Origin of the sequence: Catenuloplanes japonicus (genome assembly GCF_000717135.1) — a bacterium.
In the GTDB taxonomy this organism is placed as follows: Bacteria; Actinomycetota; Actinomycetes; order Mycobacteriales; family Micromonosporaceae; genus Catenuloplanes; species Catenuloplanes japonicus.
This window is the reverse complement of sequence record NZ_JNXY01000033.1, coordinates 170943-286285: the sequence shown is the minus strand read 5'-3', so window position 1 is coordinate 286285 and position 115343 is coordinate 170943. Positions and strand designations below refer to the sequence as shown.

94 protein-coding genes and 3 tRNA genes (1 of these 97 only partly in view) are annotated in these 115343 nt (G+C 71.6%); 45 read left to right on the top strand and 52 right to left on the bottom strand.

The window, feature by feature from the left end:
- Positions 1-5: 5 nt before the first annotated feature.
- The gene (locus tag OP04_RS38565) at positions 6-755 is read left to right on the top strand and encodes an SDR family NAD(P)-dependent oxidoreductase (RefSeq protein ID WP_085067096.1); all 750 of its coding nucleotides are present in this window, start codon (positions 6-8) and stop codon (positions 753-755) included.
- Here OP04_RS38565 and OP04_RS38560 read toward each other — a convergent pair.
- A complete protein-coding gene (locus OP04_RS38560) occupies positions 734-1156 on the bottom strand; it encodes a hypothetical protein (RefSeq protein ID WP_232323897.1) in 423 nt (140 codons plus the stop codon). The two genes, OP04_RS38565 and OP04_RS38560, sit on opposite strands and share 22 nt — an antisense overlap.
- A gap of 90 nt (positions 1157-1246) precedes the next feature.
- On the opposite strand from OP04_RS38560, the gene OP04_RS38555 reads away from it, so the two are divergent.
- The 5 genes from OP04_RS38555 (at position 1247) to OP04_RS38535 (ending at position 5781) form a co-directional block, all read left to right on the top strand.
- Positions 1247-2536: a sensor histidine kinase gene (locus tag OP04_RS38555; RefSeq protein ID WP_051799726.1), complete on the top strand. Its 1290-nt coding sequence runs from the start codon at positions 1247-1249 to the stop codon at positions 2534-2536.
- A complete protein-coding gene (locus tag OP04_RS38550; RefSeq protein WP_033344867.1) occupies positions 2533-3195 on the top strand; it encodes a response regulator in 663 nt (220 codons plus the stop codon). The genes OP04_RS38555 and OP04_RS38550 overlap by 4 nt, the downstream gene beginning before the upstream one ends.
- Positions 3196-3339: 144 nt before the next feature.
- Positions 3340-4830 (top strand): L-arabinose isomerase, encoded by a 1491-nt coding sequence (gene araA / locus OP04_RS38545; RefSeq protein ID WP_033344866.1) that lies wholly within the window; start codon positions 3340-3342, stop codon positions 4828-4830.
- A gap of 39 nt (positions 4831-4869) precedes the next feature.
- The gene (locus OP04_RS38540; RefSeq protein WP_085067095.1) at positions 4870-5292 is read left to right on the top strand and encodes a MarR family winged helix-turn-helix transcriptional regulator; all 423 of its coding nucleotides are present in this window, start codon (positions 4870-4872) and stop codon (positions 5290-5292) included.
- 42 nt (positions 5293-5334) lie between these two features.
- A complete protein-coding gene (locus tag OP04_RS38535; protein ID WP_033344864.1) occupies positions 5335-5781 on the top strand; it encodes a universal stress protein in 447 nt (148 codons plus the stop codon).
- 79 nt (positions 5782-5860) lie between these two features.
- On the opposite strand, the gene OP04_RS38530 is transcribed toward OP04_RS38535, so the two are convergent.
- Positions 5861-6268 (bottom strand): DUF3224 domain-containing protein, encoded by a 408-nt coding sequence (locus OP04_RS38530; protein WP_033344863.1) that lies wholly within the window; start codon positions 6266-6268, stop codon positions 5861-5863.
- A gap of 60 nt (positions 6269-6328) precedes the next feature.
- Here OP04_RS38530 and OP04_RS38525 point away from each other — a divergent pair, with 60 nt between their 5' ends.
- Entirely contained in the window at positions 6329-6835 is a 507-nt protein-coding gene (locus OP04_RS38525; protein ID WP_051799725.1) for a GNAT family N-acetyltransferase, read from the top strand.
- 44 nt (positions 6836-6879) lie between these two features.
- Here the strand turns inward: OP04_RS38525 and OP04_RS38520 are convergent, their stop codons facing one another.
- The 3 genes from OP04_RS38520 to OP04_RS38510 form a co-directional block, all read right to left on the bottom strand.
- Positions 6880-8349, bottom strand: a complete 1470-nt coding sequence (locus OP04_RS38520) for a glycoside hydrolase family 43 protein (RefSeq protein WP_232323896.1) — start codon at positions 8347-8349, stop codon at positions 6880-6882.
- A 280-nt stretch (positions 8350-8629) separates the two neighbouring features.
- Positions 8630-9490 carry a helix-turn-helix domain-containing protein gene (locus OP04_RS38515; protein ID WP_051799724.1) on the bottom strand — a complete coding sequence of 287 codons (861 nt, stop codon included), beginning with the start codon at positions 9488-9490 and terminating at the stop codon, positions 8630-8632.
- Positions 9491-9495: 5 nt separating this feature from the next.
- Positions 9496-9699: a tautomerase family protein gene (locus tag OP04_RS38510; RefSeq protein ID WP_033344861.1), complete on the bottom strand. Its 204-nt coding sequence runs from the start codon at positions 9697-9699 to the stop codon at positions 9496-9498.
- 304 nt (positions 9700-10003) lie between these two features.
- Between OP04_RS38510 and OP04_RS38505 the strand changes: the two genes are divergently transcribed.
- Together OP04_RS38505 and OP04_RS38500 are read left to right on the top strand one after the other, a co-directional pair.
- A complete protein-coding gene (locus OP04_RS38505; RefSeq protein ID WP_157240930.1) occupies positions 10004-10543 on the top strand; it encodes an RICIN domain-containing protein in 540 nt (179 codons plus the stop codon).
- Positions 10544-10727: 184 nt separating this feature from the next.
- Positions 10728-11231 carry an RICIN domain-containing protein gene (locus OP04_RS38500; protein WP_157240928.1) on the top strand — a complete coding sequence of 168 codons (504 nt, stop codon included), beginning with the start codon at positions 10728-10730 and terminating at the stop codon, positions 11229-11231.
- Between the two features lie 113 nt (positions 11232-11344).
- Here OP04_RS38500 and OP04_RS38495 read toward each other — a convergent pair whose 3' ends face one another.
- The 3 genes from OP04_RS38495 to OP04_RS38485 form a co-directional block, all read right to left on the bottom strand.
- Positions 11345-14197 (bottom strand): helix-turn-helix transcriptional regulator, encoded by a 2853-nt coding sequence (locus OP04_RS38495; RefSeq protein ID WP_232323895.1) that lies wholly within the window; start codon positions 14195-14197, stop codon positions 11345-11347.
- A 166-nt stretch (positions 14198-14363) separates the two neighbouring features.
- A complete protein-coding gene (locus tag OP04_RS38490; RefSeq protein WP_232323894.1) occupies positions 14364-15374 on the bottom strand; it encodes a LacI family DNA-binding transcriptional regulator in 1011 nt (336 codons plus the stop codon).
- A 60-nt stretch (positions 15375-15434) separates the two neighbouring features.
- Entirely contained in the window at positions 15435-16307 is an 873-nt protein-coding gene (locus tag OP04_RS38485; protein ID WP_033344857.1) for an FAD-dependent oxidoreductase, read from the bottom strand.
- 69 nt (positions 16308-16376) lie between these two features.
- Between OP04_RS38485 and OP04_RS38480 the strand changes: the two genes are divergently transcribed.
- The gene (locus tag OP04_RS38480) at positions 16377-17306 is read left to right on the top strand and encodes a LysR family transcriptional regulator (protein WP_051799723.1); all 930 of its coding nucleotides are present in this window, start codon (positions 16377-16379) and stop codon (positions 17304-17306) included.
- Here the strand turns inward: OP04_RS38480 and OP04_RS38475 are convergent.
- Together OP04_RS38475 and OP04_RS38470 are read right to left on the bottom strand one after the other, a co-directional pair.
- Positions 17267-18463, bottom strand: coding sequence for an alginate lyase family protein (locus OP04_RS38475; protein ID WP_033344856.1), 1197 nt, complete (start codon positions 18461-18463; stop codon positions 17267-17269). The genes OP04_RS38480 and OP04_RS38475 overlap by 40 nt on opposite strands.
- Positions 18464-18609: 146 nt before the next feature.
- Positions 18610-19212 (bottom strand): TetR/AcrR family transcriptional regulator, encoded by a 603-nt coding sequence (locus OP04_RS38470; RefSeq protein ID WP_033344855.1) that lies wholly within the window; start codon positions 19210-19212, stop codon positions 18610-18612.
- 182 nt (positions 19213-19394) lie between these two features.
- Here OP04_RS38470 and OP04_RS38465 point away from each other — a divergent pair, with 182 nt between their 5' ends.
- The 7 genes from OP04_RS38465 to OP04_RS52450 all read left to right on the top strand — a co-directional run bounded on the left by OP04_RS38465 (position 19395) and on the right by OP04_RS52450 (position 27358).
- On the top strand, positions 19395-21446 hold the full coding sequence (locus OP04_RS38465; RefSeq protein ID WP_051799721.1) for a TRAP transporter permease: 2052 nt from the start codon (positions 19395-19397) through the stop codon (positions 21444-21446).
- A gap of 20 nt (positions 21447-21466) precedes the next feature.
- Positions 21467-22441, top strand: coding sequence for a TAXI family TRAP transporter solute-binding subunit (locus OP04_RS38460; RefSeq protein ID WP_232323893.1), 975 nt, complete (start codon positions 21467-21469; stop codon positions 22439-22441).
- Positions 22442-22578: 137 nt separating this feature from the next.
- Positions 22579-22651, top strand: a tRNA-Gly gene (locus OP04_RS38455).
- A 32-nt stretch (positions 22652-22683) separates the two neighbouring features.
- Positions 22684-22754: transfer RNA gene (locus tag OP04_RS38450), tRNA-Cys, on the top strand.
- 18 nt (positions 22755-22772) lie between these two features.
- A tRNA-Val gene (locus OP04_RS38445) sits at positions 22773-22847 on the top strand.
- Positions 22848-23327: 480 nt separating this feature from the next.
- Positions 23328-24440: an ISAs1 family transposase gene (locus tag OP04_RS38440; protein WP_198154125.1), complete on the top strand. Its 1113-nt coding sequence runs from the start codon at positions 23328-23330 to the stop codon at positions 24438-24440.
- 689 nt (positions 24441-25129) lie between these two features.
- Positions 25130-27358, top strand: a complete 2229-nt coding sequence (locus tag OP04_RS52450) for a protein kinase domain-containing protein (protein ID WP_157240926.1) — start codon at positions 25130-25132, stop codon at positions 27356-27358.
- Between the two features lie 855 nt (positions 27359-28213).
- Here OP04_RS52450 and OP04_RS38435 read toward each other — a convergent pair.
- Together OP04_RS38435 and OP04_RS38430 are read right to left on the bottom strand one after the other, a co-directional pair.
- A complete protein-coding gene (locus tag OP04_RS38435; protein WP_033344853.1) occupies positions 28214-29800 on the bottom strand; it encodes a sensor domain-containing diguanylate cyclase in 1587 nt (528 codons plus the stop codon).
- 317 nt (positions 29801-30117) lie between these two features.
- Positions 30118-33174 (bottom strand): EAL domain-containing protein, encoded by a 3057-nt coding sequence (locus OP04_RS38430; RefSeq protein ID WP_033344852.1) that lies wholly within the window; start codon positions 33172-33174, stop codon positions 30118-30120.
- 85 nt (positions 33175-33259) lie between these two features.
- Between OP04_RS38430 and OP04_RS38425 the strand changes: the two genes are divergently transcribed.
- A complete protein-coding gene (locus OP04_RS38425) occupies positions 33260-34432 on the top strand; it encodes a cytochrome P450 (protein ID WP_157240924.1) in 1173 nt (390 codons plus the stop codon).
- An 86-nt stretch (positions 34433-34518) separates the two neighbouring features.
- Here OP04_RS38425 and OP04_RS38420 read toward each other — a convergent pair whose 3' ends face one another.
- The 3 genes from OP04_RS38420 to OP04_RS38410 form a co-directional block, all read right to left on the bottom strand.
- Positions 34519-36234, bottom strand: a complete 1716-nt coding sequence (locus tag OP04_RS38420) for an ATP-binding protein (protein WP_033344850.1) — start codon at positions 36232-36234, stop codon at positions 34519-34521.
- A 95-nt stretch (positions 36235-36329) separates the two neighbouring features.
- Positions 36330-37031 (bottom strand): dethiobiotin synthase, encoded by a 702-nt coding sequence (gene bioD, locus OP04_RS56050; protein ID WP_033344939.1) that lies wholly within the window; start codon positions 37029-37031, stop codon positions 36330-36332.
- Between the two features lie 389 nt (positions 37032-37420).
- Positions 37421-38566 carry an 8-amino-7-oxononanoate synthase gene (locus tag OP04_RS38410; RefSeq protein WP_033344849.1) on the bottom strand — a complete coding sequence of 382 codons (1146 nt, stop codon included), beginning with the start codon at positions 38564-38566 and terminating at the stop codon, positions 37421-37423.
- Between the two features lie 57 nt (positions 38567-38623).
- Here OP04_RS38410 and bioB point away from each other — a divergent pair, with 57 nt between their 5' ends.
- The 3 genes from bioB to OP04_RS38395 all read left to right on the top strand — a co-directional run bounded on the left by bioB (position 38624) and on the right by OP04_RS38395 (position 40490).
- Positions 38624-39619 (top strand): biotin synthase BioB, encoded by a 996-nt coding sequence (bioB, locus tag OP04_RS38405; protein ID WP_033344848.1) that lies wholly within the window; start codon positions 38624-38626, stop codon positions 39617-39619.
- Between the two features lie 110 nt (positions 39620-39729).
- Entirely contained in the window at positions 39730-39918 is a 189-nt protein-coding gene (bsaP, locus tag OP04_RS38400; RefSeq protein ID WP_051799719.1) for a biotin synthase auxiliary protein BsaP, read from the top strand.
- Positions 39919-39983: 65 nt separating this feature from the next.
- Positions 39984-40490 carry a GNAT family N-acetyltransferase gene (locus tag OP04_RS38395; RefSeq protein ID WP_033344937.1) on the top strand — a complete coding sequence of 169 codons (507 nt, stop codon included), beginning with the start codon at positions 39984-39986 and terminating at the stop codon, positions 40488-40490.
- A gap of 380 nt (positions 40491-40870) precedes the next feature.
- Here the strand turns inward: OP04_RS38395 and OP04_RS38390 are convergent, their stop codons facing one another.
- Together OP04_RS38390 and OP04_RS38385 are read right to left on the bottom strand one after the other, a co-directional pair.
- On the bottom strand, positions 40871-41866 hold the full coding sequence (locus OP04_RS38390; protein WP_033344847.1) for a GNAT family N-acetyltransferase: 996 nt from the start codon (positions 41864-41866) through the stop codon (positions 40871-40873).
- A 123-nt stretch (positions 41867-41989) separates the two neighbouring features.
- On the bottom strand, positions 41990-43687 hold the full coding sequence (locus OP04_RS38385) for a hypothetical protein (protein WP_157240923.1): 1698 nt from the start codon (positions 43685-43687) through the stop codon (positions 41990-41992).
- Between the two features lie 180 nt (positions 43688-43867).
- Here OP04_RS38385 and OP04_RS38380 point away from each other — a divergent pair, with 180 nt between their 5' ends.
- Entirely contained in the window at positions 43868-48169 is a 4302-nt protein-coding gene (locus OP04_RS38380) for an FtsK/SpoIIIE domain-containing protein (RefSeq protein WP_232323892.1), read from the top strand.
- Positions 48170-48426: 257 nt separating this feature from the next.
- Here OP04_RS38380 and OP04_RS38375 read toward each other — a convergent pair whose 3' ends face one another.
- Genes OP04_RS38375 through OP04_RS38365 form a run of 3 tightly spaced genes read right to left on the bottom strand, consistent with a single transcriptional unit; the run spans position 48427 to position 49629 of the window.
- Positions 48427-48723, bottom strand: a complete 297-nt coding sequence (locus OP04_RS38375) for a WXG100 family type VII secretion target (protein ID WP_033344845.1) — start codon at positions 48721-48723, stop codon at positions 48427-48429.
- A gap of 1 nt (position 48724) precedes the next feature.
- Positions 48725-49330, bottom strand: coding sequence for a hypothetical protein (locus OP04_RS38370; protein ID WP_033344844.1), 606 nt, complete (start codon positions 49328-49330; stop codon positions 48725-48727).
- Positions 49330-49629, bottom strand: coding sequence for a hypothetical protein (locus tag OP04_RS38365; protein ID WP_033344843.1), 300 nt, complete (start codon positions 49627-49629; stop codon positions 49330-49332). The genes OP04_RS38370 and OP04_RS38365 overlap by 1 nt, the downstream gene beginning before the upstream one ends.
- Before the next feature lie 145 nt (positions 49630-49774).
- Between OP04_RS38365 and OP04_RS50545 the strand changes: the two genes are divergently transcribed.
- Positions 49775-52501 (top strand): toxin glutamine deamidase domain-containing protein, encoded by a 2727-nt coding sequence (locus OP04_RS50545; protein ID WP_051799717.1) that lies wholly within the window; start codon positions 49775-49777, stop codon positions 52499-52501.
- 10 nt (positions 52502-52511) lie between these two features.
- Complete coding sequence (locus OP04_RS38355; RefSeq protein ID WP_051799716.1) at positions 52512-52832, top strand: YrhB domain-containing protein; 321 nt, start codon at positions 52512-52514, stop codon at positions 52830-52832.
- Here OP04_RS38355 and OP04_RS38350 read toward each other — a convergent pair.
- The 6 genes from OP04_RS38350 to OP04_RS38325 form a co-directional block, all read right to left on the bottom strand.
- Positions 52829-53590 carry an ACT domain-containing protein gene (locus tag OP04_RS38350; protein ID WP_033344842.1) on the bottom strand — a complete coding sequence of 254 codons (762 nt, stop codon included), beginning with the start codon at positions 53588-53590 and terminating at the stop codon, positions 52829-52831. The two genes, OP04_RS38355 and OP04_RS38350, sit on opposite strands and share 4 nt — an antisense overlap.
- 120 nt (positions 53591-53710) lie before the next feature.
- Positions 53711-54757 carry a LacI family DNA-binding transcriptional regulator gene (locus OP04_RS38345; protein ID WP_033344841.1) on the bottom strand — a complete coding sequence of 349 codons (1047 nt, stop codon included), beginning with the start codon at positions 54755-54757 and terminating at the stop codon, positions 53711-53713.
- 63 nt (positions 54758-54820) lie between these two features.
- Positions 54821-56197, bottom strand: a complete 1377-nt coding sequence (locus OP04_RS38340; RefSeq protein ID WP_033344840.1) for a GH1 family beta-glucosidase — start codon at positions 56195-56197, stop codon at positions 54821-54823.
- Positions 56194-57018: a carbohydrate ABC transporter permease gene (locus tag OP04_RS38335; protein ID WP_033344933.1), complete on the bottom strand. Its 825-nt coding sequence runs from the start codon at positions 57016-57018 to the stop codon at positions 56194-56196. Before OP04_RS38335 ends, OP04_RS38340 begins: the two co-directional genes overlap by 4 nt.
- Before the next feature lie 77 nt (positions 57019-57095).
- The gene (locus tag OP04_RS38330) at positions 57096-58076 is read right to left on the bottom strand and encodes a carbohydrate ABC transporter permease (protein ID WP_033344839.1); all 981 of its coding nucleotides are present in this window, start codon (positions 58074-58076) and stop codon (positions 57096-57098) included.
- Positions 58077-58180: 104 nt separating this feature from the next.
- Positions 58181-59491, bottom strand: a complete 1311-nt coding sequence (locus OP04_RS38325) for an ABC transporter substrate-binding protein (RefSeq protein WP_033344838.1) — start codon at positions 59489-59491, stop codon at positions 58181-58183.
- Positions 59492-59731: 240 nt separating this feature from the next.
- On the opposite strand from OP04_RS38325, the gene OP04_RS38320 reads away from it, so the two are divergent.
- The 5 genes from OP04_RS38320 to OP04_RS38300 all read left to right on the top strand — a co-directional run bounded on the left by OP04_RS38320 (position 59732) and on the right by OP04_RS38300 (position 67267).
- The gene (locus tag OP04_RS38320; RefSeq protein WP_033344837.1) at positions 59732-60433 is read left to right on the top strand and encodes a pyrimidine reductase family protein; all 702 of its coding nucleotides are present in this window, start codon (positions 59732-59734) and stop codon (positions 60431-60433) included.
- Between the two features lie 147 nt (positions 60434-60580).
- On the top strand, positions 60581-62344 hold the full coding sequence (locus OP04_RS38315; protein WP_033344836.1) for an ATP-binding protein: 1764 nt from the start codon (positions 60581-60583) through the stop codon (positions 62342-62344).
- A 17-nt stretch (positions 62345-62361) separates the two neighbouring features.
- Positions 62362-63528 carry an exonuclease SbcCD subunit D gene (locus OP04_RS38310; RefSeq protein ID WP_033344835.1) on the top strand — a complete coding sequence of 389 codons (1167 nt, stop codon included), beginning with the start codon at positions 62362-62364 and terminating at the stop codon, positions 63526-63528.
- Entirely contained in the window at positions 63525-66272 is a 2748-nt protein-coding gene (locus OP04_RS38305; RefSeq protein ID WP_033344834.1) for an AAA family ATPase, read from the top strand. Before OP04_RS38310 ends, OP04_RS38305 begins: the two co-directional genes overlap by 4 nt.
- Positions 66269-67267 carry a hypothetical protein gene (locus OP04_RS38300; protein WP_033344833.1) on the top strand — a complete coding sequence of 333 codons (999 nt, stop codon included), beginning with the start codon at positions 66269-66271 and terminating at the stop codon, positions 67265-67267. Before OP04_RS38305 ends, OP04_RS38300 begins: the two co-directional genes overlap by 4 nt.
- An 87-nt stretch (positions 67268-67354) precedes the next feature.
- Here OP04_RS38300 and OP04_RS38295 read toward each other — a convergent pair whose 3' ends face one another.
- From OP04_RS38295 to OP04_RS38265, 7 genes are all read right to left on the bottom strand, one after another.
- Positions 67355-68260: a DNA-3-methyladenine glycosylase family protein gene (locus OP04_RS38295; RefSeq protein ID WP_033344832.1), complete on the bottom strand. Its 906-nt coding sequence runs from the start codon at positions 68258-68260 to the stop codon at positions 67355-67357.
- Positions 68261-68446: 186 nt separating this feature from the next.
- Positions 68447-69511 carry a hypothetical protein gene (locus tag OP04_RS38290; RefSeq protein WP_063746803.1) on the bottom strand — a complete coding sequence of 355 codons (1065 nt, stop codon included), beginning with the start codon at positions 69509-69511 and terminating at the stop codon, positions 68447-68449.
- A gap of 58 nt (positions 69512-69569) precedes the next feature.
- Entirely contained in the window at positions 69570-70370 is an 801-nt protein-coding gene (locus OP04_RS38285; RefSeq protein ID WP_033344831.1) for a DUF4142 domain-containing protein, read from the bottom strand.
- A gap of 193 nt (positions 70371-70563) precedes the next feature.
- Positions 70564-71271, bottom strand: a complete 708-nt coding sequence (locus tag OP04_RS38280) for a hypothetical protein (protein ID WP_157240921.1) — start codon at positions 71269-71271, stop codon at positions 70564-70566.
- 172 nt (positions 71272-71443) lie between these two features.
- Entirely contained in the window at positions 71444-72241 is a 798-nt protein-coding gene (locus tag OP04_RS38275; protein WP_051799714.1) for a hypothetical protein, read from the bottom strand.
- Positions 72238-72870, bottom strand: a complete 633-nt coding sequence (locus OP04_RS38270) for a sigma-70 family RNA polymerase sigma factor (protein ID WP_157240919.1) — start codon at positions 72868-72870, stop codon at positions 72238-72240. Before OP04_RS38270 ends, OP04_RS38275 begins: the two co-directional genes overlap by 4 nt.
- A gap of 835 nt (positions 72871-73705) precedes the next feature.
- On the bottom strand, positions 73706-74230 hold the full coding sequence (locus OP04_RS38265; protein ID WP_232323891.1) for a helix-turn-helix domain-containing protein: 525 nt from the start codon (positions 74228-74230) through the stop codon (positions 73706-73708).
- A gap of 67 nt (positions 74231-74297) precedes the next feature.
- On the opposite strand from OP04_RS38265, the gene OP04_RS38260 reads away from it, so the two are divergent.
- Both OP04_RS38260 and OP04_RS38255 read left to right on the top strand, forming a co-directional pair.
- On the top strand, positions 74298-75647 hold the full coding sequence (locus OP04_RS38260) for a benzoate/H(+) symporter BenE family transporter (protein ID WP_232323890.1): 1350 nt from the start codon (positions 74298-74300) through the stop codon (positions 75645-75647).
- Positions 75648-75762: 115 nt separating this feature from the next.
- Positions 75763-76242 (top strand): DUF3592 domain-containing protein, encoded by a 480-nt coding sequence (locus OP04_RS38255; RefSeq protein WP_033344828.1) that lies wholly within the window; start codon positions 75763-75765, stop codon positions 76240-76242.
- Between the two features lie 165 nt (positions 76243-76407).
- Here the strand turns inward: OP04_RS38255 and OP04_RS38250 are convergent, their stop codons facing one another.
- Genes OP04_RS38250 through OP04_RS38240 form a run of 3 tightly spaced genes read right to left on the bottom strand, consistent with a single transcriptional unit; the run spans position 76408 to position 79798 of the window.
- Positions 76408-78309, bottom strand: a complete 1902-nt coding sequence (locus tag OP04_RS38250) for an ATP-binding protein (RefSeq protein ID WP_033344827.1) — start codon at positions 78307-78309, stop codon at positions 76408-76410.
- Positions 78306-78821, bottom strand: coding sequence for a hypothetical protein (locus OP04_RS38245; RefSeq protein ID WP_051799712.1), 516 nt, complete (start codon positions 78819-78821; stop codon positions 78306-78308). The genes OP04_RS38250 and OP04_RS38245 overlap by 4 nt, the downstream gene beginning before the upstream one ends.
- The gene (locus OP04_RS38240; protein ID WP_051799711.1) at positions 78818-79798 is read right to left on the bottom strand and encodes a hypothetical protein; all 981 of its coding nucleotides are present in this window, start codon (positions 79796-79798) and stop codon (positions 78818-78820) included. The genes OP04_RS38245 and OP04_RS38240 overlap by 4 nt, the downstream gene beginning before the upstream one ends.
- Before the next feature lie 209 nt (positions 79799-80007).
- Here OP04_RS38240 and OP04_RS38235 point away from each other — a divergent pair, with 209 nt between their 5' ends.
- From OP04_RS38235 to OP04_RS50540, 3 genes are read left to right on the top strand one after another with little or no spacing between them, the layout of a single operon-like run.
- Positions 80008-81117, top strand: coding sequence for an endonuclease/exonuclease/phosphatase family protein (locus tag OP04_RS38235; protein WP_033344826.1), 1110 nt, complete (start codon positions 80008-80010; stop codon positions 81115-81117).
- A gap of 30 nt (positions 81118-81147) precedes the next feature.
- Positions 81148-82215 (top strand): ATP-dependent DNA ligase, encoded by a 1068-nt coding sequence (locus OP04_RS38230; protein WP_033344825.1) that lies wholly within the window; start codon positions 81148-81150, stop codon positions 82213-82215.
- A gap of 53 nt (positions 82216-82268) precedes the next feature.
- Positions 82269-83540, top strand: coding sequence for a hypothetical protein (locus OP04_RS50540; protein WP_157240916.1), 1272 nt, complete (start codon positions 82269-82271; stop codon positions 83538-83540).
- 262 nt (positions 83541-83802) lie between these two features.
- On the opposite strand, the gene OP04_RS38220 is transcribed toward OP04_RS50540, so the two are convergent.
- Together OP04_RS38220 and OP04_RS38215 are read right to left on the bottom strand one after the other, a co-directional pair.
- The gene (locus OP04_RS38220; RefSeq protein ID WP_033344824.1) at positions 83803-85296 is read right to left on the bottom strand and encodes a hypothetical protein; all 1494 of its coding nucleotides are present in this window, start codon (positions 85294-85296) and stop codon (positions 83803-83805) included.
- 88 nt (positions 85297-85384) lie between these two features.
- The gene (locus tag OP04_RS38215) at positions 85385-86308 is read right to left on the bottom strand and encodes an AEC family transporter (protein WP_033344823.1); all 924 of its coding nucleotides are present in this window, start codon (positions 86306-86308) and stop codon (positions 85385-85387) included.
- Positions 86309-86421: 113 nt separating this feature from the next.
- Between OP04_RS38215 and OP04_RS38210 the strand changes: the two genes are divergently transcribed.
- A complete protein-coding gene (locus OP04_RS38210; protein WP_232323889.1) occupies positions 86422-87957 on the top strand; it encodes an alpha/beta hydrolase in 1536 nt (511 codons plus the stop codon).
- On the opposite strand, the gene OP04_RS38205 is transcribed toward OP04_RS38210, so the two are convergent.
- From OP04_RS38205 to OP04_RS38195, 3 genes are all read right to left on the bottom strand, one after another.
- Entirely contained in the window at positions 87908-88261 is a 354-nt protein-coding gene (locus OP04_RS38205) for a hypothetical protein (protein WP_033344821.1), read from the bottom strand. The two genes, OP04_RS38210 and OP04_RS38205, sit on opposite strands and share 50 nt — an antisense overlap.
- Before the next feature lie 44 nt (positions 88262-88305).
- Entirely contained in the window at positions 88306-89322 is a 1017-nt protein-coding gene (ligD, locus tag OP04_RS38200; protein ID WP_033344820.1) for a non-homologous end-joining DNA ligase, read from the bottom strand.
- 71 nt (positions 89323-89393) lie between these two features.
- Complete coding sequence (locus tag OP04_RS38195) at positions 89394-90026, bottom strand: hypothetical protein (RefSeq protein ID WP_157240915.1); 633 nt, start codon at positions 90024-90026, stop codon at positions 89394-89396.
- Positions 90027-90247: 221 nt separating this feature from the next.
- On the opposite strand from OP04_RS38195, the gene msrB reads away from it, so the two are divergent.
- A complete protein-coding gene (gene msrB / locus OP04_RS38190) occupies positions 90248-90655 on the top strand; it encodes a peptide-methionine (R)-S-oxide reductase MsrB (RefSeq protein WP_033344818.1) in 408 nt (135 codons plus the stop codon).
- Positions 90656-90946: 291 nt separating this feature from the next.
- Here msrB and OP04_RS50535 read toward each other — a convergent pair whose 3' ends face one another.
- From OP04_RS50535 to OP04_RS38170, 4 genes are all read right to left on the bottom strand, one after another.
- Positions 90947-93751, bottom strand: a complete 2805-nt coding sequence (locus OP04_RS50535; protein WP_051799709.1) for an EAL domain-containing protein — start codon at positions 93749-93751, stop codon at positions 90947-90949.
- A gap of 160 nt (positions 93752-93911) precedes the next feature.
- Positions 93912-94916: a glucose-6-phosphate dehydrogenase (coenzyme-F420) gene (fgd, locus tag OP04_RS38180; protein ID WP_033344817.1), complete on the bottom strand. Its 1005-nt coding sequence runs from the start codon at positions 94914-94916 to the stop codon at positions 93912-93914.
- 75 nt (positions 94917-94991) lie between these two features.
- Entirely contained in the window at positions 94992-95270 is a 279-nt protein-coding gene (locus OP04_RS38175; RefSeq protein WP_033344816.1) for an isoamylase early set domain-containing protein, read from the bottom strand.
- A gap of 67 nt (positions 95271-95337) precedes the next feature.
- Positions 95338-96381, bottom strand: a complete 1044-nt coding sequence (locus OP04_RS38170) for an ABC transporter substrate-binding protein (RefSeq protein WP_033344815.1) — start codon at positions 96379-96381, stop codon at positions 95338-95340.
- Positions 96382-96445: 64 nt separating this feature from the next.
- Between OP04_RS38170 and OP04_RS38165 the strand changes: the two genes are divergently transcribed.
- The 3 genes from OP04_RS38165 to OP04_RS38155 are packed head-to-tail and all read left to right on the top strand — an operon-like array spanning position 96446 to position 99296.
- Positions 96446-97435, top strand: a complete 990-nt coding sequence (locus OP04_RS38165; RefSeq protein WP_232323888.1) for a FecCD family ABC transporter permease — start codon at positions 96446-96448, stop codon at positions 97433-97435.
- Positions 97432-98427, top strand: a complete 996-nt coding sequence (locus OP04_RS38160) for a FecCD family ABC transporter permease (protein WP_051799708.1) — start codon at positions 97432-97434, stop codon at positions 98425-98427. The genes OP04_RS38165 and OP04_RS38160 overlap by 4 nt, the downstream gene beginning before the upstream one ends.
- Before the next feature lie 14 nt (positions 98428-98441).
- Positions 98442-99296: a transglutaminase family protein gene (locus OP04_RS38155; protein WP_051799707.1), complete on the top strand. Its 855-nt coding sequence runs from the start codon at positions 98442-98444 to the stop codon at positions 99294-99296.
- A gap of 358 nt (positions 99297-99654) precedes the next feature.
- On the opposite strand, the gene OP04_RS38150 is transcribed toward OP04_RS38155, so the two are convergent.
- The gene (locus OP04_RS38150) at positions 99655-100317 is read right to left on the bottom strand and encodes a hypothetical protein (protein ID WP_033344813.1); all 663 of its coding nucleotides are present in this window, start codon (positions 100315-100317) and stop codon (positions 99655-99657) included.
- A gap of 432 nt (positions 100318-100749) precedes the next feature.
- On the opposite strand from OP04_RS38150, the gene OP04_RS38145 reads away from it, so the two are divergent.
- Complete coding sequence (locus OP04_RS38145) at positions 100750-101763, top strand: pectate lyase family protein (protein ID WP_033344922.1); 1014 nt, start codon at positions 100750-100752, stop codon at positions 101761-101763.
- Between the two features lie 190 nt (positions 101764-101953).
- Here OP04_RS38145 and hemQ read toward each other — a convergent pair whose 3' ends face one another.
- The 4 genes from hemQ to hemE all read right to left on the bottom strand — a co-directional run bounded on the left by hemQ (position 101954) and on the right by hemE (position 106820).
- Positions 101954-102655 carry a hydrogen peroxide-dependent heme synthase gene (gene hemQ, locus OP04_RS38140; protein ID WP_033344812.1) on the bottom strand — a complete coding sequence of 234 codons (702 nt, stop codon included), beginning with the start codon at positions 102653-102655 and terminating at the stop codon, positions 101954-101956.
- A complete protein-coding gene (gene hemG, locus OP04_RS38135; RefSeq protein ID WP_033344811.1) occupies positions 102652-104319 on the bottom strand; it encodes a protoporphyrinogen oxidase in 1668 nt (555 codons plus the stop codon). Before hemG ends, hemQ begins: the two co-directional genes overlap by 4 nt.
- Before the next feature lie 921 nt (positions 104320-105240).
- Positions 105241-105735 (bottom strand): flavin reductase family protein, encoded by a 495-nt coding sequence (locus OP04_RS38130; protein ID WP_033344810.1) that lies wholly within the window; start codon positions 105733-105735, stop codon positions 105241-105243.
- Between the two features lie 8 nt (positions 105736-105743).
- Positions 105744-106820, bottom strand: coding sequence for a uroporphyrinogen decarboxylase (gene hemE / locus OP04_RS38125; RefSeq protein WP_033344809.1), 1077 nt, complete (start codon positions 106818-106820; stop codon positions 105744-105746).
- A 174-nt stretch (positions 106821-106994) separates the two neighbouring features.
- On the opposite strand from hemE, the gene OP04_RS38120 reads away from it, so the two are divergent.
- The 5 genes from OP04_RS38120 to OP04_RS55005 all read left to right on the top strand — a co-directional run bounded on the left by OP04_RS38120 (position 106995) and on the right by OP04_RS55005 (position 113820).
- On the top strand, positions 106995-107564 hold the full coding sequence (locus OP04_RS38120) for a DUF3000 domain-containing protein (protein ID WP_033344808.1): 570 nt from the start codon (positions 106995-106997) through the stop codon (positions 107562-107564).
- Between the two features lie 81 nt (positions 107565-107645).
- A complete protein-coding gene (locus OP04_RS38115) occupies positions 107646-108968 on the top strand; it encodes an HRDC domain-containing protein (RefSeq protein WP_051799706.1) in 1323 nt (440 codons plus the stop codon).
- Between the two features lie 141 nt (positions 108969-109109).
- Positions 109110-110303, top strand: a complete 1194-nt coding sequence (locus tag OP04_RS38110) for a thiolase family protein (RefSeq protein WP_033344806.1) — start codon at positions 109110-109112, stop codon at positions 110301-110303.
- Positions 110304-112370 (top strand): 3-hydroxyacyl-CoA dehydrogenase NAD-binding domain-containing protein, encoded by a 2067-nt coding sequence (locus tag OP04_RS38105; protein WP_033344805.1) that lies wholly within the window; start codon positions 110304-110306, stop codon positions 112368-112370.
- A gap of 229 nt (positions 112371-112599) precedes the next feature.
- Entirely contained in the window at positions 112600-113820 is a 1221-nt protein-coding gene (locus tag OP04_RS55005) for a DUF2637 domain-containing protein (protein ID WP_198154124.1), read from the top strand.
- A gap of 34 nt (positions 113821-113854) precedes the next feature.
- Here OP04_RS55005 and OP04_RS50530 read toward each other — a convergent pair whose 3' ends face one another.
- Together OP04_RS50530 and OP04_RS38090 are read right to left on the bottom strand one after the other, a co-directional pair.
- The gene (locus OP04_RS50530) at positions 113855-114829 is read right to left on the bottom strand and encodes a hypothetical protein (RefSeq protein WP_157240911.1); all 975 of its coding nucleotides are present in this window, start codon (positions 114827-114829) and stop codon (positions 113855-113857) included.
- 70 nt (positions 114830-114899) lie between these two features.
- Positions 114900-115343, bottom strand: the final stretch of a protein-coding gene (locus OP04_RS38090; RefSeq protein WP_033344804.1) for a sensor histidine kinase. 705 nt of this gene lie beyond the right edge of the window; the window shows 444 of its 1149 coding nt (coding positions 706-1149); the start codon falls outside the window, past its right edge; the stop codon is at positions 114900-114902.

Sequence of the window (115343 nt, the reverse complement as noted above, 5' to 3'; positions counted from 1 at the left end):
CCATCATGACGAAGACCGTGGTGATCAGCGGGGGCACGAGCGGCATGGGGCAGGCGACCGCGATGGCGCGGGCCGCGCGCGGGGACCGGGTGGTGGTGATCGGGAGCCGGGCGGACGCGCCGTACCGGGCGGATCTCAGCTCGATCGCGGAGACGAGGAGGGTGGCGGCCGAGATCGCGCGGGAGCATCCGCGGATCGACGCGCTGCTGCTGTTCGCGAACCGGCTCTATCCGAAGCGGACGGAGACGCCGGACGGGCTGGAGTCGACGTTCGCGCTCTACTACCTCAGCCGGTACCTGCTGGGCACGCTGCTCGCGCCGCAACTCGACGCCGCAGGGAATCCCGTGATCGTCAACGTGTCCGGCACCGGCGCGACCGCGGGCGGCGTGGTCTGGGACGACCCGCAGCTCACCCGCAGGTACGGCATGGTCCGCGCGCAGTTGCAGGCCGGTCGCGCGAACGACCTGCTCGGCGTCGCGCACACCGGCCGCGCCCGCTACGTGCTCTACCACCCCGGTTTCACCCGGTCCGGCCAGTCGCCGAACCCGGTGATCGGCGCCGTGACCAGAACGCTGGCGCGGGTCGCGGCGCGCCCGGTCGAGGACTCGGTCCGCCCGATCGTCGACTGGGTCGACCACCCGCCGGCCGCGAAACTCACCGCGATCGACCGGGGAAGGCCGGTCCCGCCGACGCTGCGCACGCTCGACCCGGCCGATGCGGCGCGGCTGCGCGCCTACACCGAGCGCCTGGTCTGAACCGCGCTGATCGCCCACGCGACCAGTCCGGTGACCGCGCCGGTCAGCAGGCCGGTGAAGAGGCTGCTCACGGCCGCGAACGCGCGCATGATGCCCTGCTCGGCGGCGATCGGGAGGCGCCCGGCGAGATTCCCGCCGAGCCGGACGTCCACGTCCCAGAACACCTGGTGGACCAGGGCCAGGCCCACGCCGTAGATCGCGCCGACCGCCAGCAGGGTCAGGAACGGCCTCGGCGTACGGGCGAGCACCACCACCACGATCCAGACCAGCAGCGGTACGGCCACGAAGAGCAGATTCACGGCCGTACCCTCGTGGATGATCTTCATGTCGTGCAGCACCGCGCGGGGAACCGCGAGCAGCGCGAGGGCGATCAGCGCCGGGAACCGGAGTCCGAGATTCATGCGCCCGACGCTAGGCATTCCGCGAACACCCGGCATCCGTCCGTGAGCGACACCCGGATCGCCTGACGACGACGTCCTACGCTGATGCGAATGAGGATTCCGCCGTGGCCGGCCGACGCGCTGCTCGGGCTCGCCGTGACGGCCACGCTGGCCGCCGTGATCTCCGCGCGCCACGGCGGCGAGCACCCGCCGGACCTGCTCGCCTACGCGTGGGCGGCCGGCCTCGGCGCGCTGATGCTCGCGCGCCGGCACTTCCCGCGTGCGGTGCTGCTGATCAGCGCGCTCGGCCTGTGCGCCTACTACGCGGCGGGATATCCGGCGGTGGGTGTGGCCGTGCCGCTGGCCGCCGCGCTCTTCTCCGCGGCCGAGGCCGGCTTCCTGCGCACGGCCGTGCTCACCGCGGCCGGCGTGCTCGTGCTGTCGCTGATGTTCCGGCTGCTGGAGGGCCAGAGCGCGGCGTTCGTGGCGGTCTACGACCTGGTCGGGCACGTCACGCTGATGGCGGCCGCGGTCGCGCTCGGCGACGGTCTGCGCAGCCGCCGCGCCCAGCGGGACCTTCAAGAACGGGAAAACCGTCTGCGGGTACGGGAGCAGCGCCTCGCCATCGCCCGCGAGCTGCACGACTCGGTCGGTCACGGCGTCACCGTGATCTCGCTGCACGCGGACGTGGCCCGCGAGGCCGCGCCCCCGGGCCACGACGCGCTCGACGAGGCGCTGCTGCGCATCCGTCAGGCAGCGGACCGCACCATGGCCGACCTGCGCGGCGCGGTCGGCGCGCTGCGCGGCACGGTCTCCCTCGCGGACCTGTCCCCCGTGCTGGACCCGGCCCGGCAGACCGGTTTCGACGTGACCGTCCGGGTCGAGACGGGCCCGCTTCCGGACGAGGTCGGCACGGCCGCCTACCGGATCGTGCAGGAGGCGGTGACGAACGTGCTGCGCCACGCGCCGGAGGCAAGCATGGTCTCGGTGCACGCGGTCGTCGTGGACGGCGTGCTCCGGCTGACGATCAGCGACGACGGCCCGCCCGCCGACGACGGTGCGTCGATGCCGACGGCAACCGGGGGCCCGGCAACAACGCAGGTCCAGACCGGCAGCTCGTCGCCGGTTCCGCACCTGCCCGGAAACCCGGCAGCGGCGCCGATCGAGACCGATGACCCGCCGGCCACGCGCGGAGCGGACGGCTCACCGACGGATCCGGCAGCGACCGGCAGCCCGGAAGCCGGACCGCGGGCGGCTCTTCGCGGGATTCCCTCCCGTGGGCACGGCCTGCCCGGCATGGCCGAGCGGGCCCGCGCCCTCGGCGGCGCCCTGCACACCCGCCACACCGCCGACGGCTTCACGGTCGAGGCCGAGCTGCCGCTGCCGAGGGACGCCGCATGATCCGGGTGCTGCTCGTCGACGATCAGGAGCTGGTCCGGGCCGGTCTGCGCGCGCTCCTCGCCCGCGACCACAGCGACGACGGCACCGGCGATGACGTCATCGAGATCGCCGGCGAGGCCTCGGACGGCCCGCGCGCGCTCATCGAGGCCCGCCGCCTGCGCCCGGACGTCGTCGTCATGGACCTGCGCATGCCGGGCGGCGGCGGCCTGGACGCGACGCGGGAGATCACCACCGCGTTCCCGGGCACCCGGGTGCTGGTGCTGACCACGTTCGAGGAGCCCGGTGAGATCGACGCCGCGGTCCGGGCCGGCGCGGCGGGTTACCTGCTCAAGGACACCGGCGCGGACGAGTTGCGCCAGGCCGTGCGCACGGTCGCGGCGGGCGGCAACCTGCTGTCGCCGACCGTGGCGCGGCTCCTGATGGACCGGCTGGCCGCGCAGGACCCGGCGCCGCCGCGCGACCCCCGGCTGGACGCGCTGACCGCACGGGAGCTGCAGATCCTGGCCCGGGTCGGGCTCGGCGAGACGAACCAGGAGATCGCGGCCGCGCTGTTCATCAGCCCGGCGACCGCGCGCACCTACGTGAGCAGACTGCTGGCGAAGTTGCGGGCGCGGGACCGTACCCAGTTGGCCGTGATCGCCCATCGGGCACGCCTGTGACGGTGGACCGGGCTGTGCCATGATCCAGGATGTGAGCGCTCACTTTCGCCGCCGCCCGTCCTGCGCCCGGCGCCGGGGAGCGCTCGGAAGGCCCACCAACCACACCGAGCGCGACCCCGCGATCACGGCAGACAGGAACCTGCGATGACGCACCAGATCTGGTTTCTCACCGGCAGCCAGCATCTCTACGGACCCGAGACGCTGGAGCAGGTGGCGGCCCAGAGCCGGGACATCCAGAACCAGCTCACCGCCGGCGGGCTCGCCGCGGAGATCGTCGGCAAGCCGGTCCTCACCGATTCCGGCGCGATCCGCCAGGTGATGCTGGACGCGAACGCGGACCGGAACTGCATCGGCGTCATCGCCTGGATGCACACGTTCTCCCCGGCCAAGATGTGGATCACCGGGCTGGACACGCTGCGCAAGCCGCTGCTGCACCTGCACACGCAGCACAACGTGTCGCTGCCGTGGTCGACCATCGACATGGACTTCATGAACCTCAACCAGGCCGCGCACGGCGACCGGGAGTTCGGGTTCATCCAGGCGCGGCTCGGCGTGCCGCGCAAGACCATCGCCGGGCACGCGTCCGACCCGGTCGTGGTCACCCGCGTCAACGACTGGATCCGCGCGACCGCGGGTGTGGCCCGGATCCGCAGCCTGCGCCTGGCCCGCTTCGGTGACAACATGCGCAACGTCGCGGTCACCGAGGGCGACAAGGTCGAGGCGGAGCTGCAGTTCGGCGTCTCGGTCAACACGTACGGCGTGAACGACCTGGTCGAGGTGGTCGACGCGGCCTCGGACAAGGCGGTCGACGACCTGATCGCGGAGTACGCGGACACCTACGAGCTCGCGCCGGAGCTGGCGGTAGGCGGCGACCGGCACGAGTCGCTGCGCTACGCGGCCCGGATCGAGTCCGGCCTGCGCACGTTCCTGACCGACGGCGACTTCGGCGCGTTCACCACGAACTTCGAGGACCTCGGCGGCCTGCGCCAGCTCCCCGGCCTCGCGGTGCAGCGGCTGATGGCGGACGGCTACGGCTTCGGCGGCGAGGGCGACTGGAAGACGTCCGTGCTGGTCGCGACGTTCAAGGCGATGGGCGAGGGCACCGGGCGTGGTACCTCGTTCATGGAGGACTACACGTACCACTTCGGGCCCGGTGAGCCGAAGATCCTCGGTGCGCACATGCTGGAGGTCTGCCCGACCATCGCGTCCGGCAAGCCGCGCCTGGAGATCCACCCGCTCGGCATCGGCGGCCGCGAGGACCCGGTCCGGATGGTCTTCGACGCCAAGCCCGGCGCCGGCATCGTGGTCGGCCTGGCCGACCTGGGCGACCGGTTCCGCCTGGTGGCGAACGAGATCGAGGTGACCACGCCGGACGAGCCGCTGCCGAACCTGCCGGTTGCGCGCGCGGTGTGGAAGCCGGCGCCGTCGCTGTCCACCTCGGCCGAGTGCTGGCTGACCGCGGGCGGCCCGCACCACACGGTGCTGACCCAGGCGATCGGCACGGAGACGCTGCGGGACTTCGCCACGATCCTGCAGACCGAGTTGCTGCTGATCGACGGCAGGACCACCACGCACGACTTCGCGGACCGCGTCCGGTGGAACTCGGCCTACTACCGGCTGGCCCGCGCGCTGTAGGGTTTCCGGACCTTGCTTGGGCCTGTGCATAATTCACTTATGGATAGCAGGCCCGAGCTGGGAACGGTCTTCGACGAAATCGCGATCATGGTCCGCCGCCTCTCCACGGCCGGGCAGCTCAACATGACCGCCGCGGCCGTCCTGGCCCGCCTGCGCCGCAAGGGTCCGCAGCGGCTCACCGAGCTGGCGATCTGCGAGGGCGTCTCCCAGCCCGGCATGACCCAGCTCGTCACCCGGCTGGAGCGCGAGGGCCTGGCCCGCCGCACGCCGGACGCGTCCGACCGCCGCGTGGTGCTGGTCGAGGCCACGCCGGAGGGCCTGGACCTGGTCGAGCGCCGCCGCGCCGAGCGGGCCGCGGCGCTGCACGAACTGGTCGGCGCGCTCTCCCCGGCGGACCGGGCCGCGATCGACGCCGCACTGCCGGCACTGACCCGCCTGGTCGAAATCCACCGGGAATCCTGACAGAATCTCGCGGACTCACGGCAGATCCAGGAGGCCGCGAACGTGGGCGACTTCGAACTCGGCACCGACGGCCCCTCGGCCCTGGTGGTCGGCGTCGACGGCTCCGAGAGCTCGTTACGGGCCGCCGCGTACGCGCTCGGCCTCGCGCGCCGCCAGCGCGCCCGGCTGTTCGCCGTCTACGTCCGCCGCGAGCCGGGCGCGTTCCTGACCTTCGGCGGCACCGCCGTGCAGGCCATCGTCGAGGCGCAGGGCGAGGTCGAGGCGCAACTGCTGGAGATGCTCGACCAGCAGGCACGCGAGTGGGGCATCGACGCACGGCTGGTGGTCCGCTCCGGCGATCCGCTGCGGGTGCTGGGCGACGTCGCCGCCGAGGTGCGCGCCAGCGGCATCATCGTGGGCGCGTCGGCAAGCCTGGGCCACCGGATAGCGGGCTCTCTGGCGATCAGGCTCGTGCGCGCGGCCCGCTGGCCGGTCACCGTCGTGCCCTGAAACCCTTCCGCCGTGGTCCGGACCCGCTGCACCCGCGGCCGGCGGATCCGCGGGTGGTCTCACGGAAGACCCGCGAGGGCTACGACAGCTCGTACTCGAACCACAGGTGGTGGGTGCCGTCGTCGTCGACGCGCAGGCCGCCGGTGCCGGTGATGGTCGCGAGCTCGCCGGTGCCGCTGGACGGGACGATCGTGAAGAACTCGGCCGCGCGGTCGGATCCGTGCGTGGTGGCGCAGTGGGCGAAGTTGAAGCTGCCGGACCGGCCGTCGATCGAGCCCTCGAACGACTCCATCGCCACGTAGGTGCCGACGCCGGTCGCCTGATCGAACGCGGCGGTGAACATCGTGGCGGAACGGCCCTCGACCTGACCGGAGAAGGCCTTCTCCAGACGGGCCACGCCGACCGGCAGCCCGGTGACGATCGGCGGGTCCTGCACCAGGTCGGTGGGGACGAAGGACGTCACGGTGAAAGTGCCGCTGGCTCTCATCCGCATGATCCTAGTGCGGCCGAGGCCAGGCCCGCTCCGCACGGGCAATAGGCTTGGATCATGAGTGTTGTTCTCCGCCACGCCGACCTCGCCACCGACTCCGACGCGATCGCCGCGTTGATGAGCGACTACCTGACCTGGGCGGTCGGGCGGCTGCGGGAGGAGTACGGTCTGGAGGACTCCCCCACCGATCTGAGCACGATCCGGGAATCGCTGCCCTCGTTCGTACCCCCGAAAGGGCTCTTGATCGTGGCGGAGCTGGACGGGGAACCGGTCGGCGTGGCCGCGCTGCGCACGATCGGCCCCGGCATCGTCGAGGTCAAGCGGATGTACGTCGATCCGCGCGGCCGCGGTCAGGGACTCGGTTCCGCGCTGCTGGACCGGGTGATCGACGAGGGCCGGGACACGTTCGGCGCGAAGATCGTCCGGCTGGACACCGTGCGGTTCATGGCCGACGCCCAGCGGCTCTACGGCTCGCGCGGCTTCGTCGAGCGCGAGCCCTACGAGGAGACGGAGATCCCGGCGCACATGCGGCACCACTGGCGCTTCTTCGAGCGCGAGCTCTAGGCCCGTGGCCGGCCGGACCGGCCGGCCACGGAATCCGCGGGACCTCAGCCGGTCCAGACCTCGGCGCGGTCGAGGCTCACGGTCGTGCCGCTGGACGCGGTGTTCTTCTCGCCGGTGACCCGCACGCGCACGGTGTGCGTGCCGTGGGCGAGCTTCGGCGACAGGTAGTTCAGCACCTCGCCGAACCGGATCGCGCTGTAGAGGTCGACGCGCTGCTCCGCACCGCCGTCGATGCTGTACGCCGCGATGCCGTTGCCCACGTCGCGGACGGACAGCAGCGCCACCTGCGTGCCGGTGAACGTGAACGTCGCGGTCGCGCCGGTCGCGCCGCTCCAGTGGTCGTCGCCCCAGAAGCACTGCGCCGCGCATCCGGTGCCGGAGCTCCACGTGCCCGTGTAGGTCAGCCCGCCGTTGCCGCTGGTCCGCCCGTCGTCGTTGATCCACGCGGTGGACGGGCCCGGGTCGCCGGACGGCAGATCCTGGGTCGCGCCGATCGCCAGCGGCACGCCCAGGCTCGGGCTGCCGTCGCTGTTCCAGCCGATGCGCTGCACCCGCGTGGTCCGGTTGTTGTACGTGAACGTCGTGGTGGTCTTCGCCAGGTAGACGATCCAGTCCTCGGTGCCGTCCGGGCTCTTGAAGAAGCTGTGGTGGCCGGGCCCGAACACGCCGCGCGCGTCCGAGCGGGCGAAGACCGCGCCGGAGCGCTGCTGCCAGTTCGACGCGACGAGCGGGTCGGCCGTGCTCGCGATGCTCATCTGCCACAGCGCGTAGTCCGGCTTGCCGGTGTCGCAGGCCGAGTACGTCATCCAGGTCCGCCCGTTGCGGTAGAGGAACGCCGGCCCCTCCCGCACCTCCGGGCAGTTGCCGGCCGCGTTCAGCGCGGTCGCGTTGCCGGAGACGGTCCACGGGTTCGACATCGGCGCGATGTTGAGCCCGTTGTGCTGGTACTGGTTGGTGCCGGACCAGGCCAGGTACAGCTTGCCGTTGTGCTGCAGCAGCGCCGGGTCGATGGCGAACACGTCCCGGTTCGGCGGCACCAGCCGCGCCTTGAAGTGGTAGGTCCCGGCCGGGTTGTCCGTGTCCGACTCCAGCACGTACAGCCGGTGGTTCTCGTCGACGCCGTTGTCCGCCGTGTAGTAGATGTACCAGCGGTCACCCACGCGGTAGAACTCCGGCGCCCACACCTCCTTGTTGCGCGACGCGTCGGAGTCCCGCCAGACCTCGACGGGCGCCGCGTTGAGCAGGCCGGCGACGCTCGGGGCGCGCCGCATCTTGATCGAGTCGCCCTCCGTCATCGCCAGGTAGTAGTTGCCGTTGAAGTAGGTCATGAACGGGTCCGGCTTCGCACCGACCGGGTTGCGGAACGTGCCGGTGGCGGCGGCTGCGGTGACCTGCTCCGCACCGGGCGGCGCGATCTGCTCCGCACCGGCGGGCTTGAACACGGCGAACGAGAGGACCAGCGCGAGCGCGGCGATCGGCACCGGCCACAGCCGACGCGGGTGGAATCGGGGCACAGCAACCTCCATCAGGCATAGACGGGGCTTACCGGTAAGAGACCTTACAATCCCGGCATCGATCCGCCCAGACCTCGATCACGCCACGACCTGCCCGGACACGGCCGCGGCGTTCCCGTCGTCAGCCGACCGTCTGGAGCACGTAGCGGAAGTACACGTCCGGCACCGGCGGCAGCGGCCGTGCACCGCATCTCCACAATCCACGATCAGCCGGGGGTACGAAGCTCCCGCCCGTACCCCCGGCTGATCTGGATCTTGATCTTGGGCCGTCGCGCCGTGGTCATCCGCCGATGAAGAACTGCAGGCGCTGCAGGCCGTCCTCGCTGAACAGGTTCTGGCAGCGGACCTCCACGACACCCCGGTCCGCGTGCACGATCCGCTTCCGCTCCCCGCGCCGGACCGCGACGTCACCGGTCGCCCACAGCGCGGCGAACTCCGCGCTGTCCCGCCGCAGCCTCGCCGTCAGCTGCCCCGCCCGGCCGGCGCCCCCACGGCGCGCGACCGCCGCCCGCAGATCCGCGACCAGCACACGTGAATGGTGCGCGTGGTCCTCGTCCGGGTAGATGCCGCGGCTGACCGGCTCGGTGAACCAGCGGTGCAGGTGATCACGATCCGGCGGGCCGAGCAGCGCGTCCATCCCCGCGTTCTGCACCAGCGTCTCGTGCAGATCCGTCATGATCCTGGCCGGCTCCACCAGCCGATCGAGCAGCTCCAGCATCGCGGTCTCCACCCGCGCACCGTTCACCAGCGTGCCGCCCGAGGCCGCCGCACCGCCCGAGGCCGCCGCACCGCCCGAGCCCGCCGTGCCGCCCGCTGCCGTGCCGCCCGCCGGCGTGCCGTCGGGTGGCGTGTCGTCCGGTGGCGGCGCTTGGCGGCCGGCCAGCGCGAACAGGTGGTGGCGCTCGTCCGTGGTCAGCTGCAGCGCGCGGGCCAGCGCGGTCAGCATCTGCGCGGACGGCTGTGCACCGCGCCCACGCTCCAGCTCGATGTAGTAGTCCGTCGACGCCCCGGCCAGCGCCGCCACCTCGTCACGACGCAGCCCCGCCACCCGCCGCCGCGGCCCGGCCGGAATCCGCGCCGACTCCGGCGTGATCCGCCCCCGCCGGGACGCCAGGAACAGCCCTAACTCCGCGAGATCCACACGCCCTATTCTGTCAGCCTCGCCAGCGTCAGCACGGTGTACCCGATCCCCCAGCCGCCATCGGCGACCTCCTCGACCAGCACCATCGTGTTCGGCCGGACGTGGTCGCCGTAGATCTCCGCATAGAGATCGGTCGCCCGGTGCACGATCGTCTCCTTCTGCTCCGCACTGAGCGTCCCCGCCGGCACCTTGAAGTTCGCAAACGGCATGATCTCTCCCTCGGTCTTTCGTGTGCCGTTCGATCGTCGGCGCTGCCGCTCCGCGGAACCAGTGGCCGCTCACCCGGGGGCCGGCAACCCCTGCCTGGCACCCGGGGACACCGAGCTGCCGGTCAGAGCGGAGAGCCGTGCCCGGTTTCCGCTGGTAGATGCCGAGATCATGACCGTCCGGAGGCCTGGCTTCACCCGATCGGATCCGTATTTTTCCCGATCCGGCCCGTTGACGTGATCACCGGTGACAGGATTTTCGCGGCGCCGGTCGAGCAACCGACCGGCCCGACATGGGGGAAATATCATGCGCATCAAGGCACGTCACGCAGTAGTCATCGCCGGGGCTCTCGCGGCGATGGTCCTGCCCGGCACGGCCGCTCAGGCCTCCGACCTCGGCCACACCGGACCGGCCTACATCACGAACGTCGGCACCAAGGGCTGTCTCTCGTCCGTCTACGACGCGGACAACGACGGCTACCTCGTGCGCGTCCAGCCCTGCGACGGCTCGTTCACGCAGACCTGGCTCACCGAGGATCTCGCCAAGAGCGCCGACGGCACCGTCTATTTCAAGATCCGGAAGAACGCGCGCGAGTGCCTGGAGCTCATCGGTGACGACGCGCCGGACAGCGGCCGGCTCGCGCTGCGCCCATGCGCCGACGACGCCGGCCTCCAGGTGTTCAAGGCCTCGCCGATCGGCTGGGGCGACCCGACCTGGCGGGTGACCGGCCAGAGCGGCGACACGCTGCTGCGGGTCTACCAGGAGGACGAGGCGCCCTACACCACGGACGACGCGGACTGGCCGGGCCGGTTCGCCGAGTGGCAGACCGTCCCGGTCAAGCGCTGACCGTCCGTCGTTCCTCGCCGGCGGAGGCCACACACGGTCTCCGCCGGGGTCGCGTCCACATCGGCACGCGTACCCACTGATCTTTGATCTCGCGGAACGAGCCCGGGTGCGTGGCCGCCCGCGCAGGATCGTTCGTGCCGGTCTCCGGACGGCCGGGATCGGCCGGAGAAGAGGGGGATATTTCATGAGAAAGACGCGCAGGACACTGATGATGACCGCCGGTGCGATCGCAGCGCTGCTGCTGCTCGGCACGGCCGCGCACGCGGCGCCCGGCGACGACGGCTGGCAGTACGTCAAGAACTGGGGCACGAACGCGTGTCTCGGCGCCGCACCGGAGAACACGACCGTGATCGAGGAGTGCGACGCCAGCCGCAGCCAGCACTGGAAGGTGCAGGAGCTGGTGTCCGCGGGCGACGGCGTCTACCGGCTCCGGAAGAACAACGTGGAGTGTGCCGAGCTGACCGGCACCTACGAGTACGCGGAACTGACGCTGCGCACCTGCGACCGTTTCACGCCCTACCAGCAGTTCCGCCTGCAACGCACCGGCCGGGAATTCAACCTGATCAGCGAGGGGAACGGGCACTGGCTCAAGGTGGACGACCTCGGTGGGTCGCCGTACACGTCCTCCGAGAGGGACTGGCCGGGCGACTACGCGGTCTGGTCGTTCCACCCGTACATCAACGGCTGACACCCCGGAAGGCCGCACGTCTTACGGCCCGCATACTCTCGCGGATCGCGCTCCTGCAGCTCGCGAACCCCGCGAGCCGGCGGCCTCGGTGCGCCGGACCACGGCGTGGGCTCTCAGCCCTCGGTGAGGCGGGAGGCCAGCTGGGTGCGGGAGCGGACGCCGACCTTGCGATAGATGCGGGTCAGGGTGGCCTCGACGGTCTTGACGCTGAGGTAGAGCTGGGTGGCTATCTCGCGGTTGCTGGCGCCCTGGCGGACCAGCGCGGCTATCCGGGCCTCGGTGGTGGTGAGGCCGGCCTCGGACGCGGACGTGGTTTCCGGGGCGGGGGCGGCGTCGGACTCGGGGAGCGTCTCCGGGGAGCGGCGCTGGGCGCCGACGGTCAGTGCGACCAGGGCCCGCTGCGCGCGCTGGGTCCACGGGGTCGCGTGGGCGCGGGAGAAGATCTCGCGGGCCTGCTCGATGGCGGCGCGGGCCGCGGCATAGCGGCGACGGCGGCGCTCGGCGCGGCCGAGGACCAGCAGCGCGCTGCCCTGGGCGATCGGCTGGCCCAGGTCGGCGAAGGTCTGCGCGGCGGCGGTCGCCAGCGTCGCGGCGGCCGCGGCCTCACCCTGGTGGACCAGGATCAGCGCTTCGGCCCGGTCGAGTTCGGCGAGGACTCCGCGGGAGCGTTTGAGCCGCTGGGCGGCGTCGCGGGCCTCCGCGACGACCTCGGTGGCGGCGGCCGCCTCGCCCGCGTTGACCAGGGCGGCGACCAGGTCGCCGTGCCAGCGGAGCGTGGACGGGTCGGCGGTGCCGCGGTCGGCCTCCAGCTCCTGGAGGCGGCGCAGCGTGGTGAGCGCGGCCGCGTTGTCGCCGGTGGTGAGCAGGGCCTGGCCGAGCACGTGCAGGTTGCGGGCCAGGTAGACCATGTCGACGTCGGTCTCGGAGGAGCGGACGCCGCGGTCCGCGTAGGAGAGGGCGCGGGCGGGGCTGCCGCCGGCCAGCTCGGCCATGGCCAGCGTGTACCAGCTCGGGCCGAGGGACAGCTCGTTCTCCTGGAAGAGGCGGGCGGCCCGGTAGGCGTAGTCGAGCGCGTCGCGGGTGTGGCCGTCGCGGCTGGCGACCTCGGCCAGGTTGCGCAGGATGTCGAGCAGCTCGTCCAGGCCGCTGCGCTCCGCCTCGGGCAGCATGCGCAGCAGCTCGGTGCGGGCCTCGGTGAGCCGGTCGTCGAAGAGCGCGAACCGGACGGCCAGGAAGCGCGGCGTCAGGTTCAGCATGCCGCGGCCCTCCTCGGCCGGCACGTCCAGCGCCTCGGCCAGCACCTGGAGGTAGTCGGCGCGGCCGGACGCGCGGGTCACCTGCGCCACGATCGCGCCGGCCATGCTCTCCACCCAGGTGTCGCCGACGCGGCGGGCCAGGCGGACCGCGGCCTTCGCCTCCAGCTCGGCCTGGTCGGTCTTGCCCTGGTGGATGCGCTGCCAGGCCAGGCGCAGCCGCAGCGGCGCGAGCAGCGCGGCGTCGTCGCCGGCCTCGACCAGCGCGGTGGACAGCGCCTCCTCCATCACGCCGAGCTGCTGCCCGTGCGCGTCGAGCATGGCGATCCGCGCGCGGACCCGCTGGGCCGGTGACGCGTCCGCCGCGAGCACGGCCTCGCCGGCCTGGAGGCACTGCTCCCGGCGGCTGGCGGACGCGGCCGCCTCCGCGGCGGAGACCAGCCACTCGATCCGCTCGGAATGAAGATCTCCGCCGGTACGGTCCGCGGCCAGCAGGTAGAGGTCGGCGACCAGGCCGGGCGCGCCGCGTTGCAGCGCGGTCTCGGCCGCGGCCACCAGCGACCGGGCGATCTCCGTGTCCGGGTGCTCGTCGGCCAGCGCGCGGTGCCGGATGCGCTCGACCGGGTCGGACGCGGTCGCGGCCAGCTGCCGGTGCATCGCGGACCGCCGGTCGGCCGGCGCCTCCTCGGCCAGCACGATCGCGATCGCGGGCGGCGTGAAGCGCACGATGCCGTTGTCGACGGAGACCAGCCCGGCCGTGGCGGCGGCGCGCAGCTCGCGGTCCGCGTCCGGCCGGCCGGTCATCCGCAGCTGGGCCGCGGTCGGGCGGGTGGCGAGCGCGGCCGCGAACAGCGTGTCCCGCACCGCGGCGGGCAGCGCGTCGAGCCGGTCGACGAGCGCGGCCCGCACCTGTTCGGGCAGGCGGGTGCGGGTGCTGCCGGCCGGGGAGTCGTCGAACGCGAACGCGCCGGCCAGCGCGAGCGCCAGGTACGGATTACCGCCGCTGTCCGCGTGCAGCCGGGCGGCCGCCCAGTAGGTGAGCCCGTGTGCGTCCAGCAGCGGCGTCAGGTCTTCCGAGGTCAGCGGCGGCACGGTCAGCTCCTGCACCGGCGCCGGGCTCAGGTGCATGACCCGGGTGCGCACGGCCGGGCTGTCCGGCGAGCGCTGGGCGATCACGGCCCGGACCGGCCGGTCCGCGAGGCGGCGGCTGGCGTAACCGATCACGTCCGCGGACGCGCCGTCCAGCCACTGGGCGTCGTCGATGATCAGCAGCACCGGCTCGGCCGCGGACTCCAGGCAGGCCTGCCACGCGAGCCGGCGGGCCAGCTCGGCACGGCCGCCCCGGCCCCGGGAGTCGCCGCGACGGACGAGCATGGTGTCGAACGCGGCGCGCTGCGGGCCGGGCAGCCGCGCGACCACCTCGTCCGGCACCTGGGCGAGCAGCTCGGCCATGCCCGCGTACGGCAGGAAGCGCTCGGCCACGGTCGCGGTCAGCCGGAGCACGCGCTCGCCGCGCTGCAGGGCCGCGGACGCCACCGCATCCAGAATGGCGGTCTTGCCGATGCCGCTCGGCCCGGTGAGCACCACTCCACCGCCGGTCCGCAGCCGGCTGTCGATCGCACCGAGCAGCGCCGCACGCCCCACCAGGGGTACGCCGTGGGCCGAGACGTCGGTAGTCAGCGTGATCTCCGAACTGTCGGCGCCCGTCCCCACCAGGCAGGCGCCCGTCAATTTCTCAGTGGCCAGTCCGCCGACGGCGTTACCGGCTCACACGCAGACGTCCGGCGGGCCGAGGTTCGCGGCGGCACCGGCCGACCTGGCCTTATGGGCACGTGCCGGCGATCTGGGGCTGACCACAGCTTACTCGTTGCCCCGGCGTTTACGCCGTCCCGGATCCGCGCGTGAAACGGCTCGAATCGCGCACGACCAGCTCCGGTTCGAAGATCACCTGACGGTGAACGTGTGACTGCGGATCGGTGGCCTCGTCGAGCAGCAGCTCGGCGGCGGTCCGGCCGAGGCGCTGCCGGGGCTGGCGGACCGAGGTGATCGGGACCGCGGCCGCGCCCGCGAAGTCGATATCGTCATATCCGACAAGGGCGATCTCTTCCGGTACGCGCACCCGCTCCCTGGTCAGCCCCTGCAGCACGCCGAGCGCCAGCAGATCGTTCGCGCAGAACACCGCGGTCGCACGCGTGCCCTTCGGCAGTCCCAGGATGCGCGCGGCCGCGTCCCGCCCCGCGGCCACGGTCGGGCTCGGCGTCTCGCACCGGCGCAGCGCGGTCTCCGGCAGCCCGGCCTCGGCCAGCGCACGCACGCCGCCGCGGTACCGGTCCCGCACCTGCGGCAGCCCCCACGGCCCGCCGACGAACGCGATCCGCTCGTGGCCCATCTCGACCAGGTGCCGCAGTGCCTGCTCACCGCCGTGCACGTCGTTGACGGAGACGGAGCAGATCTCCGCGCGCGCCGAGACACGGTCCAGCAGCACGACCAGCACACCGCGCTCGCGCAGCCGCAGCAGCCGCTCGCTGGTGTCGTCGATCGGCGTGATCAGCACGCCCTGGACCCGCTGTTCCTCCAGCAGGTCCAGGTACGCGGACTCCTTCGCGGCGTCGCCGTCCGAGTTGCAGAAGATCACCGGCAGGCCGGCCGGGCCGGTCGCGTCCTCCACGCCCTTCGCCACGTCGGTGAAGAACGGGTTCGCCACGTCCAGCACGACCAGGCCGAGCGTGCGGCCGCGGCCCCGGCGCAGCTGGCGGGCGGACTCGTTCGGCACGAAGCCGAGCGCGGTGATCGCGTCCAGCACCCGGGTCCGGGTGCTGGGGGCGACGATGTCCGGACGATTGAGCACATTGGAGACGGTGCCCACGGACACGCCCGCATGCGTTGCCACGTCCCGGATGCTGATCGTCGGACCCGCCACCTGCATCGACCGCCCTGCCTGGGGAAAGCGTCAGGATATCCTGAGCGCCAGCGCGGTGACCTCCTCCGCGCAGCCCCATGACATGGTCATTCCGGCACCGCCGTGGCCGTAGCAGTGGATGACGTTCCCCGCCCGTTCCAGCCGGGGGCCGCCACGCCGGGTGGGCCGCAGGCCGATCCGGGAGCCGATCACGGGCGCGTCCCGCAATGAAGGCTCCGCCTCGATGCAGCGGTCCCGGATCGCGGCCGCCTCGGCCGGGTCCGGCGTCACGTCGCCGCGCCCCTGCTCGAACGTGCCGCCCAGCACCACGTCCCGGCTGCGCGGATGGATGTAGAGGGACCGGGACTCGTCGCGGATCGAGGTGTCCAGGCCCGGGTTCTCCACCAGCACGACGTGGCCGCGGGCGGGCTCCACCGCGTCGTCGCCGGCCAGCTCGCGGGCGGCGAGGCCGGTCGCGTTGACCACGATGCCGTCCAGCTCGTCCAGTGCGGAGATGCGTCGCCGCTCGATCGTCAGGCCGCGGGCCAGCCAGTCGAGGTACGGCGACATCTCGACCAGGGGCGCGATGAAGCGGATCTCGCCGGCCACCGTCGTCACGTCACCGGCGGCGGCCGTCCACCACGGTAACGGCGCCCGGAGCAGCATGCGGGTCCGGCGCAGCAGCACGCCGGGCACGCCGTCGCGCGCCTGCCGGGTGAACTCCTCGTAGGCCGTGGCGGACCAGCGCAGCACGCGCGGGTCCGCCTCCTGGTGCGTCGGGTACCAGACCGCGGCCGCCACCGTGGACACCGTCTCCTCCGGCGGGTCCGCCGCGATCACCGTGACCCGCGCGCCGGCCTCCCGCAGCCGCCGCGCGGCCGTCAGCCCGATCACGCCGCCGCCCACCACCGTCACATCCGTCATGTGGCCATCGTGGGGCGCGCATGTCGTACCGTCGAATAACGCTTTCAACAGCATCGATAGGCGAGGCTTATGGTGGAGCGCCTGTCCGGCACCGACCTCGACCGGCTGCGCTCGTTCGTGGCCCTGGCGGAGGAGCTGCACTTCACCCGCGCGGCCGCGCGCCTGCACCTCAGCCAGCCCGCGCTCAGCCAGCAGATCCGCGCGCTGGAACGGCAGCTGGGCACGCCGCTGATCCGGCGCGGCCCGCGCGGCTGCGTGCTGACCGAGGTCGGCGCGCAGGTCACGGACGAGGCCCGCCGGCTGATCGGCGAGGTGGACGCGTCCGCCGCCCGGATCCGGGACGCGGCCCGCGGACGGGACGGGCGGCTGCGGCTGGCCTACACGCGGTCCGCGCGCGGCGGTCGGGTGGACGCGCTGGTCACGGCGTTCCGCGCGGCGCATCCGCAGGTCGAGGTGGTGCCGGAGACCGCCTGGACCGCGCCGAACGTGGCCGGGCTGCTGGCCGGGCGGTGCGACGCCGCGTTCGTCCGCCCGCCGCTCGACGAACCGGCACTGACCTGCGTGCACGTCGACGACGAGGAGTTGCTGTGCGCGCTGCCCGCGGGGCACCGGCTCGCCGGGCGGCGCCGGATCGGCCGGGCGGACGTGGCCGGCGAGCCCGCCGTGATGTGGCCGCGGGAGAACGGGCCCGGCATGTTCGACCGGACGATCGCGCAGGTCTGGCCGGACGGCGGGTTCCTGCTGGTGCGGCACGAGCCGGACGACGAGCAGCTGCTGCGCGCGGTCGCGGAGGGCAGCGTGATCGCGGCGGTGCCGGCCGGGCGGGCGCGGGCGCTCACACTGCCGGGGGTACGGCTGCGCCGTTTCGCCGCGCCCACGCCGACCGTGGAGATCGGACTGGCGTTCCTCGCGGACAGCACGAACCCGGCCGTACACCGGCTGCGTGATCTGCTCGTGAATCACCCGCCGTGGGTCACTGTCTCCCACGCGAAGAAGTAGGCAGCCTCCGCCGGCCGATATTTCCGGACATATGCCGTTGTTCCCGGAAGGGAGATGCCGAGGCGGTCGACCAGGTGGTGCCGGGCCGCCTCCGGCAACGGCGCGTACGACTCGGTGTCCGGCTCGCCGTCGCACAGCCAGGACGGCGCCTTCTTCTCGCCCAGCGCGTACGGCATGTGCAGTTCCAGCGCCGCCACCATCCTCGGCTGGATCTCCGACCACAGGTTCAGCCCCTGCAACCGTGCGGTCTCGGCCACGTGCGACGCCGCGGACAGGCCCCAGCCGGTGTGCCCGAAGTCGCGGCAGGTCTCCTGCGTGATCCCGTCCACGAACGTCTCCTGCCCCTGCCAGTAGCCGATCAGCTGTCCCTCGGGCACGTCCGTCTCCCCGGGCGGCGCGACCGGCAGCGGCCCGTCCGACGCCAGGTAGATGTAGGCCTTGACCCGCTCCCGGAACCGCGCGAGCGCCCGGTCCCAGCTCGCCCGGTCGTCCAGGAACACCGCGATCCCGGTCGCGGCCTCCATCATGATCAGTTCCCAGTTGCCGTTCGTCCAGGTCGCGCCGCCGATCACCTCGGGCAGGTAGACGTCGCGGAACATCGCCTCCGCCGGCGCCGGGTCCCAGCCCGCGTCGCTGTAGCGGATCAGCTCGGCCGCGCGCACCATCGGGACCGCGGACCAGGCGGACTGCAGCGGCCCGTTGTCGTTCGTGTGCCGCTCCAGCACGGCCGCCCACGCGTCGATGATCCGGATCGCGGCGCGCGCGTGCCTGTCGTCGCCGGTCAGGTGCCACATCAGTGCCTGCGTGTAGGCCGCGACACCGTCCTCCGCCTCCTCGGTGCACCCCAGGTCCGGGTCCGAGTAGGGGCCGCACTCCACGACCGCGCGCGGCCTGGGCTGCCAGTCGGCGTTGCCGTACCGCGTGCCCGCCATCTGCCGGTAGGCGGACGCCCACGGTTCCGCGCCGCCGTCGATCTTCCCCTTGACCCGGGTCAGCTCGTCCGTGCCGATCAGCACGCCCGGATGCCGGAACGCCCCGTCGGGCAACGCCTCCAGCACGGCCGGCGCCGCCGCCTCCCAGACCTCCACCGGCCGCTGGTCCTCCCGGCGCCCGGCGACCACGACCGCCGCCAGCGCGACAACCACCCCAAGAGCCACAAACGCAGCGAGGGTACGACGTCCTGGAGCGATCCTGACGGTCACCGCTCCATCGTTATCCCAGGTCACCGCGGGTTGCCTAACGCCCGCGCCGGTTATCGCCCTTCATCGGCGCGCTTGTCCGGATCTTTGGCATACCCGTGGGCTCAGGCCAGCTGCTCCGGCTTCAGGGAGAGTTCGCGCGACACGGCCTCGTTGACCCAGCCGCTGATCGAGGTGCGGGGGAAGATGCGGGGGTGGGCGGAGGACTGGATGGCGAGGCCGTCGATGAGCGAGGCGATGCGCCAGGCCGCACCCTCCGCATCCGCGCACTCGAACGCGCCGTCCCGCACGCCGTCCGTGATGACCTCGCGCAGCGCCTCACGCCAGCGCAGCACCCGGCGGCGGGAGATCTTCTCCAGCTCCGGCGCGCGCGGCGACTCGGCCCAGCCGTCGATCCACATCGTCCACGACTTCACGCGCGTGGTCGGCGTGTAGTGACGCACCAGCTTGCGCAGCCGCTCCAGCGGAGTGGCGGGCGTTTTCAGCAATGCATCAAGTTTGAGCAGATCCTGCTCTGTCGCATAGGCGAATGCCTGGGCGAGTAGTCGTTCTTTTGTGGCGAAATGGTAGAAGACCAGCGCCTGACTCACGCCGGCCGCGCGTGCGACATCGGCGGTGCGCGTGTTCGCAAGGCCGCGTTCGGCAATGACATCGCAGGCAGTACGCAGGAGTGCGTCGAGCCGTACCTCGGCAAGGCGTCTGGTCACGAAACACACCGTAGCCGATGAATACCAGTTCACGGATGCCCCGGTTGCGTCACTCATATGAGCGCGGTGTCGCTTTCGGACGACGCCGACTAGCAAATTCCCACGATGGGATTACCACGGTAGAGAATTGACTTCGCGGGATTGACCGTTACAAACGCAAAATGGCGCGGTAAAGTCCGATCATGATGGACGGTGGAGGCCGCGTCCCCGCTCCCGAGGTTACCTACGACGACGAGGAACGGCCCGCACGTGAGCTCACCGGCGTCCCCGAACGGGTGGTCGGCGGCGTCGCGCTCGCGGTCACGCTGCTCGCGCTCTGGCAGGTCTTCCGGCCGTTGCCGCAGGGCAGCCAGTTCTACCTGATCCTCTTCCTGGCCGGCGCCCTGCCGCTGGTCTTCCTCGCCTACCGGTCCGGCGCGCGATGGCCCGTGCTCGGCGGCGGCGACCGTCCCGCGATCGCGGACTGGGTGCTCGCCGCGGTCACGCTCGTCGTCTGCCTCTACCCGGTGCTGCCGTTCCGCGGCGGATACAACGGCTTCCTCGACCGGCAGGGCCTGCTCGACCCGGTCGACGTGCTGCTCGGCGCGTTCCTGCTCCTCCTCGTGCTGGAGGCCGCACGGCGTACCACCGGATGGGTGTTGCCGTTGGTCTGCCTGGTCTTCCTGGCCTACGGCTACTACGGCGGGCTGCTGCCGCAGAACTGGTCCGTCGCCCACGCCGGGCTGGACTTCTCGCAGATCGTGGACGCGCTCTACAACTCCGGCAGCGGGTTCTACGGCACGCCGCTGGACGTCGCGGCCACCTACATCGTGCTGTTCACCATCTACGGCGCCGTGCTCGACCTCTCCGGCGCCGGACGGTTCTTCGTCGACCTGTCCGTGGCCGCGTTCCGCCGCTCCCGCAGCGCGGCCGGGCGCACCGCGGTCACGGCCGGCTTCCTGCTCGGCACCGTCTCCGGCTCCGGCACCGCCACCGCGGTCAGCGTCGGCGCGGTCACCTGGCCGATCCTGCGCCGCGCCGGCTACCCCGCGGAACGCGCCGGCGGCATGCTCGCCGCGGCCGGCGTCGGCGCGATCCTGTCCCCGCCCACGCTCGGCGCGGCCGCGTTCATCGTCGCGGAGTACCTGAACGTGTCCTACCTGACCGTGCTCGGCTGGGCCACCATCCCGACGATCCTGTACTACCTGGGCATCCTGCTCGCGGTCGAGATCGACGCGCGGAAGCTCGGCACCCGCCCGGTCTCGGTCGAGACGGCGTCGGCGTGGCGGCTGCTGCTCCGGTTCGGCTACCACTTCTCGTCCCTGATCGTGATCGTGGTGCTGCTCGCGATCGGCGTCACCGCGACCCGCGCGGTCGTCTTCGCCACGCTGCTGGCGTTCCTGCTGGCGTTCTTCGATTCCCGCACCCGGCCTCGTCTCTTCTCCGTCGCCTCCGCGCTCGCCGCCGGCACGCGAGGGGTGCTGCCGGTCGCCGCGGTCTGCGCCGCCGCCGGCGTCATCACGGCAACGGTCACCAAGACCGGATTGGGTACGCAGCTGGCGTCACTGCTGATCAAGGGCGCGCAGGCGATGGCAGACCATCCGGACGTGGTGCTGGCGCTCACCGTGGTCGCGGCCGCGGTCGCGCTCAGCCTGCTCGGCCTGGCCGTGCCGGTCACCGCGTCGTTCATCATCGGCTGGGTCATCGTCGGCCCCGCCCTGCTGCAGCTCGGCGTACCCGGCCCGGCCACCGCGATGTTCGTCTTCTACTACTCGGTGCTGTCCGAGGTGACGCCGCCGACCGCGCTGGCCGCCGTGGGCGCCGCCTCCATCACCGGCGGGCGAATCGTGCCGACGATGTGGCAGGCGCTGCGGTACGCACTGCCGGCGTTCCTGGCGCCGATCGCGTTCGTGCTGACGCCGGCCGGGTCGTACCTGCTCGGGCGCGGTTCCGTCGTGGACGTCGCGTGGGCCACCGCCGCCGCGATGGCCGGGGTGGCGGCGCTGGCGATCGCGACCGGCGGGTGGGTGCTGGGCGTGGGGCCGGCCGGCCGGGGCGCGCGGGTGTGCGCCGCGGTGGGCGGCCTGCTGCTGCTGTACCTGGACCCGGTGGGGATCGTGGGCGGGCTGGTGCTGGTGGCCATCGCCGTGATGCTGACGCTCCTCTCCCGGCCCTCGTCCTCGTCTTCTTCGCCGTTGTCGTCGTCTTCGTCCGAGTCGTTGTCCGTGTCGTCCGAACGGGGAGTTGAGGCGTGATGCGTACCGTCAGAGCAGGTGTGTTGATTGTGGCCCTGGTGGCCGCGGGAGGGTGCGGGGGCCGGCAGGACCAGGCCGCCACGGACGCCGGCGGCGAGGTGACGTGCCAGGTCGCGGCGGAGACCCGCGTCGGCATCGCCACCGGCAACACCGGCGGCGTCTACTACACGATGGGCAACGCGTTCGCCGACCAGGTCGCGACCGCGACCGGCGGCACCGTCAAGGCCACCGCGGCCGAGACCGGCGCGTCCGTGCAGAACATCCAGCAACTCGTCGCCGGGACGTACGCCGTGGCGTTCTCCCTGGCCGACACCGCCGCCGACGCCGTGAACGGGACCGGGGCCTTCACCTCGGCACAGCCGGTGGCCGCACTGTCCCGCATCCACACGAACTACACGCAGGTGGTCGTGCGCACCTCGTCCGGCATCACGGACGTGGCCTCCATGCGCGGCAAACGCATCTCCACCGGCTCCCCGAAGTCCGGCACCGAGGTCATCGCGAACCGCCTGCTCACCGCCGCCGGGTTGAACGCCGAGTCGGACATCCAGGCGCAGCGGCTCGACCTCACCAAGACCGTCGACGGGGTCAAGGACGGCAGCATCGACGGCTTCTTCTGGTCCGGCGGCCTGCCCACCCCCAACCTGACCGACCTGTTCACCACGTCCGCCTCGTCCGTCCGCTTCATCGACATCACCCCGCTCCTCCCCGCCATGCAGAAAATCAATCCGGTGTACGAGCAGGGCGCGATCCCTGCCGCGGCCTATCGTCTGGCGGCTGACGTGCCCACGATCGTGGTCCCCAACTACCTGCTGGTGAAGAACGACCTCGACGCCGACGTCGCCTGCGCCCTGACGAAGGCCCTCTTCGACCGCAAGGACCAGATCGCCCAGGCCGCCCCCGCCGCCGCCGAACTGTCCGTCACCACCGCCCGCAAGACCGACCCCGTCCCCCTCCACCGCGGCGCCGCCGAGGCGTTGTCCCTGCTCGGAGGCTGAGTCTCCGGTCCTGGGTCCCTCCGCACGACGCGCGGGGGGACCCCTGATTTGGCGGGGGCCCCGGGGGTCCGCTAAAGTTCTCTTCGTCAGCGGGGAACGGAAACGGGACTTAGCGGACAACGAAGTAAAAGTAGTACGCGGACGTAGCGCAGCTGGTAGCGCATCACCTTGCCAAGGTGAGGGTCGCGGGTTCGAATCCCGTCGTCCGCTCGGAGAAGGCCGCCACTACTTGGGGTCACCTCGGTGGAGTGGCCGAGAGGCGAGGCAACGGCCTGCAAAGCCGTCTACACGGGTTCAAATCCCGTCTCCACCTCGGCAGTAGTTTTGCCTAGGGCGATTGGCGCAGTGGGAGCGCGCTTCCTTGACACGGAAGAGGTCACTGGTTCAAACCCAGTATCGCCCACCAGCTCAGGCCCCATCTTCGATCGACGGAGATGGGGCCTTTTTGCGTGTGCATGTCTAACCGAGTGTCTACGCCATTTGAGTGTCAGCGCCGCCGCTGGCACGCTGGTGGCGCTTGCATCCGCCCGGGAAGAGTTGGACGCGATCCTGCGCACAGCAGCTCACCGGCAGGTCCCCTCTGGGCATCCCTTCATGCAGCCGGCACGCCTCGCCTGAGTGTCGTAGAGCGTCATAGATAGACGCGCCGACCGCACCAAGGTGGCCCGCACATGTAGGCCCCGCTGCCAGGGTCCCGGCAAGGTCGTGGTGTTGTCCGACTTGAGGTGATTGGTGTAGAAGCGCCGCCGTTGGGCGCAGCAAGACGGGCATGACCGATTCGGAAGATCATCAAGGTTCCTACGCCGTGTTGATCGATCCGAAGTGAGTCATGCCCGCAACGCCATCATCGCTGATCTCCTCTTTGTCCTGCGCACCGGCTCTAACCGTGCCCGAAACCGCTGGCGGGCTGGTCGCGGCGCTCGCCGAGTTGCCTGACCCTCGGGCCCGTCGCGGGGTTCGGCACCGACTGACGGTGGTGGTGATCGCCGCGGTCTGCGCGGTGATCGCGGGGAGTCGTTCCTATACCGCGATCGGTGAATGGGTGGCTGATGTGCCGGCCTCGACGGCTCTGACCTTGGGCTTCACTCCGGATCGCCGCCCGTCGGAGGCGATGATCCGCCGGCTGCTGCAAGCCCTCGACCCGCAGTTGCTGACCGCAGCGATCAGTAACTGGCTCACCGCGCAGACCATCACGGCCGCCCCGGGACAACGCCGTGCTATCGCGGTCGACGGCAAAACGCTCCGAGGATCACGCACCGCCAGCAGTGCAGCCCGGCACGTCCTGGCCGCCTGCGATCAGAACGCCGGCATCGTCCTTGCCTGCACCGATGTCGACAGCAAGACCAATGAGATCACCCGGTTCGCGTCGTTGCTCGACCAGATCGGTGACCTGCGAAACACGGTGATCACCGCCGACGCGATGCACTGCCAACGCGAACACGCCGCATATCTCGCCACACGCCACGCCCACTGGATTCTGACCGTGAAGGGCAACCAGCCCCACCTGCACACACAGCTCTCCCGCCTGCCCTGGCCGCAGGTCCCGCAAGCCGCCCGCCACGATGACCGCGGCCACGGCCGCCGCGAGATTCGCACGTTGAAGATCCTCACCGTCGCCGCCGGGATCGACTTCCCTCACGCCGTCCAGGCCTTGCAGATCCGCCGTCGCAGGCGTCGTCTCGACCAGCCACGCCGCTTCACCACCGAAACCGTCTACGCCATCACCAACCTGCACGTCCACCAGGCCAAACCGGCACAACTGGCCGCCTGGATCCGCGGCCACTGGTCAATCGAAAACAAGATCCACCGGGTCCGCGACGTCACCTTCGACGAAGACCGATCCCAGATCCGCACCGGCACCGGACCACAAGTCATGGCAGCCCTCCGCGACGCCGCCATCAGCGCGCTACGCGCCACCGGAGTCACCAACATCGCCGCCGCCAACCGACACCACGCCCGCGACAGCAGCCGCCCACCTGCGCTCCTCGGCCTCATTTAGGACTTTGCCGGGGCCCTGGCTACACCACGGCGGGTGTTCCTCCACAACCACCACGTTCTCGCCGCCCATCGGCTTAGACATGGTTCCTCCCTTCTACTGTGTCGGCGCCTGCTGCGCGGTGAATCCCCTTGGTTGGGAACACGCCCGTACGCCGTCCAAATAAACTGTCGCTGAAGATCCTTCCCAAGGAAATATGTTCAATGACTAACGCGGTCACGGTCAAAATTTCAACCTTGTTAGGTGTTGTTCCACCGGTGGTCGGTGGAACTAGGTGGCGCCATCGGTCGGCTCTCCTGCGAGTTTGTTAATCCTCGATGACGCCTGCTCTCGGGCCGACATGGCGACGGCCGCATCGGCAATGGCCCGGAACCAATCTTAGGGAATCGCATTCTCGACCAATATTTGAGCTGTGCCCTCAATGAACGAATATTTGCCAATCGGGCTCTAACCGGAACTGCCATCTGGAGTCAGGCGCCTCTTGGCGTGCCGAACTACTCAGGGTGCAAAGCTGTCGGATTCATGACAGACGCTTATCGGCGTGTCGCTTGTTTTTGCGGCGCCCATCTGGCGTGTCTCGTGAATTGTGCATTGATTCAATGTAATCTGTCCGCTGGGCAATCCCGGCTTAAATGGATTGCGCCGCTTTGTGACCGATTTGTTCGTATTTGCTTTCAGGAAGGGAAGCCCTGGTGCGTAAAGCTGTAATTATTGGTATCGACAAGTATGACGATGCCCCCCTTGTTGCGTGCGCGAAAGATGCAAACGATGTTGCGGCAGCCCTTTCGTTTGATGAGTATGGGTTCGACTGCACCACACTCATTGATAGAGTCGCAACTCGGCCGAGAATTCTTGAGGTTTTGGGTGAATTGGTATATGGCGCCACGGAGGGTGCCGAAATGCTGATTTTCTATTTTGCGGGCCATGGGCAAGTTCTCGGAAATTCTGGGCATCTCGTCACGGTTGACGGGAAATTCTATGACCCCGGAATCTCTCTGGCGCAGCTTGGTCAACTAATGGAAGAGGCGAGTCTTCGTTATGACCATGTGATCGCAATTCTGGACTGCTGCCACTCGGGAAGCGCCTTTAATTGGGTAAACAGTAGACCGCTTTCACCTCGGGATGTCGAGCGCGAGGTGGCTACGGTAAACGAGAGTCGATGCATTCTGGCCGCGTGCAGGCCAGAGCAGTATTCATATCCCAATAATGCATCCACGAACGGCGTATTTACGGATCGCCTTTTGGATGGCTTGATTGATAAAGCGGTCGACTTCGACGGTCGGGTCACTTTGTTGAACCTATTTGAATATATCACGCGCACTATGCCAGAAGGACTGCAAACGCCAGTATTCAAGGGCGACGTAGCCGGGACCGTCGTTCTCGGTGAGGGATTTGAGCCAAGGAAAGGGCGACCGCTAGAGACTCGCGAGATCAATACGAACATTGCTAAGGCGCAGAAGCTTATTGATGAATATCAGAACCTTCAGCAGCGAGAGCTTTCCGACCCCGCGCATAGGCTAAGTGAGGGGGCAAGGGTCTGCGCGTCTCAGCTGGAAGGCGTGATCACCTGGTTCAAGGAGACCGAAACAGAATTGCAGGACATTCAGCGTGATGCGATCTGGCGTCAATTTGGTGAACGCTTGAAGGGGTTTCGATCGGCGCTCTCGGAGATTGCGGTTGGGCAGGAGACGCAGTTTGGGCGAGTCGTAAGTCATATTGGCCATGGCGGATATGGTCACGTCTGGGAGATTGAGACGCCGGAAGGGGGTCGGCTGGCCTACAAGGTGTTTCATGGCAATGAACTTGACCAGGACCTTAAGGTTCGGCGATTCGATAATGGCTATCGGAATATGAAGAAGCTGGAAGGTCATCCAAATATTGTCAGAGTCTTTGAGATGACAGCGGCGCCGCTCGGGTTTCTTATGGATGCAATTCCGGGTTCAGATCTCCGCCACGCATTTATTCGTCGGGAAGACGCCGAGCACGTAATTCGCCTACTGATTGATGTCACTGATACAGTTCGCACGGCGCACGGCAGTGGAGTGAAGCATCGTGACATCAAGCCAGAAAACATCATTGTCACGAGCGACGACGAGTCTCACCTAAAGCCCTGGCTAACTGATTTTGATTTGGCTTATCATGAAACCAATCGAACCCTGACTACCAACCTCGGCGTTGGCGGTGTGATCAATTACGCCGCTCCGGAGCAGCTGCACTCTCCCAATACGGCCGCTGCGAGAGCGGAGGCGGTTGATATCTTCAGTCTTGCGCAGCTGCTTTTCTTTGTCATTGTGGGGCGCGACCCAAGTGGTGACAACTTCGCCGACAATTTGACAAGGTTACGAAACACGCTTAACTCATGGGTTGAGGATCGTGCGGCTGTCGTCCTCCTTGGTGTTTACGAATCCTGCACCTCGCGCACGCCATCCGAAAGACTGTCAATGCTCGAGTTGATTGAGAAACTGAGCCAGGCTGAGGCTTTTATTCTTCAGGCCAGCGGCGACGATTCAGTATCGGAGTCGCAACTCTGCCGAAAAGTTGGGCATTTGTATGCCGGGCTGGGAAGGTATGACGCGACTGATGATCGAGTTTCTATGCAGAGCCTATCTGGTCAGGTCTCAGTCATTCATCGCTTGAAGGACGTAGGCCAAAAAGGTAAAGCAATAATTGAAATTGAGTTTAATGTCACTGAAAGGATCACTGTTCCGGCTTTCAAGTCAGGTGGGACTGCACGTACGGCCATTAATGCTAAGCTCGATAAAGCGCTGAGGAGATGGCGTGATGTTGTGACTCGTCATGACGGAAAGAAGGGGCAGTATCAAGTTTTTGTTCATGTAAAAGATGTGTCGCTTGACCTGGCTGGAGTAACTCTTCTGCGCGACATTACGCAAACGGTTGTCGCTGGAATTGAGCAGTGGTAGTTGTCTATATTCGCACCTCTGCCGCGCTTGGGGCTCAACCCATAGGCAACTTAAGAAGTCGATTTATGGATTGTGGGGATTAACCCGCCAGCACTGAGGTCGTGGCGTTACGCGCACACCCAAGCAGACGCGAGCGCGTGCGACTTCGGACCGAAGCGAACGGGCGGCGATCTGAGTGTCAATCTGAGTGTCAACCGCTACGAGCGTCATCGGATCTTTGTGGACCTGTATGGATTGATACCTTCAGCTCAGGTGCAATGCCGGGGAGGCACGAGCGTCGTGATTTTCGCTTGACACGGAAGAGGTCACTGGTTCAAACCCAGTATCGCCCACCAGCTCAGGCCCCATCTTCGGAAACGAAGGTGGGGCTTTTGCTATTTGGGCATCCAACTGACCTCTCCGTGAGCATGAGTCGATCAAGACGGAATGTACTGGAGAGCGGTTGTCCGAGCCCGATAACCACTCTCCAGTACATTCGGCGGCCGACTTTGATAGCCGCACGTATAGAGCACCCGCAGCGCGAGCACAAAATGCTGAAATATCGGGTGCTGTGGGCTCGATATTTGCTCGCTCCTCACGCACAGCCACCTCCGCCCGCGCAGCGCATCCCTAGGAGCGCATCCCCATCAGTGCGGCGCTTGCCTCGTGCACAGCCGTGCCCGGCGGCTACAGCCATGCGCCCGCACACAGTCCGTGCCCACGCGGAGCAGCCTGCGACGATCGGACGTTCGTGCCCGGATCACGGCATTCAACGGCCGGGCGGGGTTTTCCGGACCAGCGGCGGAACCGGTGCCCGCGGGAGCGTGCGGACCGCGACCACGCCGGAAGCGGGAAATAGAGATCTTGATCTGGGGTCTACGCCTCGGCGTAGCGGTTCTTGCCGTTGGTTTTGGCGGAGTACATGGCGGTGTCGGCGTCGCGGAGGATGTCGTCGGCGGTGAGGCCGGGGTGGTTGACGGCGATGCCGACGCTGGCGGAGACGCGGGCGGGGCGGCCGTCGATGTCGATCGGCTCCTGGAGGGTGTTGATGACGCGTTCGGCGGTGGGGCGGGCGTCCTCGGCGTGGGCGAGGTCCTCCAGGATGATGGCGAACTCGTCGCCGCCGAAGCGGGCGACCGTGTCGGTGGCGCGCAGGCCGGCGAGCAGCCGTTCGGCCGTGGTGCGCAGCACGGTGTCGCCGGCCTGGTGGCCGCGCTCGTCGTTGATCTGTTTGAAGCCGTCCAGGTCGATGAAGAGGACGGCGAACGTGCGGTCCCGGCGGCCGTGTGTGGCCAGCGCGTGGGTGAGCCGGTCGTAGAAGAGCGTGCGGTTGGCGAGGCCGGTCAGCGGGTCGTGGAAGGCCAGGTGCCGCAGTTCCTCCTCGCGCAGGCGCAGGCGGCCCTCCACCTGTTCGCGGCGGCGGATGTCGCGGCGCAGGTCGGCGGTGGCCTGGTCGACCTGTTCCAGCGCGCGGTTGCGGCTGCCGGCGAGGACGGCGGTGACCACGGCGAGCAGGATCGACAGGCCGGCGCCCGCGGCTCCGGTGAGCCAGCTCATGCCGCGGTCCGTGGCGGCGATCAGGCGGCTGGTCGGCCACATGGCGAGCTGCCAGCGGCGCTGTCCGACGGTGATGCCGGCGGAGCGTTCGAGGGCGGCGTCGTTCACGCGTTCGCCGGGGGTGGCGGTGGCGAGGACGGCGCCGGAGACGGCGGGGTCGGTGAGGGTGACCTGGACCGAGCCCTGGCCGCGGTCGAGCAGGATCCGGGAGAGGAAGTCCTGGCCGCGCAGGCCCATGACCATCCAGCCGATGAACAGGTCCGGGGCGGTGGAGCCGAGGCCGGTGTAGACGGGCGCGGCCAGGACGACCGAGTTCTGCTGCCGGCCGGCGTCGACGTTCCGGTCGCGGACCAGCTGGTACGCCACGCTGATCGCCAGGCTGCCGCTGTGCCGCGCGGTCTTCAGCGCCGCGGTGGCGGGTGCGCTGACCGCGACGTCCGTGCCGCGCATGTTGTCCAGTCCGTCGAAGGACTTCTCGAAGATCAGGAACTCGTGCCCGGTCTCGCCGTCGGCGGGGCGCAGCGTCAGGCCGTCCGCGCCCTGGTCGCGCCACCGCTGCTGGACCGCGGGGATCTCGGCGGGGGTGGCCGGCACGATGAAGCCGACGTTGCTGGCGCCGGGGAGCCGCTCGGTGACGAGCCCGGCCGTGATGCCGCCGAAGTCGCCGGCCGTGAGCGTGGTCTGGGCGCCGACCGCGTACGCGATGTCCGTGAGCGTCCCGCCGTAGCGGGTGACCTGTTCCTCGACCGCGCCGGCGATCTCCGAGGCGTAGCGGTCCATCACCTGGCCGGCGTACCGGTCCTCCCCGGCCCGGACCGCGAGATGCGCGCCGACGGTGGTCGCGGCCCCGGCCATCAGCACCAGCGCCACCAGCGCCCCGCTGATCCTGCGCCGCCGACCGATCACTCTCTTCCCATCGGCATTCCCGGCGGCCGCCTGAACGCGACTGCAAGGGTTTTCCCCGATTCGGCACAGGCGGCCGGTTACATAACGTGGGGGCCAGCACGAAGACGAGGTGCCGCCCCGCGGTCACCGGAACCGCCCGCCGACCGGTGGACGGATCCGCCCGCGTGTCCGACCAACACCCCGAGTACGGACCGGGAGGATTGCCCCGCGAGGGGAGACCTGGCCCCAGATCCTCGGCACCGCCTCACATGCCGCACCGCCCGGCTCCGACCGCACCCCCCGCGGGCAGCCGGGCGGGTGCTTTTCTCAGACGACTCTCAGACGACCTTCGCCGTCTTGCCGCGCGCCGCCAGCCAGCCGTAGATCTCCGCCGCGTTGACCGGGCGGGAGAAGAGATAGCCCTGGCCGTACGGGCAGCCCATGCTGGCCAGCATCTCGCGGTGCACCGGCTCCTCGATGCCCTCCGCGATCACGCGCAGGTCCAGCGTGTCCGCGAGCTGTACGATCGCGGCGACCAGCGCGCGCTGCTTGCGGCTGTGGACCATGTCGTCGATGAACGACTTGTCGATCTTCAGGACGTCGATCGGCATGTGGCGCAGGTAGCTCAGCGACGAGTAGCCGGTGCCGAAGTCGTCGATCGCGATCCGCACCCCGGTCTGGCGCAGTGCCGCCATGTCCGCCCACACCTGCTCGTCCTCGCGCAGGAGCAGGCTCTCCGTGATCTCCAGGAGCAGAGCCCGCGGGGGTACGCCCGACTCCGCCAGCACCTGCCGCACCGAGTCCATGAAGCCGGGGTTGCGGAACTGGCGCGCGGACACGTTCACGCTCACGTAGCGGGGGCGGTCGGACGGCACCAGCCGGTTCCAGCGCTCGGCCGACTTCAGCGCCTCCTCCAGCACCCAGTGCCCGATCGGCACGATCAGGCCGGTCTCCTCGGCCAGGTTGATGAACTGGTCCGGCGGGATCACGCCGCGCGTCGGATGTTTCCACCGGACGAGCGCCTCGAACCCGGCCGCCTCGTCCGTGAGCAGGTCCACGATCGGCTGGTACTGCAGCACGAAGTGGCCGCCGCTGACCGCCTGCTCCAGCGCGGCCCGCAGCTCCAGGCGGGCGACGAGCGCGGAGTGCACCTCGGCCTGGTACCGCCGCCACTGCCCTCGCCCGGCCGCCTTCGCCACGTTCAGTGCCAGGTCGGCCTGGCGGAGCAGCTCCTTCGCGTCCCGGGCCTCCGCGGTGGTGGCCACGCCGACGCTGGCCGCGCCACCGATGTGCTCGCCCTCGATGACGAACGGCGCGGACAGCGCCGTGGTCACCCGCCCGGCGATCTCCTCCAGCTCCGCGATGTGGCTGACGTCCTCGATCAGCGCGGCGAACTCGTCCGCGCCCAGCCGGGCCACGGTGTCGCCGGGCCGCAGCACCTCGGTCAGCCGCTCCGCCACGCCGGCCAGCAGCCGGTCGCCGATCATGTGCCCGAGCGCCTCGTTGATCAGGCGGAAGCCGTTGAGGTCGATCAGCAGCACGCCGACCAGTTCGCCGTCCCGGCCCGCGCGCGCGGCCGCGTGCTGGGCGCGGTCGGTGAAGAGCGCGCGGTTCGCCAGGCCGGTCAGCGAGTCGTGCAGCGCCTGGTGGGTCAGCTCGCGCTCCAGCTTGCGGCGTTCCGTGACGTCCCGCAGCGTCAGGACCAGGCCGTTCACGGTGGGCTCGTCGCGCAGGTCCCGGCAGTCGACCTCGATCTGCAGGCGGGCGCCGTCGCCGCGGACCGCGGTGAAGTCCATGCCGTCGTGGCGGCCCACGCCGGCGCGCGCCTGCGCGAGCATGTGGCGGAACCGGGTGCGGTCGGCCGGGTCGATCACGGTGTCCAGCGCGGCACCGACCAGCTCCGGCACGTCCAGCACGGTGCGGGCGGACGGGCTGGCGTACCGGATGGTGTCGTCCGTGTTCGCGATCACGATGACGTCGGAGGTGTGCAGGATCAGCGTGCGGAAGTACGCCTCGCTCTGCGCGCGGTTGACCTCCTGGTTGAGCGCTATCCGGGCCAGCGCCAGGCCGGTCTGCGAGGCCAGCACCTCCATCGACCCGGCCAGCAGCCGTAGCTGCTCCTCGCGCGCGCCCAGGTAGAGCATCCCGCCCGGGTCGGTGCCCAGCGGGCAGCACAGCACGCGGTCGAAGCGGGTCAGCTCCGCGGGCAGCCCGGCCGCGTCCGCCAGCCAGGGTCTGCGGCCCGGCGGCAGCACCTCGCGGTCCAGGTCGCCGACCTCGCCCTCCTCGTCGTGGTCGGTCGCCGCGGTCTCGGCCAGCACGGCCAGGTGCGGCGCGTCCGCGGGCAGCAGCCGGAGCACGGCCGTGCGGACCACCTCGCCGACCTCGACCGCGGTCGTGGCCGACACCAGGCGCGCGCCCGCCTCGCGCAACGCCGACTCCCGGTTCAGCGTGGCGAGGAAGTCGAAGCGGGAGCCGCTGGACCAGAGCACCCCGAACATCGAGATCAAAAGCGTCACACAGGCGATCAGGGGTACGTCCCGGGTCTGCCCGCGCATCGACTCGATCAGCAGCACGACCGGGCCGACCAGGCTCACGGCCAGCAGCATCGCGCCCTGGAACGCGCTGGTCCGCGACGCGTACCCGGGCAGCCTCGACATCGGCTCGGTCAGCCAGCGCATCGACGGCAGCAGCGCGGCCAGGCCCGGTGCGGCGTAGAAGACCACCCAGCCGAGGTCGACCGGGCCGCCTACCTCCCAGCTGCCGGCCAGCACGTCGACCGAGTACAGACAGTCGGTCACCAGCAGCGACAGCACGCCGGCCACCAGCAGGTTCGCGGGAGCGGGGCGGCGTCCGCCGACCGCCAGCAGCCGGGTCAGCGCGGCCAGGCACACCACGTCCCCGGCCGGTCCGATGATCGACGCCAGCTTCTCGGTCGTGGTCGTGCCCGAGTCCCGGATCATCGGCGCGACCAGGTAGATCCAGACCACCAGCGACAGCGCGGCCGTCACCATCAGCGCCTCGAGCAGCGCGTTACGGTCCCGGCCGACCGTGCGCGCGCCGATGAAGCCCAGCAGCGCGGAGGCGAGCAGCACCGGCACGAAGACGTAGACCACATCCGCGTACGAGGGGAACGGCTCCGGTTCGTGCACGACCTCGACGAGCCAGTTGTAGTACGTGTCACCCGTGTTCAACGCCACCAGCGAGCCGGCCAGCAGATACCACGGCAGGCGTTGCCGGGGCCGGTGCAGGCGGGTGCCCACGATGATCGCCACCACGCCGGACAGGCCGATCAGCGGCCAGATCAGCAGCTTGTACTGCGAGAACGCGTAATAGAGCACGGTGAGGACGAGCAACAAGACGGTGTAGCCGAAGCCCACCCGCCGTGCCGACATCCAGATCCCCCCACCGGTCCCTTTCCCGCCTATCGGACAATCGGCGCGCTTCCGGCTCGGATGAGGGAAACCGCACCAGGCGGTCATGATCCGCGCCAGGCGTAGCGTGGTCGCCGTGCTGTTTCGACTCTGGGACTCGCCGGCCGTGCCCGGGACGGCCCGTCTCGTGCCCGACGGCGTCGGCGGCGAGCACCTGCTGGTCACCCGGCATGCCGAGGTGCGGGCCGTGCTGGCCGACCAGGACACGTACCGGCCGGACAACGCGCTCGACGCGGTCACGCCGATGCCCGCGAGCGCGCTGCGCATCCTGGTCCGGCACGGCTTCCGGCTGCCGCCCACGCTCGCCAACAACGGTGGCGTCTCCCATCCGGCGATCCGGGCCGAGGTCGCGGCGCTGCTGCACCCGCACGCGGTGGAGACGCAGCGGGACTGGCTGACCGCGCTGGTGCGTACCCGCGTGGCCTCGGTGGTCGATGATCTTGATCTTGGCACCCCGGTCGACCTGCACGCGCGGCTCGCCGCCGACCTCCCGCTGCTGGTCCTGGCCCGGCTCGTGGAGCTGCCCGCGGCCGAGGCGGACGCGGTCAAACGGTTCGCCCGTGCGGCCCTGGAGCTGTTCTGGGCGCCGCTGTCCGCCGCGCGGCAGGAGCACCTGGCCACGGTCGTCGGCGAGTTCCACCTGACGCTCCGTGACTTCGCCGTGCACGGCGGCGGGCTCGCCGCCCGCCTCCGCGCCGCCGGGCACGGTCCCGACGTGGTCGCCGGGGCGCTGTTCTTCCTGCTGGTGGCCGGTCAGGAGACCACGTCCCAGTTCCTCACGCTGCTCATGCACCGCCTCGCCACCACTGCGGTCCCGGGCGGCGCGCGACCCTCGGACATCGTCGAGGAGTCACTGCGCCTGGACACGCCGATCGTGACGTGGCGCCGCGTGGCCGCCCGCGACACCAGGCTGGGCGACGTCGACGTGCCGGCCGGGACCAGCCTGCTGCTCTGGCTCGCCGCCGCCGGCCGCGACCCGACCGTCGTCGAGGCCGCGGACACGTTCCTCCCCGGTCAGCGCGGCAGCCGCCGGCATCTCGCCTTCGGCGCGGGCGCCCACCGCTGCGTCGGGGCCGGCCTGGCCCGGATGGAGGCCGAAGTGATCACGCAGGAGACGCTTCCGCTGCTCAGCGGGGTGACGGTCCTGCGCGCGCCCTGGACCCCGGACAACCTGACGTTCCGCATGCCGGACACGTTCGTCGTGGGGCCCGGAGCCTGATTTCCTCACCCGGCCGGCGGTCCATGACCGTGCTCCCGCGTCCGCGGATCCGTGGGTGGTCCCGCAGAACTACACCCGCGGTCCGATCAGTCGGTGATCGCACGCCAGATCGCATGTTTGCTGCGCTCGTTCCCGATCAGCTCGATCCGGCCGGCCTCCCGCAGCCGCCCCAGGTGGTAGGTGACGGTGCTGCGCGGCAGGCCCGTCGACACCTCGATGTCCGCGCGCCGCTTCGGTCCGGTCCCCAGCGCGGCGAGAATCGCCTGTTCCGGCGTGAGCGACGAGTCCACGTGCAAGGACTCTCGAGGCGGATCACCGGGAATCACGTACGTGGCGGACCCACGCGTGCCCTCCATCGCCAGGAGGCCCCGATCGACCAGTTCCCGCATCAGACGTCCCGCCTCACGGCTGTCGGCGACACCGGTAGCGGCCCGGAAGGACTTGTTCGTCAGCGGCTGGCCACGACGTGCCAACGCCAGCGCGATCATCTGAGGACCGTTCAGCCCTTCCGCGCCGAGACCCGTCATCCAATCGAGGGTGGCCTGGTCCAGCAACGTGTGATTCGGGAAGACGACCTCGAACGTGGCGATGTTGTCGCGGAACTCCGGCGCCTCGAGCCCGGTCTCCGCCAAGGACCGTCGCATCGTGAAGATGCCGGAGCCCACGTTCTCGCACACCAGCCGGCCGTCACCGGTCGGCGTGTCGGCGAGGATCTTCAGCAGCGTCCGGTTCCTGCTCGAACTCGTCCCGCTGAGGCCCAGATCGTCGACACCGACCGGGCCGTAGAGCCCGCCAGGATTGCGGATGACCAGGCGATTCGGGTACATCTCCACCTGCACCTGGGTACCACGCGCCCCCACCGACAGGTCTCGGTGCACGAGCGCGTTGATCAGCACCTCGCGCAATGCGACCTCGGGGTACTCCCATTCCTCGTGGCGGAACAGGCCCATGACGAGGCTCCGGCGTTGCATGTTCCGCTTCAAGGCCGCGACCGCGTCCCGGAGCATCGCGGGGATCGCACCGTCGATGGCGACGCTGTCGAGAAACCGCTCACCCCGGGGGCCCGGCACGCCGGCCTCCGTCGTGGGATAGCGCACCACCGAGACGTTCAGCTGCGGAAACACCTGCTGCGGGTATTCGCCGAAGGCGAGCAGTCCGGCGACGGTCGGCACCATACCGTGCTCGGTGTCGACCAGGACGTTCGTCCGCAGCAGCAGATAGTCGTCGGAGTGGCCGCCGAACGTGGACGGCCGGGTCTCGCGCAGTCTCGCCAGATAGGCCTCGAGCGACGCGGTGTCCAGATCCTCGCGTCCGGCCTCCGCCACCGGAGCCTGATCGTGACGTGGTTCCCTCTGGTTCGCGAGCAGCAGGCTGACCTCGTAGTCGGTCAGTTTCCGATTCCCGTCCGCGACCCGAAGCCGGGAGCCCAGATACGGACCGAGAGACCGGCGGTGGCAGGGCCGCTGATCCCGCGGGACCGGCGGGACATGAACCGTCACGACCGGCCGGTCCTCCACGATCAGCGTCGCGATCTGTGCCCGCACCGGCGGCTCCATCTCACCGCACAACACGCCGAGCTGGTTCTCGGCCGTACTCGGATCCTCGACGCCCACGATCGCGAAACCGGACCGTTCGTCGATGCCGAGAAGCAGCAGTCCCCCGGCACCGTTCGCGAAAGCGCTGAGCGTCTCCCACAGCTCCTGCGGCAGGCCGCGTTGCGCCCGTTTCACCTCGACGTCAGCATGATCGGATCCCCGTCGCCGCAGGTCGTCCACGATCACGGCGAGCTGTTCCAGGTCCATCGCACCATCACCAGAGCTGTGTAGAGCTGTGTAGAGCTGTGTAGAGCTGTGTCGCACATGCTACAGCCACCACCGGCCTGCCGCGCGGCCGTCGGTCAGAGCTCTTCGGCCCAGGTGCGCCAGTCGTCGAGGACGCCGTAGAGGGTGGGGGTGAGCCAGCCGGAGGCGGAGCGGCGGAAGACGCCGGGGTCGATGGCGCCGGCGCCGTCCGGGATGACGCCGGCCAGGGACGGGATGAGGTCGGTGAGGTTGGCCCAGTGGACCAGCTCGGGGGTGGCGGGCCAGGAGCCGATCACGATCTTCGCGGGTACGCCCCGGCGCTCCAGCGCCTCCAGCGTGAGCGCGGAGTGGTTGAGCGTGCCGAGGCCGGCGCGCGCGACGACCACGGCCTTCGCGTCGAGCGTGACCGCGAGGTCGGCGACGGTCCAGGGCTCGCCGGACGGGCGCAGGCCCATCGGGACCAGCAGGCCGCCGGCGCCCTCGATCAGGACCAGGTCGTGCCGGGCGATCTCGGCGCGGATCTCGTCGACCACGGTGTAGAGCTCGATCGGGTCCAGGCCGGCGACCCGGGCGGCAGCGAGCGGGGCCAGCGGGTCGGGGAACGAGGCCAGCGTGCGTACCGTGTCCGGGCCTGCGAGCCGCGCGATCACCTCGGCGTCGATCGGGTCGTCGGTGGCGGTGCCGGTCTGACCGGGCTTGATCACGGCGACCCGCAGGCCGGCACCCTGCGCGGCGGCGGCGATCGCGGCGGTGGCGACGGTCTTCCCCACGCCGGTGTCCGTGCCGGTCACCAGCACCGCGCCCCGCCACTCGTCCGGGTCGGAGGCCGGGGCCTGGTCCGCGATCGCGGGCCCCGGGGCCGGCGAGGTCACGGACGTCACCGCGACCGGACGCGACTCGTCCTCCGGCACGTCATCGCCGGACTCCTCCGGCGCCCGCGCGTCGTCGCCGGACGGGAGTTCGTCCTCCGGCCGGACGCCGGTCGGCAGCACGGCACGATCCGCCGCGGCAGCGACCGGACCTGTCTCGGCCGGCGGCGCGGCGACATCCGCGTCGGCGGCGGCCGTCAGCAGCACCGCCGGATCCGCTTCCGGCTCGGCGGCCTCCGCGTCGGCGGCGGCCACCAGCGGCACCGCGGCGTCCGGCTCGTCGATGGCGGCCGTCGGCGCGGCCCGATCAGTGGTGGTCATGGGGTGGGGTCCGGGGTGGGGGCAGTCTTCACGATCACGTCTAACGCTCGCTCGAAATCCGGGCGCGGGATGCCCACGTTGATGGTCAGCCGCAGCCGGGACCGGTGGTCCGGGGTCGTCGGTGGGCGGAAACAGCCTACGGCCACCCCCTGCTCGCGGCAGTCGGCGGCCCAGGCCACGGCCTCGGACGGGCCCGGCGCGGTGACGGAGATGACACCGGCGTCCGGCCGGGCGGAGGTGAGACCGGCCGCGGTCAGCCGTTCGTGGGCGAGCGCGGCCCGCGCGGCCAGCTCCGCGCGCGCGTCGTCGCCGGACCGGGCCAGCTCCAGCGCGGCGAGCGCGGCGGCCGCGGTCGCGGGCGGGAGCGCGGTGTCGTAGATGAACGTGCGCCCGGTGTCGACCAGGTGGCGGATCAGCGCGGCCGGGCCGGCCACCACGCCGCCGGCCGCGCCGAGCGACTTGGAGAGCGTGGCCGTGACCACCACGTCGGAGGCGCCGGCCAGGCCCGCACCGGCCACGCCGCCGGCGCCGGACGGGCCGAGCACGCCGAGCGCGTGCGCGTCGTCGACCAGCAGCAGCGCGTCGGAGGCGGTGGTCAGGGCGTGCAGGCCGGCCAGCGGCGCGAGATCACCGTCGACGGAGAACACGGACTCCGTGATCACCAGTGCGGGCGAGGTGACGAGCGCCTCCCGTACCCCCGGAAGGCTGTTGTGGGGTGTGATGACGGGCGAGGCGCCGGTCAGCCGGATGCCGTCGACGAGCGAGGCGTGATTGTGAGCGTCGGAGATCAGCAGGGTGGACGGCTGGACCAGCGCGCGGACCGCCCCCAGGTTGGCGAGGTATCCGGACGAGTAGACCAGCGCGGACTCTGCCCCGAGCCAGTCCGCGAGCGCGGCCTCCAGCGACGCGTGCAGGTCCGTCGAGCCTCTGACCAGGCGTGATCCGGTGGCGCCGGCGCCGTACCGGCGGAGAGCCTCGGTCGCGGCGGCGATCACCTGTGGATGGCGGGAGAGTCCGAGATAGTCGTTCCCGGCCAGGTCGGTGACCTCTTCGGACGCGCCGCGCGGGCGCAGCCGCCGGGTGAGCCCGGCCCGCGCGCGCAGGCCCGCCTTGCGGTCGAGCGCGTCCAGCCAGCGAGTCACCGCACACTCCCCTGCGTCTTGTGAAGCTTCTCCAAACCGCCTTGTAGGGTACGGACCATGGCTGACATCCTCGATCGCGCCCGGACCCAGGTGCTGGAGCGCGGCGTCGGGCTCGACGAGAGCGACATCCTCGAGGTGCTCACGATTCCGGACGAGGATCTGACCGCCGCGTTGCAGCTCGCCCACGAGGTGCGCATGCGCTGGTGCGGCCCGGAGGTCGAGGTCGAGGGCATCGTCTCGCTGAAGACCGGCGGCTGTCCGGAGGACTGCCACTTCTGCTCGCAGTCCGGGCTGTTCACGTCGCCGGTGCGCGCGGTCTGGCTGGACATCCCGCAGCTGGTGGAGGCCGCGAAGCAGACGGCCGCGACCGGCGCGACCGAGTTCTGCATCGTGGCCGCGGTGCGCGGGCCGGACGCACGGCTGATGAAGCAGATGCGCGCGGGCGTCGCCGCGATCCGTGAGGCCGTGGACATCCAGGTCGCCGCGTCGCTGGGCATGCTCACCCAGGAGCAGGTGGACGAGCTGGCCGAGATGGGTGTGCACCGCTACAACCACAACCTGGAGACCTGCCGGTCGTACTTCCCGAACGTGGTCTCCACGCACAGCTGGGAGGAGCGCTGGGAGACGCTGACCATGGTCCGCGAGTCCGGCATGGAGGTCTGCTGCGGCGGGATCATCGGGCTGGGTGAGAGCGTGGAGCAGCGTGCGGAGTTCGCCGCGCAGCTCGCCTCGCTGGCCCCGCACGAGGTGCCGCTCAACTTCCTGAACCCGCGCCCGGGAACACCGCTGGAGAATCAGCCGGTCCTCGCGCCGCGCGACGCGCTGCGGGCGATCGCCGCGTTCCGGCTGGCAATGCCGAAGACCATCATCCGGTACGCCGGCGGCCGCGAGATCACGCTCGGCGACCTGGGCACCCGGGACGGCCTGCTCGGTGGCGTCAACGCGGTGATCGTCGGCAACTACCTGACGACGCTCGGCCGCCCGGCTACCGCGGACCTGGAGCTGCTGAAAGAGCTGAGCATGCCGGTCAAGGCGCTGTCCGCGACGCTGTAACGAGCTTGAACCCGAGACCGCCGAATCCACGCCCGGACACCACCCGGCCGCCGGGCACGCATCCGCCCAGGACCCGTCCGTCCCGTCCCCGACCGCAGTGAGGTTGGCACATGACCGCGATCTGGTGTGACCGGTGCGGCGTCGCGCGCGCCGAGGGTGATCACACCGCCTGCGCGGCGGCCCGTGAACTGGAGCCGCCGCGCTACTGCCCGGACTGCCGCCGCCGGATGAAGGTGCAGGTGCTGCCGACCGGCTGGTCCGCGTCCTGCGTCGAGCACGGGACGTTGTCACCGCGCTGACCTGTGCGGCCGGGCATGATGACGTCGTGAACGTCACCCGGGAGTGCGGCCCGCCGTGCGCGGCCGTGTTGCGGGGCGCGGCCGTCGCGCTGCGTCCGACCGTGGCCGCGGACATTCCCGCGCTGGCCGCGATTCGCCGTCATCCCGAGGTCCGGTGCTGGTGGGGTGGCGGCGACGATCTGGCGGCCGAGGTCGCGGACGACCATCTGGACGCGGCGACGCCCACGTTCGCGATCGCGCTGGGCGGCGCCGTGATCGGGATGATCCAGTGGCACGAGGAGTCCGACCCGATGTACCGGCACGCCGGCATCGACATCTTTCTCGATCCCGCGGTACGCGGCCGCGGTCTGGGCACGGACGCGGTGCGCGCGCTGGCCCGCCACGTGATCGACGCGCACGGCCATCACCGGCTGGTCATCGACCCGGCCGCCGCGAACGAGGCCGCGATCCGCTGCTACGCCAAGGCCGGCTTCCGCCCGGTCGGCATCATGCGCCGCTACGAACGCTCACCGGACGGCTCCTGGCACGACGGCCTGCTGATGGACCTGCTGGCGGACGAGCTTCTGTCGTGAGCCGCGGCAAGGCCGGTCGCCGGGGAGAGAGGTGAGGCTCTCCCCGGCGACCGGGGCGCGGCCGGCCGATGGACGGTTCGGACGGCGCGCTCGGGCGAAGATCGGGTGTGTCCGTAAAGGAAATCGCGATCGTGAGCCCCGCCACGACGCTTCGGCCGAAAGGCGGGCACGATTTCTTGCGCGGAAGCACTAGACTCGCTCCTGTCCGTGGAGCCGCGCGCGACTACGCGTAGTGGAGGACACCGAGGGGACGGGTGTGGGCGCACCTGTCCCCTCACCTCACATCAGGACCGGGAGCGCTCCCATTGACGGGCGCAAATATTTTGCATCCCCGATTTAACCGCGCCGTAACGGCTTTGTGAAGCGCTGAACGTGCCGAATCACGCGGGCGAGGTCGCCCGGGTCGGCGTGATCGGCAGCGTGACCGTGACCAGATCCGCGTCCTGCTCCGTCGAAGCCGCCGGACCGAGCCGCTCCAGTGTGGACAGCAGCATCCGCTCGCGCGACCGCACGTGCACCACCAGCGCGGCCAGCCCGGCGTGACCGGCCTGCGCGACCAGCCGGCGCAGCAGCGTCACGCCGATCCCGCGGTCCCGCCACGCGTCGTCGACCAGCAGCGCGACCTCGGCGATCTCGCCCTCCTGCGCGAGCCCGGCCACGCCGACGACCCGCTCCCCCGCGACCGCGACCAGGCCGTGCGCGACCAGGCGGTGCGGGCGGCAGGCGCCGACGGTCAGGTGGGAGGCATGCAGACGGCGTACCGCGGCGAGGTCTTCGGTCTGCGCACGCCGGATCGTGATCTCGTCGCCGTCCGGGAGCAGCAGCGTGACCGGCTCCTCGGCCGCGCGCAGCGCCGCGGTCGCGACCTCCACCAGCGACTGGGCCCGTGCGTACTCCGCCGGGGTGAACGCGGGCTCGTGGCGCACGATCTCGTAGACGCCGCCGGCCGGGTCGGCCAGCCGCATCGCGGACCGGGCCAGCCCGAAGCGGGTCGGCGGCGTGGTCCGGGGCAGCGCGGCCCGCCAGGTGACCTCGGTCGCGCCGAGCAGCTCGCCGAGCGCGTCACCGAGCGAGTCCGGGTCGCGCACCAGCCGGGCCGCGAAGCCGAGCGCGCGGGTCGGCGCGTCCGCGAGCGCCTGCGCCTCGGCCGGCGCCACCCACGGGTCACGGCCACGGCCCTTCTCGACGGCGGCCAGCAGGTCGCGGCCGGTCATCACGTCCGGCGCGTCGACCAGGAAGTCGTCCACGGCGCCGCCCTCGGTGGTGTGCACCTGCACGGCCAGGATGTTCACCGACTTGAGCGCGAGGCTCGCGGTGAGCACCGACAGGTACCCCGGGCGGTCGTCCACCGTCGCCCTGATTCGCCACAGACCCACGACGCACCAGCTCCCTTCCCGCTGGTCCTAGCGTCGCACGCTCCTGTTACTGACCTATTGCTCAGCGCAAGATGTGTCGCGTGCCGATGGTCACGTCGGCATCACAGCGACATCACCACGAGATCAACGGCCGCGGGTGTAGACCGTCAGGCCGAGCGCGCCCGCCTCCAGACGGCCGTCCGCCGCGATGGTGAAGCGCCACCGGTCGTACCGGGTCTGGCCCAGCACGACCACCACCCACGTCGCGTGCGGGCTGGTCAGCAGCGCCTGCACACGCTCCAGGTCACGGTTGCCGGGCGCGGACCCGAGGATCAGCACGCCGGGCGCGCCGGCCGAGGTGCCGCGCAGCGCGTACGCCTCCTCGGAGCGCTCGCCCTCGGCCTCCGTGATCGCGTCGCGCACGCTGCCGCGCGAGGCCAGCCGGTCGCTGCCGTCCAGGGCCGGGCGGACGTCACCGGCCACCACGCGCACGCCGGTCGACCACGGGCTGCTGGTCAGCTCCTCGGCCCAGGCCGCGACCAGCGCGCGCGAGGCCGCGGCGTCGCCGCTGAGGCTGATCACGCCGGTGGCCTGGCCGAGGTCGATGAGCTCACGGGTACCGCCGGCGGTGCCGAGCGTGACCAGGCGCGGGGTGGGGCTGCCGACGCTGACGGCGGGCAGTGCCTGCAGATCGCGCAGCTGCGCGCGCCAGATGCGGCCGTTCTCGGCGGGCTCCCACGGCTCGACCGGGTCGGTGTCCGGCGCGGCCAGCCGCAACGACATGTTCTGCTCGTCCAGCGACACGCCGTAGACCGACGGGACCGGGCGACCGGCCGCCTGGACGCCTGCGACCAGCACGCTCAGCGCGCGGTCGATGGTCCAGGAGGCGGCGGTGTCGAACGTGCGGGTCGGCGCGGACCCAGGCGACGCCTTCGCACGCTTCGCGCCCCTCGCACCGAAAGCCGCGGCTCCTGAGGCTCTGGCGCCGGAGGTCGTGGCACCGGAAGCCGCCGCACCGGGGGCGGCAGCACCGGCGCGACGTCCGCGGAAGATCAGGAAGCCCGCGACCGCGCCGGCCACCAGCAGCACGCCGAGCACGATCAGCACGATCAGCAGGACCGGGAAGCCGCTCTTCTTCGTGTCCGCCGCCGGCGTGGCCTGCACGGGCACGGAGGGCGCGGCGGATGCGGCGGCGGCCGCGGCGGCCGGCAACGGGCCCGCGCTGACGGTCCGGCCGCGCGCGTCGACCGGCAGCAGCAGGATCCAGCCGGGTGCGACCCTGTCCGGCGTGGTCATGGCCGTGCCGTCCGCCTGCTTGCGGCCCTTGTTCAGCTCGAAGATCTCGGTGTAGCGGTTGCCGTCGCGCAGGAACCGCTCCGCGATCGCATGCAGGAACTCCGGCTGGCCGCCGAACTCCTTCTGCACCTGGTACCAGAGCTGGCCGGTCTGGACGCCCTCGCCCTTCGCGTCGGCCGGCAGGAACAGCACCCAGCCGGGCGTGAGCACCTCCGGCTTCTCCAGCGCCTTGCCGTCCGCCTGGATCCGGCCCTTGTTGCGCTCGAAGATCTCCCCGTTGCGGTTGCCGTCGCCGAGCAGCCGCTCCGCGATCGCGAACAGGAACTCCGGCTCACCGTTGAAGGACGGCTGGACCTGGTACCACTTCATCAGATCCCGCTGCTCGACCGGGACCGAGGCCGGGGCCGTTGGTGTGGCGCTGGCGGCGGCCACCGGTACGACCGGGACCGGTTCTCGGGGTGCCGCGAGGGCCGGACCGCCCGTCAACGAGGCGGCGAGCATCAGCGGCAGCACGACGGTGCTGACTCGACGGACGTGACGGGACATCGGTCTACTTCCTCGCGCGAAAGATCACGGAAAACACGGCCACCTTACGCGGTGCGATAACGTGTGCGCACTGTCCGCGCGCCCCGCTCAACCTTGAATCGAAAAATTCGCGGGTCCGCGATCAGACGGAATCACCCCCGCGGAGGCACAGTGCAGCTCTTACTCACCATTGTCGATCCTGTGAACAATGACGCAGCCAACGTGTCTCTGACCGTCGACAGCCAAGCCACCGTCGCCTCCGTCGGCTACGCAGCGCAACGTCTGATGCGCGACGCGGGTGGCCGGTCGGACACCGCGACCATCTTCGCGGACGGCCGGGCCATCGATCCCGGGCTCTCCGTCGCCGATTCCGGCATCCGCGACGGCACGGTGCTGAGCCTCGGCCGTCCGGCCGGGCCGCCACCGGAGCAGACCGGGCTGCTGGAGATCCGGGTCGCCGGCGGACCGGCCGCGGGCACGTTCGTCCGGCTCGGCGCGGGCAGCGGGGACATCGGCGGCGACGCGGGCTGCTGGGTGCCGGTCGCGGACCCGTCGCTGCCGCCCGCCGCGGCCTCGGTGAGCGTGGACATCCAGGCCCGGTGCCAGATCGCCCCGGTCGACGGCGTGCCGCTGCGGCTCGACGACGAGGAGGTGACCGGACCGGCCGAATGGTCGCCCGGCCGGCTGCTCCACGTCGGCGACAGCGTGCTGGAGCTGGGCGAGTACACCCGGCCGGACGCGGCGCTGCAGCCGTCCGCGGACGGGGCCGGCCTGGACTACAACCGGCCGCCGCGCATCCGGGCGCCGCGCCGGCAGACCCGCTTCCGTCTGCCCATGCCGCCCAAGGAGCCGCCGCGCAACCCGCTGCCGTGGCTCATCGCGCTGGTCCCGCTGGCCGGCGCGCTCGCGCTGACGCTGCTCACCGGTAACCGGACCATGCTGTTCCTGGCACTGCTCAGCCCGCTGTCACTGGTCGCGAACCACTTCTGGACACGGCGGCTGGGCAAGCGGACCTACGCCGACCTGCGTCGCGAGTACGCCGAGACCAAGGCCCGGATCGAGAGCGACACCGAGGCCGCGCTGGAGGCCGAGAAGACGGACCGCCGTACGGCCGCGCCCGACCCCGGCCTGATCGCGGTCATCGCCACCGGGCCCCGCCGCCGGCTGTGGGAGCGGCGCCGCCGGGACGAGGACCACCTGCTGATCCGTGCCGGGTCCGGCGACCAGCCGGCCGAGGTGGCGCTGGACGACCCGGAGCAGGACGACCACCGCCGGACCGTGCACCGCACGCTGCCGGACGTGCCGGTCACCATGCCGCTGCGCGAGCACGGCGTGATCGGCTTCGCCGGCCCCGGCGACACCGCCCGCGCGCTCGGCCGCTGGGCCGTGCTCCAGACCGCGGTGCTGCACAGCCCGGCCGACGTGCAGATCACCGTGCTCACCGACGCGTCCGCGAAGGACAGCTGGGACTGGGTCCGCTGGCTGCCGCATTCCCGCCCCGGCGGCGCCAACGCGCCGGCCGTGCTGATCGGCCTGGACGCGGAGTCGGTCGGCCGCCGGGTGGCGAGCCTGCTGGAGCTGATCGAGCAGCGCCTGGTCGTCCGGAAGGAGACCGGCGAGGCCGGCTTCCGCGAGCCGGACATGCTGGTCGTGCTGGACGGTTCGCGCCGGCTGCGCTCGCTGCCCGGCGTCATCCAACTGCTGCGCGAGGGACCGGCGGTCGGCGTCTACGCGATCTGCCTGGACGCGGACGAGCGGCTGTTGCCCGCGGAGTGCCAGGCCGTGGCCGTGGCCGAGGGCGCCACGCTGCGGATCTCCCGCTCCGGCGCGGAGGAGCTGTTCGGCGTCCGCCCGGACTTCGTCAGTCCGGCCTGGTGCGCGCGCGTCGCCCGGCCGCTGGCCCCGATCCGCGACGTCAGCGACGACGAGGAGGACGCGGCGCTGCCCGGCTCCAGCCGGCTGCTCGAGGTGCTGTCGCTGGACCCGCCGCGCGCGGACGACATCGTGGCTCGCTGGGCGATGCGCGGCGCGACCACGTCGGCCGTGGTCGGCGAGTCGTTCGACGGCCCGTTCGAGATCGACCTGCGCCGGGACGGCCCGCACGGCCTGATCGCGGGCACCACCGGCTCCGGCAAGTCCGAGCTGCTGCAGACGATCGTGGCGTCGCTGGCCGCGGCGAACCGGCCGGACGCGATGACGTTCGTGCTGGTCGACTACAAGGGCGGCAGCGCGTTCGGGGACTGCGTACGGCTGCCGCACACGGTCGGCATGGTCACCGACCTGGACGACCACCTGGTCCGGCGCGCGCTGGAGTCGCTCGGCGCGGAGCTGCGCCGCCGCGAGCACATCCTGGCCGGCGCCGGGGCGAAGGACATCGAGGACTTCACGCGTACCGGCGGCAGCCTCCCCCGGCTGCTGATCGTGATCGACGAGTTCGCGTCCATGGCCCGCGAGCTGCCCGACTTCGTCACCGGCCTGGTCAACGTGGCGCAGCGCGGCCGGTCGCTCGGCATCCACCTGCTGCTGGCCACGCAGCGCCCGTCCGGTGTGGTCTCGCCGGAGATCCGGGCCAACACGAACCTGCGCATCGCGCTGCGGGTCACGGACGCGGCCGAGAGCCAGGACGTGCTCAACGCGCCGGACGCGGCCCGGATCGCGAAGAGCACGCCCGGCCGCGCGTACGTCCGGCTCGGCCACGCCTCGCTGGTGCCGTTCCAGGCCGGGCGCGTCGGCGGGCGGCGGCCGGGCGCGGACGGCAGTGCCGTGCCGTTCACCGCACCGCCTGAGATGCGCGTGCTGGACTGGATCGACCTGGTCCGGCCGATCGAGTCCGCCACCCACCGGCCGCGCGCCGTGCAGGACGAGGTCACCGACCTGCAGGTGCTGGTCGAGGCGCTGCGCGGCGCGGCCGAGCTGGCCGGCGTGCCGGAGCAGCACAGCCCGTGGCTGGCGCCGCTGCCGGACACGGTGCTGCTGCACGCGCTGCGCGCGGAGCCGGGCGCGGTCCCGTTCGGCGTGGAGGACCTGCCGAAGCAGCAGGAGCAGCGCACCGCGTCGGTGCGGCTGGAGACGTTCGGCCATCTGATCGTGGCGGGCGCGCCGCGCACCGGCCGGTCGCAGCTGCTGCGCACGCTGGCCGGCGCGCTGGCCACCACGCACTCCGCCGCGGACGTGCACCTCTACGGCCTGGACTGCGGCAACGGCGCGCTGCTGCCGCTGGCCTCGCTCCCGCACACCGGCGCGGTGGTGCAGCGCACCGAGGTGGAGCGCGCGGTCCGGCTGATCGGCCGGATCGGCGAGGAGATCCGCCGCCGGCAGGCCGTGCTGGCCGCGGGCGGGTTCGCGGACGTCACGGAGCAGCGCAGGGCCGCGCCGCCGGACGGCCGGCTCTCGCACATCGTGCTGTTGCTGGACCGCTGGGAGGGCTTCCTGACCTCGCTGGGCGAACTGGACGCGGGCACGCTCTCCGACCAGATCTTCACGTTCCTGCGCGAGGGCGCCAGCGTCGGCGTGCACGTGGTGATCACCGGCGACCGGTCCGTGCTCAGCGGCCGGATCGCCACGCTGACCGAGGACAAGCTGGCGTTCCGGCTTGCCGACCGCAGCGACCTGGCCATGATCGGACTCCACCCGCGCAACCTGCCGGAGGACACCGCGCCGGGCCGCGCGTTCCGGGCCGAGACCGGCATCGAGGTGCAGGTCGCGCTGCTGACCGAGGACCCGAGCGGCGCGGCCCAGGCGGCCGCGCTGACCGAGATCGGGCGCCGGGCCGGCGAGCGGGACGCGGGCGTGCCGGCGTCGCAGCGCGCGTTCCGGCTGGGCGAGGTGCCGAACCAGATCGGCTACGACCAGGCCGCCGCGCTCCCCCGGTCCGGCAACGGCCCCGGCTGGCTGCTGGCCGGCGTGGGCGGCGAGCAACTGACGGCGTACGGCCCGGACATGGCCGCCGGCGTCCCCTCGTTCGCGGTCGGCGGCCCGGCGAAGTCCGGCCGCAGCACGATGCTGGTCGCGATGGCCCGGTCCGCGCTCGACGCCGGGCAGCAGGTCATCGCGCTGGCGCCGCGCACCTCCCCGGTCCGCGACCTGGCCGGCCGTCCCGGCGTGATCGAGGTCTTCACCGGCAGCGACCTCACGCCGGACGAGCTGAACGCCGCACTGGCCCAGGTCACCGGCCGCGCGCTGCTGGTGGTCGACGACGCGTCCACGCTGCGCGACGCGGCCGCCTCGTCCGAGCTGCGCGACGTCGTGCGCAACGGCGAGGCCCGGCAGCTCTCGCTGATCTACGCGGGCGACCCGGAGGATCTGAGCGTCGGCTTCAGCGGCTGGCTGGTCGACGCACGCCGCAGCCGCCGGGGCGCACTGCTCTCACCGCAGAGCCGCACGGACGGAGACCTGGTCGGCCTGCGCCTGCAGCGCACCGCGGTCGGCCAGCCGGTCCGCCCCGGCCGCGCGTTGCTGCACCTCGGCGACGGCGAGCCGATCACGGTCCAGGTGCCGGAATGACAAACCTTCAAACCTATTTGCCCACTTCCAGCGTGGTGCAGCCCGCGTGCTCCCGCGGGCACCGCCACGGCGGAACCGGCTCCGATGCCGGGAGGCAAGCGGAGCGCCGGCGGAGTCTTGGTGGACGGCGAGGTTTGCCCGCGGGAGCAGCGCTGCCGGACCACGCCGGAAGCGGGAAAATGACCTGGATCTTGATCTTCATGAAGCGGGCAGCGAAAAGGGCGGCCACCTCGTGACCGCCCCCGCTCTCGCGAGACCTACTTGCGCAGCGCCTTCGCCAGCTCGTCGTCGGCCTGCTGGAAGGTGTCGGCGGCGGCGGTCAGGTACTTGCCCATGCCCTCCAGGCCCTCGGCCATCTTCTGCGCGCCCTCGTTGAACTCGCGGTAGGACTCGTCGAACTGCTTGCTGGACGCGTCGGTGACGTAGCCGCCGTTGACCAGGTTGTTGACCATGTTCTGCAGCTCGGTGAGCTTGCTGAAGATCTCTTCCTTGCCGCGTGTGAGCCGGTTGGCCGCGTCACGCATCTCCTGGTACGTCACATTGACGTTCGCCATGTCATGCCTCCTGGTCGTCGGTGATGAAACGGAATGTGCCGGTGATGGCGTCGAAGACGTCGAAAAGCTCCGACTCCAGCGCCAGCAACGGGGAACTACCGGTGATCAGCGCCACCCGGGCCGGGTTCGGGCCCGGGAACGCCACGAACGTCTGCATGACCAGCGACCGGATCCAGCCGGCGCCGTCGGGCAGCGTCACGTCGTCGACGCCGCGTGTGCGCGGCACCCGGCCGGCGCCGGGCAGTTCGACGGACTCGACCTGTCGCCAGATCGAGTCGGGGCCGCGCCTGGGCACGGCCGTCAGGTACTGGGCGACCGCGACGTCCTCGTTCGGTGCGTCCACGATGGTCACGGTCACGGTCGCGGTCATCACGGCGCCGCCGAGGCCGGCGACCAGCGTGCCGCAGAACCTGGCCCCGCCGTCGTACGCGCGGCGTGCCGTCTCGCGCAGCACCTTGGCCAGCGCACCGCGGTGTTCGCGCAGCTCAGGAACCTCGCGCAGGCGTTCCTCGACCAGCGTGCCGATGGCCGCGTTGCGCGCGTCCGGGTGCAGCTCGACCTCGAACCACGAGTCCGGGATGGTGATCGAGAAGCCGGCGGCGGGCATCAGGCCTCGCCGTCCGTGCGGAGCTGGTCGCGCAGGTCCGTGTCGGCCTTGCGAATGCCCTCCACCGCCTGTTTCGCCATGCCGATCAGCTGCTCGCAGTTCTTGTCGACGCGGCCACGACCGTCGCGCCAATGTGACTCAAAGTTACTAATGGCGCCGTCGACGTCCGGTCCGCCGAGGTCTCCGGAGAACTCGTTCATCCACGAGCGCGCGGAGTCCATGCCGCTACGGATCGTCTCCAGTTGATTGGCGAACTCGCTCAATCCATCCAGATTGACTGTCAGGCGATCGGATGCCATAGATTTCCGTCTCTGTCTATGCCATTGGCCGGAGGTGAGCCTACGCGGCACGCGCAAGATCACCCTCAACGTTGACCCGGACGGTACCCGAAGGTACCGTTGACAGCCCACTATACGTACAGTCACCACGGGACCTGGGGAGCGGATGACACGGCCGACCGACTGGCATGTCCTGGACATGGACGGTGACCCGACTCCGGGTGATCCGGCGCGGGTGAGGCAGCTGGCGTCGCGGTTCCATGACTTCGCGGAGACGGCGCATCGGGCGAAGCTGGCCGTGGAGTCGTTGCAGGGCGACGGTGCGCTGCTGACCTGGGTCGGCAAGTCCGGTGACGCGTTCCGCGAGCAGTTCGGCGACTTCCCCGGCCAGGTCAACAAGCTCTACCAATCGCATCTCATGGTCGGCGACGCGCTGGACGTGTTCGGGCCGGAGTTGGAGCGGGCTCAAGCCCAAGCGGATCGGGCTCTGGCGGACGGGCGTGTCGCGGCCGAGAAGCTGGCATCCCTCAAGAGCAGCCTGTCCTCCGCCGAGATGGACTTCACCGGCGCGTCGAAGGCCGCCGAAGCCGCCAAGGCCGAAACGGTCACACCAGATCCAGACCAGGTCAAGCAGGCGGTACGCGACGCAAGCGCGGCCCAGCAGCGGCTCAGCGCCGCGCAGGGTCAGGTCGACGGCGCCCAGAGCGAGCTCGACCTCGCCAAGCAACTCGCCCAGCAGGCGAAACAGATGCGTGACGGCGCGTCCAACACGTGTGTCCGGGAGATCGAGGACGCCTCCGACGCCGGCATCCAGCCCCGCAACTTCTGGCAGAAGCTCGGCGACGCGTTCAAGGAGATCTGGAACATCATCTGCGAGGTCGCGAAATGGGTCGCCCTCGTCGCCGGGATCATCGGCATGATCCTCGGCGGCCCGCTCGCCTGGATCGCGCTCGCCGCCGGCGCCATCCTGCTGATCAAAGCGATCGTCGACTTCACCCAGGGCAAGGGCTCCGTCATGGATCTCGTCTTCGGGATCCTCGGCGTCATCCCGGGCGTGAAGGGCCTGACCAGCCTGTCGAAGCTCTCCGCGCTCTACAGGGCCGGCGGGATGAAGGAGATCGGCAAGGCCGCGCTCAACGGCATGAAGAACATGGCCAGAGACATGGTCACCATCGTCAAGGCGGCAGGGAACGGCGCCGTCACCATCGGCAAGGCGCTCGGCGACGGCACCACCGCCGCGCTCGCCGGGCTCAAGAACGTCAACAAGGTCGTGACCGGTGCGATCGACACCGGCAAGCTGGGCGACTTCATCCCCGGCGGGCTCCCGAAGGGCGGGACGGGCTTCGGCGCGCTGCCGACGCCGAAGCTCCCGCCGGTCTCGGTAACCCCGGGCAAGACGTTCAAGCAGCACTTCGACGAGCTCGGCGCGGTCAAGACGCAGACCGAGAACACGCACATCGCCGACATCACGAAAGACTTCGCCGGCAAGATCCAGGCGGACAAGCTCAAGATCGAGCAGGCGAGCAAGGCCGATCTGCAGCTGAAGGTCGACAAGATCAACGCGGATGCCGCGGCGAAGCTCAACGTGGACAAGCTGAAGATCGAGAACGACTTCACGGTCGACCTCAAGGCGCAGTCCGACCGGGTGAAGGTGGACGCGGGCGCGGACCTGAGCATCGCCAAGGGCGACCTCGACCTGAAGTTCGACGGGCTGCGCACGGCGAAGCTGGACGAGATCAAGGTCGCGTCGGACACGAAGTTCAGCGCGGACGAGCTGGCGATCAAGAACGCGTCCGCGGAGCGCGGTGCCCAGATCGACCTGGACCTCAAGGCGATCAACGACCAGGCCGACGAGATCAAGGCGGTGGCGCGGACGCCCGCGGCCCAGGCCGACCCGGTCCGCTTCAACGACGTCTACGGCGACGCGATGAAGCACCTGGACCTGGAGAACACCCGGCTGCTCGACGCGAAGGCGAACCTGCCGTCCGACCTCGCCGCCGACCTGGGCAAACTCCAGACGGACACCGCGGTGAAGCTCGCGGACGACCAGGCCGCCGCGCTCAAGGAGCTGGACATCGCGAAGCTGGACGAGATCAGGATCGCGGAGAAGACGTCCGCGGACGGCGTGAAGGCCGAGATCGAGACGCTCACGAAGAACCTGGAGCAGCAGCGCGACCTGGACGTGCAGAACATCACGAACCAGATCGAGAACACCCGGCTCGGCGACATCAAGATCGCGGAGAACCAGGCCGACATCACGAAGAACCTGGACCTGGCGAACAGCCTGCAGACGCACCAGGCCGCGGAGCTGACCGAGATCAACGCGTTCACGAAGGACCTGAACCTCCAGTTCGACGCCGCGAACACACAGCTCAACCACCAGATGCTGGACTCGCTCGGCCAGAACGTGGGCAACGTCAAGGTGCTGCACGCGGGCTCCCCGTACGGCATGCCGGGCGACCTCGGCACCGTGATCGAGAAGAACCTGCCCAAGCTGGACCAGATCAACGTCAACAAGATGCCGACGGACGTCAACTGCACGATCTGTGTGCAGCGGGTGGACGACTACGTCAAGACCGACACGATCAACGTCGCGCAGAAGATCCCGACCACCCGGCCGCTGTCCACCATCGAGGTGAACTATCCGGGCATGAAGTTCCAGCAGGTCCCGGGCGCGGACTACAGCGCGGTGGTGGCGAACATGGCGCAGGCGCCGTCCGGGACCGTCGGCATCATCGGTTACAAGATCGGTGGCACCACGGACGGCCACGTCATGAACGTATGGAACAAGGACGGGCGGATCATGTTCGTGGACGGCCAGACCGGCGGGCTGGGATTCCTGCCCGCGCTGACCAACCCGGGCAGCGAGCTGTGGTTCACCCGGATCCCGTGACGAGGAGCGAATGATGGATGTCCAGCAGGCACGCGCGCTGGCCGAGGCGAAGGTCCGCGAGATCGAGGACCCGGCCACGCCGCTGGTGCTGACCGCGCCGGACGCGCCACGCGACTTCTCCTGGGCGTGGGCGTTCTCCTACAACGCGGTGCGTTACCTGGAGACGAACGACTTCTCGGACATGGTGCCGGCCGGCCCGATCGTCGTGATGAAGGACGGCAGCGACGTGTGGATCGCGAACTCCGCGCCGCCGGTCGAGCAGTGGCTCAACATGTACGGGGAGCAGCGGGGCTATCCGGCCCTGCCGCTCCCCCAGGCGTTCAGTTTCTAGAGGGCCGTCTTCTCGCGCGGCGTCACCAGGTCGAGGCGGTCGCCGAGGATCACGGCGGCCGCACGGACCAGCTGCGAGATCCGGTCCACCTCGGTGACGTGGAACGACGCGGCCGACAGGCCATCGCTGTCCATCCGCGCCACCACCAGCACCAGCCCGGCCCGGCCGAACGGCGCGACCGCGTAGCGCGTGCCGTCCACCCCGGTCAGCGAGCGGGCCCTCAGCGGCGTGACCTCGGGCAGCCGCGGCGGCTCGGGCGCGCGCCAGCTGGCGTAGGCCACGTCCGGCTCACGGCCGGATGAGGTCGGCGGCTCTTCCGACGGCTGCTGCTCCGGGTCCGCGAGCAGCGGCCGGGGCGCGGCGGACCGGGCGGCCCAGTCTGCCGGGACCACCGCGGCGGCGGCCCAGTCCGCGGCCAGCAGGCCGGGGACCGCGTCGACCAGCGTGGCGAGGCCGTCCGCCGGGTTCGCGGCGACCTGGGCCAGCAGCTCCGCGTCGTGACCGCCGGCCACGGGCGCGCCGATCGCACGCCACACGCCGTCGACCTGCACGCCGGGGATCGCGGCCAGGCCGGCCATCAGGCGCTCCACGCGCGCGGCGCCGGGCCAGACCACGGTGAAGTCGTCGACGGCGCGGCCACCCAGCCGCTCCAGCACCACGACCTGGACGATGTCCGCGCCGGCGACACCGAGCGTGCGTGCCACCTGGCCGAGCGCGCCAGGGCGGTCAGGAAGCGTGACCCGGACCCGCAGCAACATAGACGCTCCCCCTCGGTCCTCTGAACTTCAGAGAAAATCCTTACCGGGACAGCATGAAGGGTGTCCGTTTCGCGGCCGTTGCCTACCCGTGTCCACGCATAAAAATGCAGATGAGACCGGTTACGCCGACGCCCGCGGAACCATGTGCGTATCGAGCAGGATGTAGGGGCGCTCCATCGGCTCGTGCCGGATCCGGGCCACGAGCAGCCGGGCCATCTGCCGGCCCATCTCCTCCACCGGCTGGTGGACGGTGGTGAGCGGAGGGTCGGCCTGCCGCGCGATCGGTGAGTCCTCGAAGCCGACCACGGCGACGTCGTGCGGCACCCGGCGCCCGGCGTCGCGCAGCGCCCGCAGCGCGCCGCAGGCCATCAGGTCGGAGGCGACGAAGACCGCGTCCAGGTCCGGGCTCAGCTCCAGCAGCCGGTGCATGGCCGCGGTGCCGCTGCCCTCGGAGAAGTCGCCGTACGCGATCAGGCTCTCGTCCGCCGGCCGCCCGCGCAGCTGCACCGCCTCGCGGTAGCCGGAGAGCCGGGCCGCGCCCACGCCCATGTCCTGCGGACCGGCGATGGTGGCGACGCGCTGCCGGCCGCCGTCGATGAGATATTCCGTGGCCAGCCGCGCGCCACCGGCGTTGTCGACGTCCACGAAGTACGCCGCCTGCGCGCCCGGCTGCAGCATGCGCGCCGGCCGCCCGCCCAGCACGGACGGCAGCCCGCGCTGCTCCAGCAGCGTCGGCAGCGGGTCGGAGTCGTGCAGCGAGAGCAGCAGCACGCCGTCGACGTGCTGGTTGGTGAGGTGGTGCTCGACGCGCTCACGCTCGGCCGGGGACTGGGCCATCGCGAGCCAGAGCTGCATCTGCGTCTCCAGCAGGCCGGAGCTGATGCCGCGCACGATCCCGGCGAAGAACGGCTCGCCGAACAGCCGCTCCTCGGACTCGGACACGACCAGCGCCACCGAGTCGGTCCGCTGGGTGACCAGCGCGCGGGCCGCCCGGTTCGGCACGTAGCCGAGCTCGGCGATCGCGGCGTTCACCGCGGCCCGCGCCTCCGGGCTGACCTGCGGGGACCCGTTCACCACGCGGGAGACAGTGCCGCGGCCGACGCCCGCCCGCGCGGCCACGGCGTCGAGGGTGGGCCGTCCGAGCGATCGCGTGCGCTGGGTTGTCATGTCTGCTCCAAAGGCCCGGGGGCGTGCCGGCGCCGGCACGCCCCGCTACGGTACGACCACGCTTTACTGTGCGGCCAGACCGTTACGTCGGATCACGTCGGCGTACCACCTGGCACTGCTCTTGGGGATGCGCTCCTGCGTCTCGTAGTCGACGTAGACCATGCCGAACCGCTTCGCGTAACCCCACGACCACTCAAAATTATCCATGAGTGACCAGGCGAAGTATCCCTTGAGCGGCACCCCGGCCTCGATCGCGGCATGGCAGGCGCGCAGGTGCTGGTCGAAGTAGTCCACCCGGCCCGGGTCGTCCACCTCGCCGTCGACCACCTTGTCCACGAACGCGGAGCCGTTCTCCGTGACGTAGAGCGGCACCGGCGGGTAGTTCTCCGCAACGCCGCGAAGCGTTTCGACGAGGCCGGGGGCGTCGATCTCCCAGTCCATGTCCGTCACCGGCACGCCGGTGCGGTGCACGAACCGGACCGTCTCGCTGCCGGGGTACGACGACGGCTCCGCCACCGCATCCGGCAACGGCGCGGCGACCACGTGCCGGCTGTAGTAGTTGATGCCGAGGAAGTCCAGCGGCTGCTTGATCGTCTCCAGGTCGCCCGGCTGCACGAACGAGAAGTCCGTGACCGGGGCCAGGTCCGCGACCACGTCCGCCGGGTACTCGCCCTTCAGTACCGGGTCCAGGAAGATCCGGTTGGAGAGCCCGTCGATGCGGCGGACCGCGTCCGCGTCGGCCTCGGACGGCGAGGCGGGCGCCATCGCATACAGGTTGAGCGTGATGCCGAGGTTGACGTCCGGGGTGCTCGCGCGCACGGCCTGCAGCGCCTGGCCGTGGCCGAGCAGCAGGTGGTGCACGGCGCGGACCGACGCGGCGCCGTCCTGGACGCCGGGCGCGTGCACGCCCGACCCGTACCCCAGGAAGGAGGAGCACCAGGGCTCGTTGAACGTCGTCCAGTTGGTGATCCGGTCGCCTAGCGAGGAGACGGCCAGATAGGCGTAATCCGCGAACCTCGCCGCCGTGTCCCGCGCGGGCCAGCCGCCCGCGTCCTCCAGCGCCTGCGGCAGGTCCCAGTGGTAGAGCGTGGCCCAGGGCAGGATCCCGGCCTCGAGCAGCTCGTCCGCGAGACGGCGGTAGAAGTCCAGCCCGGCCTGGTTGGCCGCGCCCGAGCCGGTGGGCTGGATGCGCGACCAGGACAGCGAGAACCGGTACGACGTGAGGCCCAGCGACGCCATCAGGCGCACGTCGTCGGAGACCCGGTGGAAGTGGTCGCAGGCCACGTCGCCGGTGTCGCCGTTGACGACCGCGCCCGGCGTGTGGCTGAACGTGTCCCAGATCGACGGGCCTCGCCCGCCCTCGGTGACGGCGCCCTCGATCTGGTACGCCGCCGTGGCCGCGCCCCACAGGAAGTCCTGGGGAAAATGTTGAGTCGTCACGCCTTGACGGACCCTTCCATGATGCCGCCGATGATCTGGCGGCCGAACGCGAGGAACACGAGGAGCAGTGGCACGATGGCCAGCGCGGTCCCGGTGAACACCTGGACGTAGTCGGTCGTGTAGTTGCCCGTCGCAAGGATCTTAAGCGAGTACTGGATCGTCGGGGTGTCGCCGTCGAGAACCAGGTAGGGCCAGAGGAACTCGTTCCACGTCTCCATGAACGTCAGCAGGCCGAGCACGGCCGCGGCCGGGCGGAGCGTGGGGAGCACGACGTTCCAGTAGATCCGCCAGGTCGAGCAGCCGTCCATCCGGGCCGCCTCGATCAGCTCGTCCGGCACCGCCGAGCTCGCGTACTGCCGCATCATGAACACACCGAAGCCCTTGACCAGGAACGGCACGATCACGGCCTGGAGCGAGCCGAGCCAGCCCAGCTTGATCATCAGGATGTAGAGCGGGATGTAGCCGAGCTGGGTCGGGATCATCATCGTGACGATGATGATCAGCAGCAGCACGTTCGCGCCCCTGAACCGCAGTTTGGCGAACGCGAATCCGGCGAGCGTGGAGAACAGCACCACGGAGACGGTCACCACGCCCGACACGAAGATCGAGTTGGCCAGGCCGATCAGGAAGTGTGCCTGATCGTTCGCGAGCAGGCGCTGGGTGTTGTCGAGGAACTCCCCGCCCGGCACCAGCGGCGGCGGGATCTTGTAGACCGAGGAGTTGTCGCGCGAGGCGACGATGAACGACCAGGCGATCGGGAAGATCGCCAGCAGCACCGCGATGATCAGCGCGACGTAGGTGAGAGGGCTGGCCTCCCACAGCTTCGCGCCGGGGCGGCGGCGCCGGGCAGGCTTCGGTGCGGCCGCCGAGTTCCGCGGGGGCCGGGTGGACAGCGCGGTCACTTGTCGGACCCCTTCAGCGAGCGGCGGACCATCAGGAAGTTGATCAGCGCGAACAGAATGATCAACATGAAGAGCAGCCAGGACATCGCGGAGCCGACGCCGTACTTGAAGTTGTTCTCGAACGTCGTGGAGTAGATATACATCGCGATGGTCTGGAAGTTCTCCAGGCCGCTGCCGGAGCCGGCCGCGCCGTAGTTGAACATCAGCGGCTCGGTGAACAGCTGCATCCCGCCGATGGTCGAGATGATCACCGTGAACAGGATGGTGGGCTGGATCAGCGGCACCGTGATCTGCCAGAACTGGCGGGCCGGGGACGCGCCGTCCAGCGACGCGGACTCGTAGAGGTCCCGCGGGATGGCCTGCATCGCGGCCAGGTAGATCAGCGAGTTGTAACCGGTCCACCGCCAGTCGACCATGAACGAGATGGCGGTCCAGGACGCGAAGCGGCTGCCCCGCCAGGAGACCGGGTCCAGGCTCAGCGACTGCAGGATCCAGTTCGCCAGGCCGTAGCGGTCGGCGAAGATGAAGCCGAAGACGATGCCGACCGCGGCGACCGAGGTGATGTTGGGCAGCAGGATGCCCATCCGCAGCGCGGTACGGAAGCGCAGCTTCCGGTTCAGCCAGTTGGCCAGCATCAGCGCGAGCAGCAGCTGCGGCACGGTCGACACGATGAAGATGCCGAACGTGTTGAACATGGCGTTCCAGAAGTTCGCGTCGGCGAGGACCTCCGCGAAGTTCTCGAAGCCGACGAAGCCCTGGTCACCCTTGATCAGGCCCCAGTCGCGCATCGACACCCAGCCGGTGTAGATCAGCGGGAAGAAGCCGAAGACGGCGAAGAGCACGAAGAACGGTGCGACGTAGAGGTACGGCGAGGCCTTCAGGTCGAGTCGCCCGAGCCGCACCTGGCGCGCCTGTCTGCGGCGCTGTTCCGGGTCCAGTGGCGGCGGGATCGCCGCGGCGGAGGTATTGACGCTCATATGGTGGGGTTCCTTCCCCGGCCGGCGCGGCCGGTGACTCCTGACCGTGTGACGAATGGCGTCCACGCGAGCGTGGACGCCATTCGTCATGCATTACCGGTCGATCAGCCGTCGGCCAGCTTCTTGCCGTCCGCGACGGCCTTGGCCCAGGCCTCGTCGGACGTCTTCTTGCCCTGTTCCGCGTTGCGCATCTCGGTCTCGAAGTGGTTCTCCCAGATGCCCTGGTGCTTCGGGCCGAGGTAGATCGGCTGCAGGTTCTTGGCGCTGGCGCCGAAGATCTCGCCGGTCGGCGCGTTGCTGAAGTACTCGTTCTTCGAGGTCTGGAAGGCCGGGTCGTCGAGCGCCTTCACGTTCGACGGCATGTTGCCCTTCTCCGCGTACGAGGAGAGCTCGCCGTCCTTGCCGGTCAGGTAGGTCAGCAGCTTGTAGGCCGCTTCCTTCTTCTTGCTCTGCTCCGGGATCGCCAGGTAGGAGCCGCCCCAGTTGCCGCTGCCGCCGGGGATGGTGGCGATGTCCCACTTGCCCTTGCCGGCGTCACCGGCGCGCTCGGCGATCGAGCCGGTCATCCACGCCGGGCACGGCACGGTCGCGAACGCGGCGTTGGCGAACGCGGCGTTCCAGTCCGGCTGCCAGCGCTGCAGCTTGCCGGTCAGGCCGTCCGCCGCCATCTGCAGGCCGAAGTTCCAGGCCTCCTTGACGACCGGGTTCGTGTCCGCGATGTAGTTGTTGTTCGTGTCGTAGAACCAGGTCTTCGAGTTCTGCATGATGTACGGCTGCATGATCGCGGTGGCGGTGTCGATGAACGCCACGTCCTTCACCGCGTCCGACTGCTTGAAGCGCTTGCCGGTCGCCGCGTACTCCTGCCAGGTGGGCCAGAGCTTGGAGACCTCGGCCCGGTCGGTCGGCAGGCCGGCCTTCTGGAACAGGTCGGTGCGGTAGCACATCGCGAGGCCGCCGATGTCGGTGCCGAGACCGACCAGCTTCGACTTGTCCGAGGTGAAGCCGTTGGCCCACTTGTAGGGCAGGAAGTCGGCCTCGAGCGAGGCCGCGCCCAGGTCCAGCAGGTTGGCCCACTTGTCCGGCGTCTCCAGGTAGCCGAGGAGCGTGCCCTCCTCCAGCATGACCACGTCGCCGGCGCCCTGGCCGGTGGCGAGCCACTGGTTCAGCTTCGGCGTGAAGTCCTTCAGCTCGCCCATGTTCTGGGCGTCGACCTTGATGTCCGGGTTGGCGGCCTGGAAGTCCGCCACCGCCTTGTCGAAACCGGGACTGCCGAAGTACTGCAGCGTGACCGTGCTCTGGCCGCCCTCGCTGCTGTCGTCGCCGTCGCTAGCGCTGCACGCCGCGGCGGACAAGACCATGCCGGCGGCGAGAGCCGCCGCCGCGATGCCGCGCAGACGGCGCCTCGGAACGCTCATCCTGACCCCTTTGAAGTGGTGAGAAGTGTGGGTGTGCCCGTGAAGCCGGTCGATGCGCAGACCGGCGGACGCGGCCCCGGGAACCGCGAGGTGTGGTGCCCGACACCGCGATCCGGGAGCGCTCCCATGAGATTGCCGACACGTTACGAGGGTGTCAAGGGGCCGATGGGAGCGTTCCCATTTCGTTACCGCGCTCTATGTAGCCGGTTACAGCCACTTCGTCCGCACTAGGCTTTCGCCGTGCACGCCCTGCTTCCCGGCCCCGACCTGGACGACGACACACTGATCTCGCACTACGCGCGCCCCGATCGGCCGACGCTGCGGGTCAGCTTCGTGTCCAGCGCGGACGGCGCGATGGAGATCGACGGCCTCTCCACCGCGCTCTCCGGACCGGACGACAAACGCGTCTTCGGCGTGCTGCGCATGCTGGCCGACGCGGTGCTGGTCGGCGCCGGCACGCTGCGCCGGGAGAACTACCGCCCGATCCGCCTCAGCCCGCCGCGCGTGGAGTGGCGCCGCGCGCACGGCCTGCCCGACTTCCCCACGCTGGTCACGGTCTCCCGGTCGCTCGACCTCGACCCCGCGATGCCCGCGCTCGCGGACGCGCCGGTCCGCCCGCTGATCCTCACCCCGTCTCCCGAGAGCCGTCCCGATCTGTCCGCGGTGGCGGACATCGTGCGTTTTCACGATCACGATCTCTTGCCGGGGGTACGGGCGAGAGGGCTGGACCACATCCTCTGCGAGGGCGGCCCGCACCTGCTCGGCACGCTGCTCGCCGCGGACGCGGTCGACGAGCTCTGCCTGACCGTCGCGCCGGTGCTGGCCGGCGCCGGCGCGTCCCGGATCGTCACCGGACCGATATCCGCGGCCCGCCGCCTGCGGCCGGCGCACGTGCTCAGGGGCGGGGAACACCTGATGATCAGGTACGTCAGGGCCAGTTAACCAGGTCACCCGGTCGGGTCAGTAAGATCCACTGGTTGTGGATAACCCTGTGGGTAACCACAACATCTTGTGGAAAACCTGGGGACAGGTGGTGCCGATCCCGGCGTGGCTTCCGAGGTTGTCGTACCGGTGGGGCACGATGATCGGGTGCCAGTAGACCCCTCGGACCCGGGCCCCGTCGTCGGACGCGTGCTGGGCACCGAAGACGCCACGCCGCTGCAGTTCTGGACCGCCGTCACCCCGGGGGCCTACCTGCAGCTCGACGACGTGGTCGTGACCCGGCGCGAGCTGCCGGGCCGGGAGCCGGTGACCATCGCCGGCGTGGTCACCCAGGTCCGTGCGCGGCACGAGGGCGCGCAGTTCGACTCCGACGTGTTCGCGATCGCGGAGGGCACACTGCCCGCGCTGATCCAGGAGGCCGCGGAGATCACCACCACCCGCGTCGACCCGGAGCTCTACGTGCCGCCCGCGCCCGGCGCGCCGGTGCACCGCGCCGAGGGGGTGGCCCGCGCCCAGGCGCTGCACTTCGACCGGATGGAGCGGCCGATCCCGATGGGCTCCGGCCGCGACGGCGTCCCGGTCTTTCTCAACGCGGACTTTCTGGACGGCACCCGCGGCGCACACGTGTCGATCTCCGGCATCTCCGGCGTCGCCACCAAGACCAGCTTCGCCACGTTCCTGCTCTACTCCGTGTTCCGCTCCGGCGTGCTCGGGGCCGACGGGGTGAATTCCAAGGCGCTGATCTTCAACGTCAAGGGTGAGGATCTGCTCTTCCTCGACTACCCCAACGCCCGGCTGGACGAGAAGACCACCGAGGCCTACGCGAGACTCGGCCTCCCCGCCGGCGCGTTCGCCGACGTCCGGGTCTACGCGCCGCCGCGCATCGGCGACGCCTCCGGCACGCCGGATGTGAGCAGCCGCCTGACCGGGGTGGACGCGTTCTACTGGACGCTCGCCGAGTTCTGCGAGACCGGCCTGCTGCCCTACGTGTTCGCCGACGCCGACGACGAGCGCCAGCAGTACACGATGGTCGTCCACGCGGTCGCGGCCCACCTGCAGCGCGTCGCGGTCCCGGCCGAGGGCGGCGTGAGCATCGAGGGCCGCCGCATCGGGTCCTACGGCGACCTCGTCGACTTCCTGGTCGAGCAGCTCACCGACGAGGACTCGCGGCGGGACTGGGCCGGCTCCGCGGTCGGCATCGGCACCACCAACGCGTTCGCCCGCCGCCTGATCAGCAGCAAGAAGGATCTGTCCCGGCTGATCCGCGGCGACCTCGCCCAGCGCCGCCCGCACTCGATCAACACGTCCGAGAGCGCCCAGGTCACCGTGGTCGACCTGCACAACCTGCCGGACCGTGCGCAGCGGTTCGTGGTCGGCGTGACGCTCAAGGCCGAGTTCGAGCGCAAGGAGAAGAACGGCACCGCGAAACCGCTGCTCTTCGTCGTCCTCGACGAGCTGAACAAGTACGCGCCGCGTGACGGCACCTCCCCGATCAAGGAGGTGCTGCTCGACATCGCGGAACGCGGCCGCTCGCTCGGCGTGATCCTGATCGGCGCGCAGCAGACCGCCAGCGAGGTCGAGCGCCGCATCGTGACCAACTCGGCGGTGCGCGTGGTCGGCCGGCTCGACCCGGCCGAGGCGGGCCGGCCGGAGTACGGTTTCCTCCCGCCCGCGCAGCGACAGCGCGTGCTGCTGGCCAAGCCCGGCACCATGTTCGTCAACCAGCCGGACATCCCGGTCCCGCTCTGCGTGGAGTTCCCGTTCCCGGCCTGGGCCACCCGCGTCTCCGAGGCCGGGGCCGCGCCGACCGGCTCACTGCGCTCGATCGTCCAGTCCTCCGACCCGTTCGCCGTGGTCGGCGGCCGGGGCGCGTCCGGCGACCGCATCTCCGACGACGACATCCCCTTCTAGACAGACGACGGACGCCCATGAAGATCCTGCACACCTCGGACTGGCACGTCGGGAAGGTCCTCAAGGGCCACACCCGGGTGGACGAGCACATCGCCGTGCTCCGCGACGTCGTGGAGATCGCCAAGAAGGAGCGGCCCGACCTGGTCATCGTGGCCGGCGATCTCTACGACACCGCGTCCCCCACGCCCGACTCGACGCGCATCGTGACGCGCGCGCTCACCGCGCTGCGGGCGACCGGCGCCGAGGTGGTGGCGATCGGCGGCAACCACGACAACGGCGCCGCGCTCGACGCGCTGCGCCCCTGGGCGGACGCGGCCGGCATCCAGCTGCGCGGCGCCGTCCGGGAGAACGCGTCCGAGCACGTGCTGACCGGCACCACCGCGGGCGGCGAGGCGTGGCGGCTGGTCGCGCTGCCGTTCCTCTCCCAGCGGTTCGCGGTGCGCGCCGTGGAGATGTACGAGCTGACCGCGTCCGAGGCCCAACAGACCTACGCGGACCACATCGGACGGCTGATCGCGAAGCTGACCGAGGACTTCGCGAAGCGCGACGCGGTCAACCTGCTCACCGGCCACCTCACCGTGGTCGGCGCGAAGATGGGCGGCGGTGAGAGGGACGCGCACACCGTGCTCGGCTACGCGGTCCCGGCCAGCGTGTTCCCGTCGTCCTGCCACTACGTGGCGCTCGGCCACCTGCACCGCACCCAGCAGATCCTCGGCCCCTGCCCGGTGCGCTACTCCGGCAGCCCGCTCGCGGTCGACTTCGGCGAGGAGGAGAACACGCCCTCGGTCACGATCGTCGAGGTCACCGCCACCACCGCGGCCCGCCCGCGCACCATGCCGATCGCGTCCGCCACGCCGCTGCGCACGGTCCGCGGCACCGTCGCCGACCTGGAGCGCTACGCGGAGCGCCATCCGGACCCGACCGGCTGGCTGCGCGTCTACGTGCGCGAGATGCCCCGCGCCGGCCTCCGCGAGGAGGTCCAGGACCTGCTGCCGAACGCGCTGGACGTGCGCATCGACCCGGACATGCTGCCCACCCGCACCAGCCCCACCGCGGCGCAACGGGCCGGCCGCTCCCCCAGCACGCTGTTCTCCGACTACCTGAAGGTCCGCGGGCACGACGACGAGGGCGTCCAGGATCTGTTCGACGAGATCTACGAGGAGATTCCGGGAGGCGCGTCGTGAGGCCGCTGCGGCTCGACATGTCCGGGTTCACCGTCTTCCGCGAGCCGACCACGGTCGACTTCCAGGACGCCGACTTCTTCGCGCTGGTCGGCCCGACCGGCTCCGGCAAGTCCACCGTGCTGGACGCGATCACGTTCGCGCTCTACGGCCAGGTCCCGCGCTGGGGCACCACGCGCGGGATCGTCAACGCGCTCGCGCCGTCCGCGGTGGAGGCGCGCGTCCGGCTCGTCTTCGAGTCCGCCAACGAGCGCTACGTGGCCACCCGCGTGGTCCGCCGCGACGGCAAGGGACGCGTCACCACCAGCGGCGCCGGGCTGCAGCTCATGCCGCGCGGCTTCGACGTGGCCAAGCTGGACACCGGGCTCTCCCCGGAAGATCTCGGCGACGTGCTGGCCGGCACGCCCGCGGAGATGGACAAGGCGGTCCAGGAGGCGGTCGGCCTGCCGTACGAGCAGTTCACCACGTGCGTGGTGCTGCCGCAGGGCCAGTTCGCCGACTTCCTGCACGCGAAGCCGGCCACCCGCCAGCAGATCCTGGTCAACCTGCTCGACCTCGGCGTCTACGAGGAGGTCCAGCGCCGTGCCACGGCGCGGGCCAACGCGGCCGACGGCGCGCTCGAAGGCGTCGACCAGCTCCTGGCCAACCTGGACGACACCGACGACGAGCACCTCGCGGCCGCGACCGAGCACGTCGCCCGCGTGCACGAGCTGACCGAGGGCGTCGAGACCGCGCTGCCGGACCTGCGCGCCGCCGCGGCCCGCACCGAGGCCGCCGGCGCCGCGCTCGCCACGCTGGACGCGGAGATCGCCAAGCTGCGCGGCGTGCGCGCGCCGGCGGACGTGGCCGCGGTGGCCGGCGCCGCCGCCTCCGCCCGCACGGCCGCGGCCGAGGCGGTCACGTCCGTGCACACCGCGGAGGAGCAGGAGGAGAAGGTCCGCGGCGAGGTCGCGGGCAGCGGCGACCAGGCCGCGCTCCGGCTGCTGCTGGAGGCGCACGCGGAGCTGGACAAGCTGACCCGCCAGGCCGCGGAGCTGACCACGATGCTCACCTCGGCCGAGAGCGAGCACGGCGCGGCCGCGGCCGCGGTCACGGTCGCGCGCGCGGAGCACGAGCGCGCCACGGCCGCGCTGGAGGCGGCCCGGCAGGCGTACCAGGACGCGCAGAACGCGGACCGCGCCACCGCGCTGCGCCTGCACCTGACGGTCGGCGACGCCTGCCCGGTCTGCGCGCAGGAGGTCACGGCGATACCGATCGAGACCCCGAGTGGGTACGCGGTGCCGGTCGACGGCGCCGGCCGGCCCGTCGGTCACCAGCACGGGCACGGCGACGTTTCGGCCGACGGCGGGCACCCCGGCCGCGGCTCCGACGGCGGGGGAACCGGGCACGGCGCTGACGGGGCCGTTCAGGGGTCCCGGGGCCGGTCCGGCACGCCCCGGCCACGCGGCACTGCCGCCTCCTCGGCCGGTGGTGCCCCCCGCGCGGCCGCCCCCGCCGCCGCCGCCACCCAGCGCGCCGCCGGCCGGTCCGCCGTCGCCGCCGCCGAGGCCGAGGGCAAGACCGCGCGCGCCGCCGCCGACCGGGCCGCGAAGCTGGTCACCGAGCGCGAGCAGGCCGCCCGCGAGCTGGAGCGCACGCTCGACCGCGCCCGCGACCGGCACACCGACCTCCAGCACCGGCTCACCGCCACCACCGCCAAGGTGGCGAACTCGCCCGGCCCGGCCGCGCTGCGCCGCGAGCTGGACGAGATCGCGGCGCTGCAGAAGAAGCTGGATGCGGCCGGCGCGGCCGTGCGCCGGGCCCGCGAGGCCCAGCGGCGCGCGCAGACCGAGGCGGACCGGGCCGAGCAGCGCCTCCGGGCCGCCTGGCAGGGCTTCGACACCGCCCGCGACGCGGTCGCGCCGTTCGGGCCGCCGGCGCCGGACCGGGAGGACGTGGCCGCGGCCTGGACCGGGCTCACCGGCTGGACCGCGGAGCAGGTCGCCCGGCGCGCGGACGCCCGTGCCACGGCCGAGGAGGAGTTGCGGGCCGCGCGGGGCGGCGCGGACGGCGTACACCTGCGGATCGAGGCTCTTTTCGACGGTGTCGGCGTGGCCGCGCCGCCGAAGCGGGGCGAGTCCGACTATCTGCGCGCCGCGGCCGTCGCCACCGAACGGGCCGAGGGCGCGCTCCGGCGCATCGAGGAGCGGCGGGAGCAGGCGGCCGCGCTGCGCGAGCAACGGGCCGGGCACGAGCGCACCGGCCGGGTCGCCAAGACGCTGGCCGGGCACCTGCGGGCCAACAACTTCGAGCGCTGGCTGCTGGAGGAGGCGCTGGACCTGCTGGTCGACGGCGGTTCCCGGATCCTGCGCGAGCTCTCCGGCGGGCAGTACGAGCTGGTCCACGACAAGGGCGAGTTCTGGGTCGTCGACCACCATGACGCAGGCCTGCGCCGCGGCGTGCGCACGCTCTCCGGCGGCGAGACGTTCCAGGCGTCGCTGGCACTGGCGCTCGCGCTCTCCGAGCAGCTGGCCGGCATGTCCACCACCGCGGCCAGCCTGGAGTCGATCGTGCTCGACGAGGGCTTCGGCACGCTGGACGCGGCCACGCTCGACTCCGTCGCGGCCACGCTGGAGAACCTGGCCGCCCGCGGTGACCGGATGGTCGGCGTCGTCACCCATGTCGGCGCGCTCGCGGAGCGGATCCCGGTCCGGTTCGAGGTGCGCAAGGATGCCCGAAGCGCCCGAGTGACCCGGAGCGGCCTGTGACCCGATACTTCATCGACGCGTGGGACCCGGCCTACGGCTCGTCCATCGAGGCCGACGGCTCCGCGGGCTTCGCCGGGCCGTCCGAGCAGAGCACGGCCCAGGTCGACGCGGACCTGGAGGTCCCGGCCGAGCGGTGGCAGCCGCTCCTGCCCCCGGCCGGGCTGCGGCCGCCACCGGTGGTCCTGCTGGTCGACGGCGTGCGCCGGATCGACGCCGGCCTGTGGACCGAGGAGGAGGACGGCGAGTCCTATCCCGGCCTCGCCGCCTCCTACGCGGCCGGCGTCGTCCGCTGCGACCTCGAGCAGGGCGTCGCGGTGCTGGCCGGGTCCCGGGTCCGCCGCGGCCTCTTCACGGCCAGCCCGAGCGCGGCCGACGCGGTGGCCGGCTCCATCCGCTACGAGGTGCACCGGGTCAGCGGCGCCGGGGAGCAGAGCAAGCTCCCGGCCGCGATCCAGGCGCCGCTGACCGCGCTCGAGGTCGAGGTGTCCGGCGACGCCCGCGCGGATGCCGGCGACGACGACCTGCTGATCGTCGACGGGCCGCTGCGCAACCGCCGCCAGCTGGCCCGGACGATCGGTTACATCAAGACCCAGCACCGCCAGTACCTGCCGCCCCGGCTGTCCGCGGTCGTCACGTCGCTGCAGCCGGGCCAGCGGTCCCCGGTGTTCATGACCGGCACGACCTGGGGCGGCTACTCCTGGTACATCCGCCTTCCCGGGCGGCCGGGCGCGCCGTGGGCCGGCATCATCCGCGCGGAGTGCTCGTCCGACCTGTCCCCGGCCGCGGCCTTCGCGCTGGCCGACCTCTCCCTGGTCACGCTGCCCCGCTTCGCGTCCACGGCCTACAAGGATCCGCGGGCTCCGCAGAACCTGATCCCGATCGCGGGCCTGGAACGCCGCCTGCGCGCCATGCTCGGCGACTCCCGCCTCCTGCACCGCGCCCTGACCCAGTCGGCCGCCAGAGCGGCCTACGAGGCCGCCACCCGCAAGGACTGAAAGCCTTCTCTTCCCACATCCGTCGTGGTCACGCCCGCATGCTCCCGCGGGCTCCGGTCCCGCGCCGGTCAGGCAGACCCGCGGACGTCAGAAACGCGCGAACGAGCGGATCGGCATCCGGGGGCCGAAGCGAGGCGCGGCCACGCCGGCCGCCGCCAGCAGGACGCACACGCGGCCGCGATGGCCGGCGAACGGCTCCAGCAGCGCCAGCATGCGGGCGTCGTCGCCGCGCGCCTCACCGGCCAGGCCCCAGGCCACCGTGTTCGGGATGTGGAAGTCACCGACGCTGACCGCGTCCGCGTCGCCGAAGACCGTGCGGACCGTCTCGGCCGCGGTCCACGGGCCGATGCCGGGGATCGCCTGGAGGCGGCGGCTCAGCGCGGCGGAGTCGGGGCAGCGTTCCAGCGTCGCGGCGAGCGTGGCCGCGCGCAGAATGGTCTGGGCGCGGCGCTGTTCGACGCCGAGCGGGTGCAGCGCCCAGTAGGCGAGGCCGGCGACCACCTCGGCCGTGGGCGGGACCCACAGGTCGGGGCAGGGGCCGGGCGCGGGCGTGCCGTACCGGCGGACCAGCCCGGACCAGCCGCGGAACGCCTCCTTGCCGGTGACCTTCTGCTCCAGGATCGCGCGGGCCAGGCGCACGAAGACCAGGCCGGTGGCCGGGAACCGGAGGCCGCGGTGCCGGTGGGACAGCTCCGCGACGACCGGGTGCGCGGCGGCCAGCGCCGGGAAGCCGGAGACGTCGTCGCGCAGGCCGGCGAACGCGTCCGCACGGTCGAGCATCCAGTCCGCGCCGTCGCCGTGCGCGGTCGCGGTCAGCGCGTCGCCGTCGCGGGCCAGGCTCAGCGAGGCCGGGCCGTCCGGCGTGGGCGCGGCGGTCCAGAACACGCCGTCCACGAACCGGGCGCAGGGGTCGAAACGCCCCAGGCCGAGCAGCCGCAGCGAGCCGGAGGCGTGGTATCCCACCGGGATCTCGAGACGGCGTTCGTGCGGCACGCGGCAAGTCTGCCACCTGCACAAGCGCGAGGGTACGGGGAGCAGGTGCTCCTCGTACCCTCGTGGTGAAAGCGCGGCGCCGGGGCACCCCTTCAAAATGCCCCGGCGCCGCCTCTTTCAGAACCCTTGGCGCCGGCCGTTCGTCGCGAGGGGGGTAGGTCTGCGACGAGGCGGCACCGCGGGAAGTCAGCCGACCTGGACCCGCGCGGAGTCGATGGCCGGCGTCTGGTTGGCGCGCTCCATCATCGGCGTGCGGTGCGAACCGTCACCCGCCCACACGGTGCACTGGAACTCGCCGGCGGCCGGGAGGCCCGGCACGTTGATCTGCACGGTGTCGGCCTGGCGGCCGCCGCCGCCGTCCTCGGTGGCGACGAAGAACGCCGGGGCCGGAGCGGCGTCCGGAGCCTCGTTGTTGTTCGCCAGCACGCGGCACGCGGTGTGGAAGTGGCCACGGACCAGGCCGTCGTTGTTCAGGAAGGAGCTCTCCAGGTAGTAACCACCGGCGGCGGCACCCAGGAAGCGGTCACGGACCAGGTTGCGGGTGCTGACCGAGATGGTGAACGGCTGGTTCACGCCCACCTCGTCCGGAATGTCGGTGATCAGCAGCGACGCGTTGTTGGCGGCGCTGGCGACCTCACCGAACTCGGTGTCGACGCAGCGGTTGCCCTCCTGGAAGCCGGTGTGCGGCTGCAGGTTGCTCTCGGAGCAGTCGTCGCCCAGGATCGCGAGGCCGTTGGTGTCCTCACGGACCGTGCCCTCGCCGGCGCCCGGGTTCTGGCCGTTGCCGCCCCCGTTGTTGTTCCCGCCGCCGTTGTTGTTGCCACCGCCGTTGTTGTTACCGCCACCGTTGTTGCCACCGCCGTTGTTGCCGCCGGTGCCGGTGCTGGCCGTGGCGGCCGGGGTGGTGGGAGGCAGCGAGGCCGGCGTGCAGCCACGGTTGCGGCGGTTACGTCCGCGCGCCTCGTTGATCTCCTGCTCGGAGGCCTGGCCGTCACCGACGTTCTGCCGGCGACCGTTCTCGTCGATGAACGTGCCGCGGCCGTTGCGCGGGTACGTCGTGGACGAGACCTGCGGCTGTGGTGCGGCCTGGCAGGCGTTACCCCGGTTGTTCCCGCGGCGGTTCGTCGCCGCGTTGGACACCTGGGTCACGGCGATGATGCCGCCGAACACCGCCACCGTCGCGACGGCCGCGACGATCTTCCTGTTCCGTGAGGCCAGGGAGTACCTGAGCTTATCCGTCCACCTGGGCATGACGGGCAACCTTCCTAACTACAGATCGAGCGCTGACAGTTTGGGGTCGGTCAGCGCTTTATCGACTACGGATGATGCGGACGGCGCCGAACGCGCCGGCTACCACGGCCACGACCAGAACCAGCCAGATTGCGGTCGTGTCGAAGCCACCGGTGGCACCGCGTGCCTGCGCTGCCGCCAGCAGGGCGTTGGCGCCGGTGACCGGATCGGCCTGCGCGTTCGGCGCGGCCGGGAGAGCCGCGTAGTTCACGAGGTCGGTGCTCTCCAGCAACGTCAGGTGAGTGAGCACGAAGGTGTTGGTCTGCTGTGCGAGCGCGCGGACCACGTCGTTGCGGGTCGAGCCGCGGATCGTCCCGATGACCGGGAAGATCTTGCCGTGGGCGGCGCGCAGCCGGGCCACGAAGATCTCGTCGAACTGGGCGCCCTCCGCGGCCTCCATCTCGGCGAGCCAGTTCTGCTGGTCCTGGTTCGGCTGGTCCGGAAGCTGGATGTTCAGCTTCTCGGCCGCGTTCCGGGTCAGCTCGTCCAGCTCGACGTGCTGCTCGCGGATCGCGGCGCCGACCTCCTGGACCCTCGCCGACTCGCCCTTCTCGGCCGCCATCTCGCCGGCCGGGATCTCCCACAGGCCCGCGAGGCGTACCGCGATGACGAACTGCTCGTCCGAGGACCCGACCGGCCCGGAAGCGTCCTGTGCCGCCGGGTCCACCACACCGGGGGTCGGCGCGGCGAGGGCTGCCGCGGGAACGGCCGCCGCCGGCGACGCGAAGGCCACCGCGGGGGCGGAGAACAGGACGGCACCCAGGACAGCAAGGGTGGAAACCGCGCGGACACCGCGTTGCCGGAGTCGCACAGCCGCCATCACTTCACCTCCATTAGTCGACACATCACGCTTCACGGATTTGAGGGGCCGCAGGGTTCAAGCCATCAAAAATTGGTTCTGCGAATTTGTTTTGAACCTGGATCATCACCCGTTCGGGTGATGGGCCTGTTCTAATGCGAAGGGCCGGCCGCATTCGCCGCGGCCGGCCCTTTCAGTTATCGCTTAATTGCGATCAGTAGTCGTAGTCGCTCGACTTGGCCGAGGAGCTGGCCTCGGGAGCGGTCTCCTTGCCGGACTCCTCCTTCTTGGGGACCGGCACGGCCTTCGGGGTGCCCTCGGGGAGGCACTCGAGGTTCTTCTTGCCGTCGGGCGCCGCGATGAACCAGGTGCCGCCGACCTTCTGGCCCTTCCACTGGCCCGGCTTCTCGTCACCGATGTAGGTGTAGAGCGGCCAGCCGTCGAGCGTGATCTGACGCGTGCCGTCCGAGCGGAGCACGGTGCCGACGAGCTCCTCGTCGACGCCCTCCAGCTCGGGCTCGCCGTCGGTCAGCGCCGGCGGCCAGACCAGCGCGCAGTCGCCGTTGCAGTTGGAGATGGCCGGCTTGTTGCTGTCCTTGTCGAACCGGTAGAGGAGGTAGCCCTCCTCGTTCGCGACGACGTTGCCCATCTGGTCCAGGGACTTGGCGATCAGCTTCTCGGTGAGCTGCTCCGGTGCGAGCTCGACCTCGTCCTCGCCACCCGCCGGCGCCGCCGAGGCGTCGGGGTCCGCGCTCGCCTCAGGCTCCGCGGACTCGCTCGCCGCGTTGGCCGCGGGCACGGGGTTGGAGTCCCCGGCGGTGTCGTAGCTGACCGGCGCGCAACCCGACGCCAACATCAGCGCCGCGGCGAGCGCACCCATGGTGCCGCTCATGGCGAGGAGGGTTCGCTTCTGGGTAACCACGTTGATCTCCCTGAGGGTTCGTCCGCTTTTCGGTTCTGCCGGTGAATACGCAGGACAACCCGGAGAGGATCGGAGATCGGCCGTGGACAATTTCACACCGAACCGTTGAACCAAAAAGCGCCGGGGCCCGTGATTACACGGGCCCCGGCGCTTTTACTGCTTGTGGTACGGATCAGTCCGGAGCGGTCACCAGCGTCGCGCCGGGCTTGCCGTCCGCACCGATCAGCTGCACCTGTGCATGGGCGATGTCCGACCGGGTGACCGCGGACTGCGCGGTCAGCTCCAACGGGTTCGGGTTCGCGGCGGTGCCGTAACCCTTCTCCGGGACGACCCAGGTGGACACGACCTCGCTGGTGCCGTCCGTCTTCACGAGCACCAGGCGGCACTTCTGCGGCCCGGTGACGTTCGAGACCATGAAGTTGACCTGCGTGCCCCAGTCCTTGCCCTGGAAGTCCACCAGGAGCTGGACGCCGGTGCGCGGGTCCGTGGCCCGGAACTGGTCGCCGCCGTCCGGACCGCCCACGCCGGGGCCGTCCGGGTCCGGCGGCAGCTGCGCGTCCTGGGACGGGATCGCCACCGGGCTGCCGACGCCGTCGCCGAACCACTGGCCGCCGGCGAAGAGCGACAGGCTCGCCACCACCAGCACGATCGCGAGTGCGAACCCGCTGGTGACCAGCTGACGGCGCCGGGCGCGCTTGCGCTCCTTGCCGACCGTGCCCATCATCCGCTGCAGCACGCGGCCCTCGCGGTGCGTCTGCTCCGCGACGACGTAGCTCGGCGGGTCCACCCGGCTGAGCACGTCGACCACCGGCATCAAGGACTCCAGCTCGGCCGCGCACTCGTCGCAGTCGATCAGGTGTTCCTCGAACTGCGCGGTCTCGTACTCGTCGAGCGCGCCGATCGCATACGCCCCCACGTCCGTGTGCGGCGCTGACCCCTCCGGGGCAGCCGTCGAGAATCGGTCGCTCACCCCGTCACCCCCCGCTCCTGAAGCGCCGACCGCAGGGCCCGCAGCGCGTAGTAGACGCGCGACTTCGCGGTGCCGAGCGGCAGCCCGAGCGCAGATGCGGCCTCCTGCACCGTGCGCCCCTTGAAGTAAGTCTCCACCAGAATCTCCCGATGCGCCGTGGTGAGCGTGCGCAACGCGTCGGAGACGGTCATCTCCTGCAACAGCCGATCGGTTTCATCGGATGTCGTGGGGAACGTCTCCAGTTCACGGTCATAGGTCTCGGTGGGGCGGGCCTTCTCGCTCCGGTGATCGTCGATGGCGATCCGCCGGGCGACCGTGACGAGCCACGGCCGCAGAGAGGTCTGTCCCTGCGCACCGAGTCGGTGCGCGTTGCGCCAGGCCCGCAGCAGGGTCTCCTGCACGATGTCCTCCGCGCGCTGCCGGTCACCGCCGGTCAGGCGCAGCACGAACATCAGCAGCGGCCCCGCGTGCTCCTCGTAGAGGGTGCGGACGAGCGCGTCCTCGCTCTTGGCGGAGCCGGTCGGGCCGAAGCCGCCACCGGTGCTCTCGCCACCGTCGTCACCCGGGCCGCCTCCACCGCGTCGCCCTCTTCCGCGAGGGTCGACCGGTCCGGTGGGGCCGCCGGGCATGCCGGGGATGCGAGGGGAGGGCGCTGGGTTCATGGCAGGGCGCGAGAAGTCAGGAGTTGCCTCGTGCGCGGCAGGCCTGGCCTCGTGCCGGGGAGCCGGTCGTGGCGTCACCGGCCCATCATTGCGGTTGATCGAGCTGCCGTCGAGCGTCAGCCACCGGTTTATTGATCGCGGCTGCCCAGGGGCACACAGTGTGTCCGTTCCACGACCACCGCTGGCTACCTGGTGCATCGCCACCTCCTCGTACGGTTTACGGTCGCTGCTCGACTCGATCGCAAGTAGGTACGCGGTGGCAGGGCCCGTTGGATCAATCCGACGAGGAGAAATCCGTGAATCTGTGTGGTCCCGGTCACCCGACCGGGTGACCGAGCAACATTTCCGAAATGTCGCCCAGGAGTGTGCATTACGTCACATTTCATATATTGGGACGAAAACCGGGCGCGGCACCCGCGGGCACCGGCCACCGCCCCCGCACACCGCCCTCGGTACGCGGCGCACGGCACCCGAAGAAGATGCACACACAATCCCAAACAACGACTCAGCCGGTACGACAGTGTGGGCACACCGCCGTACCGGCCGATTCAATCGTGCGCCGGCAATTCCGGGACGACCGTTGTTTTCACAGCTCACTGGGCTGGTGACCTGCGCGGTCGCGTCCGGCGCCCGATCCGGGAGCCTGCACTACCACAATGATTCTGGTGTGCTTTCGCAGAGGAACTTTAAGTCGTCTAAGCACTCCTTAATCAATCGAAAAGAATCGTTCGATCGGGGCGTGCCCACTATTCATAACGCCCGGCGGGCATTCAAGGTCGCCACCGCGACCGTGACCTTTCCGTTACCGGGCGGACGGCGTCCGGATCAGCAGCGACGCCTGCACGTCCGTCCCGCCGACCGCCTCGTAGACGTGCGGGACATCGGCCCGCCAGGACGCGTGCTCACCGGCGCCGACCAGCAGCGGGGCATCGGCCGACCCGGTCCGCAGCGCGCCCGCGAACACGGTCAGGTCCTCGGTCACGCCCGCCTGGTGCGCCGGTGACACCTGCCGGGCCCCGGCGGCGACGACCAGCCGGTACAGCTCGAACGTGCAGCCCTGCTCCTCGAACGTGCGCAGCAGCGTCGCGGTCACGGCCGCGCCGCTCACCCGCTGTGCCGGCGCGGCCGCCAGCGCCGCACTGAGCGGCACACCGAGCTGCGCGGTCACCGCGTAGAGCGTCTCCAGCGTCGGATTGCGCACGCCGGTCTCCAGGCCGGAGAGCGTGGCCTTCCCGATCCCGGCGCGCCGCGCCACCTCGGACAGCGACAGTCCGCGGGCCTCCCGCAGCTCGCGCAGGCGCGGGCCGATTCCCCCTGGCGTGGTCACCGTGCCATGGTGCACGATGCGTGAGCGTTCCGTTTATGAAACACCAACACCGCCTCGGGGGTACGACGTGAGCCTGCGCTTCCTGCTCCAGCCGATCGTCGCGGGCGCGGTCACGGCCGTCGTCGGTTTCGCCAGCTCGTTCACCGTGGTGCTGGCCGGGCTGCGCGCGGTCGGGGCGAGCCCGGTGCAGGCCTCGTCCGGGCTGCTCACCGCGTGCGTCGCCGTGGGCCTCGTCGCGATCCTGCTGGGCGTGCGCCACCGCCTGCCGATCGCGATCGCCTGGTCCACCCCCGGCGCCGCGCTGCTGGTGGCGACCGGGGTGCCCGAGGGCGGGTGGCCGGCCGCGGTCGGCGCCTTCGGGGTCACCGGGCTGCTGATCGTGCTGGCCGGCCTGTTCGCGCCGCTCGGGCGCGCGATCGCGGCGATCCCCGCGCCGATCGCGGGCGCGATGCTGGCCGGGGTGCTGCTCGACCTGTGCCTGGCGCCGGTGCGCGCGGCCGCGGAGGTGCCGGCGCTCGCCGTACCCGTGATCGCGGTCTGGGCTCTGCTCTTCAGATTCGCCCGGTTGTGGGCCGTGCCGGTGGCGCTCGCGGTCGCGGCCGCGGGCATCGCGCTGACCACGCCCGCGGGCGCTCTCGGCGGCGTCGACCCGTGGCCGGTGCTGGCGCTGACCACGCCCACGTTCCGCCCCGCCGCGCTGATCTCGCTGGCCGTGCCGTTGTTCCTGGTCACCATGGCCTCGCAGAACGTGCCCGGCATGGCGGTGCTGGCCGGGTTCGGCTACCGGCCGCCGCTGCGCCCGGTGCTGCTGGCCACCGGCGCCGCCACCGCGGTCACGGCCGTCGGCGGCACGCACGCGGTGAATCTGGCCGCGATCAGCGCGGCGCTGGCCGCCGGCCCGGACGCCTCCCCCGACCCGTCCCGGCGCTGGATCGCGTCGGTCAGCGCCGGCGGCTTCATGATCCTGCTCGGCCTGGGCGCGGGCCTGGCCACCGCGCTCGTGCTGCTCTCCCCGCCGATCCTGATCGAGGCCGTGGCCGGCCTGGCGCTGCTCTCCGCGCTGGCGTCCGCGCTCGCCTCCGCCGTCGCCGGCCCGGACGGCCGGGAGGCCGCGGTCGTGACGTTCGTGGTGACCGCGTCCGGCGTGTCGTTCTGGGGCGTCGGCTCCGCCTTCTGGGGCCTGATCGCGGGCGCGCTGCTCCTGCTCCTGCTGAAGGCCCGCCGCCGGCCCACGTCCGCCGCCGGCGAAAGCCCCGCACCCGGTGGAACAACCGCCGCACCCGGCAGCACCGGCACACCGGACCGGGCCGGGACACCAGGCGCGGACCAGACCGGCGCGGCAGACCAGACCGGCGCGGCAGACCAGGCCGGCACGGCAGACGGCGACGCCGCCGAGCCTGCGACCCGGCCGGTGTGACCGGGGTGCGGGCGCCGCGGCCTCCGCCGAACGGGACCGATTCGGCGAAAGCGGCACCGCCGGCACCGGTGGTCGATGTATCAAGAACTGAGTGACTTCGGCCGAGGGAGGCGCGGTGTCCGCTAGTCGGCGTCGCCCGCGTGGCCTGCACCGCAACCCGTTCACCACCCGGGACGGCTTCCTGGCCTGGGCGAACAGCCCGCCGGTCACCGGTGCGCTCTGCGTGCTCGCGGCGCTGATCTGCCTGACCGGCGCGTTCGCCGCGCATCGGCACGCCTCCGTGCTGCGGGAACGCGGCATCCAGGCCCAGGCGGACGTGCTGCGTGCCGGTGCGGACCGCAGCGTGCTGCTGCGCTTCACCACCGCGAAGGGCCAGGAGATCACCACCGAGGTCGGCGCGCTGGACTGGGACCCGGCGCCGGTCGCCGGCGGCACCGCGAAGGTCATCTACGACCCGGTGAACCCGGCCGGCAGCGTCACCGACGCCCGCTCCGGCCCGGACCGCCTGGTCACCTGGCTGCTCTCCGGCCTCGCCCTGCTCTTCACGGTGCTCGCGCCGCTCGCGTTCACCAAGCGCGTCCGCTGGCGCAGCTGACGGCACGCGGGCTCGACGAGAGTGACCGGCAACCGGCGCGGGGCCGGTTCGGCCAGGTCCGTTGCGCGCGGCGATGCCCGGTTGCTGCCTGCCGAAATGTCGGGCGCGGAGCGCCTGCTCACCGGGCCGGGCGCCTGGATCAGGCCCGTGGAGCGGTCCCGCGCGTCAGTCGGTCTCGTCGTCGATGAGGGCGTAGGGCGGGCGGTCGACGCGGCGGGAGAAGCGGACCACCACGTCCGGGTCCGCGGCCGGGGGCGGGGCCGAATCGGTCACGATGACCTGGGCACCCGCGCCGGCACCGGCCAGCCAGGCCTCCAGGTGGCGGTAGAGCCGATCGACCTCCTTCGGGCCGAGGTTCTTGCGCGGGCTGTCCAGCAGCAGGAACCCGGGGTGCGACGACCGCGACTCCCAGGCGATCTCGAACAGCGCCAGCTGCCAGGCCAGCGCGATCAGCGTGCGCCCGCCGGGGGACGCCGCCGGGTAGGGCTTGCCGCGCGCCCACGGCGTCAGGTCGTCCGCCACGCGCGCCTCCTCGGCCCGCGGGTAGCGCCATTCGCGCAGGATGTCCCGGTAACGTGCGCCGAGGTCCGCGACCACGGCCGCGCGACCGGCAGCGGCGGCGACCCGGTCCGGCGCGGCCGCCTCCGCGTGCAGCGCGGCCAGCGCGACCCGCATGGTCTCCGCGCCGTCCGCCCGTTCCCGCAGTCCGTGGCGCAGGCGCAGGCCGTCCACCGCGCGTTGCAGCGCCGCGGCCGCCTCCTCACGACGGCGGGCCAGCGTGTCGCGCTGGGCGAGGTAGGGCGTGACCGCGTGCGCGGTGGCCGCGTCCAGGTCCGCGGCGGCGCGGGACTCGACCTCCTGCGCGCGTTCCGCGGCCGCGCGCAGGCGCGGGATCCCGGCCTCCAGCTCGTCCAGGTACCGCGTGAGCTCGGTCAGCCGGGCGCGGGCGGAGCGCAGCTCGCCGCTGACGTCCGGCGGGCCGGCGTCGTCCGGGTCCAGGTCGGCCTGGCAGGTGGCGCAGCGGCGCTCGCCGGGCACCGCCGGGGTCAGGCAGGACGGGCAGACGTCCAGGCGCAGCGGCGGGAAGAGCGCGCCGGCCTCGGTCAGCATGATCAGCTTGGCCACGTCGTCCGCGTACGTCGCCCGCAGCGACGTCATCCGCACGGCCTGGGTCTCGCGGTCGCGCAGCAGCGTGGACGCGTCCCGTGCGGTCCTGGCCGCGGCGCGGTGCCGCTCGCGCAGATCCTCGGCGAACGTGGTGTCCGCGCGGGCCAGCCCGTCCAGCGCGGCCACGGCCTGCGCGCACGCGGCCAGCTCGGTCTTTGCCGCGCGCGCCGCCTCCTCCAGCTCCGCGACCTCGCCCGGGGCGAGCTCCGCGACGATCGCGGTCGCGGTGCGCAGGTGGTCCTCGGCCGCGGCCAGCTCCGGCTCCAGCGTGCGGATGCGGCGGCCGAGCTCGATCGCGTGGTCGTCGTGGATGTCGAAGACCACGTCGACGACCTGGCTGAGCTTGAGCTGCTTCATCGGCACGCTCTCGAAGAGCAGGTCGCGGCCGTCGAGCCGGTCGTGCGGGAGGAAGCAGAGCCACATCAGGTTGCGGAAGCTGAGCGGGTCGGTCTCGGCGGCGTCGCGGAGCCGTACCCCCTCGAGTTTGCAGTGGGAGAGCAGCAGGCTGGAGAGGCTCTCCGGGGCGCCGGCCGGACGCAGCGGGCGGCGCTCCGGGGTCGCGGTGCCGGGGTCGTCGAGGCGGCCCTGCGTGACGTACGCATGCGCGGACGGCTCGCCGACCGGGCGCTGGATGAGGTGCGGCGTGCCGGAGAGCTCGACCTCCAGCGTGGCGGCGCGCACCCGCGGCGTGATCTCGGGGTGCCGCGGATGGTCGGCCGCGCCCAGGCAGTAGTCGACGAACTCGAGGATGGTGGTCTTGCCGGTGCCGAACGCGCCCGCGATCACGGAGAGCGGACGGGTGACCTCGCCGGCGCGGAAATCCACGTCGTACGGCCGGCCGTCCGCGTGCAGGCGGAGGCGCCGGATGCGGATGCCGTGAGCCCGGAACCCGTTTCTCATGTGGTGTCCTTCGCCGGAACATGGTTCTCGGAAACGGAGGGAGAAATGCATTCGCGGAGCGTCTGCCTCAGTCTACGGCCGCTGAGCCGTCGCAGCCGTCGCACGACGATGCGTGCGGCGTCGGCGTATGAACGGGCATATGCCGCGTTCAGCGCCGTGGCGGACGCCCGTCCCCGGTCGGTGAGCCGGTAGCGGACCCGGCCGGCCGCGCCGAGCACGACCAGGCCGGTCCCGAGCAGCACGGACAGGTCGCGTCCGAGGTGCTGCTGCGCGGTGACCAGGCGCTGTCCGGCGCTGGCGTACGCGAGCGCGCGGTCGTCGAACCCGGCCCGGCGCAGCGCCTGCCGGTCCGGGTCGTCGGGCGCGCGCGCCAGCAGCAGCGGATGGACGGCCAGGAAGTCGTAGACGCCGAGCCGTTCCGCGTCGATGCCGGCCGCGCCGTCCTCCTCCACGACCAGCAGCATCAGCAGCAGCCGGGCGCAGCGGAAGACCGCGGTGTCCTCGGGGTTCACGCCGCGGCCTCCTCGACGTGCCCGGCCGCGATCGCCCGCCAGTCGCGCACCCACCCGGCCCGGCGGTCCTGGACGATCCGGTGCATCAGCCCGCACCGGTGCACGCGCCCGGCGGCCAGCGCGACCGGGAACGCGCCGGACTCGCGGATCTCCCCCATCACGGCCGCGTGCAGGCCGGCCAGCAGCGGGTCACCGGGGCGGGCCGCGGCGATCTCGTTGAAGCGGGCCTCCCAGATGCCGCGCGCGACGCCGTTCGCCTCGCCGAGCGCGTCGAGCTCCGCCCGTACCCCCTTGTCGTGGATGTCCCTGACCAGCAGCTCGGCGTTGAAGTACTCGTGCTTCGCGCCCTCCACCTCGGCGTGGCCGGCCGCGCGCAGCTGCCGGACGAAGAGCGCGTCCTCGAACGTCTCCCTGCCGAGGTCGTGCAGCGGCCGGGCGGGCAGCGCGACCGGCGCGTACGGGTCGTAGTAGTGGCGGCGGACGTGGGCCGCGTCCGGGCGCATCAGCATCTCGCGCAGCACGGTCTCGTGCCAGCACTCGATGACCACGCCGGTCTCCCGCTGCCGGCGGGCGCGCCAGCGGTCCCACCAGCGCGCGGTCGCCGGGTCCATGCTGGACGGCACGCACAGCACCCACCGGTCGAGCTGGTAGCCGTTGTGCTCGGCGGCGCGCAGCGCGGAGTCGAAGGACTCCCGGATCTGCGCCTGGGAGGCACGGCCGACCAGCGGCCAGAAGTACTTGGACTGCCAGATCACCACCAGGCCGGACAGCTCGCCCAGCAGGATGTCGATGCCCCAGTCGCCCGGGTTCGCCGCGATCGCGCGGGCGCCGGGATGGACGGAGGCGATGAGCGCGGCCAGCATCTGCTCGAAGTCGTCCCGGGCGCCGGCCATGTTCCCGGCCCGGAACTGGTGGGAGGCGAAGTTGATCGGAGGCTCGCCGGCGGCGAGTCTGGCGGTGGCGGCCGTCGGCGGCATGTCTGCTCCCTTCAGCACGCTCGTACAGGTGAGCGAAGGGTCCCGTGGATCACTATTGCCCGCGCGGGTGACTATCTGCAATCTTGCAAGCACGTGAAGTCAATTGTTTCTCCGCTCTTCAACGTCCATTGGTCGTCGCACCCATCGCCGGTAGTCCACTGGCGACAATCTGCCGCTCAGAGCCTTGATCGTTGCCTTGAGGGGGTCCGATGCGAATCGCCGCCTACAACGTCGAGAACCTGTTCAACCGCGCCCGCGCGCTCGACCCGCGCAACTGGGCCGCCGGCCGCCCGGTGCTGGAGGCGTTCGAGTCGGTCACCGCGCTGCTCGAGGAGCCGGTCTACACCGACGAGATCCAGGCCGCGATCCTGCGTGAGCTGCAGCGGCTCGGGCTCCGCAACGGCGACGCCGCACGGTACGCCCGGCTGCGTCAGAACCGCGGCCGGCTGCTGCGCCGCTCCCGCAACGGCGTCGTGCACGTGGTGGCCGGCGGCCGCGCCGACTGGATCGGCTGGGTCGAGCTGACCACGGACCGCTGCGACGAGCTGGCGCTGGCCAACACCGCGCGCGTGCTCCGCGACGTGCGCGCGGACCTGGTCGGCGTGGTCGAGGCCGAGTCGCGGCTGGCGCTCAAACGGTTCGCGGACGCGGGTCTGTCCGAGGACCGCCGCCCGATCTACCCGCACGTCATGGTGGTCGACGGCAACGACGAGCGCGGCATCGACGTGGGCGTGCTCTCCACCGCCGGCTACCCGCTGATCGCGCAGCGCAGCCACGTCGACGACGTCGACGACGTGGGCCGGGTCTTCAGCCGCGACTGCGCGGAATACCACTTCCGGACCCCGTCCGGCGCCACGGTCGCGCTGCTCATCAACCATTTCAAGTCCAAGGGGTACGGAGGGAAGCTCGCCTCCGACGCGATCCGGCGACGGCAGGCGGCCCGGGTCGCGGCGATCTACCGGGACCTGACCGCGCGCGGCGTCGGCCACGTGGCCGTGCTCGGCGACCTCAACGACACGCCGGACAGCGCGCCGCTGGCCCCGCTGCTGACCGGCACGGACCTGCGCGACGTCTCCACCCACCCGGCGTTCGACGACGACGGGCGGCCCGGCACGTACGGCTCCTGCACCGCCCGGAACAAGCTGGACTACGTGCTGCTGTCGCCGCCGCTCTGGGCCGCGTGCACCGGTGGCGGCATCGCGCGGCGCGGCGTCTGGGGTGGACGTAACGGCAGGTTGTGGCCCATCTACGACACGATGACCGCGGCCGTGCACGCCGGATCCGATCACGCGGCCATCTTCGCGGACGTGTCCCTTTAAGTACGCGTGATCAGGGTGTATGCAGGTCTCATGGATCTTCCGCAGATGCCGCCGATCCCGCCGATGCTCGCCAAGCCGATAAGTGACATCCCGGCCGGTCAGCTCTACGAGCCCAAGTGGGACGGGTTCCGGTCGATCATCTTCCGGGACGGCGCCGAGGTCGAGATCGGCAGCCGCAACGAGAAGCCGCTGACCCGCTACTTCCCCGAGGTCGTCGAGGCGGTGCTGGCGCACTTCCCGGAGCGCGCGGTGATCGACGGCGAGATAATCGTCGCGGACACGGCGCGGAACACGCTCGACTTCGAGGCGCTGCAGCAGCGCATCCACCCGGCGGCCAGCCGCGTGAAGCTGTTGTCGGTGGAGACGCCGGCCAGCTTCGTGGCGTTCGACCTGCTGGCGCTGGACTCCTCGGACCTCACGGCGTTGCCGTTCGCCGAACGCCGACGGCGACTCGAGGAGGCGCTGGCCGACGCCGCGCCGCCGATCCACGTCACGCCGCTCACGGACGATCTGGAGACCGCGCGGCGCTGGTTCGCCGAGTTCGAGGGCGCGGGGCTGGACGGGCTGATCGCGAAGGGGCCGGAGCTGACGTACCAGCCGGACAAACGCGTGATGACCAAGATCAAACACAAGCGCACGGCGGACTGCGTGGTCGCCGGGTACCGCACGCACAAGTCCGGCGAGGACCGGATCGGCTCGCTGCTGCTCGGCCTGCACGACGAGCGCGGCACGCTGGTCTCGGTCGGCGTGATCGGCTCGTTCCCGATGGCCCGACGCCAGGAGCTGTTCCAGGAGTTGCAGCCGCTGGTGACGGACTTCGAGGGCCACCCGTGGAACTGGGCCGCGCACGAACAGGGCGAGCGCACACCGCGCCGCAACGAGCAGAGCCGGTGGAACGCGGGCAAGGACCTGTCGTTCACGCCGCTGCGGCCGGAGCGCGTGGTCGAGGTCCGCTACGACTACATGGAGGGCGTCCGCTTCCGGCACACCGCCCAGTTCGAGCGCTGGCGCCCGGACCGCACGCCGGAGAGCTGCACCTATGAGCAGCTCGAGCGGCCCGTCCGATTCAACCTTGCGGATGTGCTCGGCACGCGCTGACCCGAGTACGCGTACTCATCTCCGTCCTCTGTGGATGTTCGAGACTGCTCGGCATGACATCACGAAGACGACGGCCCGCCGTGGCCGCGCTACTGCTGTGCGCCGTGCTCGGCGCCGCCGGACTCGCCGGGAGCTCCGGCGCCGGGCCGGCCGACCTCCGGCTGGCGGCCGCCGGCACCGATCCGGTCGAGGGCGGCCCGGACCAGGCCCTGCACCCGCTGCCGCCCCGGCCGTGCCCGGACACGGTCGTCCCGGAGCCGGCCTCCGCCACCACCGTGCACTTCAGAACGCCCGGCAAGCACCTGGTGTACGAGTACGTGGCCGTGTACGCGCCGGGCGTCGCCGCGCAGGTGGCGGAGGATCTGCGCGCCGACGTACAGCGCTGCGGCAGCGGGCCGGGCTACCCGGCGCACCACGTGGTGCGGACCGGATGGTGGGGCGAGCACAGCACGCTCATGGAACGGGTGCGGGACGACAGCCACCGCATGGACGCGATCCTGATCGGCGTCGCCGTCGACAAGCTGGTGATCGTGATGGACGTCGGCAGCGACCTGCTGCGCACCGGCGACCTGACCATCGCGTCCGGCAGCGGCGCCGACGCGATCCGGCGGGCCGGCGGCGACCCGACACCGGTCCCGGAGACGCCGTCGCCGTCGCCGGCCCCGGCCGACGAATGGGTGACGGTCGACGCTGAGGTCACCGCCGTGCGACGCGGCACCGATCCGGCCGAGGCCGTCGTCGAGCTGGCCGTACCGGCCGGCGCCGAGCAGTGCGCCCGCGACCCACGCGTCAGCGCGATCAGCGAGGACGACGAGCGGGTGCGGGGCGAGCTCAGGGTCGACTCGCTCCAGAACGCAGAGAGGAACCGCTGCCCGGAACGGGCGCCCGCCACCGTGACGCTGACCGCGTCGGCACCGCTCGGCGACCGGATCCTGCAGCTCGACAACAGTTCGCAGTGGGCACCGGACGGCGACGGCTACCGGCGGTGCGACCACCTGTGGGGCTGCGACGGGCCGCCCGCGGATCCGTGCGACCCGAGCTGGTGGCGCTACGCCGTCGGCGACGTGCCACAGCACGCCACCTGGAACATCAGAGCCTGCGACGGTACGTGGGCGGTGCTCGAGATCAACGACGCCGCCGGGGCCTGCGGGCCGGAGGGCGGGCGGCCGGGCTGCGTGGAGACGGCGCGCTGGCAGCGATACTTCCTGTACTTCGACAACGGGTGGACCACGGTCGCCGTCGGGCGCGGTGCGGGCTGCGGCATCGTGCACCCGCAGCAGCCGGAGTTCCCGGCGGCACTGTGCGAGTCGCTGCCGGCACTCTGACCGGTGGCTTTGCTGAGCTTTCGACGTCAGGGCCGGGCTGCCACGATCACGGGGTATTTCGTGAAATTTCGGGCACGGAGTGCCCGTCGATCAAGGCGGGTGTGGACCTCGACGCCGAGAGCACAGTAGTCGGCGGCTCCGACCCGCGACCGGACCCGCGACCGGACCCGCGACCGGACCCGCGACCGGACCCGCGGGGCGTCCTCCGGCCCGCCGGAGGACGCCCCGCCCGCCAGCCGGCTGTCCGTCGGCTCGCCGGTGATCAGGTCGTCCCCATGCCGATCCGACGGCAGGGGACGACCTGATCCTCGAAGGCGCGGCACCCGTGAAACGCTGCCGGGCAGCCCGTCAGCGACGCCGCAGGCCCATGACCAGGAGGACGTCGCGGACCGCGGCCGCGGCCGGACGCCGGACCTCGGCGCGGAACCAGCGGCGGGCCGGCATGACGGTCCGCGACCAGGTCAAAGCCACGGCATGCGCGGCCGCGACCGCGGTGTGCCGCCAGGTCCAGGCAGCGGCCCGAGCGGCGGCACGCATCGGGGCCACCACCAGGTGCCGCCAGAGCCACCGGACGCCGCGGGCCAGCGCGCGCAGCGGGATCACGACGGCGCGCTGCCAGGCCCACACGGTCGCGCGGCCGCAGGCCCGCAACGGCACCAGCACCAGGTAGTGCCAGGTGCGGACGATCCCCCGGCCCAGCGCCAGCACCACGACGCGCCAGAACCGGAGCGCGGCCCGGCCCAGCGCGCGCAGCGGCACCGGCAGCACGACCGAGCGCCCGCAGCGGGACCAACACCACGTGACGCCAGACCCAGGCGATCCCGCGGCCGAGCGCCCGGACCGGGAACAACACCGCGTGACGCCAGGCCCACACGATGGCACGGCCGAGCGCCCGGACCGGAATCACGACCACGTGATCCCACACCCACGCGGCAGCACGACCGAGCGCCCGCAGCGGGACCAACACCACGTGACGCCAGACCCAGGCGATCCCGCGGCCGAGCGCCCGGACCGGGATGACGAACCCGCGATGCCATGCCCACGCGGCAGCACGGCCGAAGGCCCGCAGCGGCACCAGCACCACGTGACGCCAGACCCACGCGACGGCACGGCCGGACGCCCGCAGCGGGACCAGCACCAGGTGGCGCCAGACCCAGGCGGCCCCGCGGCCCAGCGCGCGGGCCGGGATCACGACGGCGTGACGCCAGATCCAGGCGACCCCGCGGGCGAGTGGTACCGCTGAGTGCCGCCACAGCCGGCCGAGCGCGTCCGCGAGCACGCGGCCCGACCGGCGGAGCGCCAGGCCGATCGGCCGCAGCAGCCGGCGGTGGATGCCGCGCCCGAGCAGCCGGAAGCCGGCGCCGATCAGGCCGGCGGCAGCGGCCACCACGGACCGGAGTGCGTCGCGCGTCCGGACCAGGCCGCGGGCGACGGCCGCGAACACCCGCCGGAGCCCGCGCGCCAGCCAGTGGAGCGGCTCGTAGACGAGCGTGACCGCGACCCAGGCGATCGGGGCCAGGATCAGGTGGACGAAGATCCAGCGCAGCGGGCGGGCGACCACGTGCACCGCGAACCAGCGGACCGGTATCCAGAAGAGGTTGACGCCGGCCCAGCTGAGCGCCTCCCCGACGAACCGCACGGAGCGGGTGAGCAGCTCCCAGACCAGGCGGATCGGGACGACCACGAGCAGCGCGATCACCCGCGCGGGCCGGCGGATCCAGGCGGGTGGCTCGGGGTGGGTGTCTTCGCTGCTCATGACCGCTCGACGATACGGTCCGGGGTCAAGGCACGGCCGGGCCGGCGGAGTTCCGGCCGTACCGTGGCGAGAATTTGATCTTGATCTGTCAGGTCAGGAAGACCGCGGCGACGATCATGGTGAGCGCGGACGCCAGTGTGGAGAGCATGACCACGTCGCGGGCGAGCGTCTCGGACTCCTTGTAGCGCAGCGCGAAGACGAACACGTTCTGCGCGGCGGGGAGCGCGGACGTCACCACGGCCGCGAAGAGCTGGTCCTGCGGGAGGTGGACCAGGAAACGGCCGATGAGGTACGCCAGCACGGGCTGCACGATGACCTTGAGTCCGACCGCGAGGTACCGGTCCGGCGCCTCCGGGCCTGGTCGCAGCGGTCGTGCGCCGGGCAGCGACATGCCGAACGCGAGCAGCGCGGCCGGCACCGCGGCGGCGCCGACCAGCGTGAACGGCTCCAGCAGCAGTTCGGGGGGTGTCCAGCCGGACACGGCGACCGCGATGCCGGCCACGGACGCCACCATGATCGGGTTGCGGGCCGGCAGGAGCAGCAGGCTCTTCAGCGACGGGCGGCCCTGTCCGCTGGCCAGGTCCAGCACGGTCAGCGCGAACGGCGCGGCCAGCAGGACCTGGAAGAGCAGCACGGGTACGACCAGCGACACGTCCCCCAGCACGTAGGCCGCGATCGGCAGTCCCAGGTTCGCCGCGTTCACGTAGGACGCGCCGAGCGCGCCGATCGTGGCCCGCCGGGTACTCCGCTTCCACACCAGGCGCGCGATCAGCGTGTAGATGACCGCGACCAGAATCGTGGCGGCCACGAAGACCAGCAGCGCGCCGGTGACGATCCGGTCCAGGCTGGTGCGGCTGAGCGTGACGAACAGCAGCGCGGGCGTGGCGACGAAGAAGACCAGCCGGCCGAGCACCTCGGGCGCGTGCTCGCCGAGCACCCGCCCGCGCGCGAGCAGGTATCCGAGCGTGGCGATGGCCCAGATCGCCGCGAAACCGCTGAGTACCCCGCTCATTCACCTGATCATGCCGGGTAGCGGCGGGTCGGGTGCATCCAGTGTGACCGGATAGTCTCACTGAGGCAGATCGCCGTTCGAAGGGACTCGCAGTGCTGCGTACACCTCACCGCGTGCTGGTCGCGTTGGTCGCCACGGTGCTCACGGTGTCCGGCTGCTCGCTGCCGGTCTTCTCCCCGGGCGGCGGAGACGTCAGCGACAACGCCGCGACCCGCGGGCCCGGTTCCGTGAACCTCGCCTGGCGCAACTGCGCGGACATCCCGCAGGATCTGTTCGGGCAGAAGGCGCCGCGGATGCGCTACGAATGCGCCGAGATCACCGTGCCGAAGGACTGGAACAACCCGGGCAACGGCGCCACGTTCTCCCTGGCGCTGATGCGGGTGCGGTCCGGGCAGCAGAAGAACCGGATCGGCTCGCTGCTGATCAACCCGGGCGGTCCCGGCGGTTCCGGCATCGACACCGCGGCGTACCTGTCGTTCGGCCCGCAGGTGCAGGGCCTGCCGTCCGAGGTGCTGGAGCGCTTCGACCTGGTCGGCTTCGACCCGCGCGGCGTGTCCCGGTCGTCGCCGGTGAAGTGCATCTCGGACAAGGATCTGGACGCCAGCTACGGCTCGGAGCCGGATCCGGCGACGCAGGCCGAGTTCGACGAGCTGGTGGCGCTGAACAAGCGGATCGGCGACGCGTGCGGCGCGAAGTACGGCGCCGAGCTGCCGCTGTTCTCCACCGAGCAGGCCGCGCGGGACATCGACGCGATCCGGGCCGCGCTCGGCGACGAGAAGCTGACCTACCTGGGCTACTCGTACGGCACGCTGCTCGGCGCCACGTACGCGCAGCTGTTCCCGCAGAACATCCGCGCCATGGTGCTGGACGGCGCGGTCGACCCGCAGCAGGGCATGGTGGCCGGCTCGGAGTCACAGGCGAAGGGCTTCGAGCGCGCGTTCGACAACTTCTCCGCCTGGTGCGCGAGGACGCCGGCCCAGTGCCCGATCGGGCCGGACGCGCGGGGCGCGCTGACCGAGCTGCTGGACAAGGCGCGGGCGACGCCGCTGACCGGGTCGGACGGGCGCGAGGCCACGGCCGGCTGGATCTTCTACTCCGCCGTGGCCGCGCTCTACACGGAGCTGTACTGGCCGCAGCTGGGCAAGGCGCTGGGCGCGCTGCGCGACGGCGAGCCGGACGAGATGTTCGAGCTGGCGGACACGTACACCAGCCGCACCGACCGGGGCACCTACGACAATCAGGCGGACGCGCTGCTGGCCGTGAACTGCGCGGACAGCGACGAGACCGTGGCCCCGGAACAGATCCGCGCGCTGCAGCTGGAGTGGGAGAAGACGTACCCGCTGTTCGGCGCGCCGCTGGCGATGGGCATGCTGGGCTGCGCGTTCTGGCCGGGGGCGAAGGATCCGTACCCGACCGGGCCGGCCACGGGCGCGCCGACGATCGTGGTGGTGGGCACGGTCGGCGACCCGGCCACGCCGTACGAGCAGACCGCGGTGCTGGCGAACATGCTCGGCACCGGCCAGGTGCTGACCTGGGAGGGCGAGGGCCACACCGCCTATCCGAACACGCAGTGCATCACGCGCGCGGTGGACGGTTATCTCATCGATCTGACGGCGCCGGAACGCGACCTGCGCTGCCCGGCCGGCTGAGGAAGAGCACTCCGGCGGCGGCCTGGAGCAGCGCCACCAGCAGGACGGCGGCGAGCATGCCGCCGTCCGGGCGCAGGCCGAGGTGCAGCATGGTCATCACGCCGGCCACCACGAGCGCGCCGCGCCAGGCGGCGCGGTCGTGCGGGCTGCGCCAGAGCCGGACGCTGCACGGCACGCAGACCAGCGCCAGCACGACCAGCCCGACCGTGAGCAGCGGCGCGTGGGCCGCGTGCGCGCCGGTGAGCGTGAGGTGCACCACGGCGCCGGCCAGCCCGAGGAGTGCGGATATCCGTGCGAGCGCCATCGCCGTACCCCCATCGCCGTCGCAGTCCGGGGATTGTATCCCATTTACGCGTCGCTGGATCCCTTCGTGCGCGCGCGGGACGGCTGGACCCGCATCGGCTCGCCGGGCATCTTGGGATATTCCGGCGGATAGGGCAGATCGCCGCGGTCGTCGCGGGCCGCCCACTCCAGCAACGGCGTGATGTCGAAGGCGGCGGCGTCGATGCCCGCGTGCGGGTCGCCGGCCTTGGCCAGCCGCACGGGAACCGTGCGCAGGTCGAAGTCGTCCGGCTCCACGTCGGGCAGCTCGTCCCAGGTCACCGGGGTGGACACGGTGGCGCGCTCGTTCGCCCGCAGGCTGTACGCGCAGGCGATCGTCCGGTCCCGCGCCATCTGGTTGTAGTCGAGGAAGACCCGCTCACCGCGCTCCTCCTTCCACCAGTTCGTGGTGGCGAGCTCGGGGCGGCGCGCCTCCACCTCGCGGGCCAGCGCGATCGCGGCGCGGCGCACCTCGACGAACGACCAGCGCGGCGCGATCCGCACGTAGACGTGCACGCCCCGCCCGCCGGACGTCTTCGGATAGCCGGTCGCGCCCAGCTCGGAGAGCACCTCGCGGACCGTGCCGGCCACCGTGACCGCGTCCGCGAAGCCGGTGCCGGGCTGCGGGTCGAGGTCGATGCGCAGCTCGTCCGGCTCGTCCGGCTTCGCACCGCGCACCGGCCACGGGTGGAAGACGATCGTGCCCATCTGCGCGGCCCAGGCCACGTGTGCCAGGTCGGCGGGGCAGAGCTCCTCGGCGGTGCGCCCGCTCGGGAACGTGACGGTGGCGGACCCGATCCACGGCGGCACACCGCGTGCCGGCACCCGCTTCTGGAAGAACGTCTCCCCGTCGAGGCCGTCCGGGAAGCGTTGCAGCGTTGTCGGCCGGTCGCGCAGCGCGCGCATGATGCCGTCACCGACGGCCAGGTAGTACTCGAACACGTCCCGCTTGGTGAACCCGCGGCGGGGGAAATAGACCTTGTCCGGGCTGGTCAGCCGCACGGCCCGGCCGGCGACCTCGATCTCCTCGGCTTTAGACGCCATGCTCGGACCCTACGTGACGACAACGCCGCCCGGGGTCCGTGCGGACTCCGGGCGGCGTGGTGATCCAGCCTCTAGCTCTCGAAACGGCGACGGTGCCGGCCCGCGTAGAGCAGCGCCGCGCCACCGGCGGTGACCAGCACGCCCGCGCCGACCACACCGGCCAGCGGTGCACCGGTCAGCGGCAGCTCGCCGCCCTGCTCGCCACCGGTCGGCGTCGTCGGGGCCTCCGGCGAGCCGTTGGAGACGCCGCCACCCGGCGGCACCTCCTGCTCGCCCGCGCTCGGCACCGAGCCGGACGGGGTCGGCGTGGGCAGGCCCGGCGTCTCCGGCGGGGTCTCGTCGCTCGGGCCGCCCGGCGAGGTCGGCGGGGTCTCCGGCGGCGTCTCCGCACCCGGGCCGCCCGGCGACGGCGTACCGTAGCCGCCCTGACCACGGGCCGGACCGTCGTAGTCCGGGGTCGGGGCCATCCGCACCGGGACGGCGCACTTGGCGGTCGCGTCACCGAGCAGACCGGCCGCGATGCCGCACACGTCGACCGGCGCGTTGATCGGCAGGCCGACCTTGGCGTTGTTGGCAACGCCGTTGGTGTCGTCCGGCGCCGCGCTGGCAGGCTGGGCGCCCAGCGCGAGCGCCGCCGCGAACATCGTGAGTCCGGCGGCCGGCAGCGTCGCCGCCGCGATGATGCGCCGCTTCATGCTCGTCACGCTGTGATCTCCTCAGGGTGGCAGGGGAGGCTTATGATGATATTTACAGTTAAAGACCGTTTTGCTCTGATCCTAACGGCTGTTAGGCGCAAAACGGTCCAACACGCGCACTCCACGCCTAACGGGGCAGGTGCGCAGCAGGACACTGGCAGCCGCCAAAGGGCAGGCGAAGGCCGGTTTGGGGGCGGGGGCCGGGGCGGCAGCAGGGGTACCGTTGAGGCATGACCATCGAGAAGAACGCCCTGCCGGTCACCGAGGAGGAGTGGCGCGTCCGCCTGAAGCCGGAGGAGTTCCGCGTCCTCCGTCAGGCCGGCACCGAGGCCCCCTGGACCGGCGAGTACGTCAACACCAAGACCGAGGGCGTCTACCACTGCCGCGCGTGCGGTGCGGAGCTGTTCAGCAGCGACACCAAGTTCGACAGCCACTGCGGCTGGCCGTCCTTCGACGACGCCATCCCGGGCACGGTCGTCGAGATCGAGGACCGCACGCTCGGCATGCTGCGCACCGAGATCCGCTGCGCGAACTGTGACTCACACCTGGGCCACGTGTTCCGCGGCGAGGGCATGACCGCGAAGAACACGCGGCACTGCGTCAACTCGATCTCGGTCCGCCTGGAACCCAAGCCCTGACAGCGGATTTCCCGCTTCCGGCGTGGTCCGGCGGCGCTGCTCCCACGGGCGCTTGAGCTCACCTGGGGACAACCCCAGACCCCGATCTTCCCGCCTCCGGCGTGGTCCGGCAGCGCTGCTCCCACGGGCGCTCGAGCTCACCTGGGGACAACCCCAGACCCCGATCTTCCCGCCTCCGGCGTGGTCCGGCAGCGCTGCTCCCGCGGGCAAACCTCGCGTCGGGCTCCGCCGGCGCTCCGCTCGTCGCGAGGAGCCGGTTCCGCCGTGGCCGGCGAAAACCCGGCGGGGCTTTCACGACCGCGACGGGGTGAAGGTCATGAGCGTGCGGGCCTCGTCGGCCGGGACCGCGGGTGAGAACAGGAAGCCCTGGCCGAGGTGGCAGCCGAGACCGAGCAGCAGGCCGCGCTGCTCCTCGGTCTCCACGCCCTCCGCGATCATGCCGAGCCCCAGGTTGCGCCCCAGCTGCACGATCGAGCGGACCATGTCGTCGGCCTTCGCGTCCCGGCCCATCCGGGACACGAAGGAGCGGTCGATCTTCAGCGCGTCGATCGGCAGCCGGGGCAGCAGCTCCAGCGACGAGTGACCGGTGCCGAAGTCGTCGAGGTGGACCTCGCAGCCGATCGCGTGCAGCGTGCCCAGCACCGCCACCGCGGCCTCCGGGTCCTGCATCAGCACGCCCTCGGTCACCTCGAGCGCGAACCGCGCCGGGTCCACGTCGTGCGCGCGCAGGCAGGCCCGGACGTCCTCGGCCAGCGTCCCGCCCCAGAACCGGCTCGGGCCCACGTTGAGGCGCAGCGCGATGCCGGTGTCCCGCCACCGCCCGGCCTGCGTGGTCACCTCGCTGATCGCGCGCACCTCGATCGACTCCAGGACGCCGCTGCCCTCGGCGAACTCCACCCACTCGGCCGCGTCGATCAGCCCGCGCTCCGGGTGCCGCCAGCGCAGCAGCGCCTCGAACGCGACCGTCCGGCGCTCGCGCAGGTCCACGACCGGCTGGTAGTGCAGGTCGAACCGGCGCGCGTCGAAGCTGCGCTGCAGCTCCTGCTCGACCCGGCGGCGCTCCTCGTGGCGCTGCGCCATCGCGATCGAGAAGACCGTGACCGAGCCCTTGTTCCGCGTCTTCGAGTCGTACATCGCCATGTCCGCGTGGGACATCAGCTTCTCCGCGTCCCGGTACTCCTCGCCGCCGACGCACACGCCGATGCTGGCACCGATCGTGACCCGGTCCGGGACGTCGCGCAGCGCGTACGGCGCGGAGACCACGTCCTTCATCCGCTCCGCCACCTGCCGCGCCTGCGCCGGGTGCTCCAGGCCGTTCACCAGCACCAGGAACTCGTCGCCGCCGAGCCGGGCCGCCGTGTCCCGCTCGCGCAGCGCGCCGGTCAGCCGCTCGCCCACCTTGATCAGCAGTTCGTCGCCGGCCGCGTGCCCGTAGTTGTCGTTGACCTTCTTGAACCCGTCCAGGTCCAGGAAGAGCAGCGCGTGCGCGTCTCCGCGCTCCATCGCCTCGCGCAGCCGGTCCAGCGCCAGCGCACGGTTCGGCAGGTCGGTGAGATTGTCATAGTGCGCGGCGTGCTCCAGGTCGGCCTCACGCGCGTGCAGCCGCGCGACCAGCTCCTCCCGGTCCAGCGCCACCGTGAGCAGCGCGGACCACTGGTTGAGCGGCTCGCGCCCGGTGGCGACCCGGTCGTCGATCGCGTCCACCACCGCGAGCAGGCCCCAGTCCCGGTCCGCGACCTTGACCGGCGCCACGAACACGGTGCCGTCCGGGTGCTCGGCCGCGATCCGGCGCAGCGCCGCGGGCGGGAACTCGGCGACCGGGATCACGCTCTTGAGCAGCGCGGACGCGTCCAGCCCGAACATCCCGGCGATCTCCACGGTCTTGCCGGTGTCCCGCCAGACGCCGAGAGCGCCGGCCCGGACGCCGGTGCGGCCCAGCCAGCCCAGCGCCCGCGGGTCCTGCTTGTGGCTGCGCAGCAGGTCGAGGCTCACCTCGTACTGCGTGCTGAGCACCCGGTGCAGGTGGGTCTGCTCGTCGAACTGCGCCCGGCCCTGCGCCTCCATCAGCTCCAGCAGCAGCGCGGACGGATCACCGGCCCGTAGCGCGTGCACCTGGTGCGCGGCCTCCAGCAACTCCTGCGGCCGGCCGGGCTGGGCCAGCAGCGACACCAGGCTCCGCAGCCGGTCCGGCACGGACGGCACGACCACGGCCGCGATCACCTCGTCCGGCAGCGGCGGGCCGTCCAGCACGCGGCTGCCCGGCGTGCACCCGCACGACTCGCGGATCACCAGCCGGGTCGGCACGTCGATGCGGTCCGCGACCTGCTCGCCGGCCAGCCGGCGCAGCAGCATCTCGGCCGCGGCCGCGCCGATCGACTCCATCGGCTGTTCCACACTGGTCAGGCGCGGCTGCGTGTACGACGCGGCCTGCCGGTCGTCGAAGCCGATCACGGCCTGGTCGCGGGGCAGCCGGAGCCCGGCCGCGCGCAGCGCCCGCACCAGCCCGAGCGCGTTCGCGTCCGTGCCGAGCAGGATCGCGGTGGACTGCACGCCCGCGGCCAGCATCCGCCGCGCCGCCTCCCGGCCGCCGGACTCCTGGTTGTCCGGCAGGTCGTAGCGCAGCGCCGGGCCGGTCTCCAGCCCGTGGGCGTGCATCGCCTCCAGGTAGACCGCGTGCCGGTCGCGCACGTCCGCGGCGCCGAAGTAGCCGGCGAACGCGATCCGGGTGTGCCCGTGCCGGATCAGGTGCGCGATCGCGGCGCGCACGCCGGTGCGGTTGTCCGGCCGCACCAGCCCGGCGCCGGCAAAGGCGCGACCGACCGAGACGACCGGCTTGCCGGTGCGGCGCAGCTCCGTGACGTACTCCTCCGGGACCGCGTTGGTCACGACCACGAAGCCGTCCGCGACGTCCCGGGCGACCGGGCCGCCCATCGTGGACGGCGCGGTGATCCCGGCCTGATCCGTGCCGGCGTCCAGCGTCTGCACCGCGATCACGCCGCCGTCCACGTGCGTGGCCACGCGGGCCACGCCGCGCAGCAGACCGCCGTAGTACCAGCCGCCGAGAAAGGGCGACAACACCGCGAGGGTGCGGGCCACCTGCGAGCCTCCTCCGCCGTCCGGACGGCCCCCGCGCCGGTGGCACGGCCGCTCGGCTGGCCGTGGCCCCTGCGCCGCCGCGGAGCGCGCGCCAAAGGTGCAGGGGCCACCCTAGGGCAGACGGAGCGACCGTGGTCACCCTCCGCCACGGAAGGAGTACCTAATTCGCGTTCCGCTCGCGCAGACGGGGCAGGATCTCCTTGCCGTAGGCCTCGATGAAGCGCGGCTGGTCCGGGCCGGGGCCGTGGAAGACCAGGTGCTTGAAGCCCATGTCGATGTACTCCTGGATCTTCGCGACGTGCTCGTCCGGATCCGTGGAGACGATGAACCGCTTCGCGGAGCGCTCGACCGGCAGCGCGTCCGCCAGCCGCTCCATCTCGATCGGGTCCTCGACGCCGGTCTTCTCCTCCGGCGAGAGCGCCAGCGCGGCCCAGTGGTGCGTGTCGTTGAGCGCGCGCTCGGCGTCGTGGTCGAACGACACCTTGACCTCGATCATCAGATCCAGATCGTCGAGGGTACGGCCCGCCTTGCCCGCGCCCTCGGACAGCGCGGGCAGCAGCGTACCCGTGTAGAGGTCGTGGCCCTTGCCGCTGGTCGTGATGAACCCGTCGGAAATGCGCCCGGCCAGCCGGGTCGCGGCCGGACCGGACGCTCCGATGTAGATCGGCACCGGGTTCTCCGGCTTGTCGTAGACCGTCGCCTTCTCGGTGCGCCAGAACGTGCCCTCGAAGTCCACCCGGTCCTCGGCCCACAGCTGCTTGATCAGCGTGACCGCCTCCTTGAGCCGCGCGAAACGCTCCTTCGGCTCCGGCCAGGCCGTGCCGAGCGGCACCTCGTTCAGCGACTCGCCGCTGCCCACGCCCAGGATGACGCGGCCCGGCGCGATCAGGCCGAGCGTGGCGAACGCCTGCGCGATCATCGCCGGGTGGTACCGGAACGTCGGCGTCAGCACGCTGGTGCCGATCGCGACCCGGCTGGTGCGGGCCAGCGCGGCGCCCAGCCAGGGCAGCGCGGCCGGCGCGTGGCCGTGCGTGTGCCGCCACGGCTGCAGGTGGTCGCTGATGAAGACGGAGTCGAAACCGGACTCCTCCGCCTGGACAGTGAAGTCGAGCAGTTCCGTCGGGCTGAACTGCTCGGCGGAGGCCTTGTATCCGAACCGAAGCATGACGATCTCCTTATCGAGCCTTCAGCCTCGATCTTCCCGCACGCTTTTCCGTTTCACCGGCCTTGGGCGCGAACGTCACAGGTCCAGCCGGCCGCCGAGGCCGTCGATCACCGCGTCCGCACCCTCGTCGTCCAGCCAGACGCCGCCGGTCGCGAGGTAGCGGAAGTGGTACCGCCCCGGCGCGAGCGGGAGGCTGACGCTGCGGGTGCCGTTGCGCCGGGGCACCAGCTCGTGTCTGCCCGGCTCCCAGCCGTTGAAACAGCCGACCACGCTGACCGTACCGCCGGGCTCGCCCTCGGGCAGGCAGAACGTCACCCTGGTCTTGCCGCCGAACAACCTGCTCCGCTTGATCACGCGTACCGCCCCCGGCCTGGCTCGCTGCACTCTCCGCAGAAAGATCAACGAGCCAGGTGGGTACGGGTTAGGCCACCTTCTTCATGGTCCCGAGCTTCGCGGCCAGCTCGGTCAGGTGCGGCGTGTAGCCCTGGTAGCTGTGCTGCGACTCCGAGTACCAGTCGATGACCTGGTTGTTCTTCACCGCGGGCAGCGCGGCCCAGCCCGGCTGCGTCTTGGCCCACTCGGTGTGCGGCGGCGTGCCGGACCGGGCGTCGTACATGATCACGTCGAACGGGTACTTGGCCACGTTCTCCCAGCTGACCGACTCCCACCAGGCGTCCGGGCCGTCCGGCTTCTGCGGCGCCACGATCGGCACGCCGGCCGCCTGGTAGTGCAGCAGGTCGGGGTAGTACTGCGGCACCGCCATGTAGACCGTGTCCTTGCTCGCGGAGAGCACACCGACGCGCAGGCCGGCCGCGGTGGCGGCCGCACCCGCGGTCTTCAGCGTCGCGTCCGCGGCCTCGAACGCGGTCTTCGCGGCCGCCAGCGCCGGCGTGCCGAGGTCCGCGCCGAGCTTGCCGGCCAGGTCCGCGTAGAGGCCGATCGCGTCGGCCAGCGTCACCTTGCTCAGCTGCACGCCGAGCGTCGGGGCGATCTGCTCGATCTGCGGCTCGGAGTCCTCCGGGACGTACCAGAGCAGCTTGGGGTCGAACATGCCCGCGATCAGCAGCTCCGGCGCGAGCGTCAGATACTTCTCGATGTTGAACTCGCCGTAGATGTTGCCGACGGAGGTCACGGCCGACAGGTCCAGCGTGCCGGACTCGCGGCCCGGCGTGCCGTCCGCCTTCGTGGACGGCCCGAAGATGCCGATCGGGCGGATGCCGAAGTCCCACAGCGCCGCGGCCGCGCTGATCTGGGCCACGATCTTCGTCGGGATCTTCGGCAGCGAGATCTGCCGCCCCCGGCCGTCGGTGTAGGTGAACGGGCCCGCGGCCGCGGCACTGCCGGACGTGGACGGGGAGTCGCTCGCGGTGTCGCCGCACGCGGCCAGCAGCGCGGTGGCGCCGACGCCCAGAGCACCCGTGAGGAGGCTCCGGCGCGAGGCCCGGGTACCAAGGTCGTATCGCATGACCGGTAAGGTTAGCCTTACCTGTGCTTCGGAAGAACTCAGGGTGCTGCGCAGGGAGTCATCGGTGACAAGACGCCTGACCGGCCTCCTGCTCATAGGCGTGCTGCTCCTGGTCACGGTGCTGCTCAGCATCGCGGTCGGCAGCCGGACCATCCCGTTCGGCGACGTGGTCTCCGCGCTCGGCGGCACCGGCAGCCCGGACGACGTGGTGACCGTGCGCGAGATGCGCATCCCGCGCACCGTCCTCGGCCTGATCGCCGGCGCCGCGCTCGGCCTGGCGGGCGCGCTCATGCAGACGCTCACCCGCAACCCGCTCGCCGACCCCGGCATCTTCGGCGTCAACCACGGCGCGGCCGCGGGCGTGGTCCTCGCGATCACCGTCTTCGGCGTCACCTCGCCGGCCGGGTACGTCTGGTTCGCGTTCGCCGGCGCGGTGCTGGCCACGCTGATCGCCTACGGGGCCAGCGCCGGGCGAGGCGGCACCAACCCGGCCCGGCTCGCGCTGGCCGGCATCGCGGTCCAGTTCGCGCTGGCCGGCGTCAACCAGGCGCTGCAGCTGGCGGACCGCGGCGCGCTGGACCAGATGCGCTACTGGATCGTCGGCTCGATCGCCAACCGCGAGACCGAGACGCTCTGGCGGCTCGCGCCGTTCTTCGCGGCCGGCATCCTGCTCAGCCTGGTGCTGGCCCGCAACCTCAACGCGCTCGCGCTCGGCGACGACACCGCCCGCGCGCTCGGCGCCGGCGTCGGCGCCACCCGGGTCCTGGCACTGGCCGCGGTCACGCTGCTGTGCGGCGCGGCCACGGCGGCGTGCGGGCCGCTCGCATTCATCGGCCTGATGGTGCCGCACATCGTGCGCGCCTTCACCGGCCCGGACCAGCGGTGGGTGCTGCCGTTCAGCATGCTGCTGGCGCCGGTGGTGCTGCTCGGCGCGGACGTGATCGGCCGCGTCGTCGCCCGCCCGGCCGAACTCCAGGTCGGCATCGTCATGGACGTCATCGGGGGGATCGTGTTCATCGCCATCGTGCGTGCCCGCCGGGTGGTGCACCTGTGAACGCCGTACCCCCTCGGGCCTTTGTGGTCACCACCGCCATGGCCGTGGCGCTGCTGGTGATGGCCGCGTTCACGCTGACCACCGGCGACTTCCCGGTGCCCCTGGCCGACGTGATCACCGCGATCGTCGGCGACGCGCCGCCCGCGGCCGAGTTCGTGGTCGGCACGCTGCGGCTGCCCCGGCTGCTGGTCGCGGTGCTGGCCGGGGCCGGCCTCGGCGCGGCCGGCGCGGTCATGCAGAGCCTCAGCCGCAACCCGCTCGGCAGCCCCGACATGATCGGCTTCACGACCGGCGCGGCCACCGGCGGCATCGCGGCCATCCTGCTCACCGCCGGCGGCACGCTCGGCACCTCGCTCGGCGCGGCCGCGGGCGGGCTCTGCACCGCACTGCTCATCCTGCTGCTGGTCGGCCGCCGCGGGCTCGGCGGGTACCGCCTGGTGCTGGTCGGCGTCGGCATCTCCACCGTACTGATGGCCGTCAACGGCTACCTGCTCACCCGTGCCGCGCTCGGCGACGCCCAGCGCGCGGTCGCCTGGCAGGTCGGCAACCTCTCCGGCCGCGACTGGACCCACGTCACCACGGTCGCGGTCACGCTGGCCGTCCTCCTGCCGCTGATCATGCTCTTCCACCGCCGGATGTCCATGCTGGAGCTCGGCGACGACACCGCCACCGCGCTCGGCGTCGGCGTGCTCGCCACCCGGATCGTGCCCATCCTCGCCTCGATCGGGCTGATCGCGGCCGGGATCGCGATGGCCGGGCCGATCCCGTTCGTGGCGCTGGCCGCGCCGCACCTGGCCCGCCGCCTCACCCGCCACCCCGGCCCGAACGTACTGCCCGCCGCCGTGACGGGCGCGCTGCTCACGGTCGTGTCCGACTTCGCGGCCCAGCACGCACTGTCCGTACAGCTCCCGGTCGGCATCGTGACCAGCGTGTTCGGCGGCGTCTACCTGGTGTCGCTGCTGATCGTGCAACGCCGGAGCCGTCGTGCGTGATCTACCCTTCCCCCATGGGGACCGACCTCGACAACGCGGCCCGGGTGACGTACCGGGTGGAGCAGACGTTCCGCTACGCCTACGACAGCCCGGTCACCTCCGTGCGGCAGCGGCTGGTCTGCGTGCCCCGCGCCCGGCACGGTGACCAGGCCCGCCGCCGCCACCGCCTCTCCGTGCACCTCGCGCCGGACGGGCCCGCCGTCCGGGTGCCGCGCCGCAGCGGCCGAGACCGGGCCGGCAACTCCGTGCTGCGCGTGCTGGTCCCGTCCGTCACCTCGTCGCTGGAGTTCCGGCTGGTCGCGGAGCTCTCCCGGGTCCGGGCCGAAGGCCCGCCGCGGCTGCCCTCGGCCGCGCTGCGCGACCCGTCGCTGCTGCGCCCGACCCGGCTGACCGCCGCGGACGACCGGGTGCGCACGCTGGCCTCCGGCTGCGCGGCCGCCGACCCGCTGCTCTTCGCCGAGAACATCAATCACGCGGTACGGCACGCGCTCTCCTACCGCCCCGGCGCGACCGGCGTGACCACGACCGCGGCACAGGCGCTGGCGCTGGGCGCGGGCGTCTGCCAGGACTACGCGCACGTGATGCTGGCCGTGTGCCGTGCCGCCGGCATCCCCGCGCGGTACGTCTCCGGCCACCTGATCGGCGAGGGCGCGAGTCACGCGTGGGTCGAGGTGGTGGTGCCGTCCGGCGACGGTGCGGTCGCCCTGGCCTTCGACCCCTGCAACGACCGCCGCGCCGGCTTCTCCTACGTGACGGTCGCCACCGGCCGCGACTACGCCGACATCCCACCGACCTCGGGCACGTACGTCGGCGCTCCCGGCGGCCGGCTCGTCTCGACGCAGACGGTGAGCGTGCTCGACTGCGCATAGCGCGTCCGAGCCTTACTCGGGTTGTCCGGTCGGCCGCCGCACGCCCGGCCGCCGCCGCACGCCCGGCCGCCGCACGCTCTCGGCCGGGATCCCGGGCGCTGTGCGCCCGAAATTTCAGCATTTAATGAGCTTTCGGCGTCAAGGCCCGGATCCACCGTAGGCAACCGGGCACTCCGTGCCCGAAATTTCGTAAAATAGCGGGCCCGCGGGCTGACTTCGGCCTCACGCCGATCCCCGAAAGCTGACCGAAAAATAGGCCCCGTCGCGGACCGAATTCGAAACTTCTTCACGCTTGGGAGGCATCACCCGAAGGGGTCAGGTGAACTCAGTAGCGGCCGGCTGCCCGAACTCCGGAAACTCAGTGCAGCCAGCGGAGCACCTCGACCGCGGCCTCACGCAACCGCGGATCGGGATCGTGCTCGCGCAGCCGCTCCAGCAGCGGGCGTCCGGCCTGGACCGCCTCGTAGACCCGCAGCAGCAAGACCGACCCGAGCCGCTCCTGGTCCGGCTCCTCGAGCCCGAACAGATAGTGCTCGAACTCGTCGCCGTCCCACGTCCCGGCCTCGAACGCCGCCATCAGCGCCTGGCCCTCCGCCGCCTCCGCCCGTATCTCCGCCAGCGGAAACAGCCCCGCCACCGACCCGCCCGGCGCCTCGGACCCGCCCGAAGTCCCGGACCCGCCCGGCGTACCCGACCCGCCCGGCGTCCCGGACTCGTCCGGTGCGTAGAACGAGGGGTCGCCGATGGCCAGCTCGCCGAGCAGTTCCACCAGCCGGACCCGCTCCGACCCGGTCAGCGGCGACGGGCCGGCCAGGATCTCCAGCAGGAACGGGACCGCGTAGGAGCTGGCCTGATATCTGCTCCCCTGGTGCACGATGCTGCCGCCGAGCTGCCACAGCGCCATCCGCCGGACACCTTCGTCGTCCGAGAGCAGCGCGCGCAGGTGTCCGGGCACGTCCGAGGCCGAACCGTAGGCGTGGCTGAGTCGCCGCCAGGAGATGTCGTCGAGTCCGTCGAGCATCGTCGCATCCTGCTATGCATGCACATATCGACCCGCATCAACTGCAAATACCCGGTGCCGGGCGCTAGGCTGAAACCCGACCGAACCGGGCGCATCGCGAACCAATCGCGCACCGGTCGGCACCCCTTGCACTCTTTTGTCGCAATAAATCTGCAAACAGAACGCATTGACCCTCTTGAGCGGGCTTGCCTACGGTGGTGGCAGAAGGTTTCGGAGTCGTTAACACCGCCGGTCATCGGCCCAACACTCCGAGATCGGAAATATCGCCCCATGGCGCGGTAACGGTCAGGCAGAAGCCCCGGTCCGCGCCGGGCGGTGGCCCTGACCACGCACCTCGCACACCCGGAACGGCCGCGCCCACGGCCGGCCAGGGTCACCGCCTCCCGTCGAGGGGTGTCCACCGCGGACACCCCACCGAAGGAGGAACGGCACATGCAGGACAACACTCCGGTCCGGCACCGCACCGCGCGGCGCCGCACCCTTCCGCTCGCGATCGGCGCCGGTGTCACGGCCGTCGTGCTCGCGGCCGGCATGGGCGCGATCGCCAACGCGGCCGAGGCGCCGCAGACCGATGCCGGCACGGGCACCCTCGCGGCTCCCGCCCTGGTCGGCTGGGCGACGCAGAACGGTGGCACCACCGGTGGCGGCAGCGCCTCCCCGGTCACCGTCACCTCGTCGTCCGCCCTGATCAGCGCCATGCAGTCGAGCAGTGCCGCCGTGATCAACGTGTCCGGCACGATCTCGATCAGCGGCATGCAGAAGGTAGCTTCGAACAAGACGATCCGCGGCGTCGGATCCAGCGCGACGATCACCGGCGGCGGTCTGAACATCGCCAACGCCAAGAACGTGATCATCCAGAACCTGAACTTCCGGAACGCGTCCGACGACTCGATCAACGTGCAGTACTCGACGAACGTCTGGCTGGACCACCTCGACATGGCCAACGGCTACGACGGGTTGCTGGACATCAAGCGGACCAGCAACTTCATCACCGTGTCGTACGTGCACAGCCACGACCACGACAAGAACATGCTGCTCGGGCACAGCGACGACAACGCGAGCGAGGACAACGGCAAGCTGAAGGTGACCTACCACCACAACTGGTTCGACGGCACCAACCAGCGCAACCCGCGGGTCCGCTTCGGCAACCCCGTGCACGTGTTCAACAACTACTACAGCAACGTCGGGTCCTACGGCGTGGCGTCCACCGAGGGCGCGGGCGTGCTCGTCGAGTGCAACTACTTCGAGAACGTCGACGACCCGTACCACCTGGGTGAGGGCGACTCGGGCCCCGGCACGCTGGTGGCGCGCAACAACCACCTGGTCAACTCCGGCTCCGGCCAGACCGGCGGCAGCGTCGCCTCGATCCCCTACTCCTACACCTGCGACACCGCCAGCTCGGTGAAGTCCATCGTCACCGCCGGCGCCGGAACCGGCAAGATCTAACCCCTTCCACGGTACGAGGTGGGCGCCCTCCCAGCAGGCCGCGCAAGCAGGCCGCGCAAGCAGGCCGCGCAAGCAGGCCGCGCAAGCAGGCCGCGCAAGCAGGCCGCGCAAGCAGGCCGCGGGCCGCCTGCGCCGGGCCCGCCCTGCAGATCGCGGACCGGCCGCGTGAGCAAAGGCGGGCCGACGGCGGTTACGGCAGCGAGGCGGCGATCTCCGCGATCGAGCGGCGGCGGCCGGTGTAGAACGGGACCTCCTCGCGGACGTGCCGCCGGGCGCCGGACGCACGCAGGTCGCGCATGAGGTCGACGATCCGGTGCAGCTCGTCCGCCTCGAACGCCAGCATCCACTCGTAGTCGCCCAGCGCGAACGACGCGACCGTGTTGGCCCGCACGTCCGGATAGCCACGCGCCATCTGGCCGTGCTCCTTGAGCAGCGCGCGCCGCTCCTCGTCCGGCAGCAGGTACCACTCGTAGGAGCGGACGAACGGATACACGCACAGGTACGGCCGCGGCTCCTCACCGGCCAGGAACGCCGGGATGTGGCTGCGGTTGAACTCCGCGGGCCGGTGCAGCGCCATCTGCGACCACACCGCGCTGAAGTGCCGCCCGAACGCGGTGCGGCGGAACAGCGAATACGCCTCCTGCAGCGTGTCGCTCGACTCCGCGTGCCACCAGATCATCAGATCCGCGTCCGCACGCAGCCCGGACACGTCGTACGTGCCCCGGACCACCACGCCCTTCGCCTCCAGCTGCGCGAACAGCTCGTCCGTCTCCGCGATCAGATCGTCGCGCAGCGCCGGGAGCGGCGAGTCGGCCTTGAACACCGACCACATCGTGTACCGGATCGAGGCGTTCAACTCCTTGATCCGCCCCGCGTTGGTCTGCTCGCTCATGCGCTCTCCCTGCTCACCGTGCTTGTCTCCACACTTGCCTGCACCACGTCCGCCACCTCGTCGCCCGCGATCTCCCCGGACCGCACGCACAACGGGATGCCGACCCCGTCGTAGCCCGCCCCCGCCAGCACAAGAGTCGGGTGCGAGGCCCGCAGTAGTTCCCGCGCCGACGCGATCCGCCGCCGATGACCGGGCGCGTACTGCGGCAACGCCCCGCCCCACCGCTGCACGATCGTGTCGATCGGCCGCGGCAACGCTCCGGCCAGCCCGGACAGCTCCGCGTGCGCGATCGCCGCCAGTTCCGCGTCGTCGCGCTGGAGCAGGTGTTCCTCGCCGTACCGCCCGACCGATGCGCGCACCTGCACCACACCGTCCGCCCGGCGCAGGTGCGGCCACTTCACGCCGAAGAACGTGGCCGCCTTGATCAGCATCCCCTCGACGCCCGGGATCAGCAGCCCGGAGAGGCGCGGCAGCTCGGCCGCGGGCAGCGCCATGTTCACCAGCGCGAGGCTGGCGTACTCCAGCCCGCCGATCTCGCCCGCCACGGCCGGATCCACGTCCGCCAGCAGTCGCGCCGCGGGCTTCGCGGGCAGCGCCAGCACGACCGCGTCGGCCCGGTGCCGCTCCCCCGCGTCCGGCGTGTTCGCCGCGCCCACGGTCAGCGTCCAGGACCCGTCGCTCGCCCGCACGATCGACCGCACCGGCAGTCCGAGCCGCACGTCGGCCTTTGCCGCCGCAGCCACGGCCTCGACCAGCCGCCCGAGTCCACCGTCGACGGTGGCGAAGATCGGCGGAGACTTCGCCGCACCGCGGCCCGGCCCTGCCTGGTGCCCCGGCCCGGCCACCCGGCCCGGTCCCGCCCCACGCCGCGGCCCGGCGTCGTGATCCGCCCCCGCACCGCCGCCCAGCCCCGCACCGCCGCCCAGCCCCGCACCGCCGGCCAGCCCCGCACCGCCGGCCGCCGCCACGTCACGGCCGAGCCCTGCATCACGGCCAGATCCTGTGCCATGACCCGACGCTGCCCTGGCGCGTGCGGATGCGGCCTTGGCCGCGCGCACCGCGCCCGCCAGCGTTCGCTCGGTGCGGGCGGCGATCGCCAGGCCCGGCACCGTCATGTCCAGGGACAGCTCGTCCGCGCGACCGGCATAGACGCCGCCGAGCAGCGGGTCCACCAGCCGGTCCACCACCTCGTCGCCGAAGCGGCGGCGGGTCAGCGCCCCGATCGCCACGTCCTCGCCGTCGTCCAGCAACGGGCGGCCACCGTCCGCATCCGCGCCCTCGGCGATCCTGGCCACGGACGCCACCTGCGCCGGGTCCTCGGGCACGCCCATCAGCGTGCCGGCCGGGATGTCGCGCAGCGCCCCACCGATCACCAGCGCGGCCTGGGTGGTGCCCGGGTGCACGAGCCGGTCGCCCAGCCCGACCCGCCGGGCCAGCGCCATCGCCGCCGACTCGCCGCCGGCCGGATCGCCTGCGAGGAACGTCTCCGCGCCCAGCTCCTGCGGCGCACCCGCCAGCTCACCGGTCCGCAGCTTCCCGCCGAGCGACGCGCCCTGTTCGAAGATGGTGATCGTCGCGTCCGGCCCCAGCCGCTCCCGCAGCCGCAGCGCCGCCGCGAGCCCCGCGATGCCGCCTCCGACGACCGCGACCCGCTCGTTGCCCATGCCGAACAGCCTGCCACTCCACCCGGCCCGGCCGCCGGGCCGGGTGGCCCGTCTCTCCCCTGCCCTTCGGCCCACCCGCACCGCGCCCGCCCACCACAGAATCACGACCCGGGCCGCGCCCGCCCACCACACGATCGCCACCCGGACGCGCCTGGCCCCGCACGCGATTACCGCCCGGACGCACCCGGCCCAGTATGCGGTCACTGCCCGGACGCGCCCGGCCCGGCACGCGATTACCGCCCGGGTAAGCCCAGCCCGGCACGCGATCACCGCCCGGGTAAGCCCAGCCCGGCACGCGATCACCGCCCGGGTAAGCCCAGCCCGGCACGCGATCACCGCCGGGAAGCGTCCGGCCCCGCGGTCAATCACCGCCCGGACGCGTCCGGTCCTGCGCGAGACCACCGCTCGGAAGCATCCGATCCCGCGCGAGACCGTCACCCGCGCACGCCCGATCAGGCGGCCCCGCCCGTATCTCTCCTCAACCACGTCTCCACCCTGCCGGTCCGCCCCGGCGCGCCACCATGCCTGTGGACAACCCAGATCCCCCGTGACCGATCGCACCGCTCTCGACCGCCGGCGGCCTGCCCAGATGTCACGAGCCGCCTATCGCGGCCACAACCCGCATCGACCGGACCGGCGGCGGCCGACGGCGGCCGGGCGCCGGTTCGCCGGCGCCGTCCTTGACACGACGGCACCGGCTCCGACGCGGCGTGCGGAGCGAAGGCGGAGCCCGCCGCGAGGTTTGCCCGCGGGAGCATGCGGACCGCGACCACGCCGGAAGCGAGAAGATCTGGGTCTGGGGTCTTTCCCAGGCGAGCTCGATCGCCCACGGCAGCGTGCGGGCCGGACCACGCCGGAAGCGGAAATCGGATCTGGTCGTCCCGCGGAACGAACTCAAGGCAGAAAGACGCCGGACGGCCTTCACGCCAGCCGGTGGAACTCGCTGGCGTGGAACACCAGCGGCGGACGCTCCGGCGACGTCGCCACCGCGTGCAGCCGCAGCACGATGATCTCGTGATCGCCCGCCGGCACCCGCTGCACGACCTCGCACTCCAGCCACGCGGTCGCGCCCTCGACGAACACCGCCCCGCTCGCCGACGCCTCCCAGCTGACGCCCGCGAACCGGTCCACCGGCCCGCGCATGGCGAGGCGACGGCAGATGCCGGCCTGGTCCTCGCTGAGCACGCTCAGCCCGAGGCGCGGCCGCCCCGCCAGCCGCGCCCAGGTGGCGGACTTGACGTGCGCGTTGACCGAGACGAGCGGCGGGTCGAGGGAGACGGAGGTGAACGAGCTGGCGGACATGCCGACCGGTTTCCCGTCGGCCAGCGCCGCCACGGCCACGACGCCGCTCGGGAACCGGGAGTAGGCGGCACGCAGCGCCGGCTCGTCCTCCGGCACCCGCGGCAGCTCGACCATGGGCCCGGTTACCGGCCGGAGACCGTGTGGACCAGCTCGACGACGCGGGTGAGCACGTCCGGGTCGGTGTCCGGCAGTACGCCATGGCCGAGGTTGAACACGTGGCCCGGCGCGGCGCGGCCCTCGTCGAGGATGCGGCGTACGTGCTGTTCGACGACCGGCCACGGTGCGAAGAGGACGGCCGGGTCGAGGTTGCCCTGGACCGGTTTTCCGGGGCCGATCTGGGTGAGCGCCTGGTCCAGCGGCGTACGCCAGTCGACGCCGACCACGTCCGCACCGGCCTCGCCCATCGCGCCGAGCAGCAGCGCGGTGCCGACGCCGAAGTGGATGCGGGGTACACCCGCGTCCGCCAGCCCGCCGAGCACCTTCCGCGAGTGGGGCAGCACGTAGCGGCGGTAGTCGGCCTCGGAGAGCGCGCCGGCCCACGAGTCGAAGAGCTGCACCGCGGAGACCCCGGCCCCGATCTGCACGCGGAGGAATTCGAGCGTGATGTCCGCGAGCCGGTCGAGCAGCGCGTTCCACAGGTCGGGTGCGCCGTACATCATGGCCTTGGTCCGCGCGTACGTCCGCGACGGCCCGCCCTCGACAAGGTAGCTGGCCAGTGTGAACGGCGCGCCGGCGAACCCGATGAGCGGCGTCGCGCCCAGCTCGGCGGTGAGCAGCCGGACCGCCTGGTCCACGAACGCGACGTCGTCGCGCGTGATCGGCCGCAGCCGGTCCAGGTCGGCGGCGGCGCGGATCGGCTCCGCGATCACCGGCCCGGTGCCCGCGACGATCTCCAGATCGATGCCGGCGGCCGCGATCGGGACCACGATGTCGCTGAAGAAGATGGCCGCGTCGACGCCGTGCCGGCGGACCGGTTGCAGCGTGATCTCCGCCACCAGCTCGGGCCGGCGGCAGGACTCCAGCATCGGAATGCCCGTGCGTACCTTGCGGTACTCGGGGAGTGAGCGGCCCGCCTGGCGCATGAACCACACCGGGGTGTGGGACGCCGGCCCGCCCCGGCACGCGCGCACGAAAGCGGAGTCTGCGGTGGCCGGGACCTGGGAGGAGGCGTGGGTGGCGCCCGATGCTGTGGTGGTCATCCCCTCCATGCTCGCACGCCCGGGTGACCGGCTCGGCCACGCCCGCGCTTTCCTCCGGGCCGGGCGGAGGGGAAACCCCCGACCGCGTACAACGGACACCCGCGACATGATCGACGCCGATGGCCCCGGCGCGCCGGACGCCGAAGCGGTAAGGCCCGCGCTTAGGCTGCGGGCATGGCACCCTCGACCGTTCTCCCGGAGACGTTCGCGCGTGCCGTAGCCGGCCTGCGCGCCGCCACCCCCCGCCCGGAGATCCTGCTGGAGGAGGTCACCGCTCCGCAGCGGCTGGCTCCTTACGCGTTCGCGCTGAGCGCCACGGTGCTGCGCGACGGCGACGAGGTGGCGACCGGCCGCCTGGTGCTGCTGTACGACCCGGCCGGTCACGAGGCCTGGCAGGGCAGGTTGCGGCTGGTCAGCTACGTCACCGCGGAGCTCGAACCGGAGCTGGCCGCCGACCCGTTACTGCCGGCCGTGGCGTGGACCTGGCTGACGGACGCGCTGGAGTCCCAGGGCGCCGGGCATGCGGCGCTGGCCGGCACGGTCACGCAGACCACGTCCACCCGGTTCGGCGACCTGGCGGGGCCGCCGGCCACGGCCGACATCGAGCTGCGGGCGTCCTGGACGCCGCTCGACGATTCCGATCACGACCTTTCCGTCCATTTGTTCGCCTGGTGCGCGCTGCTGTCCTCCACGGCCGGTCTGCCGCCGCCCGGCGTGACCGCTATCGCCCCGTTCAACCGCTGATCCGGAAGGGCCGGAATGTTTCCGACGCGCCGACGCAGACGCAGAGGCGGGTTAACGTCCGGCAACCCGTAGGGTTACAAGGTGACCGACGAATCACCCCTGCACCGTCGGGACGCGCAACGCCAAGCAGGGGACGGACCGCACAACCCAGCCGACGACCGCCCGATGGCGGAGTCAGACGTGAGGCCCGACCCCTCCAGCGGCGGGGCGGTCCCCTTGCTCGTGCCCCGCGACGGCACGCCTAAGCCCGTGGAAAGCGGTAAGGAGCTGGACGACGCCGTCGCCCGCTTTGCCGCCGGCACCGGGCCCGTGGCTGTCGACGCAGAACGTGCCTCCGGATATCGGTACAGCCAACGGGCCTACCTGGTGCAGTTGCGCCGGGCCGGCGCGGGCACCGTGCTGATCGATCCGCTGCCGCTCGGCGACCTGCGCATCCTGGACACCGCGATCGCCGACGCGGAGTGGGTTCTGCACGCGGCCAATCAGGATCTTCCATGCCTTGCCGAGCTGGGCATGCGGCCACGCCGGTTGTTCGACACCGAGCTCGCGGCGCGCCTGGGCGGCTACGAGCGGGTCGGGCTGGCCGCGCTCACCGAATCGCTGCTCGGCTATTCGCTGGAGAAGCATCACTCCGCGGCGGACTGGTCCAGCCGGCCGTTGCCGGAGTCCTGGCTGACCTACGCGGCGCTCGATGTGGAGATGCTGACCGATCTGCGCGACGTGCTCGCGGACGAGTTGCAGCGTCAGGGCAAGGCCGAATGGGCGGCGGAGGAGTTCGCCGCGCTGGTCGCGTCCGGCGGGCAGCCGCCGAAGGTGCGCACTGATCCGTGGCGGCGCACCTCGGGCATCCATCGGATTCGCGGCCAGCGTGCGCAGGGCCGGGTGCGTGCGCTCTGGTACGCCCGGGACGCCGTGGCCTCGCGCCGCGACTCCGCGCCGGGCCGGGTGCTGCCGGACGCGGCGATCGTGGCCGCGGCCGAGCTGGATCCGCAGGACGAGCGCACGCTGCTCACCGTGCCCGGCTTCGGTGGCCGGTCGGTACGCCGGCTGGCGAAGACCTGGCTGGACGCGTTGCGCGAGGCGCGTGAGCTGCCGGATGCGGATCTTCCGGTCGCCCCGCCGATCGAGGGCCCGCCCCCGCCGCACCGCTGGGCGGATCGGGACCCGGCCGCCGCGTCCCGGCTGGCCCGCTGCCGTGAGGTGGTGCTCCAGGTGGCCGGCGCCCACAACCTGCCGCCGGAGAACCTGATCTCGCCCGACTCGATCCGCCGGCTGGCGTGGACGCCGCCGGAGGAGGTCACGCCCGCGACCGTGGGTGACACGCTGCGCGGTTACAACGCCCGTAACTGGCAGGTCGGCCTGCTGGCGGGCGGTCTGGCGGAGGCGCTGCCACCGCAGGAGTGACGGGTGCGCCGGCGGTGGCCACCCGCCGCCGGCGCCCTCGATCTCGGGTGTGGGCTTGACCATAGGAGAGTTGGCCTGCGAGCCTTCGTTACCGGCGAGTAGCATTGCCGCACACGTTGTGATCTCGCGAGGAGGCCCGCTGTGCCCCGTCAAGTCCGGGACGTCGTCTTTGTCGACGGTGTCCGCACTCCGTTCGGCAAGGCGGGTGGCATGTACGCCGACACCCGCGCCGACGACCTCGTGATCCGCTGCATCCGGGAGCTGCTGGCCCGTAACCCGCAGCTGCCGCCGGAGCGCGTCGAGGAGGTCGCGATCGCGGCCACCACGCAGATCGGCGACCAGGGTCTCACCATCGGCCGCACCGCCGCGCTGCTCTCCGGCCTGCCGAAGAGCGTGCCCGGTTACTCCATCGACCGCATGTGCGCCGGCGCGATGACCGCGGTGACGTCCGTGGCCGGCGGCATCGCGATGGGCGCGTTCGACGTGGCGATCGCGGGTGGTGTCGAGCACATGGGCCGCCACCCGATGGGCGAGGGCGTCGACCCGAACCCGCGGATCCTCGCGGAGAAGCTCGTCGACCCGTCCGCGCTGGTCATGGGCTCGACCGCGGAGAACCTGCACGACCGCGCGCCGCAGATCACCAAGGAGCGCGTGGACGCGTTCGGCCTGGCCTCGCAGGAACGCACCGCGAAGGCGTACGCGGCCGGCAAGCTCCAGCCCGACCTGGTCACCATGGCCGTCCGCGACCCGGAGACCGGCTGGGGCCTGGCAAGTGTCGACGAGGCGCCGCGCGAGACCAGCCTGGAGAAGCTCGCCACGCTGAAGACGCCGTTCCGCCCGCACGGCAAGGTCACCGCCGGCAACGCGGCGGGCCTGAACGACGGCGCCACCGCCAGTCTGATCGCGTCCGAGGACGTGGCCCGCGAGCTGGGCCTGCCGGTCGCGATGCGGCTGGTCTCCTACGGCTACGTCGGCGTGGAGCCGGAAGTGATGGGCGTCGGCCCGATCCCGGCCACGGAGAAGGCGCTGCGCATCGCCGGCCTGGGCATCGAGGACATCGGCCTGTTCGAGCTGAACGAGGCGTTCGCGGTCCAGGTGCTGGCGTTCCTCGACCACTTCGGCATCGCGGACGACGACCCGCGGGTCAACCAGTGGGGCGGCGCGATCGCGATCGGGCACCCGCTCGCCTCCTCCGGCGTCCGGCTGATGACTCAGCTGGCCCGCCAGTTCGCCGAGAACCCGCAGGTCCGATACGGCATCACCGCCATGTGCATCGGCATCGGCATGGGCGGATCGGTCATCTGGGAGAACCCCGCCTGGGAAGGTGACAAGTAAATGACGACCCTCTCCTTTCCGAACGAGGTCGTGACGAAGTCGCTGCTGCGGCTGATCCGCGTGCCGGGCGTGGACCGCCAGGTCGCGCTGATCACGCTGGACAACGGCTTCGACCACAAGAAGCCCAACACGTTCGGCCCCGGCGGGCTGGCGTCGCTTTCGACCGCGATCGACGAGGCGCTCGCGGCGGACCCGGCGTTCATCGCGGTCACCGGCAAGCCGTACATCTTCTGCGTCGGCGCGGACCTCACCGGCGTCCCCCTGCTGGAGTCGCACGCGCAGGCGCTGGAGCTCGGCCGCTACGGCCACCGCGTCTTCGCCAAGCTCAAGGACAGCACGGTCCCGACCTTCGCGTTCGTGAACGGCGCGGCGATGGGCGGCGGCCTCGAGCTGGCGCTGCACTGCCACTACCGGACGCTCTCGTCCGGCGCAGCCGCGCTCGCGCTGCCCGAGGTCTCGCTCGGCCTGGTCCCCGGCTGGGGCGGCACGCAGCTGCTGCCGAACCTGATCGGTCCGGCCAACGCTGCCACGGTGATCATCCAGAACCCGCTGACCCAGAACCGCATGCTCAAGCCGAAGCAGGCTGCCGAGATGGGCATCGCGGACCTGCTGCTGGAGCCGGCCGACTTCCTGGAGCGCTCGCTGACCTGGGCCGCCGGCGTGGTGAACGGCGCGGTCAAGGTCGAGCGTCCCGAGATCGACCGCGACTCGTGGGACGGCGTGCTCTACTTCGCCAAGGCGATGCTGGACAAGCGGCTGCACGGCGCCGTCCCGTCCGCGAACCGCGCGCTGGAACTGATCGGCGTCGCGAAGGGTGCCACGTTCGCGGAGGGCACCGCGCTCGAGGACCAGGCGCTCGCCGACCTGATCTTCAGCGAGGAACTGCGCAGCGGCCTCTACGCCTTCGACCTGGTGCAGCGCCGGGCCAAGAAGCCGGTCGGGGCGCCGTCGCCCGCGCTGGCGAAGAACGTCACCAAGGTGGGCGTGGTCGGCGCCGGCCTGATGGCCTCCCAGCTGGCACTGCTCTTCGCACGACGCCTGCAGGTGCCGGTGGTGCTGACCGACCTGGACCAGGAGCGTGTCGACAAGGGCGTCGCCTACGTCCACGCGGAGATCGAGAAGGCGGTCGGCAAGGGCCGGATGGACGCCGGCACGGCCGCGAAGGTGCGCGCGCTGGTCACCGGCTCGGTCGACCGGTCCGTCTTCGCGGATGCGGACTTCGTCATCGAGGCGGTCTTCGAGGAGCTGTCGGTCAAGAAGCAGGTCTGGGCCGAGCTGGAGAAGATCGTCTCTCCGGACGCGGTGCTGGCCACGAACACCTCCTCGCTGTCGGTCACCGAGATGGCCGCGGAGCTGGAGCACCCGGAGCGCGTGGTCGGCTTCCACTTCTTCAACCCGGTCGCGGTCCTCCCGCTGCTGGAGATCATCCGTGGTGAGCAGACCTCGGACGCGGCGCTCGCCACCGCGTTCGCGGTCGGCAAGCAGCTGCGCAAGAGCTGTGTGCTGGTCAAGGACGCGCCCGCGTTCGTCGCCAACCGGGTGCTGGTCCGCTTCCTCTCGGAGATCCAGTCCGCGATCGACGCGGGCACGCCGCTGGAGGTCGCGGACGCCGCACTCGACCCGCTGGGCCTGCCGATGCGGCCGCTCGCGCTGCTGCAGCTGGTCGGGCCCGCGATCGCCCACCACGTGACGGAGACGCTGCACGCGGCGTTCCCCGACCGGTTCCCGCTCAGCGCGAACCTGAAGGCGCTCGCGGACGCCCGCCTGCCGCTGCTGGTGGACGACGAGATCAACCCGGAGGTCACGGCGCTGCTGACCGTGGGTGACGCGCCGCTCTCCGCGGACGAGGTCCGGCAGCGGGTGCTGAACGGCCTCGCCCAGGAGATCCGCACGCTGCTCGACGAGGGCGTGGTCGCGGAGGCGCAGGACGTCGACCTGTGCATGCTCCTCGGCGCGGGCTGGCCGTTCCACCTCGGCGGCATCACGCCGTACCTGGACCGTACCGGCACGTCCGAGGCGGTCACCGGCCGGAAGTTCCTGCCGCAGGGCGTGGCCTCGCTGGTCTGAGTCACCGGCCCGCCGCCCGTCCCCGCGCTCTCGCCGAGACCGTGGGGGCGGGCGGTCGCCGTTTCCCGGCCGGCACAAGCCTCCACGATGGAACGGAGGGTGACATTTTCCGGTTTCGTCAAGAGCGACACGCCGAGCGACGTGGAGGTACTTCACGAAGAAACAATCCCGGTTCAGGATGTCTGCGACATAATCACGGATCTTGTCGCCGACGAACGGAGCGAAACCGGTGACCCTCTCCCAGCTTCTCCGCATCCGCTGGGCCGTTCGCGCCACCCTGCTACTGGGTGTCGCAGCCTCGGTGGTCGCCAACGTCCTGCACGCCGTCGACAACCCGATCAGCCAGGTCATCGCCGCCTGGCCTCCCTTCGCGTTGCTGCTCACGGTCGAGCTCATCTCACGCGTCCCCGTCCACCGGAAGTCCCTCGCGTTCATCCGGATGCTCGCCACCACGGCCATCGCCGGCATCGCGGCCTGGATCTCCTACTGGCACATGGCCGGTGTCGCCGCCAAGTACGGCGAGACGGGCGCCAGCGCCTACCTGCTCCCGGTGTCGGTGGACGGCCTGATCGTGGTCGCGTCCATCTGCCTGATCGAGCTCGGCGGCCGCATCGCCGAGGAGCAGGCCAAGAAGCGCGCCGCCACCGAGTCGCCCGCACCGGAGACCGCCCCGGCCCGCACCGCCGCCCCGGCGGTCGTGCTCGCGGACGAGGACCGGTACGACAACGACGTGCCGGGCATCGCCGCCCTGGTCCCGCGCCCGCTCGCACCCGAGAAGGCGAGCACCGGCGCATATCCGCAGTTCAGCGCGCCCGACGACGAGTACCTCGACGACTACGAGGACCAGCGCACCACCGCCGACCGCACCGCCGCGGCCGGCGCGATGGCCGTCGCGGCGGGCGAGCGCCGTGACCGTGACCCGCTGACCTCGACCGGCTCCCTGCCGGTGATCACGTCGGACGTGGCCGCCGCGATAGAGGCCGCGCTGAGCGGCAGCCAGGTCACCCGTGGCGTGCGTGGCGGCGCCAGCCCGCGCAACCGGGGCGGCATATCGGCCGTCAGCGGCTCGCTCGGCCGCCCCGCAGGCCAGGACGAATCGGACCAGGCGCAGGACGCTGTGCCGGAACCCGGTCCGGACCGCGTCCCGGCGCAGCGCGCCGCCGGCCCGGCCCGACGCCCCGCCCGCGCGTCCGCCGCCACCTCCACCACCGCGCGCCGCACCACCAGCCGGATAACCGCTCCGGCCGGCGACGACAACGGCGCCCCGCCGGCCGGCGACAAGGACACCACCACCCGCCCGCGCCGGTCCGCCGCCGAGACCGCCGCGCTCGCCGCCGCGATCGAGGCCCGTAGCCCCGGCATCACCGAGGCCGCGGTCGCCGACGAGCTCGGCATCTCCGCCCGGCGTCTGCGCGACATCCGCCGCACCACCGACACCCTCCCCGCCTGACGCGATGAGCCGGCGCGGCCTCGGCCCCGCCGGCTCACGGCGTGAGCGCACCGCACGACGGTGAGCAGCGGCGCGGATATCGCCGCCAGCCCCGCCGGTGCAGGGCCGCGGCCACCTCGTCGGCCACCCCGCACGGATTCCGGAACACGTCGGCACCGTCATAGCGCAACACCCTTCCTCGTAGGCTCCCGCGGACCGGCGCGATGCCGACCGCGACCCGTTCCCGCAGCTCGCCGAGCGCGTGGGTGGTGACGACCGCGGGAACGGGCGGCGGCGTGCCGAGACGCACGCTCGTCCCGAACGCCGGGTAGAGGACCACGCCCTCGCTCCGGTCCGCCGCGCGCCGCGACGGTGTGCCGCACGGCCACCGTTCGCCTTCGGGCAGGCCGTGCGCCCGCTCCACGTCACGCAGGTAGCGCAGCTCCAGGACCGACCGGCAGCCGGTCTCCACGTCCCGCAGCGCGGCCATCAGCTCGGGCCGCCGCCGCACCCGCCCGCGCAGCCCCAGGGCGAGCGTCAGCCGCTCCGGCGAGGTCAGGGACCGGCCGCAGGAGACCGCGATCCAGCCGAGCGCCTCGTCCAGCGCGTCGGTGGTCTCCCACAGGTCGAGGACGGTCTCCTCGACGCGGGTCTGTGGCAGCGTCCGGTGCGGACGGCGGATCCAGGAGGCGCGCCGGGACCGGTGGACGACCACGCCGGGCATCCGCTGCGGGTGCCGACCGGCCGGGACCGTGACGTGGATCGGGCCGTCGCCGCCCGCCGTGAGCCCGGCGACCTCGGCCGCGGACCGGTGGCTGAGCATGGCGCCGGGGCCGGCCGCCAGCACCGCGGCCCAGAACTCCGCCATCCGGCTGAGCGGGCCCGGGAACGTGGCGTAGACGCCGGAGGAGAGCCGTTGCCACCGGCCGCTGGCCAGCCGCCGCTCGATCGCCGACCGGCTGAGGCCGCCGCCCAGCGCCTGCCACCGCGCGACCACGCCGCGCTGCCGCCTGCACGCTTGCTCGAACACGCCTCATACGCTGCCGGTCGCGCCCGGCGTGTCACCAGCCCTGTGGATAACCTCGGGCCGGCGTGACCGATCAGGCCCTCGGCAGCGTCACCGTCACCTCGAGGCCGCCGCCGGGCTGGGCCACGGCTGCCACGGTCCCGCCGTGCGCCTCGCACACCGCCCGCACGATGGACAGCCCCAGGCCGGAGCCGCGCGCGCCGGTACGCTCCCGCCCGCCCCGCCGGAACGGCTCGAACAGGCCCGGCACGTCCGCCTGGTCCACCTCGAACCCGGTGTTGCCGACCACGAGCCGCACCACGCCGCCGCCGGGCGACTCGGTCCGCGCCCACAGCCGCCCGTGCAGGTGGTTGTAGCGGACCGCGTTCTCGATCAGGTTTCCGGCGAGACGTTCCAGCAGCCCCGGGTCGCCCTCCGCCACGGCCGGGCGGAGATCGGTGCTGACGTCCAGCTTGAGCCGCCCGATCTCGTTCTTCTGCGCGGAGAGCGCCGCGTGCACGCCGTCCGCGAGATCGGC

Excerpts from the sequence above, each read along its gene's own strand:
- OP04_RS38230 (WP_033344825.1), top strand. The coding sequence starts at position 81,148 with ATGGATCTTCCGCAGATGCCGCCGATCCCGCCGATGCTCGCCAAGCCG.
- msrB (WP_033344818.1), top strand. The coding sequence starts at position 90,248 with ATGACCATCGAGAAGAACGCCCTGCCGGTCACCGAGGAGGAGTGGCGC.
- OP04_RS50540 (WP_157240916.1), top strand. The coding sequence starts at position 82,269 with ATGACATCACGAAGACGACGGCCCGCCGTGGCCGCGCTACTGCTGTGC.
- OP04_RS38505 (WP_157240930.1), top strand. The coding sequence starts at position 10,004 with ATGCGCATCAAGGCACGTCACGCAGTAGTCATCGCCGGGGCTCTCGCG.
- OP04_RS38240 (WP_051799711.1), bottom strand. The coding sequence starts at position 79,798 with ATGCCGCCGACGGCCGCCACCGCCAGACTCGCCGCCGGCGAGCCTCCG.
- OP04_RS38530 (WP_033344863.1), bottom strand. The coding sequence starts at position 6,268 with ATGAGAGCCAGCGGCACTTTCACCGTGACGTCCTTCGTCCCCACCGAC.
- OP04_RS38150 (WP_033344813.1), bottom strand. The coding sequence starts at position 100,317 with ATGCTCGACGGACTCGACGACATCTCCTGGCGGCGACTCAGCCACGCC.
- OP04_RS38500 (WP_157240928.1), top strand. The coding sequence starts at position 10,728 with ATGAGAAAGACGCGCAGGACACTGATGATGACCGCCGGTGCGATCGCA.
- OP04_RS38365 (WP_033344843.1), bottom strand. The coding sequence starts at position 49,629 with ATGGCATCCGATCGCCTGACAGTCAATCTGGATGGATTGAGCGAGTTC.
- OP04_RS38325 (WP_033344838.1), bottom strand. The coding sequence starts at position 59,491 with ATGAGCGTTCCGAGGCGCCGTCTGCGCGGCATCGCGGCGGCGGCTCTC.
- OP04_RS38525 (WP_051799725.1), top strand. The coding sequence starts at position 6,329 with ATGAGTGTTGTTCTCCGCCACGCCGACCTCGCCACCGACTCCGACGCG.
- OP04_RS38120 (WP_033344808.1), top strand. The coding sequence starts at position 106,995 with ATGGCACCCTCGACCGTTCTCCCGGAGACGTTCGCGCGTGCCGTAGCC.
- OP04_RS38430 (WP_033344852.1), bottom strand. The coding sequence starts at position 33,174 with ATGTCGGCACGGCGGGTGGGCTTCGGCTACACCGTCTTGTTGCTCGTC.
- OP04_RS38480 (WP_051799723.1), top strand. The coding sequence starts at position 16,377 with ATGGTGGAGCGCCTGTCCGGCACCGACCTCGACCGGCTGCGCTCGTTC.
- OP04_RS50545 (WP_051799717.1), top strand. The coding sequence starts at position 49,775 with ATGACACGGCCGACCGACTGGCATGTCCTGGACATGGACGGTGACCCG.
- OP04_RS38155 (WP_051799707.1), top strand. The coding sequence starts at position 98,442 with ATGGGGACCGACCTCGACAACGCGGCCCGGGTGACGTACCGGGTGGAG.
- OP04_RS38250 (WP_033344827.1), bottom strand. The coding sequence starts at position 78,309 with ATGAGAAACGGGTTCCGGGCTCACGGCATCCGCATCCGGCGCCTCCGC.
- OP04_RS38130 (WP_033344810.1), bottom strand. The coding sequence starts at position 105,735 with ATGGTCGAGCTGCCGCGGGTGCCGGAGGACGAGCCGGCGCTGCGTGCC.
- OP04_RS38355 (WP_051799716.1), top strand. The coding sequence starts at position 52,512 with ATGATGGATGTCCAGCAGGCACGCGCGCTGGCCGAGGCGAAGGTCCGC.
- OP04_RS38420 (WP_033344850.1), bottom strand. The coding sequence starts at position 36,234 with ATGGACCTGGAACAGCTCGCCGTGATCGTGGACGACCTGCGGCGACGG.
- OP04_RS38555 (WP_051799726.1), top strand. The coding sequence starts at position 1,247 with ATGAGGATTCCGCCGTGGCCGGCCGACGCGCTGCTCGGGCTCGCCGTG.
- OP04_RS38345 (WP_033344841.1), bottom strand. The coding sequence starts at position 54,757 with ATGACAACCCAGCGCACGCGATCGCTCGGACGGCCCACCCTCGACGCC.
- OP04_RS38105 (WP_033344805.1), top strand. The coding sequence starts at position 110,304 with ATGACGACCCTCTCCTTTCCGAACGAGGTCGTGACGAAGTCGCTGCTG.
- OP04_RS38290 (WP_063746803.1), bottom strand. The coding sequence starts at position 69,511 with ATGCCCAGGTGGACGGATAAGCTCAGGTACTCCCTGGCCTCACGGAAC.
- OP04_RS38375 (WP_033344845.1), bottom strand. The coding sequence starts at position 48,723 with ATGGCGAACGTCAATGTGACGTACCAGGAGATGCGTGACGCGGCCAAC.
- OP04_RS38385 (WP_157240923.1), bottom strand. The coding sequence starts at position 43,687 with ATGTCCCGTCACGTCCGTCGAGTCAGCACCGTCGTGCTGCCGCTGATG.
- OP04_RS38235 (WP_033344826.1), top strand. The coding sequence starts at position 80,008 with ATGCGAATCGCCGCCTACAACGTCGAGAACCTGTTCAACCGCGCCCGC.
- OP04_RS38205 (WP_033344821.1), bottom strand. The coding sequence starts at position 88,261 with ATGGCGCTCGCACGGATATCCGCACTCCTCGGGCTGGCCGGCGCCGTG.
- OP04_RS38465 (WP_051799721.1), top strand. The coding sequence starts at position 19,395 with ATGATGGACGGTGGAGGCCGCGTCCCCGCTCCCGAGGTTACCTACGAC.
- OP04_RS38485 (WP_033344857.1), bottom strand. The coding sequence starts at position 16,307 with ATGACGGATGTGACGGTGGTGGGCGGCGGCGTGATCGGGCTGACGGCC.
- OP04_RS38285 (WP_033344831.1), bottom strand. The coding sequence starts at position 70,370 with ATGGCGGCTGTGCGACTCCGGCAACGCGGTGTCCGCGCGGTTTCCACC.
- OP04_RS38560 (WP_232323897.1), bottom strand. The coding sequence starts at position 1,156 with ATGAATCTCGGACTCCGGTTCCCGGCGCTGATCGCCCTCGCGCTGCTC.
- OP04_RS38350 (WP_033344842.1), bottom strand. The coding sequence starts at position 53,590 with ATGTTGCTGCGGGTCCGGGTCACGCTTCCTGACCGCCCTGGCGCGCTC.
- hemE (WP_033344809.1), bottom strand. The coding sequence starts at position 106,820 with ATGACCACCACAGCATCGGGCGCCACCCACGCCTCCTCCCAGGTCCCG.
- OP04_RS38550 (WP_033344867.1), top strand. The coding sequence starts at position 2,533 with ATGATCCGGGTGCTGCTCGTCGACGATCAGGAGCTGGTCCGGGCCGGT.
- OP04_RS38145 (WP_033344922.1), top strand. The coding sequence starts at position 100,750 with ATGCAGGACAACACTCCGGTCCGGCACCGCACCGCGCGGCGCCGCACC.
- OP04_RS38270 (WP_157240919.1), bottom strand. The coding sequence starts at position 72,870 with ATGCCCGGCGGCCCCACCGGACCGGTCGACCCTCGCGGAAGAGGGCGA.
- OP04_RS38170 (WP_033344815.1), bottom strand. The coding sequence starts at position 96,381 with ATGCGATACGACCTTGGTACCCGGGCCTCGCGCCGGAGCCTCCTCACG.
- OP04_RS38330 (WP_033344839.1), bottom strand. The coding sequence starts at position 58,076 with ATGAGCGTCAATACCTCCGCCGCGGCGATCCCGCCGCCACTGGACCCG.
- fgd (WP_033344817.1), bottom strand. The coding sequence starts at position 94,916 with ATGCTTCGGTTCGGATACAAGGCCTCCGCCGAGCAGTTCAGCCCGACG.
- ligD (WP_033344820.1), bottom strand. The coding sequence starts at position 89,322 with ATGGCGTCTAAAGCCGAGGAGATCGAGGTCGCCGGCCGGGCCGTGCGG.
- OP04_RS38565 (WP_085067096.1), top strand. The coding sequence starts at position 6 with ATGACGAAGACCGTGGTGATCAGCGGGGGCACGAGCGGCATGGGGCAG.
- OP04_RS38220 (WP_033344824.1), bottom strand. The coding sequence starts at position 85,296 with ATGAGCAGCGAAGACACCCACCCCGAGCCACCCGCCTGGATCCGCCGG.
- araA (WP_033344866.1), top strand. The coding sequence starts at position 3,340 with ATGACGCACCAGATCTGGTTTCTCACCGGCAGCCAGCATCTCTACGGA.
- OP04_RS38370 (WP_033344844.1), bottom strand. The coding sequence starts at position 49,330 with ATGCCCGCCGCCGGCTTCTCGATCACCATCCCGGACTCGTGGTTCGAG.
- OP04_RS38310 (WP_033344835.1), top strand. The coding sequence starts at position 62,362 with ATGAAGATCCTGCACACCTCGGACTGGCACGTCGGGAAGGTCCTCAAG.
- hemQ (WP_033344812.1), bottom strand. The coding sequence starts at position 102,655 with ATGAGCGAGCAGACCAACGCGGGGCGGATCAAGGAGTTGAACGCCTCG.
- OP04_RS38425 (WP_157240924.1), top strand. The coding sequence starts at position 33,260 with ATGATCCGCGCCAGGCGTAGCGTGGTCGCCGTGCTGTTTCGACTCTGG.
- OP04_RS38215 (WP_033344823.1), bottom strand. The coding sequence starts at position 86,308 with ATGAGCGGGGTACTCAGCGGTTTCGCGGCGATCTGGGCCATCGCCACG.
- OP04_RS38540 (WP_085067095.1), top strand. The coding sequence starts at position 4,870 with ATGGATAGCAGGCCCGAGCTGGGAACGGTCTTCGACGAAATCGCGATC.
- bsaP (WP_051799719.1), top strand. The coding sequence starts at position 39,730 with ATGACCGCGATCTGGTGTGACCGGTGCGGCGTCGCGCGCGCCGAGGGT.
- hemG (WP_033344811.1), bottom strand. The coding sequence starts at position 104,319 with ATGGGCAACGAGCGGGTCGCGGTCGTCGGAGGCGGCATCGCGGGGCTC.
- bioB (WP_033344848.1), top strand. The coding sequence starts at position 38,624 with ATGGCTGACATCCTCGATCGCGCCCGGACCCAGGTGCTGGAGCGCGGC.
- OP04_RS38510 (WP_033344861.1), bottom strand. The coding sequence starts at position 9,699 with ATGCCGTTTGCGAACTTCAAGGTGCCGGCGGGGACGCTCAGTGCGGAG.